110 protein-coding genes, 1 tRNA gene, 2 pseudogenes and 1 riboswitch (1 of these 114 only partly in view) are annotated in these 113,248 nt (G+C 72.8%); of the genes and pseudogenes, 80 read left to right on the top strand and 33 right to left on the bottom strand.

Annotation, left to right across the window (positions count from 1 at the left end; translation table 11 throughout):
* Nucleotides 1–42 precede the first annotated feature (42 nt).
* Together TBIS_RS04490 and TBIS_RS04495 are read left to right on the top strand one after the other, a co-directional pair.
* Entirely contained in the window at nt 43–444 is a 402-nt protein-coding gene (locus tag TBIS_RS04490) for a F0F1 ATP synthase subunit epsilon (protein WP_013131158.1), read from the top strand.
* A 23-nt stretch (nt 445–467) separates the two neighbouring features.
* Entirely contained in the window at nt 468–866 is a 399-nt protein-coding gene (locus TBIS_RS04495) for a DUF2550 domain-containing protein (RefSeq protein WP_013131159.1), read from the top strand.
* Between the two features lie 283 nt (nt 867–1,149).
* Here TBIS_RS04495 and TBIS_RS04500 read toward each other — a convergent pair whose 3' ends face one another.
* Nucleotides 1,150–1,740, bottom strand: coding sequence for a cob(I)yrinic acid a,c-diamide adenosyltransferase (locus tag TBIS_RS04500; RefSeq protein WP_013131160.1), 591 nt, complete (start codon nt 1,738–1,740; stop codon nt 1,150–1,152).
* Between the two features lie 91 nt (nt 1,741–1,831).
* Between TBIS_RS04500 and TBIS_RS04505 the strand changes: the two genes are divergently transcribed.
* From TBIS_RS04505 to TBIS_RS04520, 4 genes are all read left to right on the top strand, one after another.
* Entirely contained in the window at nt 1,832–2,713 is an 882-nt protein-coding gene (locus TBIS_RS04505; RefSeq protein WP_013131161.1) for an ABC transporter ATP-binding protein, read from the top strand.
* Nucleotides 2,710–3,810, top strand: a complete 1,101-nt coding sequence (locus TBIS_RS04510; RefSeq protein ID WP_013131162.1) for an ABC transporter permease — start codon at nt 2,710–2,712, stop codon at nt 3,808–3,810. Before TBIS_RS04505 ends, TBIS_RS04510 begins: the two co-directional genes overlap by 4 nt.
* 75 nt (nt 3,811–3,885) lie before the next feature.
* Complete coding sequence (locus TBIS_RS18050; protein ID WP_013131163.1) at nt 3,886–5,031, top strand: sensor histidine kinase; 1,146 nt, start codon at nt 3,886–3,888, stop codon at nt 5,029–5,031.
* Nucleotides 5,028–5,621 carry a response regulator transcription factor gene (locus tag TBIS_RS04520; RefSeq protein WP_013131164.1) on the top strand — a complete coding sequence of 198 codons (594 nt, stop codon included), beginning with the start codon at nt 5,028–5,030 and terminating at the stop codon, nt 5,619–5,621. The genes TBIS_RS18050 and TBIS_RS04520 overlap by 4 nt, the downstream gene beginning before the upstream one ends.
* 12 nt (nt 5,622–5,633) lie before the next feature.
* Here TBIS_RS04520 and TBIS_RS04525 read toward each other — a convergent pair whose 3' ends face one another.
* The 4 genes from TBIS_RS04525 to nucS all read right to left on the bottom strand — a co-directional run bounded on the left by TBIS_RS04525 (nt 5,634) and on the right by nucS (nt 9,570).
* A complete protein-coding gene (locus tag TBIS_RS04525) occupies nt 5,634–6,236 on the bottom strand; it encodes a TetR/AcrR family transcriptional regulator (protein ID WP_013131165.1) in 603 nt (200 codons plus the stop codon).
* Nucleotides 6,237–6,417: 181 nt separating this feature from the next.
* Entirely contained in the window at nt 6,418–7,248 is an 831-nt protein-coding gene (locus TBIS_RS04530) for an ABC transporter permease (RefSeq protein ID WP_013131166.1), read from the bottom strand.
* Entirely contained in the window at nt 7,245–8,099 is an 855-nt protein-coding gene (locus tag TBIS_RS04535; protein WP_013131167.1) for an ABC transporter ATP-binding protein, read from the bottom strand. Before TBIS_RS04535 ends, TBIS_RS04530 begins: the two co-directional genes overlap by 4 nt.
* Nucleotides 8,100–8,892: 793 nt before the next feature.
* Nucleotides 8,893–9,570, bottom strand: a complete 678-nt coding sequence (gene nucS / locus TBIS_RS04540; protein WP_013131168.1) for an endonuclease NucS — start codon at nt 9,568–9,570, stop codon at nt 8,893–8,895.
* A gap of 122 nt (nt 9,571–9,692) precedes the next feature.
* Here nucS and TBIS_RS04545 point away from each other — a divergent pair, with 122 nt between their 5' ends.
* The 3 genes from TBIS_RS04545 to TBIS_RS04555 all read left to right on the top strand — a co-directional run bounded on the left by TBIS_RS04545 (nt 9,693) and on the right by TBIS_RS04555 (nt 11,622).
* Nucleotides 9,693–10,007, top strand: a complete 315-nt coding sequence (locus TBIS_RS04545) for a hypothetical protein (protein WP_013131169.1) — start codon at nt 9,693–9,695, stop codon at nt 10,005–10,007.
* A 73-nt stretch (nt 10,008–10,080) separates the two neighbouring features.
* Nucleotides 10,081–10,785, top strand: coding sequence for an alpha/beta hydrolase (locus TBIS_RS04550; protein WP_013131170.1), 705 nt, complete (start codon nt 10,081–10,083; stop codon nt 10,783–10,785).
* 111 nt (nt 10,786–10,896) lie between these two features.
* Nucleotides 10,897–11,622: an alpha/beta fold hydrolase gene (locus tag TBIS_RS04555; RefSeq protein WP_242384309.1), complete on the top strand. Its 726-nt coding sequence runs from the start codon at nt 10,897–10,899 to the stop codon at nt 11,620–11,622.
* Nucleotides 11,623–11,975: 353 nt separating this feature from the next.
* Here the strand turns inward: TBIS_RS04555 and TBIS_RS04560 are convergent, their stop codons facing one another.
* Nucleotides 11,976–13,334 carry a DivIVA domain-containing protein gene (locus tag TBIS_RS04560; RefSeq protein ID WP_013131172.1) on the bottom strand — a complete coding sequence of 453 codons (1,359 nt, stop codon included), beginning with the start codon at nt 13,332–13,334 and terminating at the stop codon, nt 11,976–11,978.
* A 181-nt stretch (nt 13,335–13,515) separates the two neighbouring features.
* Nucleotides 13,516–13,938, bottom strand: a complete 423-nt coding sequence (gene mce, locus TBIS_RS04565; RefSeq protein ID WP_013131173.1) for a methylmalonyl-CoA epimerase — start codon at nt 13,936–13,938, stop codon at nt 13,516–13,518.
* 101 nt (nt 13,939–14,039) lie between these two features.
* On the opposite strand from mce, the gene TBIS_RS04570 reads away from it, so the two are divergent.
* Nucleotides 14,040–15,230, top strand: a complete 1,191-nt coding sequence (locus TBIS_RS04570; protein ID WP_013131174.1) for an acetyl-CoA C-acetyltransferase — start codon at nt 14,040–14,042, stop codon at nt 15,228–15,230.
* Between the two features lie 137 nt (nt 15,231–15,367).
* On the opposite strand, the gene TBIS_RS04575 is transcribed toward TBIS_RS04570, so the two are convergent.
* The gene (locus tag TBIS_RS04575) at nt 15,368–16,048 is read right to left on the bottom strand and encodes a DUF4230 domain-containing protein (RefSeq protein WP_148231453.1); all 681 of its coding nucleotides are present in this window, start codon (nt 16,046–16,048) and stop codon (nt 15,368–15,370) included.
* 90 nt (nt 16,049–16,138) lie between these two features.
* A complete protein-coding gene (locus TBIS_RS04580; RefSeq protein WP_013131176.1) occupies nt 16,139–17,602 on the bottom strand; it encodes a hypothetical protein in 1,464 nt (487 codons plus the stop codon).
* Nucleotides 17,603–17,944: 342 nt separating this feature from the next.
* Between TBIS_RS04580 and TBIS_RS04585 the strand changes: the two genes are divergently transcribed.
* The 5 genes from TBIS_RS04585 (at nt 17,945) to TBIS_RS04605 (ending at nt 22,471) form a co-directional block, all read left to right on the top strand.
* On the top strand, nt 17,945–18,490 hold the full coding sequence (locus TBIS_RS04585; RefSeq protein ID WP_013131177.1) for a MarR family winged helix-turn-helix transcriptional regulator: 546 nt from the start codon (nt 17,945–17,947) through the stop codon (nt 18,488–18,490).
* A 179-nt stretch (nt 18,491–18,669) separates the two neighbouring features.
* Entirely contained in the window at nt 18,670–19,575 is a 906-nt protein-coding gene (locus TBIS_RS04590) for a tetratricopeptide repeat protein (RefSeq protein WP_013131178.1), read from the top strand.
* A gap of 34 nt (nt 19,576–19,609) precedes the next feature.
* Entirely contained in the window at nt 19,610–20,239 is a 630-nt protein-coding gene (locus TBIS_RS04595; protein ID WP_013131179.1) for a cytidylate kinase-like family protein, read from the top strand.
* Between the two features lie 163 nt (nt 20,240–20,402).
* Nucleotides 20,403–21,836, top strand: a complete 1,434-nt coding sequence (locus TBIS_RS04600; protein ID WP_013131180.1) for an NAD-dependent malic enzyme — start codon at nt 20,403–20,405, stop codon at nt 21,834–21,836.
* A 62-nt stretch (nt 21,837–21,898) separates the two neighbouring features.
* Nucleotides 21,899–22,471, top strand: a complete 573-nt coding sequence (locus TBIS_RS04605) for a YqgE/AlgH family protein (protein ID WP_041431191.1) — start codon at nt 21,899–21,901, stop codon at nt 22,469–22,471.
* Nucleotides 22,472–22,841: 370 nt separating this feature from the next.
* On the opposite strand, the gene TBIS_RS04610 is transcribed toward TBIS_RS04605, so the two are convergent.
* Nucleotides 22,842–24,224: a cellulase family glycosylhydrolase gene (locus TBIS_RS04610; protein WP_013131182.1), complete on the bottom strand. Its 1,383-nt coding sequence runs from the start codon at nt 24,222–24,224 to the stop codon at nt 22,842–22,844.
* Nucleotides 24,225–24,721: 497 nt separating this feature from the next.
* Between TBIS_RS04610 and TBIS_RS04615 the strand changes: the two genes are divergently transcribed.
* The 5 genes from TBIS_RS04615 (at nt 24,722) to TBIS_RS04635 (ending at nt 29,362) form a co-directional block, all read left to right on the top strand.
* Nucleotides 24,722–26,290 (top strand): DHA2 family efflux MFS transporter permease subunit, encoded by a 1,569-nt coding sequence (locus TBIS_RS04615; protein WP_013131183.1) that lies wholly within the window; start codon nt 24,722–24,724, stop codon nt 26,288–26,290.
* Nucleotides 26,291–26,363: 73 nt separating this feature from the next.
* On the top strand, nt 26,364–26,615 hold the full coding sequence (locus TBIS_RS04620) for a DUF3039 domain-containing protein (RefSeq protein ID WP_086014795.1): 252 nt from the start codon (nt 26,364–26,366) through the stop codon (nt 26,613–26,615).
* A 73-nt stretch (nt 26,616–26,688) separates the two neighbouring features.
* On the top strand, nt 26,689–27,657 hold the full coding sequence (locus tag TBIS_RS04625; protein WP_013131185.1) for a zinc metalloprotease: 969 nt from the start codon (nt 26,689–26,691) through the stop codon (nt 27,655–27,657).
* 224 nt (nt 27,658–27,881) lie between these two features.
* The gene (locus TBIS_RS04630; RefSeq protein ID WP_148231454.1) at nt 27,882–28,577 is read left to right on the top strand and encodes a hypothetical protein; all 696 of its coding nucleotides are present in this window, start codon (nt 27,882–27,884) and stop codon (nt 28,575–28,577) included.
* 176 nt (nt 28,578–28,753) lie between these two features.
* Nucleotides 28,754–29,362, top strand: coding sequence for a hypothetical protein (locus TBIS_RS04635; protein ID WP_013131187.1), 609 nt, complete (start codon nt 28,754–28,756; stop codon nt 29,360–29,362).
* Between the two features lie 156 nt (nt 29,363–29,518).
* Here the strand turns inward: TBIS_RS04635 and TBIS_RS04640 are convergent, their stop codons facing one another.
* The 3 genes from TBIS_RS04640 to TBIS_RS04650 form a co-directional block, all read right to left on the bottom strand.
* Entirely contained in the window at nt 29,519–31,279 is a 1,761-nt protein-coding gene (locus tag TBIS_RS04640) for a DEAD/DEAH box helicase (protein WP_013131188.1), read from the bottom strand.
* 227 nt (nt 31,280–31,506) lie between these two features.
* Nucleotides 31,507–32,079 carry a nicotinamidase gene (locus TBIS_RS04645; RefSeq protein ID WP_013131189.1) on the bottom strand — a complete coding sequence of 191 codons (573 nt, stop codon included), beginning with the start codon at nt 32,077–32,079 and terminating at the stop codon, nt 31,507–31,509.
* Between the two features lie 67 nt (nt 32,080–32,146).
* Nucleotides 32,147–33,421 (bottom strand): nicotinate phosphoribosyltransferase, encoded by a 1,275-nt coding sequence (locus TBIS_RS04650; protein WP_013131190.1) that lies wholly within the window; start codon nt 33,419–33,421, stop codon nt 32,147–32,149.
* 48 nt (nt 33,422–33,469) lie between these two features.
* Here TBIS_RS04650 and clpS point away from each other — a divergent pair, with 48 nt between their 5' ends.
* The 11 genes from clpS (at nt 33,470) to TBIS_RS18055 (ending at nt 41,856) form a co-directional block, all read left to right on the top strand.
* Complete coding sequence (gene clpS / locus TBIS_RS04655) at nt 33,470–33,757, top strand: ATP-dependent Clp protease adapter ClpS (protein ID WP_013131191.1); 288 nt, start codon at nt 33,470–33,472, stop codon at nt 33,755–33,757.
* A 29-nt stretch (nt 33,758–33,786) separates the two neighbouring features.
* Nucleotides 33,787–34,311, top strand: a complete 525-nt coding sequence (locus TBIS_RS04660) for a DUF2017 domain-containing protein (protein ID WP_013131192.1) — start codon at nt 33,787–33,789, stop codon at nt 34,309–34,311.
* A gap of 10 nt (nt 34,312–34,321) precedes the next feature.
* A complete protein-coding gene (locus tag TBIS_RS04665; RefSeq protein WP_013131193.1) occupies nt 34,322–34,735 on the top strand; it encodes a M67 family metallopeptidase in 414 nt (137 codons plus the stop codon).
* Nucleotides 34,736–35,002: 267 nt separating this feature from the next.
* On the top strand, nt 35,003–35,281 hold the full coding sequence (locus tag TBIS_RS04670; protein WP_013131194.1) for a MoaD/ThiS family protein: 279 nt from the start codon (nt 35,003–35,005) through the stop codon (nt 35,279–35,281).
* Nucleotides 35,282–36,229, top strand: a complete 948-nt coding sequence (locus TBIS_RS04675; RefSeq protein ID WP_013131195.1) for a PLP-dependent cysteine synthase family protein — start codon at nt 35,282–35,284, stop codon at nt 36,227–36,229.
* A gap of 136 nt (nt 36,230–36,365) precedes the next feature.
* Nucleotides 36,366–37,160: a thioesterase family protein gene (locus TBIS_RS04680; protein ID WP_013131196.1), complete on the top strand. Its 795-nt coding sequence runs from the start codon at nt 36,366–36,368 to the stop codon at nt 37,158–37,160.
* A 221-nt stretch (nt 37,161–37,381) separates the two neighbouring features.
* Nucleotides 37,382–38,215, top strand: coding sequence for a glutamate racemase (murI, locus tag TBIS_RS04685; RefSeq protein WP_013131197.1), 834 nt, complete (start codon nt 37,382–37,384; stop codon nt 38,213–38,215).
* A 48-nt stretch (nt 38,216–38,263) separates the two neighbouring features.
* Nucleotides 38,264–39,019, top strand: a complete 756-nt coding sequence (locus TBIS_RS04690; RefSeq protein WP_013131198.1) for an MBL fold metallo-hydrolase — start codon at nt 38,264–38,266, stop codon at nt 39,017–39,019.
* A gap of 5 nt (nt 39,020–39,024) precedes the next feature.
* Nucleotides 39,025–39,768, top strand: a complete 744-nt coding sequence (gene rph, locus TBIS_RS04695) for a ribonuclease PH (RefSeq protein ID WP_013131199.1) — start codon at nt 39,025–39,027, stop codon at nt 39,766–39,768.
* Nucleotides 39,765–40,379 carry an RdgB/HAM1 family non-canonical purine NTP pyrophosphatase gene (gene rdgB / locus TBIS_RS04700; protein ID WP_013131200.1) on the top strand — a complete coding sequence of 205 codons (615 nt, stop codon included), beginning with the start codon at nt 39,765–39,767 and terminating at the stop codon, nt 40,377–40,379. The genes rph and rdgB overlap by 4 nt, the downstream gene beginning before the upstream one ends.
* Before the next feature lie 250 nt (nt 40,380–40,629).
* A complete protein-coding gene (locus tag TBIS_RS18055) occupies nt 40,630–41,856 on the top strand; it encodes a toxin glutamine deamidase domain-containing protein (RefSeq protein ID WP_050760436.1) in 1,227 nt (408 codons plus the stop codon).
* A gap of 80 nt (nt 41,857–41,936) precedes the next feature.
* On the opposite strand, the gene TBIS_RS04710 is transcribed toward TBIS_RS18055, so the two are convergent.
* Genes TBIS_RS04710 through TBIS_RS04720 form a run of 3 tightly spaced genes read right to left on the bottom strand, consistent with a single transcriptional unit; the run spans nt 41,937 to nt 44,810 of the window.
* Nucleotides 41,937–42,506: an NADPH-dependent FMN reductase gene (locus TBIS_RS04710; protein WP_013131202.1), complete on the bottom strand. Its 570-nt coding sequence runs from the start codon at nt 42,504–42,506 to the stop codon at nt 41,937–41,939.
* A 25-nt stretch (nt 42,507–42,531) separates the two neighbouring features.
* Nucleotides 42,532–43,203, bottom strand: a complete 672-nt coding sequence (locus TBIS_RS04715; protein WP_013131203.1) for a TetR/AcrR family transcriptional regulator — start codon at nt 43,201–43,203, stop codon at nt 42,532–42,534.
* A complete protein-coding gene (locus TBIS_RS04720) occupies nt 43,200–44,810 on the bottom strand; it encodes a DHA2 family efflux MFS transporter permease subunit (protein WP_013131204.1) in 1,611 nt (536 codons plus the stop codon). The genes TBIS_RS04715 and TBIS_RS04720 overlap by 4 nt, the downstream gene beginning before the upstream one ends.
* A 153-nt stretch (nt 44,811–44,963) precedes the next feature.
* On the opposite strand from TBIS_RS04720, the pseudogene TBIS_RS20150 reads away from it, so the two are divergent.
* Together TBIS_RS20150 and TBIS_RS20155 are read left to right on the top strand one after the other, a co-directional pair.
* Nucleotides 44,964–45,236 (top strand): annotated as a pseudogene (locus TBIS_RS20150) (alcohol dehydrogenase catalytic domain-containing protein); the annotation flags it as partial.
* 343 nt (nt 45,237–45,579) lie between these two features.
* On the top strand, nt 45,580–45,876 hold the full coding sequence (locus TBIS_RS20155; RefSeq protein ID WP_341849547.1) for a zinc-binding dehydrogenase: 297 nt from the start codon (nt 45,580–45,582) through the stop codon (nt 45,874–45,876).
* A gap of 341 nt (nt 45,877–46,217) precedes the next feature.
* Here TBIS_RS20155 and TBIS_RS04730 read toward each other — a convergent pair whose 3' ends face one another.
* The 4 genes from TBIS_RS04730 to TBIS_RS04745 all read right to left on the bottom strand — a co-directional run bounded on the left by TBIS_RS04730 (nt 46,218) and on the right by TBIS_RS04745 (nt 51,523).
* Nucleotides 46,218–48,695 carry an ABC transporter permease gene (locus TBIS_RS04730; protein ID WP_013131205.1) on the bottom strand — a complete coding sequence of 826 codons (2,478 nt, stop codon included), beginning with the start codon at nt 48,693–48,695 and terminating at the stop codon, nt 46,218–46,220.
* Between the two features lie 3 nt (nt 48,696–48,698).
* Nucleotides 48,699–49,442, bottom strand: coding sequence for an ABC transporter ATP-binding protein (locus tag TBIS_RS04735; RefSeq protein WP_013131206.1), 744 nt, complete (start codon nt 49,440–49,442; stop codon nt 48,699–48,701).
* A gap of 115 nt (nt 49,443–49,557) precedes the next feature.
* Entirely contained in the window at nt 49,558–50,223 is a 666-nt protein-coding gene (locus TBIS_RS04740; RefSeq protein WP_013131207.1) for a response regulator transcription factor, read from the bottom strand.
* Nucleotides 50,224–50,371: 148 nt separating this feature from the next.
* The gene (locus tag TBIS_RS04745; protein ID WP_041431198.1) at nt 50,372–51,523 is read right to left on the bottom strand and encodes a sensor histidine kinase; all 1,152 of its coding nucleotides are present in this window, start codon (nt 51,521–51,523) and stop codon (nt 50,372–50,374) included.
* A gap of 455 nt (nt 51,524–51,978) precedes the next feature.
* Here TBIS_RS04745 and TBIS_RS04750 point away from each other — a divergent pair, with 455 nt between their 5' ends.
* Nucleotides 51,979–52,251: a hypothetical protein gene (locus TBIS_RS04750; protein WP_148231456.1), complete on the top strand. Its 273-nt coding sequence runs from the start codon at nt 51,979–51,981 to the stop codon at nt 52,249–52,251.
* A gap of 85 nt (nt 52,252–52,336) precedes the next feature.
* Here the strand turns inward: TBIS_RS04750 and TBIS_RS04755 are convergent.
* Together TBIS_RS04755 and bcp are read right to left on the bottom strand one after the other, a co-directional pair.
* Nucleotides 52,337–52,410: transfer RNA gene (locus TBIS_RS04755), tRNA-Leu, on the bottom strand.
* 437 nt (nt 52,411–52,847) lie between these two features.
* Entirely contained in the window at nt 52,848–53,315 is a 468-nt protein-coding gene (bcp, locus tag TBIS_RS04760) for a thioredoxin-dependent thiol peroxidase (RefSeq protein WP_013131210.1), read from the bottom strand.
* A 130-nt stretch (nt 53,316–53,445) separates the two neighbouring features.
* Between bcp and TBIS_RS04765 the strand changes: the two genes are divergently transcribed.
* Nucleotides 53,446–53,778, top strand: coding sequence for a DUF3618 domain-containing protein (locus tag TBIS_RS04765; RefSeq protein WP_013131211.1), 333 nt, complete (start codon nt 53,446–53,448; stop codon nt 53,776–53,778).
* Between the two features lie 66 nt (nt 53,779–53,844).
* On the opposite strand, the gene TBIS_RS04770 is transcribed toward TBIS_RS04765, so the two are convergent.
* Nucleotides 53,845–55,020 (bottom strand): amino acid deaminase/aldolase, encoded by a 1,176-nt coding sequence (locus TBIS_RS04770; RefSeq protein ID WP_013131212.1) that lies wholly within the window; start codon nt 55,018–55,020, stop codon nt 53,845–53,847.
* 372 nt (nt 55,021–55,392) lie between these two features.
* On the opposite strand from TBIS_RS04770, the gene TBIS_RS18060 reads away from it, so the two are divergent.
* Both TBIS_RS18060 and TBIS_RS04780 read left to right on the top strand, forming a co-directional pair.
* A complete protein-coding gene (locus TBIS_RS18060; protein WP_013131213.1) occupies nt 55,393–56,070 on the top strand; it encodes a DUF6286 domain-containing protein in 678 nt (225 codons plus the stop codon).
* Nucleotides 56,052–56,552: a hypothetical protein gene (locus TBIS_RS04780; RefSeq protein ID WP_013131214.1), complete on the top strand. Its 501-nt coding sequence runs from the start codon at nt 56,052–56,054 to the stop codon at nt 56,550–56,552. Before TBIS_RS18060 ends, TBIS_RS04780 begins: the two co-directional genes overlap by 19 nt.
* Here the strand turns inward: TBIS_RS04780 and TBIS_RS04785 are convergent.
* The 3 genes from TBIS_RS04785 to gcvT form a co-directional block, all read right to left on the bottom strand.
* Complete coding sequence (locus tag TBIS_RS04785; RefSeq protein ID WP_013131215.1) at nt 56,478–57,893, bottom strand: hypothetical protein; 1,416 nt, start codon at nt 57,891–57,893, stop codon at nt 56,478–56,480. The two genes, TBIS_RS04780 and TBIS_RS04785, sit on opposite strands and share 75 nt — an antisense overlap.
* Before the next feature lie 162 nt (nt 57,894–58,055).
* Nucleotides 58,056–58,448 (bottom strand): glycine cleavage system protein GcvH, encoded by a 393-nt coding sequence (gene gcvH, locus TBIS_RS04790; protein ID WP_013131216.1) that lies wholly within the window; start codon nt 58,446–58,448, stop codon nt 58,056–58,058.
* Nucleotides 58,445–59,539, bottom strand: a complete 1,095-nt coding sequence (gene gcvT, locus TBIS_RS04795) for a glycine cleavage system aminomethyltransferase GcvT (protein WP_013131217.1) — start codon at nt 59,537–59,539, stop codon at nt 58,445–58,447. Before gcvT ends, gcvH begins: the two co-directional genes overlap by 4 nt.
* A gap of 204 nt (nt 59,540–59,743) precedes the next feature.
* Nucleotides 59,744–59,841, bottom strand: a riboswitch (glycine riboswitch).
* Between the two features lie 405 nt (nt 59,842–60,246).
* On the opposite strand from gcvT, the gene TBIS_RS18975 reads away from it, so the two are divergent.
* The 27 genes from TBIS_RS18975 (at nt 60,247) to TBIS_RS04935 (ending at nt 87,557) form a co-directional block, all read left to right on the top strand.
* On the top strand, nt 60,247–60,441 hold the full coding sequence (locus TBIS_RS18975) for a hypothetical protein (RefSeq protein WP_148231457.1): 195 nt from the start codon (nt 60,247–60,249) through the stop codon (nt 60,439–60,441).
* 63 nt (nt 60,442–60,504) lie between these two features.
* Nucleotides 60,505–61,194, top strand: coding sequence for a hypothetical protein (locus tag TBIS_RS04805; RefSeq protein ID WP_013131219.1), 690 nt, complete (start codon nt 60,505–60,507; stop codon nt 61,192–61,194).
* A gap of 539 nt (nt 61,195–61,733) precedes the next feature.
* Nucleotides 61,734–62,417, top strand: a complete 684-nt coding sequence (locus tag TBIS_RS04810; protein WP_013131220.1) for an SDR family oxidoreductase — start codon at nt 61,734–61,736, stop codon at nt 62,415–62,417.
* Between the two features lie 157 nt (nt 62,418–62,574).
* Nucleotides 62,575–63,915, top strand: coding sequence for a formimidoylglutamate deiminase (locus TBIS_RS04815; protein WP_013131221.1), 1,341 nt, complete (start codon nt 62,575–62,577; stop codon nt 63,913–63,915).
* Nucleotides 63,916–64,136: 221 nt separating this feature from the next.
* Complete coding sequence (gene hutI, locus TBIS_RS04820) at nt 64,137–65,285, top strand: imidazolonepropionase (RefSeq protein WP_013131222.1); 1,149 nt, start codon at nt 64,137–64,139, stop codon at nt 65,283–65,285.
* A gap of 231 nt (nt 65,286–65,516) precedes the next feature.
* Entirely contained in the window at nt 65,517–66,452 is a 936-nt protein-coding gene (locus TBIS_RS04825) for a sigma-70 family RNA polymerase sigma factor (protein WP_013131223.1), read from the top strand.
* Nucleotides 66,453–67,022: 570 nt separating this feature from the next.
* The gene (locus TBIS_RS04830) at nt 67,023–68,342 is read left to right on the top strand and encodes an ammonium transporter (RefSeq protein WP_013131224.1); all 1,320 of its coding nucleotides are present in this window, start codon (nt 67,023–67,025) and stop codon (nt 68,340–68,342) included.
* A complete protein-coding gene (locus TBIS_RS04835) occupies nt 68,339–68,677 on the top strand; it encodes a P-II family nitrogen regulator (RefSeq protein WP_013131225.1) in 339 nt (112 codons plus the stop codon). Before TBIS_RS04830 ends, TBIS_RS04835 begins: the two co-directional genes overlap by 4 nt.
* 1,248 nt (nt 68,678–69,925) lie before the next feature.
* Entirely contained in the window at nt 69,926–72,955 is a 3,030-nt protein-coding gene (locus TBIS_RS18065; protein WP_158306176.1) for a sensor histidine kinase, read from the top strand.
* Nucleotides 72,952–73,371, top strand: a complete 420-nt coding sequence (locus tag TBIS_RS04850) for a roadblock/LC7 domain-containing protein (RefSeq protein WP_013131227.1) — start codon at nt 72,952–72,954, stop codon at nt 73,369–73,371. Before TBIS_RS18065 ends, TBIS_RS04850 begins: the two co-directional genes overlap by 4 nt.
* 27 nt (nt 73,372–73,398) lie before the next feature.
* Nucleotides 73,399–73,755: a DUF742 domain-containing protein gene (locus TBIS_RS04855; protein ID WP_013131228.1), complete on the top strand. Its 357-nt coding sequence runs from the start codon at nt 73,399–73,401 to the stop codon at nt 73,753–73,755.
* A gap of 7 nt (nt 73,756–73,762) precedes the next feature.
* Nucleotides 73,763–74,320, top strand: coding sequence for a GTP-binding protein (locus TBIS_RS04860; RefSeq protein ID WP_041431966.1), 558 nt, complete (start codon nt 73,763–73,765; stop codon nt 74,318–74,320).
* Between the two features lie 491 nt (nt 74,321–74,811).
* Nucleotides 74,812–77,664 (top strand): sensor histidine kinase, encoded by a 2,853-nt coding sequence (locus TBIS_RS04865; RefSeq protein WP_013131230.1) that lies wholly within the window; start codon nt 74,812–74,814, stop codon nt 77,662–77,664.
* The gene (locus TBIS_RS04870; RefSeq protein ID WP_013131231.1) at nt 77,661–78,083 is read left to right on the top strand and encodes a roadblock/LC7 domain-containing protein; all 423 of its coding nucleotides are present in this window, start codon (nt 77,661–77,663) and stop codon (nt 78,081–78,083) included. Before TBIS_RS04865 ends, TBIS_RS04870 begins: the two co-directional genes overlap by 4 nt.
* Before the next feature lie 95 nt (nt 78,084–78,178).
* Nucleotides 78,179–78,634: a DUF742 domain-containing protein gene (locus tag TBIS_RS19715; protein WP_013131232.1), complete on the top strand. Its 456-nt coding sequence runs from the start codon at nt 78,179–78,181 to the stop codon at nt 78,632–78,634.
* A gap of 43 nt (nt 78,635–78,677) precedes the next feature.
* Nucleotides 78,678–79,241 (top strand): GTP-binding protein, encoded by a 564-nt coding sequence (locus TBIS_RS04880; RefSeq protein WP_083785318.1) that lies wholly within the window; start codon nt 78,678–78,680, stop codon nt 79,239–79,241.
* Between the two features lie 112 nt (nt 79,242–79,353).
* A complete protein-coding gene (gene ffh, locus TBIS_RS04885) occupies nt 79,354–80,880 on the top strand; it encodes a signal recognition particle protein (protein ID WP_013131234.1) in 1,527 nt (508 codons plus the stop codon).
* 458 nt (nt 80,881–81,338) lie between these two features.
* On the top strand, nt 81,339–81,803 hold the full coding sequence (gene rpsP, locus TBIS_RS04890; RefSeq protein WP_013131235.1) for a 30S ribosomal protein S16: 465 nt from the start codon (nt 81,339–81,341) through the stop codon (nt 81,801–81,803).
* 1 nt (nt 81,804) lies between these two features.
* Nucleotides 81,805–82,032 carry an RNA-binding protein gene (locus tag TBIS_RS04895; protein ID WP_013131236.1) on the top strand — a complete coding sequence of 76 codons (228 nt, stop codon included), beginning with the start codon at nt 81,805–81,807 and terminating at the stop codon, nt 82,030–82,032.
* A 133-nt stretch (nt 82,033–82,165) separates the two neighbouring features.
* Entirely contained in the window at nt 82,166–82,681 is a 516-nt protein-coding gene (gene rimM / locus TBIS_RS04900; RefSeq protein ID WP_013131237.1) for a ribosome maturation factor RimM, read from the top strand.
* An 8-nt stretch (nt 82,682–82,689) separates the two neighbouring features.
* Nucleotides 82,690–83,508, top strand: a complete 819-nt coding sequence (gene trmD / locus TBIS_RS04905; RefSeq protein WP_013131238.1) for a tRNA (guanosine(37)-N1)-methyltransferase TrmD — start codon at nt 82,690–82,692, stop codon at nt 83,506–83,508.
* 151 nt (nt 83,509–83,659) lie between these two features.
* On the top strand, nt 83,660–84,022 hold the full coding sequence (gene rplS / locus TBIS_RS04910) for a 50S ribosomal protein L19 (RefSeq protein ID WP_013131239.1): 363 nt from the start codon (nt 83,660–83,662) through the stop codon (nt 84,020–84,022).
* Nucleotides 84,023–84,131: 109 nt separating this feature from the next.
* Nucleotides 84,132–85,007: a signal peptidase I gene (gene lepB / locus TBIS_RS04915; RefSeq protein WP_013131240.1), complete on the top strand. Its 876-nt coding sequence runs from the start codon at nt 84,132–84,134 to the stop codon at nt 85,005–85,007.
* Nucleotides 85,008–85,011: 4 nt separating this feature from the next.
* The gene (gene lepB / locus TBIS_RS04920; protein ID WP_013131241.1) at nt 85,012–85,641 is read left to right on the top strand and encodes a signal peptidase I; all 630 of its coding nucleotides are present in this window, start codon (nt 85,012–85,014) and stop codon (nt 85,639–85,641) included.
* A gap of 125 nt (nt 85,642–85,766) precedes the next feature.
* On the top strand, nt 85,767–86,492 hold the full coding sequence (locus TBIS_RS04925; protein WP_013131242.1) for a ribonuclease HII: 726 nt from the start codon (nt 85,767–85,769) through the stop codon (nt 86,490–86,492).
* A 36-nt stretch (nt 86,493–86,528) separates the two neighbouring features.
* Nucleotides 86,529–86,852: a DUF2469 domain-containing protein gene (locus tag TBIS_RS04930; protein ID WP_013131243.1), complete on the top strand. Its 324-nt coding sequence runs from the start codon at nt 86,529–86,531 to the stop codon at nt 86,850–86,852.
* Nucleotides 86,853–86,927: 75 nt separating this feature from the next.
* A complete protein-coding gene (locus TBIS_RS04935) occupies nt 86,928–87,557 on the top strand; it encodes a murein hydrolase activator EnvC family protein (RefSeq protein ID WP_083785221.1) in 630 nt (209 codons plus the stop codon).
* 413 nt (nt 87,558–87,970) lie between these two features.
* Here the strand turns inward: TBIS_RS04935 and TBIS_RS19720 are convergent, their stop codons facing one another.
* From TBIS_RS19720 to TBIS_RS04960, 4 genes are all read right to left on the bottom strand, one after another.
* On the bottom strand, nt 87,971–88,849 hold the full coding sequence (locus tag TBIS_RS19720) for a tyrosine recombinase XerC (protein WP_013131245.1): 879 nt from the start codon (nt 88,847–88,849) through the stop codon (nt 87,971–87,973).
* 601 nt (nt 88,850–89,450) lie between these two features.
* Nucleotides 89,451–90,878 (bottom strand): DNA-processing protein DprA, encoded by a 1,428-nt coding sequence (gene dprA, locus TBIS_RS04950; RefSeq protein ID WP_013131246.1) that lies wholly within the window; start codon nt 90,876–90,878, stop codon nt 89,451–89,453.
* A gap of 11 nt (nt 90,879–90,889) precedes the next feature.
* Nucleotides 90,890–92,446, bottom strand: a complete 1,557-nt coding sequence (locus TBIS_RS04955; protein WP_013131247.1) for a YifB family Mg chelatase-like AAA ATPase — start codon at nt 92,444–92,446, stop codon at nt 90,890–90,892.
* Between the two features lies 1 nt (nt 92,447).
* Nucleotides 92,448–92,801: a YraN family protein gene (locus TBIS_RS04960; protein ID WP_013131248.1), complete on the bottom strand. Its 354-nt coding sequence runs from the start codon at nt 92,799–92,801 to the stop codon at nt 92,448–92,450.
* A gap of 199 nt (nt 92,802–93,000) precedes the next feature.
* Between TBIS_RS04960 and TBIS_RS04965 the strand changes: the two genes are divergently transcribed.
* The 6 genes from TBIS_RS04965 (at nt 93,001) to TBIS_RS04990 (ending at nt 99,148) form a co-directional block, all read left to right on the top strand.
* Nucleotides 93,001–94,377, top strand: coding sequence for a CoA transferase (locus TBIS_RS04965; protein ID WP_013131249.1), 1,377 nt, complete (start codon nt 93,001–93,003; stop codon nt 94,375–94,377).
* A 437-nt stretch (nt 94,378–94,814) separates the two neighbouring features.
* Nucleotides 94,815–95,726 (top strand): 30S ribosomal protein S2, encoded by a 912-nt coding sequence (gene rpsB / locus TBIS_RS04970; RefSeq protein WP_013131250.1) that lies wholly within the window; start codon nt 94,815–94,817, stop codon nt 95,724–95,726.
* Between the two features lie 195 nt (nt 95,727–95,921).
* A complete protein-coding gene (gene tsf, locus TBIS_RS04975) occupies nt 95,922–96,755 on the top strand; it encodes a translation elongation factor Ts (RefSeq protein WP_013131251.1) in 834 nt (277 codons plus the stop codon).
* A gap of 124 nt (nt 96,756–96,879) precedes the next feature.
* Nucleotides 96,880–97,578, top strand: a complete 699-nt coding sequence (gene pyrH / locus TBIS_RS04980; protein WP_050760630.1) for a UMP kinase — start codon at nt 96,880–96,882, stop codon at nt 97,576–97,578.
* A 9-nt stretch (nt 97,579–97,587) separates the two neighbouring features.
* The gene (frr, locus tag TBIS_RS04985) at nt 97,588–98,145 is read left to right on the top strand and encodes a ribosome recycling factor (RefSeq protein WP_013131253.1); all 558 of its coding nucleotides are present in this window, start codon (nt 97,588–97,590) and stop codon (nt 98,143–98,145) included.
* A 172-nt stretch (nt 98,146–98,317) separates the two neighbouring features.
* A complete protein-coding gene (locus TBIS_RS04990) occupies nt 98,318–99,148 on the top strand; it encodes a phosphatidate cytidylyltransferase (protein WP_013131254.1) in 831 nt (276 codons plus the stop codon).
* Between the two features lie 118 nt (nt 99,149–99,266).
* Here TBIS_RS04990 and TBIS_RS04995 read toward each other — a convergent pair whose 3' ends face one another.
* Nucleotides 99,267–100,292 (bottom strand): suppressor of fused domain protein, encoded by a 1,026-nt coding sequence (locus TBIS_RS04995; protein ID WP_013131255.1) that lies wholly within the window; start codon nt 100,290–100,292, stop codon nt 99,267–99,269.
* A 113-nt stretch (nt 100,293–100,405) separates the two neighbouring features.
* Between TBIS_RS04995 and rlmN the strand changes: the two genes are divergently transcribed.
* The 3 genes and pseudogenes from rlmN (at nt 100,406) to TBIS_RS19725 (ending at nt 103,435) form a co-directional block, all read left to right on the top strand.
* Complete coding sequence (rlmN, locus tag TBIS_RS05000; protein ID WP_013131256.1) at nt 100,406–101,572, top strand: dual-specificity RNA methyltransferase RlmN; 1,167 nt, start codon at nt 100,406–100,408, stop codon at nt 101,570–101,572.
* Nucleotides 101,573–101,710: 138 nt separating this feature from the next.
* Nucleotides 101,711–101,899, top strand: a pseudogene (locus TBIS_RS20210) (DivIVA domain-containing protein); the annotation flags it as partial.
* 1,278 nt (nt 101,900–103,177) lie between these two features.
* Nucleotides 103,178–103,435, top strand: coding sequence for a DivIVA domain-containing protein (locus tag TBIS_RS19725; RefSeq protein ID WP_013131258.1), 258 nt, complete (start codon nt 103,178–103,180; stop codon nt 103,433–103,435).
* A 20-nt stretch (nt 103,436–103,455) separates the two neighbouring features.
* Here the strand turns inward: TBIS_RS19725 and TBIS_RS05010 are convergent, their stop codons facing one another.
* Nucleotides 103,456–105,006 carry a PucR family transcriptional regulator gene (locus tag TBIS_RS05010; protein ID WP_013131259.1) on the bottom strand — a complete coding sequence of 517 codons (1,551 nt, stop codon included), beginning with the start codon at nt 105,004–105,006 and terminating at the stop codon, nt 103,456–103,458.
* Between the two features lie 98 nt (nt 105,007–105,104).
* Here TBIS_RS05010 and TBIS_RS05015 point away from each other — a divergent pair, with 98 nt between their 5' ends.
* From TBIS_RS05015 to speB, 3 genes are all read left to right on the top strand, one after another.
* Nucleotides 105,105–106,682 carry a purine-cytosine permease family protein gene (locus tag TBIS_RS05015; protein ID WP_420883177.1) on the top strand — a complete coding sequence of 526 codons (1,578 nt, stop codon included), beginning with the start codon at nt 105,105–105,107 and terminating at the stop codon, nt 106,680–106,682.
* A complete protein-coding gene (locus tag TBIS_RS05020; protein WP_013131261.1) occupies nt 106,679–107,323 on the top strand; it encodes a cyclase family protein in 645 nt (214 codons plus the stop codon). Before TBIS_RS05015 ends, TBIS_RS05020 begins: the two co-directional genes overlap by 4 nt.
* 108 nt (nt 107,324–107,431) lie before the next feature.
* Entirely contained in the window at nt 107,432–108,379 is a 948-nt protein-coding gene (speB, locus tag TBIS_RS05025; protein ID WP_013131262.1) for an agmatinase, read from the top strand.
* 117 nt (nt 108,380–108,496) lie between these two features.
* Here speB and TBIS_RS05030 read toward each other — a convergent pair whose 3' ends face one another.
* A complete protein-coding gene (locus TBIS_RS05030; protein WP_013131263.1) occupies nt 108,497–108,982 on the bottom strand; it encodes an Lrp/AsnC family transcriptional regulator in 486 nt (161 codons plus the stop codon).
* Nucleotides 108,983–109,203: 221 nt separating this feature from the next.
* Between TBIS_RS05030 and TBIS_RS05035 the strand changes: the two genes are divergently transcribed.
* The 4 genes in view from TBIS_RS05035 to TBIS_RS05050 are tightly spaced (at most 52 nt apart) and all read left to right on the top strand, a layout consistent with a single transcriptional unit that may run on beyond the window.
* Complete coding sequence (locus TBIS_RS05035; RefSeq protein WP_013131264.1) at nt 109,204–110,637, top strand: gamma-aminobutyraldehyde dehydrogenase; 1,434 nt, start codon at nt 109,204–109,206, stop codon at nt 110,635–110,637.
* Between the two features lie 52 nt (nt 110,638–110,689).
* Complete coding sequence (locus tag TBIS_RS05040) at nt 110,690–111,838, top strand: ABC transporter ATP-binding protein (RefSeq protein WP_013131265.1); 1,149 nt, start codon at nt 110,690–110,692, stop codon at nt 111,836–111,838.
* A gap of 34 nt (nt 111,839–111,872) precedes the next feature.
* Complete coding sequence (locus TBIS_RS05045) at nt 111,873–113,132, top strand: polyamine ABC transporter substrate-binding protein (RefSeq protein ID WP_013131266.1); 1,260 nt, start codon at nt 111,873–111,875, stop codon at nt 113,130–113,132.
* Nucleotides 113,129–113,248: the beginning of an ABC transporter permease gene (locus TBIS_RS05050; protein ID WP_013131267.1), read on the top strand. 750 nt of this gene lie beyond the right edge of the window; the window shows 120 of its 870 coding nt (coding positions 1–120); its start codon is at nt 113,129–113,131; the stop codon falls past the right edge of the window. Before TBIS_RS05045 ends, TBIS_RS05050 begins: the two co-directional genes overlap by 4 nt.

Here is a 113,248-nt window from a genome sequence, read left to right on the forward strand (position 1 = left end):
CGCGCCGGGCCGTACGGGTGTCTCCTCGAGGGGAGCAGAGAAGTGTCAAAGCTGCGGGTCGGTTTCGTATCGCCGGAGCGCGAGATCTGGACGGGCGAAGCCGACATGGTGATTGCCAAGACCGTGGACGGCGAGATCGGTATCATGCCGAAGCACGCCCCGGTCATCGGTGTCCTGGTCGACGGCGGAGTGGTCCGTATCAAGCGCAGCGGCGACGACGACATCGTGGCCGCGGTTCACGGCGGGTTCATCTCCGTCGCCGACGATGACGTGTCGATCCTCGCGGAGGCGGCCGAGCTCGGCACCGAGGTCGACGTGGAAGAGGCCCGGAGCGCGCTCCAGCGGGCCCTCGACTCGATCCAGGCCGATCAGGACGACAAGCAGGCCCGGATCGAGGCGCAGCGGGCGCGGGCCCGGCTCCGCGCCGCCGGCGAAGAGGTCTGACGTTCTGCGGAAGGAGGGCGGACATGACGGCGATCGAGGTTCTCGCCGGCCTTGCCGTCATGGCCGCGCTCCTGGTCATCCGCTACCTCGCCCTGGTACACGGCCGGGGCAACATCTTCTGCTGTGTACGCGACAGCAACGGGACCTGGCGGAGCGGAGTGGCCCGGTACGCCGGCGGTGAGCTCCACTGGATCCCGTTCCTCGGGCTGAGATTGAGGCCGCGCCACGCTATCGCCAGGCGCGGCCTCATCGTTTGCGGCCGGCGGCGGCTCAATGCCGGCGAGGGTCCCGAGGGCTTCTGGTCGATCGACTGCCACTCCGAGGGCCGCCGGGTCAGCCTCGCGATGAGCGAGGAGGCGCTGACCGGGTTCCTCGCCTGGCTCGAGGCGGCGCCGCCCAGCGCCCACCTCGACGCGGCGTGACCCGGCCCGGGTGAGCACCCGCCTGGACGGCGGCGTGCGCCGGCCCGCCCGCGCGCCCATCCCGGCACGGCCCGGCCGTGACGTGGTCCCGTGCCGACGTGGCGTGGGCCGGCTCGCGGGAACCCCCGTTTCGGTCGCGTGACCGGATTCGTGGGAAGCGCCCATCTCCGCGCGGCATGACCGGGAGCCGGAGAGGGCTCATGTCACGCGGCGTGGCCCTGGCCGTTCGAGCGCCCGGCGCGGCTCGGGCCGGCGTGCCACACCGGAGCGCCCGCCGCGCCGATCAGCGGTCTCCGCCGGGCCTCCAGAGGATCTCCTCGCCCGCCGACGCCACCCGGCAGAGGATGAACAGCAGGTCGGAGAGCCGGTTCAGGTACTTGGCCGTCAGCGGGTTCACGTCGTCATAGGCCTCGAGCGCCGCCCAGGCCGACCGCTCGGCCCGCCGTACCACGGTGCGCGCGAGGTGGAGGAACGCGGTGCCGGGCCTGCCCCCGGGCAGGATGAAGCTGCGCAGCGGCTTGAGCGAGGCGTTGAACCGGTCGCACTGCTCTTCCAGCCAGGTGATGTAGGGCTCGGTCACGCGCAGCGGAGGGAACTCGGGGTTCTCGGTGACCGGGGTGCACAGGTCCGCGCCGACGTCGAAGAGGTCGTTCTGCACCCGCTTGAGGACCGCGGCCACGTCCTCGCCGAGCTCTCCCGTGGCGAGCGCGACCCCGATCGCCGCGTTCGCCTCCTCGACGTCCGCGTACGCCACCAGCCGGGGATCGGTCTTCCTGGTGCGACTCCGGTCACCGAGGGCGGTCGTCCCGTCGTCCCCGGTGCGGGTGTAGATCCGGGACAGCACCACCGGATTGTCAGTGTCCCCTCGCGTCATGGTTGTCAGCGTATCGCGATGGCAAATGTCATCGGCGAGACCTGACATCGGCGTCTGGTGGTGATCAACAACAGACCCGATCATTTTTCACATGTTGGAAGTGAAGGACCTGCGCAAGAGCTTCGGCGCGGCGAAGCGGGCGCTCGACGGCGTGTCGTTCTCGGTACGGCCCGGCGAGATCTTCGGCTTCGTCGGGGCGAACGGCGCCGGCAAGACCACGACCATGCGGATCATCATGGGCGTGCTCGAGGCCGACGCCGGGGAGGTCACCTGGCAGGGGACCCCGATCGACTTCACCACCCGGCGGCGCTTCGGCTACATGCCGGAGGAGCGCGGCCTCTACCAGAAGATGCGGGTGGCCGAGCAGATCGAGTACTTCGGCCGGCTCCACGGGCTCTCCCCGAGCCAGGCCCGCAAGGCCGCGGCGGACCTGATCGAGCAGCTCGGGCTCACCGCGCGGGCCAACGACGCCGTGCAGACCCTCTCCCTGGGCAATCAGCAGCGGGTGCAGCTCGCCGTCGCCCTGGTGCACGACCCCGAGGTGCTCATCCTCGACGAGCCGTTCTCCGGGCTCGACCCGCTCGCCGTGGATACCCTCGCCGAGGTGCTGCGGGGGCGCGCCTTGGGCGGTGTCGCGGTCATCTTCTCCAGCCACCAGCTCGAGCTCGTGGAGCGGCTCTGCGACTCCGTCGGGATCATCGCTCGCGGGCGGATGGTCGCGACCGGCCCGGTCGACGAGCTGCGGGCCGCGGCCGGGCGGCGGCTGCGCGTCGTGGTGGCCGACGCCGGGCCGGACTGGGCGGACGGGCTGCCCGGGGAGCTCACCGTGGAGAACGGCCGGCAGGTGCTCACCACCACTACCAAGGAGGACGACCAGAAGATCCTCCGGGCCGCCATGGAGGCGGGGCAGGTCGAGTACTTCGGCTCCGAGTACCCCTCGCTGAGCGAGATCTTCCGGGAGGCGGTGGCATGAACGCGGTGATGCTGGTCGCCGGGCGCGAGATCCGGTCGCAGGTGCGGAGCAAGGGCTTCGTCATCGGCCTCCTCGTCACGGTGCTCGTGATGGTGGGGCTCACCTACGCGCCCAAGGTCTTCGGGGGCCCGGACTCCTACAAGATCGGGCTGGTCGCCTCCGAGCGGCTCCAGCTGCCCGGGGACGTCGAGGTCGAGTGGGTGGAGTACCCCGCCGAGGAGCCCGCGCGGCGGGCCGTGCTCGCCGGCGAGGTGGACGCGGTGCTGGTCGACGGAGCGCGGGTGCTCACCGAGAACCAGATCGACGACCGGCTCGCTCTGATGTTGCAGACCGCCCACCGCGAGGCCCAGATCGCCGCGGCCGGGGTGCGCATCACCCCGCTCGTCATGGAGGCGCTCAGCCCGGACGCCCGCTACGCGGACACTCGCGGCGACATCGCGTTCGTGCTGGTCCTCGTCCTGTTCATGCTGATCTTCGGCACGCCGATGATGGTCGCCATGGGCGTGGTCGAGGAGAAGAGCAGCAGGATCGTCGAGATCCTGTTCGCCGCGGTGCGGCCGTGGCAGCTCCTCGGCGGCAAGGTCGTCGGCCTGGGCGTGATCGGGTTGATCAACCTGGTCGTGATCGTCGGCGCCGGGCTCGCGGGCGCGACCGCCTCGGGCCTCGCGGTCGACTTCCCGCCGGGGATGGCCGGCATCGTGGCCGGGGTGGTCGGCTGGTTCGTGCTGGGCTACCTCTTCTTCGCCTTGTGCGCCGCGGCGCTCGGCGCGCTGGTCTCCCGGCAGGAGGAGGTCGGCAGTGTGATGACCCCGCTGACCACCGTGGTGTTCGCCGCCTACGCGGTGGCGTTCTACGCGATCTCGGAGCCGACCGGGACCGTCGCGAGGGTGGTCTCGTTCATCCCGCCCTTCTCCGCGATGGTGATGCCGGTCCGCACCGCCGCCGCCCCGACGCCCTTGTGGGAGGTGCTCGTGGCCGCCGCGCTGATGGTCGCCGCGCTGGTCGCCATGGTGGTCCTCGGCGGCAAGGTCTACGAGCGGGCCGTGCTCCGCACCGGGGCGCGGGTACGGCTTCGCGAGGTCCTCGGATCTCGATAGACTCGCGGCAGCGCGGGAAGATGGGCCGGAACGGTGTCTGACGGGCTGGAACGGGCGCGCCGGAGCGTTCAGCTGATGCTGAACGCGACCCTGGGCCTGGTCCTGTTCTACACCGCGCTGAACTCGGCCGCCCTGGTCGCGACGGGGACCATACGGTGGCATCGGACGCTCATCGCCGCCGCCGGGCTGCTCCTCTTCGGCCGGTACTACGTCCGGATGGTCCGTGACACCCTCGACCATCGCCGCCTGGAGTGCCGGGAGATCGTGGTGGCCGGGGTGCTGGCTCTGGCCACCATGATCGCGGGTGGTGGCGAAGGGGTGCTGTCGAGCTGGGGGTTCGTGCCGATCGCCTGGCTCTCGGTGGTCACGCTGGAGATGTCCAGGCGCGCGGTGGTGCTGCTCTCCCTCGGCACCGCCGCCGTGGTGGCCCCAACCGCCATCCTGCTCCTACGGTTCGATCCCAATCCGCCGGGCTCCGGCTCCGCCACCTCGCTCGAGGTGGTGATCGTCATCACGCTCTTCTACCTGCTCGTCTGCGCCCTGTTCCCGTGGTGCCATCGGCTGTTCCTGTGGATCTGGCGCCTCGCCGAGCAGGCGCACGCCGGCCGGGAGGCCCAGGCCCGGCTGGCGGTGGCGGAGGAGCGGCTGCGGCTGGCCCGCGACCTCCACGACCTGGTCGGCCACCGGCTCTCCGCCATCGCGGTCAAGAGCGAGCTCGCCGCCCGGATGAGCGAGGCCGACCCGGCCACCGCCCGGGAGGAGATGACGGCCGTCCAAGGGCTCGCCCGGACCGCGCTCCGTGAGCTCCGGGAGGCGGTGCGCGGCTACCGGAGGCTCGACTTCACCGCCGAGCTCGGCGCGGTGCGCGGGGTGCTGGAGGCCGCGGGCGTGGACTGCCGTCTCCACCTGCCGTACCGGGAGGTCCCGGAGGAGGTCGGGCGGGAGTTCGCCTGCGTGCTCCGCGAGGCGGTCACCAACGTGCTCAAGCACAGCTCCGCGACCCGGTGCGACATCACCGTACGGCTGACGCCGGAGGCGGCGGTGCTCGAGGTACGCAACGACGGGGTGCGGGCGCCGCAGGAGGAGGGCGTGGGCAACGGGCTCGCCGGGCTCGCCGAGCGCATGGCGGAGCTCGGCGGGTCGCTCATCGCGAAGCCCATGGGGTCGGGCGAGTTCCTCCTGCGGGCGACCGCGCCGCTGCGGGAGCGGGTGAGCGCATGATCCGGATCCTGCTCGCCGACGACGAGCACCTGGTGCGGGGCGCGATCGCGGCGCTCCTCGGGCTGGAGGGGGACCTCGAGGTCGTCGCGCAGGTGGGCCGCGGCGACGCGGTGGAGGAGGCCGTCCGGCGGCACGATCCGGACGTGATCGTGCTCGACGTGGAGATGCCGGGGATGGACGGGCTGACCGTCGCCGAGCGGCTGACCGGCCGGGCGATCCTCATCCTCACCAGCTTCGGGCGCCCCGGCTACCTGCGGCGCGCCCTGGCGGCCGGGGTCCGGGGGTTCATCCCGAAGGACGCGCCCGCCGAGCAGCTCGCCGAGGCGATCCGGAAGGTGCACGCGGGCGGCCGCTACCTCGACCCGGAGCTGGCCGCGCTGGCGATGACCGCGGGGGACTGCCCGCTGACCCAGCGGGAGCGCGACGCGCTCAAGCTGGCCGCAGAGGGCGCCACGGTGGCGGAGATCGCCGCCGCGATCCATCTCAGCGAGGGGACCGTGCGGAACTACCTTTCCAACGCGATCACCAAGCTCGGCGCCGGGAACCGGATCACCGCGATCCGGGTGGCCAGGGAGATGGGCTGGATCTGACCCGGGCCGGGGTCACGGCAGGAACGAGCCGCGGAACATCTGCACCGTGACGTCGATCAGCTTGTCCACCGGGGGCGCCGGATCGCTGACCACCCACTCGACGACCAGCTCGGTCATCGCCCCGCACAGGCCGAGCGCGAGGAGGTGCCGGTCGCTCGGCAGGGGGTGGGACAGGTCCGCCATCGCGCGCTCGATGACCTGGGTGAACGCCTGTACCGCCTCCCGCCGTACCTCGTAGAGGATGTCGGCGGCGCGGCGCGCCTCCAGGTGCATCAGCCTGGCCCGCCGCGCGTCCTCGGTCACGAAGCGCAGATAGCCTTCGATCGCCGCGACCAGCCGGTCCTGGAACGTGGGCGGAGCCTTGTCGATCGCCTGGTTGATGGCCTTCAGCGTGTCGTCGACACAGCGCCGGAACACCGCCCGCATGAGGTCGGCCCGGCTCGAGAAGGACTCATAGAAGGCCCGGTTGGAGATGTGGGCGGCCGCGCAGAGCTGTTCGATCGTGGTCGCGTGATAGCCGGCACCGGCGAAGAGGGTGTAGGCGGCCGTCAGCAGCCGCTCTCTCCGGTCGGCCTGCCGTTCCGCAGCCGACATGCCCCGGTACTCGCGTGCCACCAGTCGCCCACCTCATGCTGTCAGAAGCCACCAAAACATAACATTATGGCTTCAAGATCCTTTTTACGGAAGTTGCAGGAAATTTGGCCTCGTCTAGCCATACGGAGGCTGTCAGGTGACTTGACAGCACAGTCAAGCCGTCACTGTGTCATCCGTCGCGCCATGTCCGCCGCCGGGCGCGTCACCCCTCACCGCGCCGCTGCCAGCGGAACGTGGTGAGGCACAGGACGAGCCCGCCGATGATCCACGCCCCGAGGACCAGCGCCACGCGGTCCAGCTCGTACGTTCCGGCCGGCTCCAGGGCAGCCCCGGCGTCGCCGAGGAACACCCAGCGGAAGCCCTGGCACATCCACTTGAGCGGGAAGACCGCGGCGATGCCGGTCAGCCACTCGGGGAGCTGGCCGATCGGGATGAAGACCCCGGAGATGAACTGGAGCACGATGGAGGGCAGGGTGATCACGGCGGCGGCGCTCTGCGCCGACCGGGGAACGCTGCTCACCGCGATCCCGAGCAGGGTGGAGGCCGTCACGCCGAGCACGAAGATCCAGGCGAACGCCGCCCACCGCGCCGCCTCTCTGGGCGGCTCGATGCCGTACCAGGCCACGCCGATGGCGAGCAGGGCGGCGGTCTCGAGGATCGCGACGATGAGGACGTTGATGACCTTGCCGATGAAGTAGGCCGAGCGCGGCATGGGCGTGCCGGCGAGCCGCTTGAGGGTGCCCCGCTCGCGGTCGGCGGCGATGCCGATGCCGAGGTTCTGGAATCCGGCGGCCAGCACGCCGGCGCCGATGAAGCCGGCGACGTAGAGCTGGGTGATGGTGATCCCGCCGCCGATCTCGCCGGAGAAGATCGCGCCGAACAGGACGAGGAGGACGATCGGGAAGGCGAACGTGAAGACGACCGCGTCCTTCTCACGGAAGAAGAGCTTGGTCTCGAGCACGCCGCGGGCGAGACCGAGCCGGAGGGCGGAGGGCATCGCCGGGGCGGCGGCCGCGTTCCGGGTGCGGGTCATCGGACCTCACTCGGGCCGGTGGGGGAGGGGGACGGCGCGATGAGCCGGAGGTAGACCTCCTCGAGGGTGGGGCGGGTGACGGTGAGGCCGGGGACCTCCCCGCCGAACCGCTCGGCGAGCTCGCACACGGTCTTGGTGGGGGTATCGGTCTCCACCGATCCGCCGTCCCAGCTCACCCGGGCCTTCGCCGACGCCCGGCCGCCGAGCGTCGCCGGGTCGCCGAGGGCGGCGATCCGTCCGTGCGCGATGACCGCGACCCGGTCGGCGAGCGCCTCCGCCTCCTCCAGGTAGTGCGTGGTCAGCAGGATGGTGACGCCGTCGCGAGCGAGATCCCGGATCAGCTCCCAGAAGCGGCGCCGCGCCTCCGGGTCGAAGCCGGTGGTCGGCTCGTCGAGGAAGAGCACCTCGGGGGAGCCGATCACGCCGAGCGCCACGTCCACCCTTCTGCGCTGGCCGCCGGAGAGCGTGCGGATCCGCCGTCCCGCGCACTCGGAGAGCCCCACCCTCGCGATCACCTCGTCGGGGTCCCGCGCCCGGGGGTAGTAGCGGGCGAAGTGCCGTACCAGCTCGCGGACGGTCAGCTCGGCCGCGTCGGCGGAGTGCTGCGGCACGATCCCGATCCGGGACCGCCACTCCCTGGTGGGCCGGGCCGGGTCGACGCCGAGCACCCGCACCTCGCCCGCGTCCCGGGACCGGAAACCCTCGAGGATCTCGACGGTGGTCGACTTGCCGGCGCCATTCGGCCCGAGGAGCGCGAACACCTCACCGTGGGCGATGTCGAGGTCGATTCCATCGACCGCCCGGACGGATCCGTAGTGCTTTTCCAGGCCCCGCACGTGAATGGCCGCCATGGTTCGATGATGCATCCGGTACGGCTTTCGCGTGCCCTATCGGGAAATGCGGGTGAATAAGGCCGCTCAGCGTTGAAAACGGGAAATGGCCGGAAATCCGCGGGCGAGATCCCGGCACATCGCGAGAAGCGGACCGAAGCCGTGCGCACGCGCCCGGACCGGCTCCGAGGACGCGAGCGCGCCCGGCGTGCCCCCAGCGCACGCCGGCGTACGGGGCCGTGGTGCGGCGGACCGGCATCGGGGCGCACCGGCGCCCCGGCAGGCACGCGCCCGGACCCGCTCATGGAACGCGCCCGAAACCGCTCTTGACGCACTTCCCACCGGCGGGGTGTGGATTCGCGTCCGGCGGCGTGGACCGGCGGCTGGTACGTCGCGCGGCTCATTCCACGGTGGGGCGGGTGGTCCCCTCCGGCACAGGAATCCACGATGTTCTGACGCGCGGTCCCGGCTCGTCCCTCCACGGTGGGCCGGTGTTCCATCCGGTGGCCTGGTTTCCCGACGTTCCGTTGCGCGGTTTCCGGCTCGTCATGCCACGCTGGGGCGGTGGTCTCCCCGTCCGGCGCGGGAATCCACGATGATCCGTTGCGCGGCTCATCCCACGGTGGGGCGGAGGCGTCCGGCGGGTGGATCCCCCGGCTGTTCCGTCGCGCGTTCCCCGGCTCGTCGTTCCGCGGTGGGGCGGGCGGATTCCCATCCGGCGGCGCGGATTCCCGGCCGGCGCGCGGCAGTCATCGCGGGGCCGGCGGGATTCCCGCCGCGACATCGATGCGCCCGCCCGGGAGATCGCGGGTTCTCAGAAGAGCGTGGGATGCTCCGGCTCGATGCCGCGCAGCGCGTCGTAATCGAGGGTGACGCACTCGATGCCGCGGTCGGCGGCGAGCACCCGGGCCTGCGGCCGGAACTCCTGCGCGGCGAGCACCCCCTTCACCGGGGCCAGGAGCGGATCCCGGTTGAGCAGCTCCAGGTACCGGGTGAGCTGCTCCACGCCGTCGATGTCCGCACGCCGCTTGATCTCGACGGCCACGGTGCCGCCGAGGTGGTCGCGGCAGAGCAGGTCCACCGGCCCGATCGCGGTCATGTACTCCCGGCGGATCAGCGTCCAGCCTTCGCCGAGGGTGGTGATGTGCTCGGCGAGCAGCTCCTGCAGGTGCGCCTCGACGCCGTCCTTCCGCAGCCCGGGCTCGATCCCGAGCTCGTGGGTGGAGTCGTGCAGGATCTCCTCGATGGTGAGCACGAGCTTCTCACCGGTCTTCTCGTGGATCACCGACCAGGTGAGTTCTCCGTCGCCGGATCTCTCCTCCCGGATCTTGCACGGCGGGTTCATCCAGTTGAGGGGCTTGTAGGCGCGGTCGTCGGAGTGGATGCTGACGGAGCCGTCCGCCTTGAGCAGGATGAGCCGGGGCGCCATCGGGAGGTGGGCGGTCAACCTTCCGACGTAATCCACACTGCACCGAGCGATGACCAGCCGCATGGCCGCCAACCCTACCGGGATCGCGGCGGCCCGGGGGACGGACCGGGTCATGCGCGCGCGCTCCGCGCCCATGGAAAATGGAAGTGGTTCCCCATCCGCCTCGTCCCGAGAAGGATCCGACCGTGAGCCCTCGCCGCGTCCGACGCCTCGGCCCGTACGAGCGACCGGGCGGCCGCGGCTCGTCCCGGCCGATCGAGTGGGTGGCCGGGATCGACCGGAAAGAGCACGCGCCGGATGGGGAGTGGGTCGTGCGCCATGTGTCCGGGGCCACCGACCGGGTGTACCGGTGCCCCGGCTGCGAGCAGGAGATCCGGCCCGGCGTGCCGCACGTGGTGAGCTGGCCGAACTGGCCGGGCGGCGCCGAGGAGCGGCGGCACTGGCACACCGCCTGCTGGCGCAACCGGATCAACCGGGGCCCGCTGCGCCGGCGGTACTGACCGGCGGGCCGCATGCCCCGCCCGGGCGGGTGGCGTACCGAGACGGGTGAACAAGGCAAGGGGTTGCACAGGGATGGAGATCAGGGCGTCCACCGTTCTGCCTGCCCGGCGGACCGACATCGAGCTGCACACCGCCGACGGGCTGACGCTGGTCGGCGAGCTGGCCGTGCCGGAGAGCCGGCCACCGGTGGCGACGCTGATCTGCCTCCACCCGCTGCCCACCCACGGCGGCATGATGGACAGCCACGTGCTGCGGAAGGCGGCGAACCGGCTGCCCGCCCTCGCCGACCTGGCCGTGCTCCGGTTCAACACCCGGGGCACGAGCTCCGAGCGCGGCACCTCGGAGGGCACGTTCGGCGACGGCGTGGCCGAGCGCTGGGACGTCGCGGCGGCGCTGGAGTACGCCGAGTACCACGAGCTCCCGCGCCCGTGGCTGCTCGGCTGGTCGTTCGGCACCGAGCTCGCCCTGCGGTGGGGGCGCGACCCGGCCGTGGAGGGCGCGATCCTGCTCTCCCCGCCGCTGCACCGGGCGACCGACGAGGACCTCGACGCGTGGGCCGAGTTCGGCCGGCCGCTCATCGCGCTGGTGCCCGAGTTCGACGACTACCTGCGGCCGGACGAGGCGAAGAAGCGGTTCGCCCGGGTGCCGCAGGCCGAGGTGATCGGGGTGCCCGGCGCCAAGCACCTGTGGGTGGGCGAGCCGTACGTGCGGATCGTGCTGAACGAGATCGTCAAGCGGGTGAACCCGGCCGCCGCGCCGCTGCCGACCGAGGTGTGAGGCGCGGGCGGGGCCGCGAAACGGCGAGGGGGCTCGGCACGCGGCAGGGCACCGGGTTACGGTGATCTAGTGCGCCTGTACTGGAGATCTGCCGGAAGCGGCATACCCGTCGTGCTGCTGCACGCGTTTCCCTTTTCCTCGGCGATGTGGCTCTCCCAGCGGGAGGGCCTCGCGCCGGTGTGCCGGGTGATCACACCGGACCTCCGCGGGTTCGGCGGGACACCGCTCGGTGACGCCCGGCCGTCGATCGATGTGATGGCGGACGACGTCGCCCACCTGCTCGACCAGGAGGGCATCGACCGCGCGGTGGTCGGCGGCCTGTCGATGGGCGGCTACGTGACGATGGCCTTCTGCCGCCGCCACCCGGACCGGTTGCTCGGCGTGATCCTCGCCGACACCAAGGCCGGCGCCGACGACGAGCAGGCGAAGGCCAACCGGGAGCGGATCGCCCAGGCGGTGCTGGAGAAGGGCTCCGACGTGCTGCTCGACCAGCTCCCGTCGCTGGTCGGCGTCACCACCCAGCAGCGGCGGGGCATGGTCCTCGGTCGCGTGCGCGGGCTGATCAAGGTGGCGCCGCCGAAGGCGGTGGCCTGGGCCCAGCGGGCCATGGCGAACCGCCGGGACTCCTTCGACACGCTCCGCGGGCTGCGCGTGCCCGCCCTGGTCATCGTGGGGGATGAGGACCGGCTCTCCCCGCTCGCCGAGGCCGAGGCCATGGCCGAGGCGATCCCGGAGGCGAAGCTCGCCGTCATCGAGCAGGCGGGGCATCTGTCCGCGGTCGAGCGGCCGGAGGAGTTCAACCGGCTGGTCGCGGACTTCGTCCGTTCGCTCGGGTGAGCCATCGCCCGGGCCCGGGCGCAGGCCGTGACGGCCGGCCCGCGGCCCGGGCCGGCGGAGCCCGGCGTCGCGGCGAGATCGCCGGGCCCGCCTCGTCGGTGCACTACCCGATCCCTCGCGCGAGCGAGCCGCGGGGTTCTTCTCCTGAGCGAGCGCGGTCCCAAGTGAGCCGCGGGGTTCTTCTCGTAGGCGAGCCGCGGTCCTGAGCGAACCGCGGGGTCTTTCTCGCACGTGAGCCGCGGTCCTTCTCGCGAGCGAGCCGCCGGGTCCCATCGCGCAAGCGAAAGGGCCCGGGCGATGGACCGCCGGGCCCCTTCAGACAGCCGTCACCGAACGCGCCGGATGGGTCGGGCTCACTCCTGCCACCACTCCGAGTCGTCGTCGTCCTTGCCGCTCGAGGCGCTGGAGCCGGAGACGGAGGAAGACGACGAGGAGGAGCCGGAGTCGACCGACGAAGCCGACGACGAGGACACCGCGGGCTTCTGCTCAGTGCTCTCCGACGAGGTCGACGAGGACAGCGCCGGCTTGGGAGCGGCAGCGGTGACCGGGGCCGGCTCCGGGTCGAGACCCGGCAGCGAGGCGCCGCCGAGGAGCTGCCGGAGCTGAGCGAGGTGGCTGGTGATGCTGTCCCGCTGGCGGGTGAGCTCGTCCACCTGCCGCTGCATCGTGGTGCGGATCCGCTCGGCCTCGGCCTTGGCCTCGGCGACGATCGCCTCGGCGTGCGCCTTGGCCTCGGAGACGAGCTGGTCCGCGTTCTTGCGGGCGTTGGCGAGGAGCTGCTTGGCGTGGGCGTCCGCCTCGCGCCGGGTCTGCTCGGCCTGCTGGGTGGCCTTGAGGGCCCGCTGCTCGGCGGTGGCGGCCCGCTGCTCGGCCTCGGCCACCATCTTCTGGGTCTGGGCCTGGGCCGCGGCGTGGCGCTCGGCCTCGATGCGCTCGGCCTCCTCGCGGCGCTGGGCGAGCTGGATCTCGAACTCGGCCTCTTCCTGGGCCCGCTTGGCCTCGGACTCCTCGAGGATCCGCTGGGCCTGGGCGCGCATCTCGTCCGCCTGGCGCTTGGCCGTGGTGAGGATCTCGTCGCGCTCACGCTTGGTGTTGGCGCGCAGCTGAGCCACCTCGCGTTCGGTGGTGGTCCGCAGCTTCGCGATCTCCCGCTCGGCGGCCGCGCGCTTCTCGGCGACCTCGTGGTCGGCCTGGGCGCGGATCTTGGCCACCTCGCGCTCGGTGGTCGCGGTCAGCTCCTCCGCCTCCCTGCGGGCGGCCGAGCGGATCTCTTCGGCCTCGCGCTCGGCCGTGGTCCGCAGCTCCTCCGCCTCGCGCGCCGCCATGGCGCGCTTCTCCGCTGCCTCGTTCTCTGCGGCGGCGCGCAGGTCGGCAGCGTCGACCTTCGCAGCAGCCCGGATCTCGTTGGCTTCCGACCTCGCCGCCTGGACGAGCTCCGTCGCCTGCTCCTCGGCGAGGCGCAGCAGCTGCTCAATGCGGGCTCCGAGACCGGCGTAGGTCGGGCGCTCCTGCTCCCTCAGCTGGCGCTGCGTGTCCGCGAGCTCCCGCTGAAGTGCGGCGATCTGCTCCCGGGCCTGCCGCAGTTCGTTGTCCATCTGCTTGAGATAGTCGTGGACCTGGTGCCGGTCATAGCCCCGGAGCACCACGTCGAATTCCCGTGTAGGGGTGTCTTCAAAGAAATTGTTGAGCTGGGCGTCGATGTCGGACTGCATGAGGCTCGATCCTGTTGTCGAGACGGCTACAACGGCCGGACGGGGGGCGGACTTATCCGAGGCGGGAGGCCGTGGGCTTCCACGTCCGGTGGTACGCCAGCGTACTCCGGTAGTGCGGCGTTGGAAGCTCCGTCGGACTTTCTGCGCGAGTTGTTACTTGTGCGGGTTTCCTGCGTTTCGCTTAGCGACGGGGTGCCTCCACGAGCTCCGTCAGAACGCCGCCCACGTCCTTGGGGTGCAGAAACGCGATCGAGGCGCCCATGGATCCGTGCCGAGGCCGCTGGTCGATGAGGCGAACGCCTTTCGCGCCGATTTCCTCGAGTGCCTTGGCGATGTCCGCCACGCCGTACCCGATATGGTGCACGCCCTCGCCCCGCTTGGCGAGGAACCTGCCCACCGGGGTGTCGGGGTGGAGCGGTTCGAGAAGCTGCACGTAGGAGGCCCCGTGCGGTCCGTCGGTGACGTGGAGCATCGCCTCCCGGACCCCTTGCTCCTCGTTGATCTCGCGGCTCACGACCTTCAGCCCGAACACGGACTCATAGAACGCGATCTTCTCTTCGAGATTGTGGCAGGCGATGCCCACGTGGTCGATCCTGAGCAGCACGGCGCTCTCCTTTCCCCGCTGAGGGCCGGGCGACCGGCAGTGCCCGATATGCCCATGGGTATGGTGTCACGGTCGCCGCGTTGTACTCATGGAGGGCCGTCATGTCTGGTTCTGTGATTGTCGCCGGGGCCCGCACCCCCATCGGCCGGCTTCTCGGTTCGCTCGCCGACCTTTCCGCGGTTGAATTGGGAGGAATCGCCATAAAGGCGGCACTGGAGCGCGCGGGCGTCGCCCCTGAGCAGGTGCAGTACGTCATCATGGGGCAGGTGCTCCAGGCCGGCGCGGGCCAGATCCCGTCGCGGCAGGCGGCGGTGAAGGCCGGCATCCCGATGACCGTGCCGTCCCTCACGATCAACAAGGTCTGCCTCTCCGGCCTCGACGCGATCGCCCTCGCCGACCAGCTCATCCGGGCCGGCGAGTTCGACATCATCGTGGCCGGCGGCATGGAGTCCATGACCAACGCCCCGCACCTCCTCCCCGGCATGCGCAAGGGCGTCAAGTACGGCGCCGCCCAGGTGCTGGACGCGATGGCCTACGACGGGCTCACCGACGCATTCGACCACATCGCCATGGGGGAGGCGACCGACCGCCACAACGCGCGGTACGGCATCACCCGCGAGGAGCAGGACGCCTTCTCCGCCCGGTCCCACCGGCTCGCCGCCGAGGCGACCAAGAACGGGATCTTCGCCGAGGAGATCGTCCCGGTCACCATCCCGCAGCGCAAGGGCGACCCGATCGTGGTCGACACCGACGAGGGCATCCGCCCGGACACCACCGAGGAGAAGCTCGCCAAGCTGCCGCCCGCCTTCACCAAGGACGGCACCATCACGGCCGGCTCCGCCTCCCAGATCTCCGACGGCGCCTGCGCCGTGGTCGTGATGTCCAAGGCCAAGGCGGAGGAGCTGGGCCTGGAGTGGCTGGCCGAGATCGGCGCCCACGGCAACGTGGCCGGCCCGGACAACTCCCTCCAGTCCCAGCCGGCCAACGCGATCAAGCACGCCCTCGCCAAGGAGGGCCTCACCCCGGACGACCTCGACCTCGTCGAGATCAACGAGGCCTTCGCCCAGGTCGTGCTCGCCTCGGTCCGGGAGCTCGGCATCCCCCTCGAGAAGGTGAACGTCAACGGCGGCGGCATCGCGCTCGGCCACCCGATCGGCGCCTCGGGCGCCCGGATCGTGCTCACCCTCGCCCACGAGCTCAAGCGCCGCGGCGGCGGGGTGGGCGCCGCCGGCCTCTGCGGCGGCGGCGGTCAGGGCGACGCCCTCATCATCCGCGTGCCGCGCAAGGGCTGACCGTACGGCACCGCCCGCCCGGGCGGGACGGGCCCCGGGGTGTTCCCGGCGCGCCCGGGCCGGGCGGGACGCCTTTTGCGCCACGGGCGGCCCTCCGGTTCACGGGCCGCGGCACCGTCCGGCCCGCTCCCGCACGGCTACGCCGGGTCCTCGAAGACGATCTCGATCCTGGTGAAGCCGAGGGTGCGCAGCACGCCCTCGAGCATGGTCTTGGCGTTCTGCTCGGCCCGGCCGCGCAGGCCGGCCGACTCCGCGGCCTCCGCGATCTTCCGCTCCGCGAGCAGGTAGACCTCCCGCCGGTCGTTGGGGGAGGAGGAGAGCAGGTCGCCGATCCGGTCGAGGAGGCCGCGCTCCTCGGCGAAGACGTACGACCGCTCGTTGTCGAGGTTGGGCTTCTCCAGCCGGGCGCGCGGCAGCCGTACGGTCACGGCGGAGCGGTCCCGGGAGACGGTGATCGCGCCGTCCGGGAGGGCGGAGAAGTCGACGTAGGCGTCCACGCTCCCCACGCCGACGAAGAGCGTCCGCCGGCCCTTGATCGAGTCGGGCAGGAACGGCGCGTCCTTCTCGAGATCCACCACCACCTGGAACTCGCCGGTCGCCGCCTCGAACCGGCCCAGGTCCCGCACGGACTGCAGCACCACCGGCTGGGCGCGCTCGCTGGTCCGCTCGCCGAAGGGGTTCAGCCACCGCCAGGCGAGCCACGCGCCGCCGGCGAGGAGGACGGCGACGGCGAGCAGCACGGCCAGCACGCGTGCGGCGCGGCCCCGGCGCGGGGTGGCGGGGGCCGGCGCCGCCGGGGCAGAGGTCTGATGATCCACGGCGAACAATCTTCCCGATCATCGCCGGATCTCACCTTGGGGACATCTCACCTCGGGGAACTCGGGGACGTCTCATCATGGGGAGCAGGCTCACCTCGGGGTGACCGCGCGGGGCTCGCTCCCCGCGGCGGGGCCGGTGGCCCCGGGAGCGCCGGGGCCACCGGGGTGGACGAGCAGGTGACGGGAGACCGTCGGGTAGACCCCCGGGTACCCCGAGCCGAGGCGGCTCGGCGGATACCCCGGGGCCGGATCCACCGGGTAGGCGGGCGTGTGCGGCGGGCTCGGGTGCGCCGGGTGGTCCGCCAGGTAGGGGTCGGCGGACCGGGCCCCGCCGCCGAAGTGCCTCGCCTGCAGGGTGCAGGCGACGAAGTCGGAGTAGTACATGCCGAGCCAGGTGCGCCGCTGCGCCTCGGTGAGCTGGGAGAACCACACCGCCGCGTACCGGTGCTCGGGCAGCGGGCCGGCGGGCAGCGGCCGGTCGCGCAGCCAGGCGACCACGATGTTCCGGTAGCCCGCGGCGGCCCGCCCACGGCACGGCCGGATGAGCCGGTTGAGGAACTCGTCCGCGGTCCGCTCGGCGTATCCCGGGCCGAGCTCGTCGGCGTGGATCACCACCACGCCCGGAGGGGTGTCCCCGCGCTCGCTCACCGGGCGCTGCTCGACCCGGCGGAACGCGGCCGGGGTGTCGGCCAGCCGGGCGGCGAGCGTGGTGAACACGCTGGCCAGCTCGGCGAGCCTGCCGCGCATCGCCGGGTGCACGCACACGGTGATCGGCCACTCCTGGCAGGTGTGGGCCATGCGCTCGCTCGCGGTGATCGTCCGGGGTTCGGCGACCAGCCGCGCCGCCCCGGCCCCCGCGGCGAGCACCGCGACCCCCGCGGCGGCGACCGCGAGCACCTTCCGGGTGACGAGGGCCACCCAGCCCAGCAGCAGCGCCGCGCTCAGGCCGAGCAGCCACAGCGTCTGGTCGGCGAGCGCCGCCTCGTCGATCCCCTTGAAGAGGTCGTACGGCTCGCGCGCGGTCGGGGTGAGCCGGTCGGACCAGGTCCAGCCGGTGGCGAGCCAGCTGAACAGCGCGAAGGTGCCGGCGCCGGCGATCGCGGGCGCGATCACCAGCGGCACCAGCCAGCCGACCGTCCAGCCGACGACCACGTACAGGGCGAGCCCTGCGACGCACATCGTCAGCCCGCCGGGCAGCAGGCGGCCGGTGGTGCCGTCCATCACCCGCAGGCCGAGCACGAGCACGGCACCGCCGAACGCGCCGATGACGATCGCCAGGATCGCCAGCGGCGCCTTGACCGCCCGCCATGGGGTCGGGGTCTGACCGCGCCAGGCGGCGCGTCTGCCCACCGCGACCCATGCGGCGAAGGCGGCCGCCACGGGGCCGGTCAGCCGGAGCGACCCGATGACGGCCAGGACGATGTCGTCCCAGTTGACGAAACCGGGAATGAGGACGCTCCACGCGGCAACGAGCCCAAGGGCGAGCAGCACGGTCAGCGCGACGACCGCGCCGTGCTTGAGCTCCTCGCGTGAAACGCCCCTGTGGTCACCCACAGTAGGGCGCGGCCCCCGGCCACGCCGATGTCGACATCCGGCGCACAGGCACCGGGACAGGCATGCCGCCCATCAACAATCCCCCCGTGTCTGCTGTGAGCGGCGGCCGCGCCGAAATCCCCCGGGCGCCGATCCGCGGCCGGCTCTTCCCGCGCCCTGGGCGCATGCCCTACCAAGCGCGGGTCCCCCTGCAGCCGCGGGTTTGCCGCCGCCTCACCTTTCGACGTGGCAACCATAACGGAGCGTGACCCTGGCGGAAGGAGTTCTGGGGACAAGGAATGAATCCGGTTACGTTGCGTGCGCCGGCCGATGGCGCACGGGCGGCGCGCTAGCGTATGCGCTATGCCCGTTCCGCCCAGCTCCGGTTCCCTGCCCGCCGGCATCTCGAAGCCGCTCGACCTGCCGTTCGACCCGATCGAGCGCGCCGCCGAGACGTGGCGAGCGAGGTTCGGCCCCTCTTCCGCCATGGCCGCGGTTACGTCGATCATGAGAGCTCATCAGATTCTGCTGGCGCAACTGGACACGCTGCTCAAGCCGTACGATTTGACCTTCGCCCGTTACGAGGCGCTCGTGCTGCTCACGTTCAGCAGGACCGGTGCGCTCCCTCTGTCGAAGATCGGCGAGCGGCTCATGGTGCACCCGACGAGCGTGACCAACACCGTCGACCGCCTGGAGCGGGCCGGTCTCGTGCGCCGCATGCGCAACCCGCGCGACGGGCGGGGCGTGCTCGCCGAGATCACCCCGGCGGGCCGTGAGGTGGTCCAGCGGGCCACCGCCGACCTGATGGCGGCGAAGTTCGGTATGGGGATGTACCAGGAGGGTGAGCTGGAGCAGATCTTCGACCTGCTGCGGACCATCCGCATCGCCGCCGGCGACTTTCGGCCGTGACCGGCCGGGCCCGGCCCGCGTGCCGCGCGGCCGTACCGCCGGGGTGAGGCGGCCGCCCGCGCGACCGGGGACCGCCCGGCGCGGACCGCCACCGCCCCGGGCGGCCGGGGCGCGGCCGGCCGGAGGCGGGATGGCCGGATGACGCGAACGAATCCGAGGACTACGGCAGGATTGGGGATATGGCAGCGGAGTTCACTCGACCTGCATCGCTGTACGGCGCGGTGGACCTCGGCGCGCGCAAGCAGGCCCTGGAGGCCCAGGCGCGGCGCGAGGCCGAGGAGAAGAGCGGAAGGGTGCCGACCGTCGTCGAGGTCACGGCGGCCACCTTCAGCGTCGACGTGGTGGAGCGCTCGATGGGCACCCCCGTCGTGATCGAGGCCACGGTGAGCCGCGCCGAGCAGGTCAAGCAGTTCAGCGCGACCCTGGAGAAGCTCGCCGGCGAGGCGGGCGGGGGGTGGGTCCTCGCCCGGGTCGATGTCGAGCGCGATCCCCAGCTCGCCCAGGCCCTGCGGATGCGGATCGTCCCCACCGTCTTCCTGGCGTTCCAAGGTCAGATCATGCCGCTGTTCGAAGGGCCGATGCCGGAGGCCCAGGTCCGCCAGGCGCTGCAGCAGGTGTTCCAGCAGCTCGGCGTCGAGGTCGGCCGTGGGGCCGCGCCCGCGCAGCCGCCGGTCGACCCCGACCTGGCGGAGGCCGAGGCCGCGCTGGCCAAGGGCGACCTCGACACCGCCGAGGCCGCGTTCACGCGGCTGAAGGAGCGGGAGCCCGGGAACGAGGACGCCAAGACCGGGCTGGCCCGGGTCGCCCTGATGCGCCGGGTGCGCGGGCTCGACACGGCCGACGTGCTCCGGCGCGCCGCCGCGGACGAGGCCGATGTGGCGCTCCAGTGCCAGGCGGCCGACGTGGAGATGCTGAACGGCCAGGCGGAGCAGGCCTTCGACCGGCTCGTGGGGGTCGTCCGCCGGACCAAGGGGGAGGAGCGGGACAAGGCCCGGGTGCACCTGCTCGGCCTGTTCGAGATGTTCCCCGTCTCCGACCCGCTGGTGCTCAAGGCCCGGCGCGCGCTGGCGAGCGCGCTCTTCTAGCCTCGCGCCGCGTTGCACGGGCATATAGCCCGGCGTGCGGGTCGTGACGATTTCCGCGACGTTCGGCACCGGCGGCAGCGTCATCGGCCCGGCGGTGGCCGAGCGCCTCGGCGTGCCGTTCGTGGACCGCGCCATCCCGTCCGCGGTCGCCGAGGAGCTGGGGGTGAGCCTGGAGGAGGCCCTCGCCTACGACGACCGGGGTGAGAGCGGGCTCGGCAGGCTCCTCGTCGGCATGCTGCGGCTGCCGAACGCGGCGTTCGGCGCCGCGGAGCTCGGCATGTTATCGGGCGTCCCGCTGTCGCCGGAAGAGTTCACCATGCGCACCGAGCGCATGATGCGGGAGACCGCGCGCCGGAGCGGCGGGGTGTTCCTCGGCCGGGCCGGCGCGGTGGTGCTCGCCGACCACCCCGGTGCGCTCCACGTCCGCCTCGACGGACCGCTGCGCCGCCGGGTGCTGCAGACGGCCGCGTTCTCCGGCATCCCGGAGCGCGAGGCACGGCGGATCGTCGTGGCGAACGACCGGGCCCGCGCCGCGTACGTGCGGCAGTTCTACCGGGTGAACCCTGCCGACCCGCAGCTTTACCACATGATCCTGGACAGCACCGTGATCCCGGTGCCGATCTGCGTCGAGCTGATCCTGACCGCGGCGAACGCTCTTGGTTGAGCCGAATCGCGATTTTCGGTCCGAACTTCCGCGTGGAAGATGGCACCATGGAAGTGCCCCCACGGAAGCGTTGAGCCGGGTGCGAAGCAGGACCGCTGCGTGAGGTTCTGAGCAGTCTGTGAACAGGACGGCCGGGGGACGCACCCCAAAGGAGCGGATGAACGTGGCCACCGTGCCCAGCGTTTCGTACTCCATCACCATCCGTCTCGAGGTGCCCGCGGGAGGTAAGGCGGTCAGCCAGCTCACCCACGCGGTAGAGCACGCGGGTGGCGTGGTGACCGCCCTCGACGTGTCGAACGCTGGACACGAGAAGCTCCGCATCGACGTCACCTGCGCGGCCCGGGACGCCGACCACGTCCAGGAGATCGTGGACGGCCTGAGCCGCGTCGAGGGCGTGACCATCCACAAGGTCTCCGACCGGACGTTCCTCATGCACCTCGGCGGCAAGATCGAGATGAACTCGAAGGTGCCGCTGCGGAACCGGGACGAGCTCTCCATGGCGTACACGCCGGGCGTGGCGCGGGTCTCCATGGCGATCGCCCGGAACCCGGAGGACGCGCGGCGCCTCACCATCAAGCGGAACTCGGTCGCCGTGGTCACGGACGGCTCCGCGGTCCTGGGCCTGGGGAACATCGGCCCGGCGGCGGCCCTCCCGGTGATGGAGGGGAAGGCCGCGCTGTTCAAACGGTTCGCCGGGATCGACGCCTGGCCGATCTGCCTCGACACCCAGGACGTCGACGAGATCGTGCGGGCGGTGCAGCTCATCTCGCCGGGCTTCGGCGGCATCAACCTGGAGGACATCTCGGCGCCGCGGTGCTTCGAGGTGGAGCGCCGGCTGCGGGAGCTGCTCGACATCCCGGTCTTCCACGACGACCAGCACGGCACGGCGATCTGCGTGCTCGCCGCCCTCACCAACGCGCTGAAGGTGGTCGGCAAGGAGCTGCCGCACGTCCGGATCGCCATGGCCGGGGCGGGCGCGGCCGGCTCGGCGGTGCTGCGGCTGCTGCTCGCGGCCGGGGCCAAGGACGTGATCGTGTGCGACTACCGCGGCGCCATCCACGAGGGGCGTGACGACCTCGACGACTCGCTGCGGTGGATCGCCGAGAACACCAACTCCGGGAACTACACCGGCGACCTGCGGGGCGCGCTCGAGGGCGCCGACGTGTTCATCGGGGTGTCTGCGCCGGGGATCCTCACCGGCGAGGACATCGCCCGGATGGCCGACGACGCGATCGTGTTCGCCCTCGCCAACCCCGAGCCGGAGGTCTCCCCGGACGAGGCGCGGGAGTACGCGGCCGTGGTGGCGACCGGCCGCTCGGACTACCCGAACCAGATCAACAACGTGCTCGCCTTCCCGGGCGTGTTCCGCGGGCTGCTCGACGCGCAGGCGAAGGAGGTGACCGAGGAGATGCTGCTCGCGGCCGCGCGGGCGCTCGCCTCGGTGGTCACCGACGACGAGCTGGGCCCCAACTACATCATCCCGAGCGTCTTCCACCCGGACGTGGCCCACGTGGTCGCCACCGCGGTCCGGGAGACGGCGCGGGGCGGGCTGCCCGCCACCGACCTCGCCGAGTACCGCACGGGTGATAGAGAGTAATATGGCCCGCCAAATAGTGGAGGACGTGCGCGATCGGGCATTCCTACCCCATCATGGGAGGTATGGCGGAAGCGATCTACGTCGGCCGGTTGCTGGTGGCGACGCCACTGCTCGAGGACCCCAACTTCCGGCGTAGTGTCGTGCTGATCCTGGAGCACGATGAGGATGGCGGCACCCTGGGCGTGATTCTCAACCGGCCCAGCGAGATCGCGGTGCACCAGGTCCTGCCGTCGTGGGACGCGCTGGTGACCGGCCCGTCGGTCCTCTTCCAGGGCGGTCCGGTGCAGACGGACAGCGCCCTCGCCCTCGCCGCCGTGATGAGCGGCGACGAGCCGCTGGGCTGGCGGAGGCTGCAGGGCAAGACGTCGACCCGTCTCGGCACGGTGGATCTCGACGCGCCCCCCGAGATCCTCGCCGGCGAGATCACCCAGATGCGGATCTTCGCCGGGTATGCGGGGTGGGCCGCCGGTCAGCTCGAGAGCGAGATCCGGGAAGGCGCCTGGTACGTCGTGGACTCCGAGCCCGGGGACACGTTCAACTCCGACCCGGAGAACCTGTGGCGGGCGGTGCTGCGCCGGCAGCGCAACGAGCTCGCGTTCGTCTCGACGTTCCCCGACGACCCGACGCTGAATTAGGCGGCCGGCGCCGAGTGCACCGGGCGCGGGACCGGGCGGCCCGCGCCGTGGGCCGGGCCCGGCTCGGGTATGCCCGCCGCCGCGTGGGCGCGGGGCCGGCCGCCGCTGTGGTACGGCCACGCTCCTTCGCGCTCCCTGTCTCTGCATGATCGGCGGTGTGGTGCTCGGCCGGCGGGCGATCGCGCACCGGCCCGGAAACCTCGACCGCGAGGGCGGGTACGGCCACGCTCCTTCGCGCTCCCTGCCTCTGCATGATCGGCGGTGCGGTGCTCGGCCGGCGGATGATCGCGCAGCGGCCGGTGGATCACCACCGTGAGAGCGCGGTACGGCCGGGCGCGCCGCGCGCCACCCGGCCGTACCGGGGATCAGGTCAGCTCGCCGTGCAGATCACCTCCGGCGGCACGCGGTTCTGGCCCTGCCACGACCCGAGGAACCCGAAGGTCGTGCCGGCCCCCGGGCCGAGATCGCCGTTGTAGCTCATGTTCTTCGCGGTCACCGACGGGCCGTTCGAGGTGATCGTGGCGTTCCACGCCTGGGTCACGGCCTGGCCGTCGGGGAAGGTCCACGACACCGTCCAGCCCGAGATCGCGGAGTCGCCCGCGGTGACCGTCACCTCGCCCTGGAAGCCGCCGTTCCACTCGTTCACGATCCGGTAGCTCGCGGTGCACCCCTTCGACCCGCTCGGGCTCGGGCTGGGGCTCACCGGAGGCGAGACCGGGGGAGAGACCGGGGGAGAGGCCGGCGGGGAGCTCGGCGGCGGGCTGGCCGTGCCGCCGTAGACGGTCGCCTCCTTCGCGGTGGCCTTGATGCCGTTGGGGCCGTTGAAGAGCCGCTGCCCCCACGGGGTGAGCCGGGCCGGGTCGAAGTTCTCCACCTGGTCGAGGTACTCGACGCCGCCGCCGTTGCCGCTCCACGACCAGCCGATGTAGCCGATGCCGCGGGCCTCCGCCTCGGCCATGATCGTGTCCTCGTCCGGGTCGCCGTCGGAGTGCAGGTGCCCGAACTCACCGATGACGAGCGGCAGGCGGGCGGACTGGAACGCCTGCAGGTAGCTCGTGATCTCGTTCGCGGTGTCGAACACGCCGTACATGTGGATCGAGAAGACCGTGTTCTTCAGCGGGTCGCTGTCGAACACGGTGGCGGCGTTGTCCCGCATGACGAACGCCCAGTCCTGCCCCCAGTTCGGCGCGTCGACCATGAGCAGGTGCTGGAAGCCGGCGTCGCGCATCCGCTGGATCGCGTTGATCGTCGCGGCGGTCCAGGCCGACGGGTTGTTGTTCCCGTACGGCTCGTTGCCGATGTTGATGACGATGTAGTTCTCCTCGCCGGTGAGCACGCTCTTCAGGCTGATCCAGTAGTCGACCGCCTGGTCGAGGGGGTAGGCGCCGCTCTGCTCGCCGTACCCCGTGGTGTCGTGGTTCTCCAGCACGCAGATCAGCCGGTTCTCCTTGCAGAGCCGGATGACGTTGGCCACGTCGCTCGGGGAGTTCGGCGTCCAGCGGCCGCCGCTCAGCACCACCCGGACCGTGTTGGCGCCGAGCGATTTGATGTCCGCGAACGAGCCGGTCTGGTTCGGGTACCAGGCGTGCGGGTGGCTCGTGCCCCGCATGATGAACTCCGCGCCGTTGGCCTCGTAGATCTTGCCGTCGCCGACCCGGAGGCCCACTGCGGCCTGGGCGGGCGGCGACCAGACGATCAATGACCACGCGAGCGCGAACAGCGCCGCGACGGCGACGCCGAGCCGTGTTCTCATCGACCACCTCACCGGGGAATGGGCCGACCGGAGGAGCGCTCGCGCATCACCCTAGGAGCGGCTGATCATCTGGGACAGGCGCGGGCGAGGGGAGAGGGGCCACCGCCGGTCCGCCGGCCCCGGCGACGTGCGAAGGTACGGCCCGGCCCGGGGTGATCCCGGATGAAACGTTCAAGGATCCTCGAATACTCGCCGGTAGGAGGCCGCCCGGCCGAGAGACGATGGGGTTGCGGTTCCGGGCCGGCACCGATGATCGCGAAGGTCCGTGCTCGGTGATCGGGCAGGGCGCGCGCCGTTGCTCATGCCGGCCCGCGGCGGCGCGACTCCTGTGCGCCGTGTGAATTCTGATCCTTATTTTACCACTTGATCATATTTCTTAATGCCGGATCGGCCATTGGCGAAGGGGTCACGAATTCCCGAATTAACGAGTTGCTACAAGCCGGGCGAATGCCATAAGTTGCCCCGGTTGATTCTGTGCTATAAGGGGGGATCTTTTCGTGACCCAACCGGCTCTGGCCGGCACCGAGGCGCCCGCGCAAGGCGTCCGGGGCAACCACCCGGGGCTCACGCTCCTCGCCGTCGGCCTCGGCGCGATCATGGTCATGCTCGACGGGACCGTGGTCGCGATCGCCAACCCGGTCATCGGCGCCGAGCTCCACGCCACCCTGTCCGACCTGCAGTGGATCACCAGTGGCTACCTGCTCGCGCTCGCGGTGTTCCTCATCACCGCCGGCAAGCTCGGCGACCTGTTCGGCCACAAGCGGATGTTCCTCATCGGCGTCGCCGGGTTCACGCTCGCCTCGCTGGCGATCGGGCTCAGCTCGTCGATCGGGCCGCTGATCGCGTTCCGCGTCCTGCAGGGCCTGTCCGGCGCGCTGCTCCAGCCCGCCGGGCTCGCGCTGCTCCGCGCGGCCTTCCCCGGGGAGCGGCTGAACAAGGCCCTCGGGGCCTGGGGCGCCATCCTCGGCCTGTCCAGCGCGGCCGGGCCCATCGTCGGCGGGCTGCTCGTGGAGAACGTGAGCTGGCAGTCGGTCTTCTTCATCAACGTCCCGGTCGGCGCGATCACCATGATCTTCGGGTTCCTGGCGCTGCGGGAGAGCCGCGCGGAGCTGCTCTCCCGGGTGGACTGGCCCGGGGTCGGCCTGCTGTCGATCACGATGTCCGCGCTGCTCTGGGCGATCATCAACGCGCCGGAGTGGGGCTGGGGGGACGCGCGGACGCTCGGCTTCCTCGCCGGGGCAGTGGTGTTCGGCGCCGCCTTCCTGTTCTGGCAGGGGCGGGCGCGTGAGCCGCTGGTCCCGCTCGGCCTCTTCCGGAACGCATCCCTGTCCATCGGCACCGTGCTCATGATCCTGGTGTCGTTCTCGATGGTGGGGGCGATGTTCTTCCTCACCTTCTACTTCCAGGGGGTGCACGGCCTGTCGCCGATGGAGGCCGGGCTGCGCATGCTGCCGATGAGCGCCGGGATGATGGTCGCCTCGCCCGTGGCCGGCATGGCCATCGGCAGGTTCGGCCCCAGGCTCACCATCGTGGGCGGGATGCTGATCACCGCGGTGGCGATGTTCCTGCTCTCCCGGCTCGGCCTCGAGGCCGGCTTCCTCGACAGCGCGATCCCGTTCGTCCTCCTCGCATTCGGCCTCTCCCCGGTCTTCGTCGGCGCGACCGAGATCATCGTCGGCAACGCTCCGCTCGAGCTCACCGGGGTGGCCGGCGGGCTCCAGAACTCGGCCATGCAGGTCGGCGGGGCCCTCGGCACGGCCGTCCTGGGCGCCGCGGTCTCCGCGAAGGTGGCGAGCGCGCTGCCCGGGCACCTCGGACCGGCCGCGTCCGCCATCCCGCCCGCGCAGCTCGATGCCCTCAAGGAGCTGGCCGCGGTCGGCATGGCGCCCCCCGGCCTCTCCGGCCCGGGCGCGGAGCTCATCGCCCAGGCCGCCCACCGCTCCTTCATGGACGGGCTCCACTTCGGGTTCACCATGAGCATGGGCCTCGCCCTGGTGTCCGCGTTCCTCGCCCTGTTCGTGAAGGCGGGCCGCAAGCCGGAGGGCACCCCCGCCGCGATCGGCTGACCCGGTCGCTCGCCGCGCCGTGCGGAAGCCGTACGGGCCGGTCCTTCGATGCCGCTGGATAGACTCGTTATCCGTGAGCGGCACGAAGATTCTTCCCGAGAGCGAAGTACGGCCCAGGCTCTCGCACGGCGACGGCGACCACGAGCGGTTCGCGCACTACGCCGACAAGAACAAGATCACCCAGAGCTATGTGACCGGCACGCCGGTCCGCGCGCTCTGCGGCAAGGTGTGGGTGCCGAGCCGGGACCCGAAGAAGTACCCGATCTGCCCGGAGTGCAAGGAGATCTACGACGGGCTCCCCAAGGGCGAGCCGTCCGGCGAGTGAGTGTCGCTGCGTGATCTTCACCCCTCGGAACGGCTAACGTCAGGCTTCTGACCAGCCGTTTCGGGGGGACACGATGCGCCGGCGCGCCTCCGCCGTCTTCCTTGCCTGCCTCTTCCTCACCTGTATCTGCACGTTCAGCGGGACGCCGACGGCCGCCCGCGGCACCCGCCCGACGGGCGATCACGCGGCCGCGAGCGGTGACCCCGGCCGGCCCCGCACCGGCGGCGTCCCGTGCGGCGCCGACCCGCGCGCCCGCGCGTACCGGCTCGCGCTCCGGCCGCACACCCCGTGGGGGCTCCTCCGCGTCCCGGCCCGCCCGGACGGCCATGCGCGCGCCGGGCACCGCCCGGCCGGCGCGCCGGAGCGGCGCGGGGTGATCCGGGTGCCGCTCTGGGTGCACGTCATCAAGGACGGCGCGCTCGGCGCCCCCGACAGCGCGGTCAAGCGGCAGGTCCGCACGCTCAACGCCGCCTACGGCGGCAAGTTCGGCGGGGTGGACACGGGCGTCCGGTTCGAGCTGAAGGGCATCACCCACACGGCCAACCGCGCGTGGTTCCGCGACCCCTTCGGCCACGAGCGGGAGATGAAACGGAAGCTCCGGGTGGGCGGCCCGGAGACGCTCAACCTCTACATCGTGCAGATGGAGCGGCTCATCCTCGGCTACGGCACCTACCCGCAGTGGTACGCGGGCGCGCCCGAGCTCGACGGGGTGATGATCGACTGGCGCAGCCTGCCGGGCGGCCCGCTCCGCAACTTCCGCCGCGGCTTCACCGCGGTCCACGAGATCGGCCACTGGATGGGCCTGCTCCACACCTTCGAGAACGGGTGCGACCCGCCCGGCGACGAGGTCGACGACACCCCCGCCGAGGCGTACCCGACCAAGGGCTGCCCGGCCCGGAAGGACACCTGCCCGGGGCCGGGGAGCGACCCGATCCACAACTTCATGGACTACTCCAAGGACACCTGCATGCGCGAGTTCACCCGCGGCCAGGCCGAGCGCATGGCCCGGATGTGGCAGGAGTACCGCGCCATCGCACCCTGATCCCGCCCCGGAGGCGCGCCCTCTGGCCGATGGGGAGCACCCCGGCCGTGACTTCCCGGTCCGCCGTTGACGCCGGGGCCCGGGTGTGAGTAACTCCTCACCAGCGTTCGCGCACCGGGACACGGCATTGTGCGGTGCCGCCGTCGCCCGGGTGACGCACGCCCGGTCCTTCGCACGCCGGTTCGCCGCCACGCGCGCCCGGCAGGGATGCTCCCGGAGGTGACGTGCAGGATCAGTGGATGCGCCGGGTGTGGCCGCCGGAGGGGGAGGAGGCGCGCCCCGCGCAGCAGCCGTCCACGGTGGCCACGCGGCCCGCGAGGAAGCCGTCCGCTCCGGCCGGTCGGCGCGGCACATCGTCCTCGCCTCCCCGCGGCAGGCCGAGCTGGCTGGTGCGCATCCTCGTCGCCGCGCTCGCCGTGTCCGCCTCATCCGCGGTGATCACCGGCCTGGTGATCGCCGCCCTCGGCCGGCCCGAGCCGCCGCCGCAGGACACGGTCACCGATTGGTTCGCCGGGGTGAGCTACCCGCTGCCGCCCGGGTGGCGGGCCGGGGTGGCGGCGCCCGTGGCCGGCTTCACCTCGGTGGCCGGCCGGGACGGGAGCGTGCTGGTGATGGCCCGGCCGGCCGGGCGGGCCGACCCGGCCCAGCTCCGGCCGGCGCTGCTCGACCTGTGCGACGTCTACGCCCGGCTGCTCGTCCTCGGCGATGACCTCGAGGTGGTGGACGACCGGCCGGTCACGATCGGCGGGATGCCCGGGCACACCCGTGCGCTCCGGGCCGGCGGGGGAGAGCCCGCGTTCATGCGGGTGACCCTGTTCACCCGCCCGGACGGCCGGAGCGTGGTCCTGCTCGGCGTCGCCCAGCCCGACGACCCGCGCTCGCGGGCGGAGATCGAGGCCGCGACGTACGGAGCCCACTGAGCGAGGCCGCGACGCACGGCGCCCGCCGAGGACGCAGGGAGCCCGCTGAGCCGGACGGCCCGCAGGGCGATGAGATCGGAAACCGCGGGTCGGATGGTGTTCAAGAACGGCCCGTGACGAGGTGTGGTTGCGGTATCACGGAGAGCGACGACGCCACGTGATACTGGGGACCTCGGATGCTCGTTCTGCTGCTGGCGCTCGGCTGGCTCGTGCTCACCCCGATCTGCGTCTGGCTGATCTTCGGCCGGGGCGCGTCCGGCCCGCGGCGCGCCATGGGGGCGCTCACCCTCACCGCGCTGCAGGCGGGAACGCTGGTCATCGGCTTCCACTCCCGCACGCCGCCGGAGCCGCCCGCGCCCGTCGTGGCCGGCCGTACCGGCGCCCCCGGCCCCGCCACGGCGGCGCCGACCGGCACCGGCGCGCCACCGGAGTGCACCCCCCGCACGCCCACGCCCGAGATGGTGCGGATGAACCGCCGCGGCGGCTCGCTGAACCTCTTCGTCTTCTGGCGCGCCGCCGAGCGGCAGTGCCCCACGGCCACCGTCGCCCTCAAGGGCACCGGGCGGGTGCTCCGGGTCTGGCTGCGGGAGAGCGCGCCCGGCGAGCGGGAGGCCGCGCCACCGGTGCGAGGGGCGGAGGTCCGGTCCGTTCCCGTCCGCCTGGTGGACGGGCTCGCCTCGCTGAACCTGCGGATCACCCCCGAGCTGCGCCGCAAGTCCGTGCGCGTCACGGTGAACGGCGGCCCCGGTTACCGGATGCCCCGCCCGGCCGGACGCCGCGGCTGAGGAACCGCCCCGATGCTCCGGCCCCGCGGCCGTCCCACGGCCGGGCGCCATGGGTTAGAGGGGCCGCCCAGGGGCGTCCCCGGCCCTCGGCCGATCCGGGCGCGGACGGCCCTTCCGGCCGCGTGACGGCGGCTCCGGCCGATGCGGCCGCCGTCGTCACCGGCGCTGGGTGGCCCACCTCCGGATCAGCTCGATCCGCTTGCGGAGCTGCTCGGCGGTCGCCTGGGCGACCGGCGGCCCGCCGCAGGCCCGGCGGAGCTCCGCGTGGATCACGCCGTGCGGCACGCCGGTCCGGTGGTTCCACGCGCCGACCAGGCTGTTGAGCTCCCGGCGCAGCTCCCGCAGCTCCTCGTGCGGGGGCAGCGCCGGCTTCGCCTCGGCCTGCTCCGCCTGCGCCTTCCGCTTCGCGGCCAGCTGCTCGGCCTGGCGCTTGCGGAGCAGCGTCGCCACCTGGTGCGGTTCGAGCAGCCCGGGGAGGCCGAGGAACTCCTCCTCCTCGGGGGAGCCCGGCGCGGCGGCGGTGCCGAACTCGCCGCCGTCGAAGAGCACCCGGTCGAACGTGGCGGAGGTCTCGAGCGTCTGCGGGGGGAGCTCCTCGCCGACGGCCTCGGGCGTCCGCCGCTCCTGCCGGGCCAGGTCCAGCAGGTGGTCGTCGAGCCCGCCCTCGTCGCCCCGCCTCCGGCCGAGCACGTGGTCGCGCTCGGCCTCCAGCTCGGCGGCGAGGCCGAGCAGGACCGGGACCGAGGGCAGGAAGATCGACGCGATCTCGCCGCGCCGCCGGGCCCGGACGAAGCGCCCGACCGCCTGGGCGAAGAACAGCGGGGTCGAGGTGCTCGTGGCGTACACCCCCACGATGAGCCGGGGGATGTCCACGCCCTCGGAGACCATGCGCACCGCGACCAGCCACCGGCGGGTCGACGCGGCGAACTCCTTGATCTTCTTGGACGCGCCGGGGTCGTCGGAGAGCACGACCTCGGCGCTCTCGCCGGTGATGGCCCGGATGTGGCGGGCGTAGGCGCGGGCCGTCGCCTGATCCGAGGCGATCACCAGGCCGCCCGCGTCGGGAATGCTCCGCCGCACCTCGGTCAGCCGCCGGTCGGCCGCGTGGATCACCTGGCGGATCCAGTCGCCCTTCGGGTCGAGGGCGGCCCGCCACGCCTGGGCGAGCTGGTCCTTGGTGAGCGGGGTGCCGAGCATGGCGCTCACCTCGTCGCCGGCCCGGGTCCGCCACTTCATCTCCCCGGCGTACGCGAGGAAGATGACGGGCCGGACCACGCCGTCGGCGAGGGCCGCGCCGTACCCGTAGGTGTAGTCGGCGACGCTCCGCAGCGCCCCGTCGCCGTCCTCGACGTAGGTGACGAACGGGATCGGGTTGTCGTCGGAGCGGAACGGGGTGCCGGTGAGCGCGAGCCGCCGGGCCGCGGGGTCGAACGCCTCCCGCACGGCGTCCCCCCACGACTTGCTGTCGCCCGCGTGGTGGATCTCATCGAAGATCACCAGGGTCTTGCGCGCCACGGTGCGGGCGCGGTGGAGCGCCGGGTGCATGGCCACCTGGGCGTAGGTGACCGCGGCCCCGGTGTAGTCGCGCGAGATGGTGCCCTGGCTGTTCTTGAAGTCGGGGTCGATCCGGATGCCGACCTTCGCCGCGGCGTCGGCCCACTGCCGTTTGAGGTGCTCGGTCGGCGTGACGATCGTCACCGCCTGGACCGCCCGCCGGTGCAGCAGCTCGGTGGCGATCCGCAGCGCGAAGGTGGTCTTCCCCGCGCCGGGCGTCGCCACGGCCAGGAAGTCCCTGGGGTCCCGCCGGAAGTAGAGGTCGAAGGCCTCCTGCTGCCAGGCGCGGAGCTTGGGTGCGGTGCCCCAGGCGGCGCGGTTCGGGTAGGCGGGGGAGAGGTTGGAGGCGGCCGAAACGCTCAACGGCGCCTCACCCCGCTCGCCGCCACCACACGGTCTCTACCGGTTCGCTGCCTCACAGTGACCTCAGCGTAACGCCGGCGGCCGACAGGACACGCCGGGCACGCTGATCTCACCGGGCCGATCCGCCCCGGCGCCACCGTCGGCCGCCGGGCCGCGGCGGCCGTCCGGGGCCCGCCCGGGCGCGGCTCGCCGGACCGGGCCGTGGGAAGGTCCGCGCGCGGGGCGGCTCAGCTCCGGACGATCGGGGTCCCGACGAGCTCGACGCCCGCCTCCTTGAGCTCGGCGAGGGCGCGGTCGGTGGTCTCCCGGGCGACGCCGGCGGTGAGGCCGAGGAGGACCCGCACGCTGAAGCCGGACCGGGCGCCGTCCAGGGCGGTGGCGCGCACGCAGTGGTCGGTGGCGATGCCGACCACGTCGATCGCGTCCACCCCGCGCGCCCGCAGCCACTCGGCCAGGCCGGTGCCGTCCGGGGCCGCCCCCTCGAACCCGCTGTACGCGGCCGAGTGGGCGCCCTTGCTGAACACCTCCTCGACCGCCGAGGTGTCCAGGGCGGGGTGGAAGGCGGCGCCCGGGGTGTCCGCCACGCAGTGCGCCGGCCAGCTCGTCACGTAGTCGGGCTCGTCGGAGAAGTGGGAGCCCGGGTCGATGTGGTAGTCCCGGGTGGCGACCACGTGGTCGTATCGGTTGTCCCGGAGGTGACGGGTGATCGCGGCGGCGACCTCGGCGCCTCCGGCGACGGCGAGGCTGCCACCCTCGCAGAAGTCGTTCTGCACGTCGACGATGACGAGCGCGGTCGTCACGCCCCTCACCTCCTCGGCCGCCGGTCGGCGAGCGCCCCACTTCTAGAAAAATCCTGACAAAAGGTGATCAGTAGAAAATTGTAGGGATCGCCGGATCGCCGGGCGAGAGGCTGTGCGCGACCAGCGGGAGCTCGGCCATGGCCGCGCGGTGCCGCTCCCGGGCCGCCGCCAAGGGCTCCCTGCCGATGACCTCGCCCCGCTCGATCAGCTTGGCGAGGAGCGGGCGTCCCTCGTCCTCCATGGGCCGGTTGGCGACGATCTCGGCGGTCGCGGTCCCGCCGCTGATCCGCCGGTACGCCCACTTGCGCCCGCCGCGGCTCGGCTTGCCCACCGACCGCTTCGCCACCGGGATGAGCTCTCCCCGGGGGTCCTCCCGGGCCACCAGCTTGTAGACGAGGTGGGCGGTCGGGTGCCCCGACCCGGTGACCAGCGAGGTGCCGACGCCGTACCCGTCGACCGGGGCGGCGGCGAGCGCGGCGATCGAGAACTCGTCCAGGTCGCCGGTCACGATGATCTTGGTCTTGGTGGCCCCGAGCTCGTCGAGCTGGCGCCGCACCTCCTGGGCGACCACGGCGAGGTCGCCGGAGTCGATCCGCACCGCCCCGAGCCGCGGGCCGGCGAGCTCGACCGCCGTCCGCACCGCGTTGGCCACGTCGTAGGTGTCGACCAGGAGGGTGGTGCCGTAGCCGAGCGACTCGAGCTGGCCGCGGAACGCCTCCTTCTCCGAGTCGTGGACCAGGGTGAACGCGTGGGCGGCGGTGCCCGCGGAGGGGATGCCGTACCGGCGCTCGGCCATGAGGTTGGAGGTCGAGGCGAAGCCGCACAGGTAGGCCGCCCGGGCCGCCGCCACGGCCGCGTGCTCGTGGGTCCGGCGCGACCCCATCTCGATCAGCGGGCGCCCGCCGGCCGCGTGGACCATGCGCGACGCCGCGGCGGCGACCGCGCAGTCGTGGTTGAGGATCGACAGGACGACGGTCTCCAGCAGCACCGCCTCGGCGAAGGTGCCCTCCACCACGAGGATCGGCGACCCGGGGAAGAACACCTCCCCCTCGCGGTAGCCGTACACGTCGCCGGAGAACCGGTAGGAGGCGAGGTACTCCAGGGTCCGCTCGTCCACCACCCGGGCCGAGCGGAGGAACTCGAGGGTGTCCTCGTCGAACCGGAAGTCCTCGATCGCGTCGAGCACCCGGTCCACCCCCGCCACCACGCCGTACCGGCGCCCCTGCGGGAGCGAGCGGGCGAAGACCTCGAAGACGGTGCGCCGGTGCGCGGCTCCGCTGGCGAGCGCCGCCTGGAGCATCGTGAGTTCGTAGCGGTCGGTCAGTAGGGCTGTCCCCGTCATGGCTCGCACGAGTCGAAGACTACGGTCACCCTGGTGCAGGATGGAGATGTGGGTGGCACAGCTCCTGCAGAGTTGATCCGGGAGTCGTCGGACGTCCGGTCCGACCGGCCGTGGCTCACGATCGTCTGGAACGACCCGGTCAACCTCATGTCGTACGTGACCTACGTGTTCCAGAAGGTGTTCGGCTACCCACGGCCGAAGGCCGAGAAGCTGATGATGGACGTCCACTGCAATGGCAAGGCGGTGGTCGCCAGCGGCACCCGGGAGGAGATGGAGCGGAATGTCCAGATCCTCCACTCCTATGGCCTGTGGGCCACGGTCCAGCAGGATGTCTGAGCGGCCGGCGAGCGGCCGGGGGAAGGGCGATGGGCACGGGCTTCCAGGCGTCCGGTGACAAGATCACCGCGCACTTCGACCCGGCCGAGGCGGCGGTCCTGCGGTCGGTCGTGTCGCAGATCCTCGAGCTGATCGAGCCGGGGACGACCGGGGACGACCCGTTGGAGCGCGCGCTCGGCATCGGTTCGCCCACGCCGCCGACCGACCCGGTGCTCGCCCGGCTGTTCCCGTCGGCGTACCCGGAGGACGAGAAGGCGGCGGAGGAGTTCCGCCGGTACACCGAGGCGACGCTGCGGGACGGCAAGCGGGCCGACGCGGCCACGGTGCTCGAGACCTTGGCGCCCGGCCGGGTGACGCTCACCCCGGAGCAGGCCCACGCCTGGCTCCGCGCGCTCAACGACGTACGGCTCGCGCTCGGGGTGCGGCTCGACGTGACCGAGGAGGTCCACGAGGAGATCGCGCGGATGCCCGAGGACGACCCCCGGTACCCGGCCTTCATCACCTACGACTGGCTGACCTACCTGCAGGACACCCTGGTACGCGCGCTTTGGTAGCGTTCCGAGCATGTTGACGATCAAACGCGAGCTGGTGGAGAAGATCATCGCGCACGCTCGCGCCGACCACCCGGACGAGGCGTGCGGCGTCATCGCGGGCCCTGCCGGTTCGGACCGTCCCGAGCGGTTCATCCCGATGCAGAACGCGGAGCGCTCCCCGACCTTCTACCGGTTCGACTCCATGGAGCAGTTCCGCGTCTGGCGGGAGATGGACGAGCGAGACGAGGTCCCGGTGGTGATCTATCACTCGCACACCGCGACCGAGGCGTACCCGTCGCGGACCGACATCGAGCTCGCGTCCGAGCCGGACGCGCACTACGTGCTCGTCTCCACCGCCACGGAGGAGGGCGAGTTCCGGTCGTTCCGCATCGTGGACGGAGTCGTCACGGAAGAGGAAGTGAAGATCGTAGAATCCTACGACTAAACTCTCTTTCATGGCCTACGATGACGCTTCTCGTGTGTCGTCACCGGCTGTCCCTTGCCGCCGGGCGTTCCCGGTGTGCCCTGTGCAGAGCTTCTTCTTCGCGCACACACCCTTCGTCGTCTACGACTGTCGCTGAGCGCGCAGGTTTTCTCCGCTAGAGCCTTCCGGAATTTCCTGCCGAGCTTTCGCGCTCATCTGTAACGCGTTCACCTCGGGTGAGCGTTCATCCCGCACGACGACCTGACTGATCAAGGAGATCAAGCCGCGATGGCGATCGAGGTCCGCATCCCGACCATCCTGCGCAGCTACACGGGTGGCGCCAAGGCGGTCACGGCCGAGGGTTCGACGCTGAAGGAAGTGATCGGTGACCTGGACGCCCGCCACCCGGGGCTGAAGGACCGCCTGGTCGACGAGTCCGGCCTGCGGCGCTTCGTCAACGTCTACCTCAACGACGAGGACGTGCGCTTCCTCGGCGGGCTCGACACCCCGGTCTCCGACGGCGACACCGTCACCGTCCTTCCCGCCGTCGCCGGTGGTGCGCGTTAAATGCGTTTCGACTCACTGATCGATTCGGTCGGCAACACCCCGCTGGTCGGCCTGCCGCACCTGTCCCCGTCCCCGGAGGTGCGGCTGTGGGCGAAGCTGGAGGACCGGAACCCGACCGGATCGGTCAAGGACCGGCCCGCGCTCTGGATGATCCAGCAGGCCGAGAAGGACGGGCTGCTCCATCCGGGGTGCACCATCCTCGAGCCGACCTCGGGCAACACCGGGATCTCGCTCGCCATGGCCGCCCGGCTCAAGGGCTACCGGCTGGTGTGCGTGATGCCGGAGAACACCTCCGAGGAGCGCCGCCAGCTCCTCCGCATGTGGGGCGCGGAGATCATCTCGTCTCCGGCGGCCGGCGGCTCCAACGAGGCGGTCCGGGTGGCGAAGGCCCTGGCCGAGGAGCACCGTGACTGGGTGATGCTCTACCAGTACGGCAACCCGGCCAACTGGCGCGCCCACTACGAGACCACGGGGCCCGAGATCCTCCGGGACCTGCCGTCCGTCACCCACTTCGTCGCCGGCCTCGGCACGTCGGGGACGCTCATGGGCGTCGGCCGCTACCTGCGCGAGCACGTGCCCGGCGTGAAGATCGTGGCAGCCGAGCCGCGCTACGGCGAGCTGGTGTACGGCCTGCGCAACGTGGACGAGGGGTTCATCCCCGAGCTCTACGACGAGTCGGTGCTCACCACGCGCTACTCGGTCTCCTCGGCCGACGCGCTGCGCCGGACCCGCGAGCTGCTGGAGAAGGAGGGCATCTTCGCCGGCATCTCGACCGGGTGCGCGCTCCACGCCGCGCTCGCCATGGCCCGCAAGGCAGTGGCCGCGGGCGAGCGGGCCGACATCGTCTTCATCGTGGCCGACGGTGGCTGGAAGTACCTGTCCACCGGCGCCTACGAGGGCACGCTCGAGGAGGCGGAGCGCCGCCTCGAGGGCCAGCTCTGGGCCTGAAGCCCCGGCAAAGGGCGTCCGGCTCTCGCCGTCCTCGCAGGGGACGCCGAGGGCCGGGCGTCCTTTCCGTTCACCCAGGCCTTACAGTAAATGCCAGAACAAGGTTCGAGAATGTTGTTCTGGGCAGGTGGGCAGGGTGACGAAGTTCGACGAGGCCACGCGCGCGATCCGGGTCGACGATCAGACGTACGACGTCTGCCTCGACAACGGGTTCTCGATCGGCGGCCCGCTGAACGGCGGCTACCTCATGGCGGCCATGCTCCGCGCGGTGGTCGACGAGTCGCCGCACGAGCACCCGGTCTCCACGAGCGCGCAGTTCCTCCGCGTCGCCCGGCCCGGCGCCGCCCGGGTGCGCGTCGAGCGGATCAAGACGGGCAGGACCGCGGCCGTCTCCCGGGCCACCCTGATCCAGGAGGGGCAGGCGGTGGTCGAGGCGCTGGTCACCACGGCGACGCTCGACCCGGACGCGGTGCCGGTCTGGTCGGACGGGCCCTCCGCGCGCATGCCCGAACCGGATGAGTGCGTGCGGCTGCCCGACCCCAAACCCGAGAGCGGCCTCACCCTCAACCACCAGATCGAGCTGCGGTTCGACCCGCCGACCGTGGGGTGGCTCAAGGGCGAGCCCACCGGCCGCCCCGAGATGCGGGCGTACTTCCGGCTCGCCGAGCCGCAGGACCCCGACCCGTACGTGCTCGCCCTCGCCGTGGACGCCATGCCGCCCGTCGTCTTCTCCGCGGGCATGCGCGGCTGGGCGCCCACGGTGGAGCTCACCTGGCACCTGCGCGCGCTCCCCGCGCCGGGCTGGCTCACCGTGATCGGGAGCGGGCGCCTGATCAGCGACGGCTGGTTCGACGAGGAGGTCGAGGTGTGGGACTCGGCCGGCCGGCTCGTCGCCCAGTCCCGCCAGCTCGCCCGCCTCGGCCGCGGGTGAGACACGCCGCGGGGCGGGTGAGCCCCACGGCCCACCCGGAAGGCGTGAGCCCACCGCCCACCCGGAAGCCCGGGTGAGCGCACGGCGTGCCCGGAAGGCCGGGTGAGATCACGCCCAAGGGGTCGGCGGGGAAGTATCCCTATGCGCTCCAGAGACCACAAGTGTGAGCTTTCTTACCCTGATCAGCGGTGCATGCTCCCCTACGCTTGGAAGGCGTGCCGGTGAACAGCGGGGCTATCGGAATCTTCGACAGCGGCGTCGGCGGCCTCACCGTCGCCCGCGCGATCATCGACCAGCTCCCCAACGAGTCGATCTTCTACGTGGCGGACACCGCGCGACAGCCGTACGGGCCGAAGCCGATCGCGAAGGTCCGCGAGTACGCGCTGGAGGTGATGGACCACCTCGTCGAGCACGAGGTGAAGATGCTGGTCATCGCCTGCAACAGCGCGAGCGCGGCGGTGCTCCGGGACGCGCGGGAGCGGTACTCCGTGCCGGTCGTCGAGGTCATCCAGCCGGCGGTGCGCCGGGCCGTACGGGTGACGAAGAACCGCAAGGTCGGGGTGATCGGGACCCGGGCCACGATCGAGTCGATGGCCTACCACGACGCCTTCGCCGCCGCCCCCGACATCGAGCTGGTCGCGGTGGCCGCGCCGCTGCTGGTGGAGTTCGTCGAGCGCGGGGAGACGATGAGCAAGGAGCTCATCGAGGTGATCCGCGGGTACCTCAAGCCCATCCTCGACGCCGGGTGCGACACGCTGATCCTCGGGTGCACCCACTACCCGCTGCTCACCGGGGCCATCTCCTATGTGGCGGGCGACGGGGTCACGCTCGTGTCGAGCGCGGAGGAGACCGCCAAGGACGTCTACCGGATCCTGCACGACCGCGGGATGTTCAACGCGGAGGCCGAGCCCTTCCACCGGTTCCGCGCGACCGGTGACACCGCCCTCTTCGCCCGCCTCGGCCGGCGGTTCCTCGGGCCGGAGCTCCGGTACGTCGAGGTCGCGACGCTGGGGCTGAGGAGCGGCCGGCAACCATCCGGCGCCGGGAGCTCGTGATGCGCGCTGGGAGCTCGGGATGAGATCGACGGGCGGTGGGAGCTGGGGATGAAGGTCACGATCGTCGGGTGCTCGGGAAGCTTCCCCGGACCGGACAGCCCTTCCTCCGGGTACCTCGTGGAGGCGGAGGGCTTCCGGTTGATGATGGACTTCGGCAACGGGGCGCTCGGGGCGCTCCAGCGGTTCCTCGGCCTGTACGACCTGGACGCGGTCCTCCTCACCCATCTGCACGCCGATCACTGCCTCGACCTGTGCGCCTACCACGTGGTGCGCACGTACACCCCGGACGGCCCGCTGCCCGGCAAGGTGCCGGTCTACGGGCCGCGGGACACCGCCCAGCGCCTCAACGCGGCGTACGGCATGCCGCACGAGCCGGTCTTGGAGAACTCGTTCGAGTTCATCCCGGTCACCACGGGGGTGCGGCGGATCGGGCCGTTCGAGGTGACCGCCGCCCCGATGAACCACCCCGTCGAGACGTACGGCTACCGCATCACCTACGGCGGCCGGTCCGTGGTCTACTCGGGGGACACCGGCGAGTCGGCCGAGCTGGTCGAGCTGGCGCGCGACGCCGACCTGCTGCTCTGCGAGGCGTCGTTCCTCGACGCGCCGGGGCAGCCGCCCGGCCTGCACCTCAACGGCCGCCAGGCCGCCGAGCACGCCGCCCGCGCCGGGGTGGGCACGCTCGTCCTCACCCACCTCGTCCCCTGGTACGACCCCGCCCGGATCCTGGAGGACGCCTCCCGCGGCGGTTTCGACGGGCGGATGGAACTGGCGCGGAGCGGCGCCGTCTATGACCTAGGGTGACCTGTATGACACGTTCAGACGGTCGGCGACCCGACCAGCTCCGCCCGGTGACGATCACCCGTAACTGGCTCGCCCACGCCGAAGGCTCCGTCCTGGTGGAGTTCGGCGCGACCAAGGTGCTGTGCGCCGCGACCGTGGAGGCGGGCAACGTCCCCCGCTGGCGCAAGGGCAGCGGCCTGGGCTGGGTGACGGCCGAGTACGCCATGCTGCCCCGCGCCACCGGCACGCGCAGCGAGCGCGAGTCGGTGAAGGGGAAGATCGGCGGCCGCACCCATGAGATCTCCCGGCTGATCGGCCGGGCCCTGCGGGCCTGCGTGGACTTCAAGGTGATGGGGGAGAACTCGATCATCATCGACTGCGACGTCCTGCAGGCCGACGGCGGCACCCGGACCGCCGCGATCACCGGGGCGTTCGTCGCCCTCGCCGACGCCGTGGCGTGGATGCGGGCGAACGAGGTCTGCCTCGGTGACCCCCTGGTGAACTCGGTCTCCGCGGTCTCGGTCGGGATCGTCGGCTCCGAACCCCTGCTCGATCTCTGCTATGAGGAGGACGTCGTCGCCGAGACCGACATGAACGTGGTGATGACCGGAGCCGGGGCGTTCGTCGAGGTGCAGGGCACCGCCGAGGGCGCGCCGTTCGGCCGGGACCAGCTCAACGCGCTGCTCGACCTCGCCACGGCCGGCTGCGCCGAGCTCGCCCGCATCCAGGCCGAGGCGCTCGGCCGGGACCTCCCGGGGAGCGGCGCATGAGCGCGCGCGTGGTGCTCGCCACCCGGAACGCCGGGAAGATCGCCGAGCTGCGCCGGATCCTCGCCGAGGCGCGGCTGCCGGTCGAGCTCGTCGGCCTGGAGGAGTTCCCCGGCGTCGGCGAGATCGCCGAGACCGGCGGCTCGTTCGCGGAGAACGCGCTGATCAAGGCGCGCGCCGTGGCGAGGGAGACCGGACTGCCCGCGATCGCCGACGACTCCGGGCTCTGCGTGGAGATCATGAACGGCATGCCGGGGATCTTCTCCGCCCGGTGGGCGGGACGGCACGGCGATGACAAGGCCAACCTCGACCTGCTGCTCGCCCAGCTCGGCGACGTGCCGGACGAGCGGCGCAAGGCCCACTTCGCCTGCGCCGCGGCGCTCGCGCTGCCGTCGGGCGAGGAGCACGTCGTCGAGGGCGCGCTCTACGGCGTGGTGATCCGCGAGCCGCGCGGCACGAACGGCTTCGGCTACGACCCGATCTTCGTGCCGGAGGGCGAGACCCGGACCACCGCGGAGATGTCCCCCGAGGAGAAGGACGCGATCAGCCACCGCGGCCGGGCGTTCCGCGCGCTCGTCCCGGTCATCGCCCGCGCTCTGGGCCTGACCGCGTAGCCGGCCGGCGGCTCCGGCGCGCCGGCCCGCCGCCGCGCCCGCCCGGGCCCGCGCCCGGGGTCCCGGAGATCCCATTCGGCCACGCCGCGCCGCCGCGCCGGCCCGGGCCGGCGAGGTTTGAAGTTGGGAAAAACGACCGTGCCGGCGGCCGTCCCCCTCTAGCATCGGCGGCTGATGCGCGAGAGGGGGGCCGTAGCACGTGAACCGAGAAAGGGCCAAGCGCCACTCCAGATGGCGACTGCCGAGCGGCGTGTACAACCCGATCGTCAGCCCGGACGGGCGCCGCTGGCGTGACTACGAGCGGGCGGCTGAGACCGCGCCGCCGTTCCCCGCCCGCGGCGACGGCCGCCCCGCCATGGCGAACGGCGTCACGGGCGGCGTGCTGGGCCGGCTCGTGAACGGGACCGGCCCCGGCCACGGCGGCTCGCCCAACGGCGCGGTCGGCGGGCTCGCCAATGGCCTCATGAACGGGACCGCCGGCCATCTCGCGATGGACCTGCTCGGCGGGGCGGACCGGGCGCCTGCCGAGCACCACCGGCCCGGCCCCGCCGTACCGGATCGCCCGGAGGCCGGAGGCGGGGAGGCCACCGGTGACGCGCGGGAGCCCGCGCCGGCCGACCGCCCGATACCCGAGGTGCCCGAGCCCAGGACGGCGGCCGACGACGCGGACCCGTCGCCGGCCGTGGAGCTCCCGGCGCCGGCCCGGATCGGCGACGACGCCGGCGTCCCGGCGGAGGACGACCGCGCGCCCGAGCCGGAGGGGACCGGCGAGACCGCGGAGGAGACCCGGGACACCGAGCCGGTGGAGACCGTGGCGCGCGGTGACGCGGAGCGGATCGTGACCGCCGAGGAGGAGGCCGAGCTCGACTGGCTCGACCGCCCGAACCGGCCGCCCCGGCTCGAGGAGACCCGGCCGTACGGCAGACCGGGCGGGCTCGCCGAGCCGACCCCGGAGAGCCAGGCGAACCTGGAGCAGGCGGTGAACGGCCGGTTCCCGGACCCGCGGGGCACCTGGATCCGGTTGATCAACGCCGAGGGCCCGACCGAGGACCCGTTCCGGTCCACGAACGCCGTGGACTGCGCGCTCGCGGTGATCTCGACCTGGCACGGCGAGCCGGTGGTGGCGGCGCGGCGGCTGCCGGAGTACGACCCGTCGGGCCGTCCCCTGCTCACGGGGGAGACCGGGGGAGTGGCCCGGGCCGAGGCGTGGCTGGGGCATCGGTTCGAGTACGTGGGCCACGGCTGCCGCGCCTACACCGCGATCGCGGAGCGGCTGCGGGCCGCGGGGCACGGCGGGTCCGCGGTGCTGATCACCCGCTGGCCGGGCGGTGGCAGCCACGCGTGGAACGCGGTGAACTGCCGCGGCGAGGTGCTGTGGATCGACGCCCAGCGGGGCCACATGGCGGTGGAGCCGCCGTACGAGGACGTCACCGCCGTGTTCGCGGTGATCATGGACCGGCACGGCCGGCGGATGTGACGGGCGCCCGGCCCGGCGCGCCGGGAACGGTGCGCGGCCGGCTCCGCCGGCGGGGAGCGTGGCGGGGCGGGCCGTGATCGCTAGGCCGCCGGCGGGAGGGTCTTCCTGGCGTCGCGCAGCACGCCCGCCCACCACAGCAGCCGGTCGAGCATGATCGCCGCGGCGCGGCCGGCCTGCTCCGGGTGCCGCGGCCGGCCGGCGTCGTCGAACCGCTCGTGGGCCATGTGGAAGCTCACCGAGTCACGGACGAGCACGGCCTCGAGCTCGGCGAAGACCTGTTTGAGCTGCTCCACCGCGCGCAACCCGCCGCCCAGCCCGCCGTAGGAGACGAAGGCCACCGGCTTGGCCCGCCACTCGTCCCGCACCGAGTCGATGGCGAGCTTGAGGGACGCCGGATATCCGTGGTTGTACTCGCAAGTGATCACCACGAACGCGTCCGCGGCGCCGATGCGGGCGGCGAAGGCGCGCACCTCGGGACCGGGCGCGGCGCGCATCACGGCCGGCAACGGGGTGTACTTCAGGTCGATGACGTCGAGGTCGACGTCGTACCGCGTCACCTGGTCGATGAACCAGTTCGCCACGGTGTCGGCGAACCGTCCCTCGCGGGTGCTCGCGACGATCGCCGCGAGCCGGATCGGGGGGCCGGCCATGCCGCTGACTCCTCACCTCATGTCGTCATGTCCCCGGTGGCGGCGGATCCCCGTCCCCGGCCCGCGCGGACACGGCCTGCCAGGCGCGCACCACGTCGTCCCAGCCCGCCGGCGGGGCGGGCAGCGGCCGTGCCGCGGCGGGCCGCAGCCCGTCGAGCACGATCGCGGTGAACCGCCGCCGCAGCGCGGGGTCGCGGTCGCGGTGCGCCACGCGCAGCTCGCGCAGCACGCCGAGCACGAGGGCGATGTCGTGCGCGTTGACGTCGGCGCGCAGCACGCCCGCGGCCTGGGCGCGGTCGACGAGCCGCTGCACCGCCTCACGGGCCCGCCGGCTCGCCTGGAGGATCTCCTCGGTCACCGTGAAGGAGCCGGTCACCCGGGGCGATCCGTCCACGCCCGCCTCGACGCAGGCCTCGAGGAACCCGGTGAAGCCCGCCCACGGGTCGGGGTGGGCGCACGCCTCCTCTGCGGCCCGGCGGGTGTCCTCCATGGTCGCCATGGTGAGCGCCCGCATGAGGTCTTCCTTGCTCGGATACCGCCGGTAGAGGGTGCCCATCCCGACGCCGGCCCGTTCGGCGATCACGGAGACCGGCGCGTCCGGGCCGTACTCGATGAACACCTCGCGGGCCGCGGCCAGGATGCGCGCGTCGTTGCGCGCGGCGTCGGCGCGGCGATGCACGGCCTTCTCGGGGGTCATGCCGCCCATGCTACTGAACAGAACGCTCCGCTCACCTTCCCGGCGCTCCGGGCCACCCGGCCGGCCACCGGACCGGACCCGGCCCGGGCGAGGCAGCGGAGCCGCCTCCGCGGGCGGCGCGGCGCGCCCGGGCCCCGCCGGCCGCCCCGGCAGCGCCAGGGCGGGCAGCAGCGCGACCACGCTGAGCGCCACCGTCCACCAGAACGCGTGGCTGAAGGCGGCGGCCTGCTCCGCCGCCGGCGCGCCGTCGTCCCGCCCGAGCCCGCGCTGCAGCACCACGGCGAGCAGCGGGTCCCGGACGAGGCGCCCAGCCGCTGCAGGATGACCAGCGCGCCGGCGGCCTGGGGCACCTCCTCCTTCGGCAGCTCCCGGTACGCGGCGGCGGTGAGCGGCATGGCCGCGGCCCCCAGCCCCAGCCCGCGCAGGACCAGCGCCGCGGCCGACCACGGCCGGTCGTCGGCGATGCCCGCCTGGGTGAACGGCAGCGTGCCGGCGATGGTGATCGCGATGCCGGCGAGCACGATCGCGCGGGGCCCGAACCGGTCGACCAGCACGCCCACGATCGCCAGCGCCGCGACCATGCCGGCTCCCTGCGGGGCGAGCATCAGCCCGGCCTGCAGCGGGTCGAGCCCGCGGGCCTGCTGGTAGTAGGCCGGGAGCAGGAACATCAGCCCGAACAGCGACGCGCCGGAGAGGAAGATCAGCACGCTCGCCACGGTGAACGGCCGGTGCCGGAAGAGGCGGAGGTCGACCGCGGGAGCCCGCCCCGGCCGGCGGGCGTGGAGCACGAACCCGGCCACCAGCGCCACCCCCACCGCGGTGAACGCCCACACCGGCGTTCCGGCGGGCCGGCCGCCGGTCCCGCCCGACAGCGACAGGCCGTACAGCAGGGCGGCGGCCCCGGGGGAGAGGAGCAGGATCCCGGCGAGGTCCAGCCGTGGCGCCGGGCCCCGCGGATCGCGCGGCAGGCCGCGCCAGGCGAGGAGGAGCGCCACGGCGCCGAGCGGGACATAGGCGGCGAAGGCCGCGCGCCAGCCGAGGCCCTCGACGAGCAGGCCGCCCAGGGTGGGGCCGGCGATCGGGGCGAGCTGGGTGGGGACGCTCACCATGCTCATGACCCGGCCGATCCGGCGCGGGCCGGCCGCCCGGACCAGGATCACCTGCGCGAGCGGCGGGATCATCCCCGCACCGAGGCCCTGCAGCACGCGGAAGACGATGAGGCTCTCCAGCGACCAGGCGAGGCCGCACAGCGCCGCGCCGCCGATGAAGAGGGACAGCGAGGCGAGCCACATCGCCCGCGCGCCGAACCGCGCCACCGACCACCCGGTCAGCGGCACCACCGTGGCGAGGGCGAGCAGGTGGCCGGTGGCCGCCCACGGCAGCGCGGCCGGCGGTCCGGCCAGGTCGCGGCCGATGCTGCCGAGCGCGACGAAGACCACGGTCGCGTCCAGCGCCGACGTGAACGCCCCCGCCACGATCACGACGCCGAGCCGTACCAGCGCGCCGTCGATCCGCTCGCCCGGCCGGTCCGCCGGTCCGCCGGCCGTACCGGAACGGAGGCCCGGGTGCGGCCGGGCGCCGCGCCCGGTGGGGTGGTGACCGCCCACGATCCGCCTTCCTTCCGCCCGCGCGCCTCGACCTGGAACGGAGCGGAGCGCTCCGCTACGATTGACTCTACGGCCGCTTGGGCGCCGAATCAAGAGCGGAGCGCTCCGTTCTGATCTGTGGGATCGGATCGGACAAGACGGGAGGTGGACGGCATGGGGCGGCGGGTCGTGTTCTTCGCGTACGGCGGTCCGGAGGTGCTGCGCCTCATCGAGGAGGAGCCGCCCGAGCCCGGGGTGGGCGAGATCCGGGTACGGGTCCGCGCCGCGGGCGTCAACCCCGTGGACTGCAAGATCCGCAGCGGCGCCTTCGCGGCTCCCGGCGACACCTTCCCCCAGTCCCTGGGCAACGAGTTCGCCGGCGTCGTCGACGCGGTGGGACCGGGGGTGGCGAGCCCGTCGGTGGGCGACGAGGTGCTGGGCTTCACCGTCGCCGCGGCCTACGCCGACCACGTGGTCGTCCCGGCCGGCCACGTCACCGCCAAGCCCGCCGGGCTGCCGTGGGAGGTCGCCGGGGCCCTCTCCGCCGTGGGCCAGACCGCCCACCACGCGGTACGGGAGCTCGGGGTCGCCCCCGGAGAGACACTGCTGGTCCACGCCGCGGCGGGCGGGGTGGGGACCGTGGCGGTGCAGCTCGCCCGCGACCTCGGCGCCCGGGTGATCGGCACCGCCCGCCCGCGCAACCACGGCTACCTGCGCGAGCTCGGGGCGATCCCCGGTCGCGTACGGCCCCGGGCTGGCCGAGCGCGTCCGGGCCATCGCCCCGGAGGGCGTGGACGCCGCGCTCGACGCCGTCGGCGGGGAGGCGATCACCGTCTCCCTCGCCCTGGTGCGCGACCGGCGGCGGATCGGGACCCTGGTGGACGACGAGGCCGCCGCGGTCCACGGCATCCGCCGGCTGCGCGGCGCCCGCTCCGCCGGGACCCTGGCCGAGCTGGCCGCGCGGTGCGCCTCGGGCGCGCTCCGGCTGCCCGTGACCCGGCGCTATCCCCTCGCCGCGGCGGCGGACGCGCACCGCGAGATGGAGACCGGCCACGTGCGCGGCAAGATCGTCCTCACCATGGAGTGACCGCGGCACCGCCCGGGCTCCGGGCGGCCGGCGCGGCACGCCGCCGGGCGGGGCGGAGCGGAGCGTGCCGCCGGGACGGCCCGCGGTCGTGACCGGGCATCGCCTCCGGCGCGATGGCCCGGACGGCCGGGCCCATGGCGGATCATGGCGGACCCTCGGGCGGGGCCTCACCCGGACCGGAAAAGCGGACACGGCCGCGCCCGCATGGCGGCGGCCGTGTCCTCCGATGCCGCAGATCACTATTGGGATGTCCACCGGCGCGTCCGGCGGCCGGGATGGCGGTCGGACGCTCACCGGGTGACCGGTGCCCCGATCACCGTGACGGGCCGCGATCGGCCGGTTCAGGCGGCGCTCAGCGCGCCCGCGATCGAGACCCGGGCGGCCCGGCGGGCGGGGAGCAGCGCGGCGAGCACCGCGGCCAGCCCGGAGAGGGCGAGGAACAGCAGGATCCGCCCGACGGGGAGCTGGAGCGAGACGTCGTTGAACGCCGACGCGGCGGCCAGCCAGCCGTAGACGGTGCCGAGCGCGATGCCGATGATGGCGCCGACGAGCCCGAGCACCAGCGCCTCGATCGAGATCATGCCGCGGAGCTGCCCGCCGGTCAGCCCGAGGGCGCGGAGCACCGCCGACTCGCGGATCCGCTCGTGCACCGAGAGCGTCAGCGTGTTGGCGATGCCGAGCAGCGAGATGATGATCGCCAGGCCGAGCAGGGCGACGACGATGTTCATCAGGATCGCGAACTGCTCCTCGAACTGGGCCCGGATCTTCGCCGCGCTGCTGACCTTGACCGCGGGGTAGGCGTGGGTGGCGGCGTTCACCACCCGGTCGGCCGTCTCGAAGGGCACGCCGCGGGCCCCGGAGGCGAGGACCATGGCGTCGTCCACCGTGCCGAAGTACCGCTCGAAGCTCTGCTCGGGGAGCAGCACCGGGGGCACCAGGTTGAGGGAGCCGTCCACGATCGCGGCCACGCGCAGCCGGGCGGTCCGCCGCTCCGCGGACAGGGTGACGACGTCCCCGACCTTGATGCCGTTCCGGGTGGCGATGTGATCGGCGATCGCCACCGTGCCGGGACCGAACCCGTCGAGGGAGCCGGAGGTGACCTCGAGATGGACCGAGTCCCCGAGCGCGGCCTGGGTGAGGGTGCCGAAGTCGACGTGCCGGCCGTTGAGCTTGCCCTCCTTCTCCCGGATCTCGACCACGGAGCCGATCTCCGGGCGGGTGCGCAGGTCATCTGCGATGGCGCGCGGCACCGTCCCGGTCTGGGCGTAGACCACGAACTGCGCGGGGAACTGCTTGTCCAGCTTCCTCATGATCGTTTCCTGCAGCGTCGCGGTCAGCACCGACATGAACGTGATCAGCGTGACCCCGACGGTGAGCGCGATGGTGGTGGTCGCCGACCGCTTGGGGTTGCGCTGCGCGTTGCCGACCGCGAGCCGCCCCGGCACGCCGAAGAGCCAGGCGGGCACCCGGCCCGCGATCCGGCTCAGCGGCCGCACGATCACCGGGCCGATGATCAGCACGGCGAAGAAGACCAGGATGCCGCCCGCGGTGACGATGACCAGCGCGTTCTCGCCCGGCTCCCCGGCCACGCCGTACGCGGTGACGGCCCCGCCGGCGAGCGCGAGCAGGAGGGAGGCCACCACGCGGAGCACCCCGGCCCGGAAGGACTGCTCCTCCACCTGGGTGCGCAGGGCCGCCACCGGCGCGACCTTGGTGGCCTGGCGGGCGGGCAGCAGGGCCGCGCCCACGGTCACCGCCAGCCCGGTCACGAGCCCGCTCACCGCGGCCGCGGTGGACAGCCGCACGGTCCCGCCGGGCAGGTCGGAGCCCGTCGCCTCGAGCAGGGCGATCGCCCCCGCGCCGAGCCCCAGCCCGGCGAACAGGCCGAGGATCGACGAGATCAGGCCGACGATCGCCGACTCCAGCACGACCGCGCCGAAGACCTGGCGCCGGGTCGCGCCGATGCAGCGGAGCAGCGCCATCTCCCGGGTCCGCTGGGCCACCAGGATGCTGAACGTGTTGTAGATGACCAGCCCGGCGACGAGCAGCGCGACCGCGGCGAACAGCAGCAGCCCGATCCGCATCACGCCGAGGCTGGCGCCGTTCGCCTCGGCGAGCACCTCGGCGTGCTCCTCACCGGTCCGCACCTCGGCCGCGGAGCCCAGGGCGGAGGCGACGGCGTCGCGGAGGCTCTCCGGGGATGTGCCGGCGCCGATGACGTCGATCTCGGTGAACCTCTTCACCCCGGTGATCCGCAGCGCGTCGTCCACGGTGAAGACCACCGCCCCGCCGTAGGCGAGCCGCTGGTCGACCCCGACGTCGAAGATCCCGGCGAGCCGGAACTCGTGCCGGGCGCCCTTGTGGTCCAGCACGGCGATGGTGTCGCCCACCGAGAAGCCCTGCTCCTCGGCGGTGGCCTCGTCGAGCACGGCCTCACCGGCCGCGGTGGGGGCCTCCCCGGCGGTCACGTTGAGGCGGATCACCGGCATCGCCACGCCCCGCGGCGGGATCTCGCCGACGACCTTGCCGTCCCGGCCGATCAGCGGGGCCTCCCCGATGAGCACCGGGTGGGCCTCCGCCACCCCCGGGACGGCCCGGATCTTGCCGAGGGTCTCGCTGGTCAGCTCCTCCTTGCCCGGGATCACGACGACGTCCAGCTTGCCGGCGTCGGCGGTGAACCCCTGGCGGTAGCCGGCCTGGAGGGTGTCGGTGAGCACCTGGGTGCCGGAGACGAAGCCGACGCCCAGCACGATCGCGAGAGAGGTGAGCACCAGGCGCAGCTTCCGCGCCCGGAGCCCGGCGAGGATCACCCTGAGCATCGGTCAGGCCTCCAGCGCCATCAGGGTGTCGAGCACGCTCTGCGGCGTCGGATTCGCCAGCTCGCTCACGAGCAGGCCGTCCCGGAGGAAGACCACCCGGTCGGCGTAGGCGGCGGCGACCGGGTCGTGGGTCACCATCACGATCGTCTGCCCGAGCTCCTTGACGGACCGCCGCAGGAACGACAGCACCTCGGCACCGGTGCGGGAGTCGAGGTTGCCGGTCGGCTCGTCCGCGAAGATCACCTGCGGCTTGCAGACCAGCGCGCGGGCCACGGCGACCCGCTGCTGCTGGCCGCCGGAGAGCTCGCTCGGCCTGTGCGTCAGCCGGTCGCGCAGGCCGAGGATGTCGATCACATGGTCGAAGAGCGCCTCGTCGGCCCGCCGCCCGGCGATCTCCAGCGGCAGCCGGATGTTCTGCTCGGCGGTGAGCGTCGGCAGCAGGTTGAACGCCTGGAAGATGAAGCCCACCCGCTCGCGCCGCAGCCGGGTGAGCTGCCGGTCGTTCAAGCCCGTGATCTCGACGTCGCCGATGCGCACCGTGCCGCTGGTCACGGTGTCCAGGCCGGCGAGGCAGTGCATCAGCGTCGACTTGCCCGATCCCGACGGGCCCATGATGGCGGTGAAGGCTCCGGCCGCGAAGGCGACGTCGATGCCCCGCAGGGCGTGCACGGCGGTCTCGCCCTGCCCGTACACCTTGGTCAGCCCGCTCGCGGCCACGGCGATCCGGACATCGGTCATCGTGGTCATGTCGATCACCGTATGGGCGGGTTTCCGCCGTTCTCTCGGCCTCGCGAACGGACTTGACCTGCGATCCACGGCTGCCCCGCGCGGCCGCGGATGCGACCGAGCGGGGAGCGGCGGATCATACTCGCGTATGACCGGGGGAGACCAGACCCGTCTCGTACGCGTAGACGATGGCCTGAGCGCGGTCGCGCAGCCGGAGCTTGGCGAGGACCCGGCCGAGGTGGGTCTTCACCGTGGCCTCGGCGAGGTGGAGCCGCTCGGCGATCTCCTGGTTCGACAGCCCCTTGGCGACCAGGATGAGCACCTCCCGTTCCCGGGCGGTGAGCGCGTCCAGCTCCGGCCGCCCCGCCTGCCCATCGGGCAGGTGGGCGGCGAAGCGGTCGAGCAGCCGGCGGGTGGTGCTGGGCGCGACCACCGCGTCACCGGAGTGCACGACGCGGATCCCGTTGACCAGCTCGTTCGGCGGGACGTCCTTGAGCAGGAAACCGCTGGCGCCCGCCTTGATCGCGGCGAACGCGTACTCGTCCAGGTCGAACGTGGTGAGGATGAGCACCCTGGGCGCGCCGGGCGTCGCGCAGATCCGCCGGGTCGCCTCGACCCCGTCCATCCTGGGCATGCGCACGTCCATGAGGACCACGTCGGCCTCGACCTCGCCGAGCGCGTCGATGGCCGCCTGGCCGTCCCCCGCCTCGCCGACGACCTCGATGTCCGGCTGCGCGTTCAGGACCATCCGGAAGCCCGTCCGCACCAATTCCTGATCGTCGACGAGAAACACCCGGATCACCGCTGTCGCACTCCCCTTCCGCTGGTCATCGATCCGCGTTCCTCCCCTTCCGTGGCCGGCCCGGCGCCGGGCGCCGGCGCGGGAGGGATCCGCGCCGGGCGGGCCGCGTGACCGGGTCCGGTCACGGGCGCCGTGGCCACCGCGCCGCTCACTCCTGGCCCCCGACCGGGAACCGGGCGACCACCTGGAACCCGCCGCCCGGGCGCGGCCCGGCCGTCACGGTCCCGCCGTACATCGCCGCACGCTCCCGCATGCCGATCAACCCGTGCCCGCCCTCGGCCTGCGGCGCCGCCGCGCCGCGCCCGTCGTCGGTGATCCGCAGCACGATCTCGTCGGCGCCGTACGTCACCTCCACCGTGGCACGGGCGCCCGGCCCTCCGTGCTTGAGGGTGTTGGTGAGCGCCTCCTGGATGATGCGGTAGATGGCGAGCTGCTTGCCCTCGGGGAGGTCCTGCGGCGTCCCGTTGACCGTGAACTCCACCGGCAGCCCGGAGTCGTTGACCTGCTTGATCAGGTCGGTGAGCTGGTCGATGCCCGGCTGCGGGGCGTACTCCTCGGCCGGGTTGCCGGCGTCCTGCCGCAGCACCCCGACCAGCCGCCGCATCTCCGCGAGCGCCTGCCGGCCGGTCCGGGCCACGGCCTGCATGGCGAGGCGGGCCTGCTCCGGGTCGGTGTCGATGGCGTAGGCCGCCCCATCGGCCTGGACGATCATCACGCTGACGTTGTGCGCGACCACGTCGTGCAGCTCCCGGGCGATCCGCGCCCGCTCGGCGGCCGCCGCGATCCGCGCCTGCTGGTCCCGCTCCCGCTCGGCCCGCTCCGCCCGCTCCACCAGGCTCTCCACGTACCGCCGGCGGGTGTTGGCGTAGAGGCCGGCGAGCCAGATCGAGCTGACGAAGACCGACGAGGTGATGAACGCGGACCACGGCGAGGGCCGAGCGGAGTAGATGACGAGCACCAGGCCGAACTCGCAGATGAGCCAGGCCGCCACCGACCAGAGGCCGGCGCACTGCGCGGCCACGCTGTACAGGGCGATGAGGATGGCGAAGTTCCCCGGGAAGGCCATGACGCCGGCCAGCCATTGGACGAAGCAGGCCAGGGCGATGATGGCGAAGACCTCACGCGGGTGGCTCCGCCGCCACAGCAGCGGGAGGAACATCGCCGCGGTGAGCACGATCGCCGCGGGCCAGGGCGTCAGCCGATCGGCCGTGGCGAGGGAGAGCAGCGCGAGCGGCGCGAGGGTCAGGACGTCCAGGAGCCGCTGATGCCGCTGCCGCCACGCGCGTAGCCTGCCGAACACGTCCTCACTGTACGTACGGCGCCGCGGTGCGCCGTCGCCCCTGGGGCGGACGCCGGGGTGCGACTCAGGTCGCATGCGGCTACCGCGGTCCGCTTACACGGTTCTTACGCCCGCCCGCGCATGATTGCCGATCGGGTGCGCTTCATCGAAGCGGGGCAAAGGGGATCTGAATGTCAGATCGCGACGCTGGGCCGCACGGCAGTGGCGAGGCGCGCGGCCCGCGGCCGGAAGGCGATGATGCGCCGCTTCCCCCGGGGGAGGCGGCGGGCGCGGTGACCGGGCAGGGCACCGGAGCGGCACCGGGGCCCATGGGAGCGCCCGGGGCGTTCGCGCCGCCTCCCCCGCCTCCTCCTCCCGGACAGGCCTGGACCGCGGCGCACGCCATGCCGCCCGGGCCCGGCACGGCCGGCGCCTGGGGCGCGGGCCACGGCGGCCCGGCTCCGGGGCAGGGGGACGTGCGCTACGCCTACGGCCCCGGTGGCCCGGGGTGGACCGCCCCGGGGTGGGGTCCGCCGCCGAACCCGCCCAGGGGCGACCGGAGGCGGCTCATCGCCGTGGGCGTGGGCGGGCTGATCGTGGGGATGCTGCTCGGCGGCGGGGCGGTCGCGATCGCGGATGAGGTCTGGGATCGGGCCGAACGCGACCGGATCGGCTGGGTGCGCGGTCCGGGCGACGGGCCGCGCTGGGGCGGCCCGGGTGGCCGCTGGATGCTCGATGGGATCCGGTGATGCCGTACGGCGGGCCCGGAGCGGCTCGCGGCACCGGATGACGCCCGGCAGGTGACCGGCCGCCGGCCCTGCCAGGACGGCCGAGTGGGGTCGGCGAGATTCGAACTCGCGCTGTACGGTACCTAAAACCGTCGCCTCTGCCGGTTGGGCTACGACCCCTTTTCCCGTTAATCGCCTTAACCGAATCGGCCGTCGCGAGAACGACGGCCCGGCGGCGATAGGGAGACGTTTTCCCAGGTCGGCTGGGATCGAAATGACGCCCAGCCGATCACCTGGTCCATATTACAACCGCCCATGGGGAGGGCTTCCGGCCACTCCGGTCCTATTTCCGGGAGCGCGCGGAAAAGCGCCCGGCACCGCTGCGGGCGCCAGGGGCCCGGGGCCGGGGCGCACCCGGTCCGGCGCGGCCTCGGCCGCCCACGCGGCGTCCTCGAAGGCTGCGCGAGGCCCCGGCGACCGCAAGGCGGTCCTCCGGGGCGGGGACGGCGGTGCGGCGTCCGATGGCGGGCGGTGCCGGACGCGGGCGCGGCCGCCCGGCGCCGGAGCCGGCCCGGGCGAGGCCCGGCTCGCCCGCTCGGCCCAGCCCGGCCCTCCCCTCAGGCGAGGCCGAGCTCCTTCATCAGCCGGGCGACGTGGCCGGTGGCCTTCACGTTGTAGAGCGCCCGCTCCACCCGTCCGTCCCCGTCGATCACGAACGTGGAGCGGATCACGCCCTGCACGGTCCTGCCGTAGTTCTGCTTCTCGCCGTACGCCCCGTAGGCCTTGTGCACCACGAGGTCCGGGTCCGACAGCAGCGGGAAGGTGAGCCCGTCCCGTTCCCGGAACCGGCGCAGCCGCTCCGGCGTGTCCTTGGAGATCCCGAGCACCGCGTACCCCTTCTCGGTGAACACGCCGAGGTTGTCGCGGAAGTCGCACGCCTGCTTGGTGCACCCCGGGGTCATCGCGGCCGGGTAGAAATAGAGGATCACCCGCTTGCCGCGGAATGCGGCGAGCGAGACCTCCTCGCCGTCCGCGTCGGGCAGCGTGAAATCCGGCGCCGGATCGCCGGGCTGGAGCCTGCTCATCACGTCCTCCCATGTGGGGCCCGCGTCGGCGCGGGCACGCGTGAACAAACCTACCCGGCGCGCCCGCGGTGCGGGCCGTACCGGCGACCTGGCAGACTGATCACATTCGTCGACCACGGAGGGGGAGCGCATGGCGGAGGGCACCGACCCCGAGGAGCTGGAGCGGAGGATCGAGCGCACCCGGGAGGAGCTCGCCCGGACCATCGACGAGATCGTGGACCGGGTGAGCCCGAAGCGGGTGGCGCGGCGCAGCGTGGCCAAGGCCCGGGCCAACGCGGAGCGGATCATCGGCTCGGTCGGGGACTACCTGGGCACCGTCGTCGCCCCTCCCGCCGCGGGGGAGGCCGAGGGGGAGGCGGAGCCCTACCCGGCGCCGCGGGTGGCCCCCGTGCTCATCGGCGTCGGCGCGGTCATCGTCATCGGCGCCGCGATCGTGCTGCTGCGCCGGCGTCGGCGCCGCTGATCCGGCGCGGCCGGGGCCCGGAGGCCGGGCCGCCCGGGTGCCCGGCGCGGCCGGCCCCGCATCCGATCACAGGAACGTCTTGCCCTCGCCCCGGTAGGTGGGCACCTCGTCGACGATCCGGCCGCCCTCGATGAGGTAGAGGGTGGCGAAGCGCTCGCACAGCTCGCCGGCCTTGGCGTGCCGGAACCAGACGCGATCGCCGAGGCGCAGCCCGTCCGCGGCGGTCCCGATCAGCGGTGTCTGCACCTCGCCGGCGCCCTCGTTCTTGTCGTACCGCAGCCCGGCCGGGAGGTACGGCTGGGGCAGCCGGTCGGGGCCGGGCACCCCGGAGGCGAGGTAGCCGCCGCCGAGCACGGTCACCACCCCGGGGCCGGGCCGGCGGACCACCGGCAGCGCGAACAGGGCGGCCGGGCGGCCGGTGAAGCCGCGGTAGAAGTCGAACAGGCGGGGGTGGTAGAGCCCGGACCCCGCCCCGATCTCGGTGATCACCCGCTCGCGCGCCGTCTTCTCGATGCTCCCGGTGCCGCCGCCGTTGACGAACTCAAGGTCGGCGATGCGCCGTACCGCCTCGACGATCCGGCCGCGGCGCACGGTCAGCTCGCGCTGCGAGCGCGCCTGCATCCAGCGCACCGCCAGGCCGTACCAGCCGGGGACCTTGTCGCCCACCCCGGCGATCTGCGCCTCGTACGCCATCAGCCCCACGAGCCGGAGGTCTGGGCGCTTGACGATCTCGGCGGCGAGCGCGGCCGCCTCGGCGGGCTCGCGGACGGGCGACCGGAGGGCGCCGGCGCGGAACCGGCCGCCGCCCAGCTCGAAGCCGGCGTCGATGTCGAGGCAGACCCGGATCGGGTTCGGGAGCCGGAGGCCCTCGATCAGGTCGAGGTGCTCCCGGGAGTCGACCATCACGGTGATCTCCCGGGCGGCGTGCTCGTCGGAGCCCAGGGCCCGCAGCGCGGCCCGGTCCGCGGTGGGGTAGGCGACCAGCACGTCGCGGAACCCGGTGGACACCAGCCACAGCGCCTCGGGGAGGGTGAACGCCATGATCCCGGAGAAGCCGTCCATGGCGAGCACCCGTTCCAGCACGGCCCGGCAGCGGATCGACTTGCTCGCCACCCGGATCGGCTTGCCGCGCGCCCGCCGTACCATGCCGGCGGCGTTGGCCCGCAGCGCGTCCAGGTCGATCACGGCGAAGGGCGGTTCCAGATCGGCCGTCGCCCGGTCGAGGCGCTCTCGGACGTCCATGCCCGAAGCCTACTGCCGGCGGCCCGGAAAATCATGAGGGTCGTTCATCTCTGGCCCATCACCCCGGGTGGGCTCGCGGCAAGCCATCCGTCACCGCGATGCATTCGGCGAGGACCTGCACGGTCCGCTCATCACCCCTGGAGGGATCCCCGCCCAGCGAGCGCGCGGACGCCGGCGATCGGCCGTGCCTGAGCCGGCTCGACCACGGCCGGAGCGTCGAGCGGGCCGCGGCCGCTCCGGGTGCCCCGCCGCGCCGCGGGGCAAAATCTTGGGTTCGATCCGCCCATGATCGCGCAAGCGGGCGGCCGATCCGCCCATGGCGCGCGCCGGCCGTGTACGGATGGTTCCTGATCGCATGGAGGAGCCTGAGCGGTGCGAGGTGAACGGCTGGTGAGCATGGTCCAGGACATCTTCGGCGGGGTGCGCGCCGGGGAGGGTCTCGGACGCGGGAAGCCCGCGGCGAGCGGCACCGCGGTGGAGCGGCCGGCGGAGCCGCGCCCGGACGACCGGGCGGGCAGGCGCGCCGCGGCCGCACTCCGGCCGGTCCGGAGGCTCGCCGCCACCGCGGTGGCGGCGGCGCTCGCGGTCACCGGCTCGGCCCTCACCTTCGAGATCGCCGGGCTGCTCGCCGGATCGCCGGTCGCGGACTGGGGGCTCCACCGGGCCGCGGGGGCCGCGTTCGGGGACTCCGCGGTCGCCTGCGCCGCGATCTTCATGATCCTCGCGGGGATGGGGCTGCTCGCCCTCGCGCTGCTCCCGGGGCGGCCCCGCCTGGTGCCGCTCGCGCGGGGGGACGAGCGGACCGTCATCGGCCTCACCCGGGCCGGGCTGCGCCGCACGCTCGCCGCGGCGGCCGGGTCGGTCGACGGGGTACGGCGGGCCCGGGTGCGCATCCTCGCCCGGCGCATCGAGGTCGGCGTCGTCGTCGGCGACCGGCCGATCGGCCCGGTGCTGCACGAGGTGGGCGCCGCCGTCGGCGGCCTGCTCTCCGCGCTGCGCGTCTCCTTCACGCGAGAGGTGGTGGTCCGGCTGTGCCGGCGGAACGGCTGACCCTGCACCAGCGGCTCGGCCACCGGGCCGGCATCGCCGCGGTCGGCCTGGGCCTGGCCGCCCTCGGCGGTTACCTGCTCGCGGCCGGGCGGGAGCGGCCCGGCGATCGGGTCGTCGACCCCGCCGCCCTGGTCGAGGCGCCGCTCGTGGGCGCGGTCGCCGCGGTCATGGCCGCCCTGCTCACCGTGCTCGCCATCCGGTGGCTGGTGAGCGCGCTCGCCGACGCCCGGCTCGGGGCGCGCAGCCCGGTGGGGATCGCGATGCTGGGCGTCGCGCTGAAGGGGATCGAGGGCATCGCGCGCCTCCACGTCAGGATGGTGCCGAACCGCCGGATCCGGATCTCGGTGTCGCTGCGGCCGGGCGCCGACGTGGCCGCGGTGGTGTCCCGGCTGGAGGAGTCCGCGGTCTCACGCACGCGCAGCGCGGTTGGCGCCCCGCCGGACCTGCCGGCCTTGGTCCGCGTGCACGTCCGCCGCCGCTGACCGGGCTCCCACGGCGAGCCCGGCGGCGAGACAGGCGAGCGGCACCACGGGCACCACGTACCGGTGGTCGAAGGCGGCGATCAGCGGCGGGAGGAAGAGCAGCACCACCGCGGCCGCCCAGGGCAGCAGCACGCTCCACCGCCGCGCCACCACGCCGCCGAGCCCGATCAGCAGGATCACCGCGAGGATCGGGCCGCGCACGAAACCGTGCTCCTGGTAGGCACGCAGCCAGCCCGCGTACGGCTCGACCACCCGGGTCGCCCCGCTCGACCCCTGGTAGGCGGTGGTGAGCTCGGTGGCGGTACGGCCGGCCGAGGCGACCTTGTCGCTGAACGGCTTGACCGAGCGGGGGAAGACGTACGCGCTCTGCCACCCGCGCGAGGGGTAGACCCGGCGCTCCCACTCGAACGCCCAGAGGGCGTCGTGCAGGCCGGTGCGCAGGAAGTCGAGGGGCTGGCTGAGGATCGCGAGCCGGGCGAACTCCCCGGTGAGCCGCTCCCGGTCCTCGCCCTTGACCCGCTGGAGCGGGGAGCGGGAGTCCCAGATGTAGGCGGGGGCGGCGAGCCGCGGCTCGGACGGGCAGAGCACGGCGAGCTCGCGCGGAGGCCTCATCACCGAGCAGTCCGCGAACGTCATGGTCCGCGACCACAGCCAGACGTTGCTGCCGCCCAGCCCGAACGACCCGTGGGCGCTGCGGTACCAGACCGCGTAGCCGCCGAGCACCACGGCGGCCGCGGCCGCCCCGGCGAGCACCGGCCGCCAGCCCGCCCGGGCGATGAGCACCAGGGCGACCACGATCAGCGGCAGCCCGACCGTGCGGGTGATCGACGCGAGCCCGAGCAGGAACAGCGCCGCGCCGGCGAGCCACGCGGACGGCACCGGCCGCCAGACCAGCAGGGCGACCGCGGCGACGACCAGGGCCGAGAACAGCAGGTCGGCCATGATCAGGTGCTCGAGCTGCACCTGGTGCGCGTCGAGCAGCACCGGCGCCGCGGCGAGCGCGGCCGCCCACCCGGGCAGCCGGGTCCGGCGGCGCAGCACGGCGTAGATGCCGCAGGCGATGGCCAGGCCGAGCAGATGCTGGACCACGGTCACCACGGCCACGTCGCGCGCCGGGCTCAGCAGCCATAAGAACAGCGAGTAACCGGACGGCCGTGACGGGAGCGGGCGCAGGTCGAGCGCGGAGCTGAGGTAGGCGAACGAGTCCGCCCAGAACCACAGCGCCGGGCGGTAGCCGAGGACCGCCAGGCCGCGCAGCGTGACGCCGAGCGCCAGCACGACCAGGAAGGCCCGGTGCTCCCGGAGCACCCGCGCCGCATCGATGCGGAGTCCCCTGCTCACCGGGCATCACCTCGCCGGGCGCGCCGATGGCCACCGCCCGCGCCTCGCCCGCGGTGCCGCGCGGCGGAACGGCGGGGGAGGCTCCCGCCGTCCCCTGCCGAGGCGGTCATGGGCCCGGCGCCCGCGGTCTTCTCCCTCGCCATACCGGGGCGCCGAGGCCGGTCAGGACTGCCCGGAGATGTGCGCCTGGTACTCCTCGGCGGAGAGCAGGTCGTCCGGCATCTCCTCGACCCGGACCTTGAAGAGCCAGCCCTCGCCGTACGGGTCGGAGTTGAGCAGGGAGGGGTCGTCGAGCACCGCGGTGTTGATCTCCACCACCTCGCCGGTCACCGGCGAGAAGATGTCGTTGACCGACTTGGTGGACTCGACCTCGCCGACCGCGTCACCGGCCGTGACCGTGGAGCCGACCTCGGGCACCTGGACGTACACCACGTCGCCGAGCTGCTCGGTGGCGTACGCCGTGATGCCGACGGTCACGGTGACGCCGTCCTCCTGCTCAGCCACCCACTCGTGCTCTTTGGTGTAGCTCAGGTCCTCGGGAATGATGCTGCTCACTTGCTCCTCCTGTAGAAAGGCAGCTCAACGACATCGACCGGTTCCTGGCGGCCGCGGATGTCCACGGCGAGCTCTCCGCCTTCTTCCACGGCATCGGCGGACACGTAGGCCATCGCGATCGGCTTGCCGAGCCAGGGGGAGGGAGCGCCGCTCGTCACCTCTCCCACGACCCTTCCATCGCGGAGCACCGGGTAGCCGCTGCGGGGCACCCGGCGGCCGCGGGCCACCAGCCCGACGAGCCGGCGGGTCGGGCCGGTGTCGGCGGCGCGGGCGAGGGCGGCCCGGCCCACGAAGTCGCCGGGCTTGTCGAGCCGCACCACCCGGCCGAGGCCGGCGTCGTACGGCGTCAGCTCCGTGCTCAGCTCGTTGCCGTACAGCGGCATGCCCGCCTCCAACCGCAGCGTGTCCCGGGCGGCCAGGCCCACGGGCACCAGGCCGAGCTCGGTACCGGCCTCGGTGAGGGCCTGCCACGTCGCCACCGCGTCCTCGGCGCGGACGAACAGCTCGAAACCATCTTCCCCCGTGTACCCGGTCCGGGCGATCAGCGCGGGCGTCCCGGCGACCGTGCCGGAGCGGACGCCGTAGTAGGGGATCGGGGCCACGTCCGTGTCGGCGAGCTTCTGCAGGATCGCCACGCTGTTCGGCCCCTGGAGGGCGATGAGCGCGTACTCGGCGGATCGGTCCGTGACCTGGGCGTCGAAGGACCCGGCCCGTGCGGTCAGCTCCGCGGCGACCGTGGCGGTGTTCGCCGCGTTGGCGACGACGAGGTACTCGTCCCCGGCGAGCCGGTAGACGATCAGGTCGTCGATGATCCCGCCGTGCTCGTTGACGATCATCGTGTACCGGGCCCGGCCCTCGGCGAGGGCGCTCAGATGGCCGACGAGAGCGTAATCGAGCGCCTCGCCCGCCTGGGGCCCGGTCACGAAGATCTCTCCCATGTGGGAGAGATCGAACAGCCCGGCGGCCGTGCGCACCGCCCGGTGCTCCGCGGACTCGCTCCCGTAGCGGAGCGGCATCAGCCAGCCGGCGAAGTCGGTCAAAGTCGCGCCCAAGCGCTCATGCACCTCGCGCAAAGGGGTGGGTCGGGACATGGTCGCACCTCGGAAAGGACGGACGAAAGCATCCTCCCCCTCTGTCATCGGCGCCTGAGAGCTTCGCCCGTGTTTTAACGGACTTTCACCTTCGGCGGGACCCTGGGCGATCCCACCGGATCCGCTCCTGTTCGCGGTCGAGCGCCGACCACGCCAGGCCGGTCCCGCGGGACGCCGCCGCACGGCCCACTTTCCAGAGGACACCTAGCCCGCGCGGTCCTTTGCCTTGCGAGGTTCGCGGGGAGGGCTTGCTCCTTCAGGGGTCCTGACCGGCTGCCAGGACGCTCTCCCGCGCGGGGTCATCGGTGCGCTGCCAGCCTAGTGGACCGCATCCCGGCCTGTGATGTCCCCTGCCCATACCGTGGCCGGCCGGGCCGGGAGCGGGCCGGGCGCCGGGGATGCGGCCGGTGCGGGGGAATCGGCCGGGGCGCCGGGGTCCGTGGCCGGGCCCGCCCCGCCGGCCGGGGCGAGGTCCGGGCGGTCCGGTCCCGGCGTACGGCCGAGCATGGAGCACTCCGGTGCCCGGCGGTACGGCCGAGGGCCCGGCGGTCCCGTGCCCGCCGTACGGCCCGGTGGCCGCCCAGCGGTACGGCCCGGCGGCCCGGGCCTCCGCGACGCTCCGGGCGGCCAGGGGGTTCGGGTATCTCCGCGGCGGCATGTGGGTATTCGTCCCCCGGGACGATCATTCGGAAGGTTGGGTGGCCGCGGTGGAGACACGGGAGCATTTCGCGTTCCAGGAGGCCGCCGCCCGGGTGAAACGGGAGGCGGCGTGCCTCACCGGCGACCGGGTGCTCGCCGCCGAGGCGCGAACCGAGCGGGCCGAGGCCGAGCTCTGCCTCACGTGGCACGCCATCATCGAGACCGTGCGGCTGCTGCGCTTGCGTTACGGTGTGCGTGGCTAGCCGGCCGGGCACGCGGCCGGCGGAGCCTCCCCGGTCCGGCCCGTCAGATGAGGACCCCCAGCCGTGAGACCCTCCGCCGTCCATCTGCGGATCATCGAGGACACCGGCCGGGTGCGCGAGCGGTACGGCCTGCTGCTCGCCGGCGGGTACGCGCTGCAGGCCCACGGCTGCGCGGACCGGCGGGCCGACGACCTGTGCCTCGTGACCGCGCACCGGGCGCCGATCACCGAGCCCGCCGCGGCCATGGCCGCCGCCCTCCGGGAGCGGGGCCTTTCCGCCGAGCCCGAGGCCGGCGGCCCCCGGATGGCCCGGGTGCTCGTCACCGACGAGATCGCCGGGTGGTCGTGCGCGGTCGAGCTGTCCCGGGAGGACCTGCGGGACGCCCCGCTGGACGCCGGGGTCTGCCTGGTCGTGGGCCTGGACGACGCGGTGGGCCTCGCGGTGCGCGCCCTGCACGACCGTGGCCTGCCCCGGGACTTCATCGACGTGGCCGCGGCCGGTGACCGGTACGGCTTCCGCGACCTGGAGCGGCTCGGCGCGCGGCACGCGGACGAGTGGCGCACGGAGGAGCTGGTCCAGCGGCTGGAGACCGTCGATCAGCTCGCCGACGAGGCGTTCACCCGGTACGGCGTGGACGAGGAGCGGATCACCGCGATCCGGCGGTTCGCCTACGCCTGGGTGGAGGAGATCAAGCTGCGCCGGGTCGAGGACGGCGACATCGAGTTCGGCATGGACGTGCCCGAGGTGGACTGACCGGGGCCCGGCTTCGCCTGGCCGCGCCGCCGGCACGGCGACCGGCAGCGCCGCACGATCGCTCCCGCGACGGCCTCATCCGGCCGGGCCCGGGCGTCCCGGCGTCATCGCGTGGCTCTAGGGGTCATCGCGTCCGCCCGGCCGCGGTCGCGGGGCCGGAAGGAGTCAGCCCAGGCCGGCCCGGTGGCGGGAGCCGCCCGCCTGGCCGAGGCCGGGGCACCCGGTGACGGCGCACCGAGTGCCCCGCCTTCGGCCCGCGGTTTCCCGGGCATGGCCGCACGCGCGCTCGGTCCGCGGTGTGAAGGAGAGGTTACGCACCCGGAGCTTTCCCGGTTTCCGGTCGGGACAGCGGTCGGGCGCGGCAAAGGCTGAGTCCGGCTTCGCCAGGTGCCCGCGCGGCCGGGCGAGCACCGGACGCCGGCGCCCGCCGCTGGCGAGGCCGTCCGCCCTGGTGAGTGGCCGTGGTGAGGCCGTTCGCCGCGGTGACCCGGGCCGGGGCGCGCCGTCCGTCACGCCCGGCACGCCCCTAAGCTGGGATCATGCGGCCCACGGCTCTGATCACCGGCGCCTCCCGCGGGGTGGGGGAGGCGATCGCCCGCGCGCTCGCGCCCGGCCACGACCTCATCCTCGGCGGGCGGGACCGCGCCCGGCTGGAGCGGCTCTGCGGCGAGCTGGGCGCGCGCCCCTGGCCGGTCGAGCTCACCGCCGTCACCGAGGCGGACGTCGCCGGGATCGACCGGCTCGACGTGCTCGTGCACAGCGCGGGGATCGCGCGGCTCGGCCAGGTGGCCGACCTCCCGGCCGAGGCGTGGCGGGAGACGTTCGAGCTCAACGTGATCGCCGTGGCCGAGCTCACCCGCCTGCTGCTCCCGGCGCTCCGGGCGGCCGGAGGCCACGTGGTGCTGATCAACTCGGGCTCCGGGCAGCGCGCCGGCGCCGGCTGGGGGTGCTACGCGGCGAGCAAGTTCGCGCTGCGCGCCTTCGCCGACGCGCTCCGGCTGGAGGAGCAGCCGCACGGCGTGCGGGTCACCACGATCTACCCGGGCCGCATCGACACCGACATGCAGCGCGCGGTGCGCGCGCACGAGGGCGGGCCGTACGAGCCGGACAAGTACCTCAGCCCCGAGTCGGTGGCGCGGGCGGTGCTCGCCGCCCTCGAGGCGCCGCCGGACGCCCACATCACCGAGATCACCATCCGCCCGGCCGGCGGCCGGCTCAACTGATCACGCCGCCCGGCCCGGCGAGAGCCCCGATCGCGCCCGCCGGATCGCCCGCGCGGCGCCCGGCCCGCCCCGCGGCGCGCGGCCGGGCGCGAGGCCGATCCCCGGGCGCCGGAATCCCCGGGCCGTGCGTGGGGAGGATCCTCCTGGAGGAGGATCCGTGCACACGACCTACTGGTGTGAGATGGCGTGGCTCCCGGCCGGTGAGGTCGCGGAGAGCGTCGTCATCGAGGTCGAGGGCCGGCGGATCACGGACGTGCGGCCCGGCGCGCCCGCCCCTCCGGAGGCGGTGCGGCTGGCCGGGCTCACCCTCCCCGGGTTCGCCGACTGCCACTCGCACGTGTTCCAGCGGGCCCTGCGCGGGCGGACCCAGAACGAGCGGGGCGGGTTCTGGGGCTGGCGCGAGCGCATGTACCACCTCGCGGCCGCGCTCGACCCGGACACCCTCCCCGCCCTCGCCACCGCGGCCTTCGCCGAGATGGCGCTCGCCGGGATCACCTGCGTGGGGGAGTTCCACTACCTCCACCACGGGCCGGGCGGCGTGCCGTACGCGGACCCGAACGAGATGGGCCACGCGGTGATCCGCGCGGCGAAGGAGGCCGGGCTGCGGATCACCCTGCTCGACACCTGCTACCTCACCGGGGGAGTGGGCGCCCCGCTCACCGGCACCCAGGTCAGGTTCAGCGACCGCACCGTGGACCGCTGGGCGGCGCGGGCCGAGGACCTGGCCGCCCGCTACGCCGGGGACGAAGAGGTGGAGATCGGCGCCGCCATCCACTCCGTGCGCGCGGTCCCGCCCGAGCAGATGCCGGTCGTCGTCGAGTTCGCGCACCGGAACCACGCCCCGCTGCACATGCACGTCTCCGAGCAACGGGCGGAGAACGAGGCGTGCGTGGACGCCTACTCCGCCACGCCGGTCCAGGTGCTCCACGAGCACGGCGCGCTGGGGCCGCGGTCCACCGCGGTCCACGCCATCCACGTCTCCGACGTGGACATCGCCCTCCTCGGCGGCTCGTCCACGCACGTGTGCGCCTGCCGTACCACCGAGCGGGACCTCGCCGACGGGGTCGGCCCGCTGCGCGAGCTCTTCCTCGCCGGGTCGCCGCTCACGCTGGGCACGGACAGCAACGCGGTGGTCGACATGTTCGAGGAGGCCCGGGCGGTCGAGCTCGACGAGCGGCTGACCACCGGGGAGCGGGCGCGCTGGACCGCCGCGGAGCTGCTCACCGCGGCCACGGCCGCGGGCCACGCCTCGCTCGGGTTCCCCGACGCGGGGTGCCTCACCCCGGGGGCGTGGGCCGACCTCGTCGCGATCCGCCTCGACTCGGCCCGTACGGCCGGCGCGGCCGGGCCCTGGGCGGCGGAGACCGCGGTGTTCGCCGCGACCGCGGCCGACGTGCACACCGTGATCTCCGGCGGCCGCCGGATCGTCGAGGACGGCCGCCACGTGCTCGGCGACGTGGGCCGGCTCCTGCGGGAGGCGCTCGCCCGCCTCGGCTAGCCGTTCCCCGCGTCCCCCGGCGAAGTCCCGCGCATCCCCGTGTGCTTCGGCGGCGTCGCGCGGGAGCCGTTCCCCGCGCGCGGGCCGAGGCCGGCCGCGGTGACCCTTCCGTCGCGCTGCCCGGCCGCCCCACCCTTCCCGCGTACACCGCGAAGCTCCGCTTAACGGGACGTTTGCCGCGCATCCGCCGTGGCGAACATCGAAGGCGTGGGGCTAGCGGCATGACGGCGACGGTGTTCGACCACATCGGGCTGCTGTTCACGGCGGACCCGGAGCGTGAGGAGATCGAGAACGCGGCCCTGGTCGCCGAGGACGGCGTGGTCCGCTGGATCGGGCCGTCGTCCCGGGCGCCGGCCGCGGACGAGCGCGTCGACGCCGAGGGGCGCGCGGTCATCCCCGGCTTCGTCGACAGCCACACCCACCTCGTGTTCGCCGGCGACCGGACCGGCGAGTTCGTCGCCCGGATGGCGGGCGAGCCGTACACCGGGGGCGGGATCCACGACACCGTGGCCGCGACCCGGAAGGCCACCATCCCCGAGCTGGTCACGAACACGGCCTTCCTGGTCGCCGAGATGGCCGAGCAGGGCACCACCACCGTCGAGATCAAGAGCGGGTACGGGCTCACCGTCGAGGACGAGCGCCGCTGCCTGGAGATCGCCCGGCAGTTCACCGAGGAGACGACCTTCCTCGGAGCCCACGTGGTGCCGCGGGGGATGAGCGCGGACGAGTACGTCCGCCTGGTGGCCGGCCCCATGCTCGAGGCCTGCCTGCCGTTCGCCAAGTGGGTGGACGTGTTCTGCGAGCGCGGCGCGTTCGACGAGGACCAGGCGAGGCAGGTGCTCGCCGCCGGGATCAAGGCCGGCCTGCAGGCGCGGGTGCACGCCAACCAGCTCGGGGAGGGCCCCGGGGTGCGGCTCGCCTGCGAGATGGGCGCGGCCTCGGCCGACCACTGCACCTATCTCACCGACGCCGACATCGCCGCGCTCGCCGACAGCGGGGTGGTCGCCACCCTGCTGCCCGGCGCCGAGTTCGCCACCCGCTCGCCGTACCCGGACGCGCGGCGGCTGATCGACGCCGGGGTGACCGTGGCCATCGCCACCGACTGCAACCCGGGCTCGTCGTTCACCACCTCGATGCCGTTCTGCGTGGCGCTCGCGGTCCGGTACATGGGGATGACCCCCGCGGAGGCGGTGCGCGCGGCCACGCTCGGCGGCGCCAAGGCGCTGCGCCGGACCGACGTGGGCATGCTCCGCGTGGGAACCCGCGCCGACCTGGTGATCCTCGACGCGCCGTCCTACGTCCACCTCGCCTACCGGCCGGGGGTTCCGCTCATCGCACAGGTATGGCGGGGCGGCCGGCGGATCGTGTGAGGAAGATCTCTGCGATCTCCACCGCGCGAGATCACACCGAACGCGGATTTTCCGCAGATCGCATCCTCCTTGGGGAGGAAGAAAGAACCATTCCGCGGTCGTATCGATTTCTGGAATCTTTACCCGGTGCCCGACCGTTGTCGGATCAGAACCGAGAAGTCGGGGGAGCCCGCGCCGAGCGTCGTGGTTCCCGGATCGGCTTCACCGACGGCGTGGCGGAAGAGGAGCCAAATGGCGACGGGGAATCTGACGCAGGACCAGGCCACCTCCGAGCGGGACCTTTTGGGGACCTACCTGGCCGAGATCGGGCGGGTTCCCTTGCTGACCGCCGAGGAGGAGGTGGAACTGGCCAAGCGCATCGAGGCCGGTCTCTTCGCGGAGTACCTGCTCGACAGCGCGTTGACCGAGCCGAGGATCGGGGACGCGACCGACGAGGAGCTGGAGCGGATCGCCATCTCAGGGCGGCGGGCCAAGGACGAGTTCATCAAGGCCAACCTCCGGCTGGTGGTCGCCGTGGCGCGGAAGTACGCGGGCCGGGGCATGCCCCTGATCGACCTCGTCCAAGAGGGCAACGTCGGCCTGGTGCGGGCGGTGGAGAAGTTCGACTACCGGCGGGGGTACAAGTTCTCCACCTACGCGACCTGGTGGATCCGGCAGGCCGTGGGGCGCTCGATCCACGAGCAGGGACGGCCGGTCCGGCTCCCCACCCACGCCGGTGAGCAGATGACCAGGCTGATGCGGGTCCGCCGGGACATCCTCGCCGAGCAGGAGATGGAGCCGTCCGACGAGGAGCTCGCCGACGTCCTCGACATGCCGATCGAACGGGTGCGGGAGCTGCGGCGCTGGGCGTCCGACCCGGTCTCCCTCCAGCTCGGCGTCGGTGAGGAGGACGAGACCGAGCTGGGCGACATGATCGCGGACGACGCGTGGGCCGACCCCGAGCAGCAGGCCATCGACACGCTGGACAAGGAGCGGCTGGAACGGTGGCTCACCGACCTGGACGGCCGGCTCAGCGAGATGCTCCGCTGGCGCTACGGCCTGGTCGACGGCAAGGAGCACACCCTCACCGAGGTGGGGGAGCGGTACGGCATCGGCCGGGACCGGGCCCGGCGGATGGAGCGCGACGCCCTCCGGCACCTGCGCAAGATGGCCACGGCGGCCGCGTGAGCCGTACCACCGCCCGCGCGCGACCTCGTGCGCGCCGTGCCGCCGGGCCCGCCCGGCCACGCGGGTGAGCCCGCACCGGCGTCCGGGCGGCCTCCCGCGTGAGCCGTACCGCGCCGGGCGGCCCGCCGGGGACCGGTCGCCGCGCGGCCGGTGCCGCTGAGCCGGACCGCGTGCCGCTGAGCCGGACCGCGTGCCGCTGAGCCGGACCTCGCGCCGCCGCGCCGGGCCGTCCCCGCTGTCGCGCCGGACCATCCCCCGCCCGGCCGTCCGGCGGCTTCTCGCCGACCGCCGGCCGGCCGATTTTTCGATAACCGGGCATTCCATTACGCGCACCCCGGCCCCGGGCGTGCGCGTTTCCATATCACCGTGAATTCCGGCGTGCAGGCTGTGAAACACGACCGAAAAGATCGGCCTGCGGATTTTACCGGTGCGAAACGCCGTGATCCGCGCGCTGAAACTCCTGGCGATCAAGCTTTCGCAATGACTGCGCCAGCCGGCCGATTGTCTCCGGGGCGACGCCGCTCGCGGGAGAGAACGGCCATAGCCATCGCCTAGGAGGGGTCGCATCGGATGAAGATCGATAGCGGCACTACAGCCTGGATGATCACAGCGACGGCACTCGTGCTGCTCATGACGCCCGGGCTCGCCTTCTTCTACGGGGGCATGACGAGGGCGAAGAGCGTCCTCAACATGATGATGATGTCGTTCGTAAGCATCATCACCGTGAGCATCATCTGGATGCTCTACGGATACTCCCTCGCCTTCACCAGCAACAGCAACGAAGCCCTCGACAGCTTCATCGGCGGGTTCGGCGCGCTGGGGCTGCAGAGCGTCGTCGACACGGCCACGGCGGACGACGGCACCGGGATGCCGACGCTCGTCTTCTCGGCGTTCCAGCTCACCTTCGCGATCATCACGGTGGCCCTGATCAGCGGCTCCATCGCCGACCGGGCCAAGTTCGGCGCGTGGGTGGTCTTCACGATCGCCTGGGCGACCCTGGTCTACTTCCCGGTGGCCCACTGGGTGTGGGGCGGCGGCTGGCTCGGCGATCTCGGCATCGAGGACTTCGCCGGCGGCACCGTGGTCCACGTGAACGCCGGTGCGGCCGGTCTCGCCCTCGCGCTCGTGCTCGGCAAGCGGACCGGCTGGCCGAGGGAGCCGATGCGCCCGCACAACCTCCCCCTCGTGCTGCTCGGTGCGACCCTGCTGTGGTTCGGCTGGTTCGGGTTCAACGCGGGTTCTGAGCTCGCCGTCGACGGCATCACCGGGCTGGCCTTCATGAACACGCAGGTCGCCACCGCCGCGGCGGCCGGCTCCTGGATCCTCGTCGAGAAGCTGCGCGACGGCCACTCGACCACGCTCGGCCTCGCCTCCGGCGCGGTCTCCGGCCTCGTCGCCATCACCCCCGCGTGCGGTTTCATCGACCCGTGGGCCTCGCTCGTGCTCGGCGCCATCGCCGGTGCGGCCAGCGCCTACGCGGTCCGGCTCAAGTACCGGTTCGGCTACGACGACTCGCTCGACGTCGTCGGCGTCCACCTGGTGGCCGGTGCGATCGGCGCCGTGGCGCTCGGCTTCTTCGCCGCCTACCCGGCCGTGGATCCGCAGGGCACCGGCCTGTTCTACGGCGGCGGGTTCGCCCAGCTCGGCAAGCAGGCGCTCGGACCGGTCGTGGTCGGGCTCTACTCCTTCGTCCTCGCCTGGGTGATCGGGAAGATCATCGACAAGACGATGGGCTTCCGGGTCTCCGTCGAGGCCGAGACCACCGGCGTCGACGTCACCACCCACGCCGAGACCGGTTACGACCTGGGGACCATCCCCACCTCCTCCACCACCCCGGCGGCATCGGCTGACGGCCGGGCGGCCGCCACGGCCGAAAGGGTCAGCGCATGAAACTCGTCACCGCGATCATCAAGCCGAGCAAGCTGGACGACGTGAAGGCCGCCTTAGGGCAGTTCGGAGTCAAGGGCCTGACGGTCTCCGAGGCGAAGGGGTACGGCAGACAGCGTGGCCAGACGGAGGTCTACCGCGGTGCGGAGTACCCGGTGCACCTCGTTCCGAAGGTCCGGGTGGAGGTGCTGACGGCCGACGAGGACGCCGGGGACGTCATCGAGGTGATCGCCAAGGCGGCCCAGACCGGGCAGATCGGTGATGGCAAGGTGTGGTCCGTCCCGGTGGACACGGTCGTCCGCGTCCGTACGGGTGAGCGTGGAGTGGACGCTCTCTAGCCCGTACCCGGCCCGTGGGGGTGCGGCCCACTCGGGCCGCACCCCCACCCACTTCATCGCCCGAGGTCACCGGAGGGCGGCGCCGGTCCGGCGCCGCCCTTCTGCTGTGCGGATGGCGGGATGGGCGGTCCTCCCGGAGCAGCGGACCAAGCCGAGCGCCTTCTCCCGCGCGGGGAGCGGGATGGGCGCCCGTACGAGCGCGTGCACGGGTGGGAAGCGGCGCCGCGCTTTCCGGATCCGGGCGCCCGGGCGCGCCTGCGCGGTTCCCCGGGTGGCGCCCCGGCGTGGATCGTCCGCCGTCCTCCCGTACGGCCGCCGCGGTGGCGAGGGGCGCGGCCACCTGAAGCCGGTCCGGGCCGGCCGCAGACGCCGGCCACGGCACGCCGTCGCCGGGCGATCCGGCGGACCATGATCGCCCCGGCCGGCGCGGAGATCGGGCGGCGGCGGGCCCGCGCGGCGACCTGAGACGCGGGTGAGCGCCCGCCCGCGGTGCGCCCGCAGGGCCGCGGTGCCGTACACCCGGGGCGCGCTGCCCCGGCAGTCGGGGCATTCCGGCGGTGCGGGCGTCAGGCCTTCCCGAGGACTGCGGCGGGTGCTGCGGCGAATGCGGCCGCCAGGGCCCGTGGTGCGGGATGCGGTGGGCGTCAGGCCTGCTGAGGCGTGCGGTGGCCGCCCCTGGCTTCCGAAGCGGCGCGGGCCCGCCGCGGCCGGCGGCCCGGCGGGAATCCCGGAGGCGGTCGTGATCTCGAATGTCATTCGGATTAAGGCCGGGATGAAACTTTCACCGCCGTGGGCGTCGCACCTAACGGCCGGGCCTGCCCGGAGCGAGCCGCTCGGGCCCGGATCACCTGCGCGCGGCCGCCGCCGGCTCCGCCGTACCCGGCGGCGCCTCCGCGGAAAGCGACACCCGCCGGAGCGGGCGATGGTGGCAGGTGGTAAGGGAGTGAGTGCGGGCCGTTGCAACAGATGACACTACTTGACTATTTCGTAACGATTGTGTGCCGACGCAGAGATAGCACCACCTGCACCGTATGACCTTGTGGTCAAATTCCCCTACTTGTAGGGACGTATGTCAATGGCGGTCGAGTGCAATGACGGGCCGATGATGCGAGGCCGGTGAGCATGAAACGCGTGACTATCGGTTGGCAACGAATAGGGCAGCGGCTGAACCCGCGGAATTGGCGGGTGCCCACAAGGCTTACCGCATTGATCATCGCGCCGACCTTCGTTGCCGTCCTCCTCGCGGGCATGCGCATCGTCGGTTCGATCGACAACCTCGACGGCTACCGGCGGGCGAGCGTGGCCGCGGAGTACTCCGTCCACCTCCGGGATCTCGCCGAGCAGCTCGCCCTCGAGCGCGACCTGCTGGTCTGGGGCGGCGGCACCCGGCGGAAGTTCAACGTGGACGGCGCCACCGAGCTCACCCTCGCCCAGCAGCAGGCGGTGGTCGACCCGCTCGCCACCCAGGTGCTCGCCAACCTCCGCGAGCTCGACGACGGCTTCGGCGAGCGGACCGAGCAGCAGGCGCAGCAGGTCGTCACCCAGCTCGAGAACCTCGCCGCCATCCGGAAGGCCGGATCGTCCGACGGCTACACCGCGCTGATCGCCAGGATCCTCCGGCTGCACGACGAGTTCGCCGGGGTCAGCGACGACGCTCAGATCGTCGGCCGGTCCCGCGCGCTGGCCGCCCTCGCCCACGTCAAGGAGGAGGTGGCGCTGCAGCGCGCGATGCTCACCAAGGAGCTGCTCGAGCGGTACCAGTCCTTCACCCCCGCCGAGCTGGAGGACTTCCTCGCCGCCGAGTCGCGCGAGCAGGGCTACCTCAGCACCTTCTACGCCGAGGCGCCCACGCCCACCGCGGGCCGCCTGGTGACCCTGCTCAACGACAACGACGTCGTCAGCACGGAGCTGACCAAGTCCTGGGCGGTCACCCTCGGCCTGCAGCACGTCTCCCTCAGCCGGTACCAGGCCCGGGACAAGACCGCGCTGCGCTGGTTCCAGAACAGCACCAAGAAGATCCAGCAGATCGACGTCGTGCAGCGCGAGCTCGCCGGCGCGGTGCTCGACCGGGCCCGGCAGCTCCAGTCGACCGAGCAGCGCAACGCGCTGGTCGCGGGTGGGCTGATCTTCACGCTCCTCCTGCTGGTCCTCGCCCACACCGCGCTCATCGCGCGATCGATGGTCATCCCGCTGCGCCGGCTGCGGGCCGAGGCGCTCGACGTCGCCGGCACCCGCCTACCCGAGGCCGTGCAGCGGATCCGGGAGTCGGACCAGGTGTCGGCCGAACCGGAGATCACCCCGATCGCGGTGGGCAGCGGCGACGAGATCGATGAGGTCGCCCAGGCCTTCGACGAGGTCCACCGCCAGGCCGTACGGCTCGCGGCCGAAGAGGCGCGGCTCCGGGCGAACGTCAACGCGATGTTCGTCAACCTGTCCCGCCGCACCCAGACGCTCGTGGAGCGCCAGATCGCGCTGATCGACAAGCTGGAGCGCGGCGAGGAGGACGGGCGGCGCCTCGCCGACCTGTTCAAGCTCGACCACCTCGCCACCCGCATGCGGCGCAACAGTGAGAACCTGCTGGTTCTCGCCGGCCACGAGCCGCCGCGCAAGCGGACCAAGCCGGCCCGGCTCGTCGACGTGATCCGCGCCTCGCTCTCCGAGGTCGAGGACTACGAGCGCGTCGAGCTCAAGGTGCACCGCAGCATCGCGATCTCCGGCCACGCGGTCAACGACGTGATCCACCTCGTGGCCGAGCTGATCGAGAACGCGCTCTCCTTCTCGCCGCGCGACACCAAGGTCATCGTCTCGAGCGTCTTCGTCGACGGCGGCGCCGTCATGCTCGGCGTGAGCGACTCCGGCATCGGCATGTCCCACGAGGAGCTGGCCGAGGTCAACCGCAAGCTCGCCGACCCGCCGACCGTGGACGCCTCGGTCGCCAAGCGGATGGGCCTGTTCGTGGTCGGGCGGCTCGCGATGCGGCACGGGATCCGGGTCCAGCTCCGCGCCAACAGCGACGGCACCGGCGTGGTCGCCATGGTGCTCTTCCCGCCGGAGCTCGTCCACAACGCCGACCAGCCCGCGGGCCAGCCCGGGCAGCCGATGGCGCGGACGAGCGTCGGCCTCCCGATCCGCCAGCCGTTCGCCGGCCCGTCCCCGAGCAGGCCGGGGCCGTTCGGGGCGGACCCCGCCGGCGCGGGGAGCCGGGACGAGGCGAACGGCCTGGTGGGCGCGGGCACGGGGCCCCAGCCCTGGCCCACGCCGAACGGAGGCTCCCTGGGGAGCTACCCGCCCATCACCCAGCCGTTCGCGGCTCCGGTCACCGGCTCGGCGCCGCCCGCGGAGCAGGCGGCGACGGCGGGCTCCGGCGCCGATCGGTTCGCGACGGGTCCCCTCGACCGGTTCGGGACCGGCCCGTTCGATCCGTCCGCGGCGGGCTCCTTCGACCCGTCGCCGTCGGGCCCGTTCGGCCGGTCCGTGACGGGCGCTCTCGGCCGGTCCGGGACCGGTGCGTTCGACCCGTCGTCGACCGGCCCCCTCGGCCGGCCGGGGTCCGGTGCGTTCGACCCGTCGCCGTCGGGCCCGCTCGGCCGGTCCACGACCGGGCCCATCGACCGTTCGGAGCTCTTCCCGGGGGGCACCGGGCCGTTCCCGTCGGCTTCCTCGGGCACCGGGCCGCTGCCGTCGTTCTCGTCCGACACGGGGCCGCTGTCATCGTCCTCGTCGGGCACCGGGCCGCTGTCGCCGCCCACCTCGGGTACGGGCCCGCTGCCGCCGGTGTCCTCGGGCACGGGGCCGCTCCCGTCGGTGAGCGACCCGACGCTGCAGCATGGCGACGAGTACCTGTCGATCTACGCGGAGGTGGAGTCCGCGTGGTTCCGGCGCCCCGAGCGGAGAAGCGGCTCCGCGGCGAAGCCGGGCGAGTCCGGCGCCGCGGCGACCGCCAGCGGCGACGCTCCCGGCTCGGCGGGCGGCGAGACCGGGGAGCGCGACATCTGGCGGTCCCGCGCGGACAGCGGCTTCCGCGCGGCCGCGAACGTGGTGGACCCCCGGCTCGGGGGGGTCACGGCCGCCGGGTTGCCGAAACGCACGCCCAAGGCCAACCTTGTCCCCGGATCGGTCGCCGCTGAGACCGGGCCTGCGAGCCCTCGTCCCCCGGTCTCCGCGGAGGCCGTGCGCAGCCGGCTCTCGAGCTTCCAGCAGGGCATCCGGCGCGGCCGGGCAGAGGTGGCCAAGGGCTCTGCCGAAGGGTCGGGTAAGGAGGAGGAGAAGGGTTCGTGACTGAGCTGAGCGCGGAAGCGCGCAGGTTCGACTGGCTGATCACCGAGTTCGTCACCAACACCCCGGGTGTCGCACACGCGGTCGTGGTGTCGTCGGACGGCCTGCGGCTGGCCCAGTCGGAGGGCTTTCCGCCCGACCGTGCCGATCAGCTCGCCGCCGTCGCCGCCGGCCTGCTCAGCCTCACCGTGGGTGCCTCCCGGGTGTTCGAGGGCGGCCCGGTCACCCAGACGATCGTCGAGATGCAGCGGGGTCTCCTGCTCGTCATGGCGATCAGCGATGGTTCGTGTCTCGCCGTCCTCGCGGCCCCGGACTGTGACCTGGGCCTGGTGGCGTACCAGATGACGCTGCTCGTCGAGCGGGCGGGCCAGGTGCTCACGCCCGCACTCCGTGCCGAGCTGCAAATGGCCCGGCGCTAGCCGGCTGATCGGGATCGGGTGGGGAGCATGCGCGAGAGCGATGGGACAGAGGACGAGCCTCTGTTCCGTCCTTACACCGTCACCGGTGGGCGTACCGAACCGCGCTACCACCTGCCGATGGAGACCCTGGTCTCGTCGGCGGGCTCGCATCACGACCCCTCCATGCTCGACCCCGAGCGGGAGGCGGTCATGATGCTGTGTCGTTCCGTACGATCGGTCGCGGAGATCTCGGCACTGCTCCGGGTCCCGCTCGGCGTAGCCCGCGTGCTCATCGCCGACATGGCCGATGAGGGTCTGGTCCGCCTGCACATGCCGCAGCTCGAACGGGGACAGCCAGACCTCAACCTGCTCGAAAGGGTGCTAAGTGGACTACGCAGGCTCTAGCCGCAGGCTGACCTCCACGAAGATCGTCGTTGCGGGTGGGTTCGGCGTGGGGAAGACGACCTTCGTCGGGGCCGTCTCCGAGATCGTCCCCTTGACGACCGAGGCCGTGATGACGGATGCCAGCGCCGGCATCGATGATCTTCGTCACACGCCGAACAAGACGACCACGACGGTCGCGATGGACTTCGGGCGGCTCTCCCTCGCCGACGACCTGATCCTCTATCTGTTCGGCACCCCCGGTCAGCACCGTTTCTGGTTCATGTGGGACGACCTGGTCCGCGGCGCGATCGGGGCGGTCGTGCTGGTGGACACCCGGCGGCTCGCCGATTGCTTCCCCGCCATCGACTACTTCGAGGAGACGCAGCTGCCGTTCATCGTGGCGATGAACGGATGGGACGGCAGGTTCCCCCACACCGAGGAGGAGGTGCGCGAGGCCCTCGCGCTCCCGGAGCACGTGCCCATCGTGCGCACGGACGCGCGGTCCAGGGAGGCGGTCAAGAGCACGCTGATCAGCCTGGTCGAGTACGTGCTGAGCCTCCGGACCGCGTACGGCCGGGCCCACTAGCGGGGAAGGATCCGGGCCGGTCGCGCGGGGTCCGGGCCGAGCGCGCGCAGGGGACCGGGGAGGGTCGTGGGGCCGGGGACCGCGCCACCCCGGCGGCGCGGGGAGCGGGCCGCGGAGCGGTGTGCCGTTAGGGCGGGACATAATACTTGCGTCAACCCGCCACCTGACCGGCGGGAGATATTCCGGTATTCGAGACGACCGGAAATATCAACAATTAATACTGCCCGCATGCCCTCCGCGGTTATCCGTACACGGGTGTTCGGTTGGCCTCCCTGGTGTCGGTGTGCTGCAATTACCCTCGCCTGCAGGACGTCTCCACGGTCTGACGGCCACACCCGTGACGAGCCGTACTCCCCTGCGCGCGACGATGGCGAGAGGTTGCGAAACCCGTGAGTACCCAAGACTCCCGGACGGATGAGGACCTAAAGACCCCGGATCCGGCCCCGCAAGAGCCAGACAGGGGAAACCGGTTCCTTTTGCGGAACTGGCGCGTGCGCACCCGGTTGGTGGCGTTAATCCTCGTCCCCACCGTGGCCGCGCTGCTCCTCGGCGGCCTGCGCGTCTTCACCTCGCTCACCACCGCCTCCGAATACCAGCGGGTGAACGATCTGGCCCGGCTCGTGCAGAGCGTGGCCGTGCTCACCCACGAACTGCAGACCGAGCGGGACCGGGCGGCGTGGAACGCCGCCCTCGGCCGTCCCGAGAAGGCCACCGCCGCGGTGGTGACCCAGACCACCGCCGTGAACAAGGCCGCCGCCGAGGTCAGGAAGATCGCCGCGAGCGTGCGGGCCGACGCCGAGCCCCGTGCCGCCGACCGCATCGACCACGTCATCAGCCGGCTCGACACCCTCGAATCGTTGCGCAAGCAGGCGGTGAGCGGCTCGCTGCTGCCGGGCGCCGTCATGACGCAGTACACCCTCATCCTCGACGAGCTGCTCGAGCTCCACGACGAGCTCTCGGTCATCGCCGGGGACGAGCGGCTCGCCGCGATGTCGACCTCGCTCGGCGCGCTCGCCACGGCCAAGGAGGCCATGTCCGTGCAGCGCGGCCTGCTCACCACGGTCCTCCCGGCGGGCCGGTTCGATCAGGAGCAGTACCGGCAGTTCCTCGGCGCCCTCGCCATCGAGGAGCGCGCGCTCAGCACCTTCCGCAAGCACGCGTCGCGGGAGGAACGCGCCGAGTACGACCGCACGGTCTCCGGCGCGGGCGTGGAGGACGCGGCGTTCCTCCGCGCGCTCGTCCTCGACCGGGTCGCCGCGGGGTTCTCCCTCCACCAGCTCGACCGCACGGCCCGGGACGACGCGCGCCGGTGGTTCGACGCGATGACGCAGCCGATCAACAGCATCCGGACCGTGGAGGGCAAGCTCGCCGCGTCGATCGTGGACCGCAGCGCGGCGCTCCAGGCCGACGAGGAGCGGCGCGCGATGATCGCCTCGGCGGCCATCGCCCTCCTGCTGATCGCGGTGCTGTTCTTCACCACCGGGGTGATCCAGTCGCTGGTGCGGCCGCTCCGCCGGCTCCGGAGCGAGGCCCTGGAGATCGCCGGCCACCGGCTGCCCGAGACCGTCCAGCGGCTCCGGGAGGCCGGTGACGCCGCGGAGATCCCGGAGATCCAGCCGATCGGCATCGGCACCCGGGACGAGATCGGCGAGGTGGCCCGGGCGTTCGACGAGGTCCACCGCGAGGCCGTACGGCTCGCCGGCGACGAGGCCCGGCTGCGCAGCAACGTCAACGCGATGTTCGTGAACCTCTCGCGCCGCACCCAGACGCTGGTGGAGCGGCAGCTCTCCCTGATCGAGAACCTCGAGCAGGGCGAGCAGGACGAGGACCGGCTCAAGGACCTGTTCAAGCTCGACCACCTCGCCACCCGCATGCGGCGCAACAGTGAGAACCTCCTGGTCCTCGCGGGCCAGGAGCCCGCGCGCCGCTGGGGCCGGCCGGTGCCGATCGTCGACGTGGTCCGCGCCTCGCTCTCCGAGGTCGAGGGGTACGAGCGGGTCGACTTCAAGGTGCAGCCCGGGGTCGCCCTCGTCGGCCAGGCCGTCAACGACGTCGTCCACCTCCTCGCCGAGCTGATCGAGAACGCGCTCTCCTTCTCGCCGCGGGACTCCAAGGTCACCGTGTCGAGCAGCCGCATCGACGGCGGCGGCCTGCTCATCTCGGTCTCCGACACGGGGATCGGCATGACCCCCGAGGAGATCGAGCAGGCGAACCACCGGCTCGCCAACCCGCCGGTCGTGGACGTGTCCATCTCGCGGCGGATGGGGCTGTTCGTGGTCGGCCGGCTCGCGCTGCGGCACGGCATCCGGGTCCAGCTGCGCCGGCAGGACTCCGGGGGGCTCACCGCCATGGTGCTCCTCCCGGAGGCCCTGCTGGTCCGTTCGGAGCCGGCCTTCGCGCACCTGCCCGGCCTGTCGCAGACCGGCGCCACCGGGCCGATGCCCGTCGGCGCCGACGCCCCGGGCTCGGGTCCCACGTCCCTCTTCGAGCCGCCGCAGCGCACCCCGGTCCTCGGCGCCGCCGTCCCGGAGACCGGGGCCGCGGACACCGGCCGCTTCGAGCGCGGCACGTTCGAGCCCTTCCAGCCGAGCGACGCCGTGGCTGCCGACCCGTTCGCCCGCGATCTGTTCGGGTCTCCGCCGGCCGCATCGGACCGTTCCTTCGACACCGAGACCAGGCCCTTCGAGACGGCCTCCTTCGCCCGCGGCCAGTTCGGTGAGCCGCCCATCGACACGCCCTGGCCGGGGCATGTCCCCCCGCCGGGGAGCACGTCCTGGCCCGAGCCCATCGGGCCGGAGACCGGCGGGTGGCCGGGCGACCCGCGGGCGGGTTCGTTCGGCGAGGACGACACCGGGCGGCTGCCCACGGTCCGCACCTCCCCGCTGGAGGCGGACGAGGAGGAGTACCTGCCGATCTTCGCGGCGGTGGAGTCGGACTGGTTCAAGAAGGCCGACCCGTCCGCCGGCAAGGACTCCGAGGGCGAGTCCGGCGACACGAAGGGGTGGTCCTCCCCGGCCGACGCCGGCTGGGAGGCCGCCAAGGCCGCCAGCGAGCCGACGCTGGGCGGCACGACCGCCGCGGGGCTGCCGAAGCGGGTGCCGAAGGCGAACCTCGTGCCGGGGTCCGCCGCGACCTCCACCCCGGCGGAGCCCGCCGCGTCCGCCGCCCCGTCGCCCATGCTCTCGCCCGAGCGCGTGCGCAGCAGGCTCTCCAGCTTCCAGCAGGGCGTCCGGCAGGGACGCGCGGTCGCCCGGGGAGAGGCCTCCGGGGAGGAGCAGGGGAGCGCCTGGACGGCGGCCCTGGGCGACACCCGCGCCCAGGACGGTGACAAGGAGGACTCATGACGGAGCTCAGCCAGGCCGCGCGCGACGTCAACTGGCTGGTCAGCGATTTCGTGAACAACGTTCCGGGCGTGGCGCACGCGGTCGTGGTGTCGTCCGACGGCCTCCCGCTCGCGTACTCGGAGGGATTCCCCAAGGACCGGGCGGATCAGCTCGCGGCGGTCGCCGCCGGGCTGATCAGCCTGACCCAGGGGGCGTCCCGGGTGTTCGAGGGCGGCCCGGTGACGCAGACCGTGGTGGAGATGCAGCGCGGGCTGCTGCTGATCATGTCGATCAGCGACGGCTCCTGCCTGGCGGTGCTCGCGGCCGCCGACGCCGACCTGGGGCTGGTGGCGTACCAGATGACCCTGTTGGTGGAACGCGCCGGCCAGGTGCTCACCCCGGCCGTGCGGGCCGAGCTCCAGGCGTCCCATCCTAGGTAGAGGGCGATTCGGAGTCGCTGAGCCGATGCCGAGATGGCGGGCGGAGCATGCGGATCGCCGGTTCCGGAGGAGCACGAGCAGGTCAGGAGGACGTGGTGGCAGGCGGTGGATGGACGAACGAGCCATATCCGCCGGTGGACGGCGCTCACCGGTACTACGGCGGCACGAACCCGGGCCCGTCCACGGGGCCGCAGGCCGATCCGTCCGCCGAGCAGCCTTCCTCGCTGGTGCGTCCGTACGCGGTGACGGGCGGGCGCACCGCCCCGCGGCTCCAGCTCGCGATGGAGGCGCTCGTGTCATCGGCCACCTCCACGCACACGGACCTCTCCACGCTCACCCCCGAGCGTCAGGCGATCTGCACGTTGTGCCGTCAGGTGCGATCGGTGGCGGAGATCTCGGCGTTGCTGCGGATCCCGCTGGGCGTGGTACGAGTAGTGATCGCGGACATGGCGGCGGAGGGTTTGGTGCATGTGCACCAGCCGCAGTTGGATGCGGGCAAGCCGGATCTGAACTTGCTGGAAAGGGTGCTCAGTGGACTTCGCAGGCTCTAGCCGCGGGCTGGCGTCGGCGGACTACGCAGGTCCCAGCCGCGGGCTGACGTCGACCAAGATTGTCGTCGCTGGTGGCTTCGGTGTGGGGAAGACCACGTTCGTCGGAGCCGTATCGGAGATCGTCCCGTTGACGACCGAGGCGGTGATGACCGACGCGTCCGCGGGCATCGACGACACACGGCTCACCCCGAACAAGACCACCACCACGGTGGCGATGGACTTCGGCCGGGTGTCGCTCGACCGTGATCTGATCCTGTACTTATTCGGTACGCCCGGGCAGCACCGGTTCTGGTTCATGTGGGACGACCTGGTGCGCGGGGCGATCGGCGCGGTGGTGCTCGTGGACACCCGCCGCCTCGCCGACAGCTTCCCCGCCGTGGACTACTTCGAGGAGGCCCAGCTCCCGTTCATCATCGGGATCAACGGCTTCGACGGGCAGTTCCCGCACAGCGAGGAGGAGGTCCGCGAGGCGCTCACCCTCCCGCCGCACATCCCGATCGTCCGCACCGACGCGCGGAACCGGGAGGCGGTGAAGAACACGCTGATCACGCTCGTCGAGCACGCGCTCACCATGCGGATCGCCGCCTCCAACCGGGGCAGGGTCTGAGCGGCTCCGGGCAGGGGCCCGGGAGCGGCGCGGACCCGCCCCGCCGGGCCGTGACCGCCCCGATCACCTCGACCCCGGCGCGCCGCCATCCGCGACCGGTAGGCTTGGAACCGTGTTCGAGACGCTTTCCGACCGGCTGACTTCGGTCTTCTCCTCTCTCAGGTCCAGGGGCAGGCTTTCCGAAGCCGACATCGACGCGACCTGCCGCGAGATCCGCATCGCGCTGCTCGAGGCGGACGTCGCGCTGCCGGTGGTGAAGGCCTTCATCGCCCGGGTCAAGGAGCGGGCGCGCGGGGCCGAGGTCTCCCAGGCGCTCAATCCCGCCCAGCAGGTCGTCAAGATCGTCCACGATGAGCTCATCGAGGTCCTGGGCGGGGAGACGCGGAGGATCCGCTTCGCGAAGACGCCACCGACCGTGATCATGCTCGCCGGCCTCCAGGGGGCCGGTAAGACCACGCTCGCCGGCAAGCTGGCCAAGTGGCTGCGCGACCAAGGGCACGCCCCGCTCCTCGTCGCCTGCGACCTGCAGCGTCCGAACGCGGTCCAGCAGCTCACCGTGCTCGCCGAACGCGCCGGGGTGGCGATCTTCGCCCCCGAACCGGGCAACGGCGTCGGCGACCCGGTCGCGGTGGCCCGTCAGTCGATCGACCACGCCAAGCGCAAGCAGTACGACGTGGTCATCGTCGACACCGCCGGCCGCCTCGGCATCGACGAGGAGATGATGCGGCAGGCGGCGGACATCCGCGACGCGATCAACCCGGACGAGGTGCTGTTCGTCCTCGACGCGATGATCGGCCAGGACGCCGTGAACACGGCCCGGGCCTTCATGGAGGGGGTCGGCTTCGACGGCGTCGTGCTGACCAAGCTCGACGGTGACGCGCGGGGCGGCGCCGCCCTGTCGGTCCGGCAGATCACCGGCCGGCCGATCATGTTCGCGTCGACCGGTGAGAAGCTCGAGGACTTCGACGTCTTCCATCCGGACCGGATGGCGAGCCGGATCCTCGACATGGGTGACATCCTCACCCTGATCGAGCAGGCTCAGCGGACGTTCGACGAGCGCGAGGCCGCCAAGATGGCGGACAAGCTCGCCTCCGGCGAGAGCTTCACGCTCGACGACTTCCTCGAGCAGATGATGATGGTCCGCCGGCTGGGGCCGATCAAGAACCTGCTCGCCATGATGCCCGGCATCGGGCAGTTCCGGGACCAGCTCAACCAGATCGACGACCGGGACCTCGACCGGATCGCCGCGATCATCCGTTCGATGACCCCGGAGGAGCGCCGGGATCCGCGGATCATCAACGGCTCGCGGCGGGCCCGGATCGCCCGCGGTTCCGGGGTGAGCGTCTCCGCGGTCAACAACCTGGTCGTCCGCTTCCTGGAGTGGCAGAAGATGATGAAGCGGATGACCCAGGGGATGGGCTTCCCCGGGATGCCGGGCGGCCGCAAGAGCCAGAAACAGAAGGCGAAGAAGGGGCGCCGGGTCAGCGGCGACCCCCGCAAGGCCGCGCTCGGCAAGGCCGCCCCGCCGAAGCGGCAGGGCGCGCTCGGCAACCTCGGCGTCCTCGGCCAGCTTCCCTCCGGCCTGGACCTCCCGCCCGGTTTCGACCCGTCCAAGCTGAAGCTGCCCGGGCAGAACTGAGCCCCGGTCTCGCGCGCGCCGGCGGCGTCCGCCGTACCCGGTCCCGGCCCGGTTCCGCGCGGCCGGGCGCTCGAGCGGCGGGCGCCGGAGCACCGCGGCGGCCCGTGATCGCCGAGGCCGGCGGCAGGCGGGCATGGGGCGGGCAAGGGCGCTACAGTGGAGGCCATTGTGGGGTGCACGCCGTCGCCATCGGCCGTGCCGGCCCCTGGGCCTCCCACGATGGGCCTGGCCGAGACGGCGGCGTTCGGCGGGAATATGCCGGAACTTCGCCGGTTCCCGGTATGGGCTTGGCCGAGCACAGGCAATCATCTGGCAGAATGTCACCTTGGAACATCGTGACTACGCGGGTGCCCTCTTCCCCGCCGGTCGCGCCTGTCCCTCGGGCGAGCTTCCATCGCGCCCCACTCGATGAGACAGCCGCCCCTATCCCACGCTCTGACGCAGGAGAGACCACACCCGTGGCAGTCAAGATCAAGCTCAAGCGGCTCGGGATGATCCGCAACCCGCAGTACCGAATCGTCGTCGCCGACGCCCGGACCAAGCGTGACGGCCGGGCGATCGAGGAGATCGGGCTGTACCACCCCAAGGAGAACCCCTCGCGCATCGAGGTGAACTCCGAGCGGGTGCAGTACTGGCTCAGCGTCGGCGCCCAGCCGACCGAGCCGGTGCTCAAGATCCTCAAGCTGACCGGCGACTGGCAGAAGTTCAAGGGTGAGCCGGCTCCCCCGCCGCTGAAGGTCGCCGAGCCGAAGCCCGACCGCCACGCCCTGTACGAGGCGGCGGCGAGGGAGGCGCTGACCGGGGACCCGGGTACCGAGGCGACCACGCCGAAGAAGAGCAAGAAGTCAGCGAAGACCGAGGAGCCCGCCGCGGCCGCCGCCGAGGAGAAGGCGGAGGAGAAGAAGCAGGAAGGCGAGGCCTGAGGTGCTCGAGGAGGCCCTCGAGCACCTGGTCAAGGGCATCGTCGAGCATCCCGGCGACGTCCGCGTCCGGTCGCGGCGTGCCAGGTTCGGGCGTGTCCTCGAGGTCCGGGTGCACCCCGACGACCTCGGCAAGGTCATCGGCCGCGGGGGCCGTACGGCCAAGGCGTTGCGCACGGTGATCAACGCGCTGTCGAACGGGAGACCCGTGCGGATCGACTTGGTCGACTGAGACGAGATCAGCTGACGAGCATCTCATGGCCGGGGGACCCCATTCGGGTCCCCCGGCTCGGTTTACGGCGGACCGGGCGCGCGGCCGGGAACACCCCGGCGCCGCGCCCGCAGGGAGAAGAGGAAGGCGTCACGTGCAGCTGGTCGTGGGGAGGATCGGCCGTCCGCACGGCGTGCGGGGCGAGGTCACCGTGGAGGTGCGCACCGACGAGCCCGAGGCGCGCTTCGCCCCAGGCTCGGTTCTCGCCACCGATCCGGCCGACGCCGGCCCGCTCACCGTGGAGCGGGCCCGCTGGCACCGGGGCATCCTCCTGGTCGCCTTCGCCGGCGTGCCGGACCGGAACGCCGCCGAGCGGCTGCGCGGGACCCTGCTCGTCATCGACTCGGCCGACATCCCGCCCTCCGGCGACCCCGACGAGTTCCACGACCACGAGCTCCTCGGCCTCGCCGTGGTCACCACCGACGGGCAGCGGGTCGGCGAGGTGGCCGACGTCCTCCACCACGGCCAGGACCTGCTCGTGGTGCGGCGGCCGTCCGGGGAGGAGGTCTACGTGCCGTTCGTGAAGGCCATCGTCCCGGAGGTCGACCCGGGCGCGGGCCGGCTCGTCATCGATCCGCCGCCGGGTCTGCTCGAGCTGAACGCCGGGTGAGGGGCCGGATGCGGATCGACATCATCTCGATATTCCCGGAGTACTTCACCCCGCTGGAGGTGTCGCTTGTCGGCAAGGCCAGGGAGCGGGGCATCCTCGACATCCGCCTCCACCAGCTCCGGGACTGGACGCACGACGTGCACAAGACCGTCGACGACACCCCGTACGGCGGCGGGCCGGGCATGGTGATGAAGCCCGAGGTCTGGGGTGAGGCGATCGACGCGGTGATCGCCCAGGGCGGGCCCGAGGGGGCCGGGCTCCCGCGTATGATCGTGCCCACCCCGAGCGGCCGGCCGTTCACGCAGCGGGTGGCGCTCGAGTACGCCCGGGAGCCGTGGCTGCTGTTCACCCCGGCCCGGTACGAGGGCATCGACGCGCGCGTGGTGGACGAGTACCGGTCGCGGCTCCGCGTCGACGAGGTGAGCATCGGCGACTACGTGCTCGCCGGGGGAGAGGCGGCCGTCCTCGTCATCGTGGAGACCGTGGCCCGGCTGCTCCCGGGCGTGATCGGCAACGCGCAGTCGGTCGCCGACGACTCCTTCGCCCCCGGCCCGATGGAGAACCTGCTCGAGGGCCCGGTGTACACCAAGCCGCCGGTGTGGCGCGGCCACCCGGTCCCGGAGATCCTGCTCTCCGGGCACCACGCCAGGATCGCGCGCTGGCGGCGCGACCAGGCGCTCCGCCGTACCTTCGAGATGCGGCCGGACCTGATCGCGCGGCTCGACCCGGAGAGCCTCGACGAGCGCGACCGGGAGGTCCTGGCGGAGTGCCGGGAGCGGCACGAGGCCGCGGCGTTTCGCGCCGGCCCGCAGAGTATGGCAAACTGAACTGCTGCTGCCGTTTTCGGCCCGGCCGGGCGGAGCCCGGCCCGGATGAAGCGTCAGACGTACCAAGCCGCGCGCGTGTCCTCTGCGTCGCCGAGCCGGGCCTTGGCCGGGCGGACCTCCGCGCGCCCGTGTCGATTGAGGAACCGTTGCCATGCACAGGCTGATCCACGAGGTTGAGAAGGCGTACCTCCGCAAGGACATCCCGGACTTCCGCCCGGGTGACACGGTGGAGGTCCACGTACGCGTCGTCGAGGGCAACCGGTCCCGTATCCAGGTCTTCAAGGGCTTCGTGCTGCGCCGCCAGGGCGGGGGCCTGCGGGAGACGTTCACCGTGCGCAAGATCAGCTACGGCGTCGGCGTCGAGCGCACCTTCCCGGTCCACAGCCCCGTGATCGAGAAGATCAACGTCGTCACCCGCGGTGACGTCCGCAGGGCGAAGCTGTACTACATGCGCGAGCTTCGGGGCAAGGCGGCCCGCATCCGCGAGAAGCGCGAGGCTGTCGCCGCCCAGTGAGGCTTTACGTTCGTGGCCTGCGTCGTAAGACGCGGGCCACGTTTCTTTTGCCGGGGATGCCCGCGTCCGAGCCCCGCACGATCAGGGACATCATTTAGGCTCAGCACCGATGACTAGCAATGGGCAGGGGGCCGGCGGCCGCCGCCCCGGCGACGACGGGGTGGACGTGATCGGGGAAGGCGTCCAGGAGCAGGCGGCGCGCGAGGAGCAGCAGGAGCAGGGGCGGAAGAAGCGGAAGAAGGAACCCTCCTTCTGGCGTGAGCTGCCCATCCTCATCGTGATCGCTCTCGCGCTCGCCCTGCTGATCAAGACCTTCGTGGTGCAGGCGTTCTACATCCCATCCGAGTCGATGGAGAACACCCTGCTCACGAACGATCGCGTCCTCGTGAACAAGCTCGTTTACCATGTGCGCGACATCGAGCGCGGCGACATCGTGGTCTTCTCCGGGGTCGACTCGTGGGACCCCGAGGTCGAGGTCGACGAGCCGGCGAACCCGGTCGCGCGGGCCATCCGCTGGATCGGGATCACGTTCGGCCTGATCCCCGGGGAGAAGGACTACATCAAGCGCGTCATCGGCATCCCCGGTGACCGGGTCAAGTGCTGCGACGCCAAGGGCCGGATCACGGTGAACGGCGTGCCGCTCGACGAGGAGGAGTACCTCTACCCGGGCGATGAGCCGTCGAAGCAGGAGTTCGAGATCACGGTGCCGCCTGGCCGGCTGTGGGTGATGGGCGACCACCGGTCGGTCTCCATGGACTCCCGGCTCCACCAGGGCGACCCGGGCGGGGGAACGATTCCGATCGACAAGGTGATCGGCCGGGCGTTCGTCATCATCTGGCCGCTGGACCGGGTGCGGGTCCTGCCGATCCCGGAGACCTTCACGCGGCCGGCGCTCCAGGCGGCGGCCGGGGCCGCACCGATGCTGCTCGGTGTCGCCGCCGCCGTCCCGCTCGCCGTACTGCGCCGCCGGATGACGAGGCGGTAGGCCAATGGCGAACACGGAGAAGAAGAACAAGAAGCTCGACAAGCGGGGCGAGGCGGCGGGGCCCAAGAAGGGCTCGGGGTTCCGCGACACCGTGCTGTTCGCGGGCATCGGGCTCGTGATCGCCATCCTCATCCACACGTTCGTCCTGCAGTCGTTCTACATCCCGTCGGAGTCGATGCAGAACACGCTGCAGGTGAACGACCGGGTGATCGTGAACAAGCTCGCCTACCGGTTCGGCCCGGTGCAGCGCGGCGACATCGTGGTCTTCAAGGGCTGGGACGGCGAGGACACGATCAAACGCGTGATCGCCGTCGGCGGCGACCGGGTCAAGTGCTGCGACGCCAAGGGCCGGATCACGATCAACGGCGAGCCGCTCGACGAGACCGAGTACCTGTACCCGGGGGACGACCCGTCCCAGCGGCGGTTCGACGTGAAGGTGCCGGCGGGCCGCCTCTGGCTGATGGGGGACCACCGGAGCAACTCGCTCGACTCCCGGTCGCACATGGAGCGGGACGATCGGTACCTGGGCACGGTCTCCGAGGAGGACGTCATCGGCCGGGCGTTCGTCCGCTACTGGCCGCCCTCCCGGGTGTCCCTGCTGTCGCGGCCTGACGCGTTCTCGGCCATCCGCTGAGCCGGCCGCCGGCGGTGGGCGGCCCCGCCGGGCCCGAGCGGCCTCAGCCGGGCATGGGCGAGCCCGCCGGGTGTGGGCGGGCCCGTCCCCGACCGGTGGTGAGGGGGCGTAGTCTGCGTTCTGTCATGAGAACTGCCTTTCGCCCGCGGCCCGGCGTGCTGCGGCGGGACGCCGGCCTCTACGGCTACGAGCGGGCGCTGGCCCGGAAGGGGTTCGCCCCGGTGGCCGGGGTGGACGAGGCCGGGCGGGGCGCGTGCGCCGGTCCCCTGGTCGTGGCCTCGGTGATCCTGGGCCGGAGGATCGCCGGGCTGGCCGACTCCAAGCTGCTCGGCGAGCCCGTACGCGAGCGCCTCCACGACCGGGTGGTCGCCGCGGCGCAGGCGGTCAGTGTGGTGGTGATCCCACCCGGCGAGATCGACGAGCACGGGCTCCACAAGTGCAACGTCGCCGGGGTGCGCCGCGCGGTGGCCGGGCTCGGCCTCGAACCCGGCTACATCCTCGTCGACGGCTTCCCCGTGCCGGGCCTTCCGGCGCCGTCCCTCGCCATGTGGAAGGGCGACCGGGTCGCGGCCTGCGTGGCCGCGGCATCGATCGTGGCGAAGGTCACCCGGGATCGGCTCATGCGCCGGCTGCACGAGCGCTATCCCGAGTACGGATTCGACACGAACAAGGGCTATGTCACGGCTGCGCATCGCCGTGCCTTGGCCCGTTATGGACCGTGCCCGGAGCATCGGTTCTCGTTCGTGACGGTGGCGAGGGTCACTCATGGGGCACGGAATCAGGGTCCGTGTCCGTGGACCGGGCAGGATGAGGACATGCACGAGAATGAGGTCGGGGCCGGTGCCGTCTAGAGCGATCTCGACGGGGAGCGGAAGAGGAGGACCGGGATGAGCGCGGAAGATCTCGAAAAATACGAAACCGAGATGGAGCTGCAGCTCTACCGGGAGTACCGCGACGTAGTCGGCCTGTTCACCTACGTCGTCGAGACCGAGCGGCGGTTCTATCTGACCAACTCCGTCGAGCTCGACGTCCGCACGGCCGAGAACGGCGACGTCTACTTCGACGTGCGGATGCAGGACGCCTGGGTCTGGGACATGTACCGCCCCGCCAGGTTCGTCAAGACCGTCCGGGTGGTCACCTTCAAGGACGTCAACATCGAGGAACTCGCCAAGCCCGAGCTCGAGATGCCGAAGGAGGGCTTCTCCGGCTGAGCTCGCCGGATCCGGTCATGCACAGAACGGTGCTCGGCCGCCTCCGCGCTGGCGGCCTCGGGCACGATTCCGCGCATGCGCTCCGCAGCCCTCACGCTCGCCCTCGCGCTGGTGTGCCCGGCCGCGGCTGGAGCGGTTCCGGCCGCCGGCCATCCCACTGCTCCTGAGCCGCGGTCGCCGGTGTCCGGTGCGTCCCCGTGGGGCCCGGGCTCGCCCGCGGCCGATCCCGGTCCGGGCGCGGACGCGGTGCGGGGCACGGCGCCCGCCCCGGACTGGCGGTGGCCGCTGGCCGGCCACCCGAACGTGATCAGGCGATTCGACCCACCGGCACGGCCCTGGCTCAGCGGGCACCGCGGCGTCGACCTCGCCGCGCGGGCGGGGCAGGAGGTCCGCGCCGCAGGGGCGGGCCTGGTGCTGATCGCGGACCGGGTGGTCGACCGGGGCGTGGTCTCGATCCGGCACCGTGACGGGCTGCGCACCACCTATCTGCCGGTCCGGCCGTTGGTACGGCAGGGCCAGCGCGTCGCGGCCGGCCAGGTGATCGGGGTGATCGAGGCAGCCGGTGGCTGGGCCGGGCATTGTCCGGAGGTCTGCCTGCATTGGGGGCTCATTCACCGGGACCGGTACCTCGACCCGCTCCTCCTGCTGGGGATGGGGCAGGTCCGCCTGCTGCCGAACCGGCCGACCCGGGGACCGGGGCACTGACGTCTGGGCCAGGTCAGTAGGGCAGCGATAAGGGAGCGATAGCGATATGTGCGGTGCCGGCTTTGCCGCCGGGCTGGCCGACCCCGGGAGCCGGGGAGCTGACGCCTGTGGCCGGGTCGGCAGGGGAGTGGTAGGCACGCGGTGCCGGTTCTGCCGGACCGGCTGACACGGGGGACGGGGAGCTGACGCCTGCGGCCAGGTGGGCAGGGGACAGGTGGGCCGGGGAGCGGTATGCACGCGGTGCCGGCTGATGCGACAGCCGGCCTCTGCGGCCGGCGGACGGAACGCTCGGGGGCCTCGGGCTGTGCGGGGATGACTCGAGCTGCGGAAATGATCTGGGCTCTCTGCCCAGGGTTCGGTCCGAGCAGAGCCAGATCCGAGCAGAGCCAGAGGAGTGTGATGTGGGCTCCGGTTCACGCCCGCGGGTGGGCTTGGCGGTAGGCGGCGCGCAGCCGCTCGATGGACACGTGCGTGTAGAGCTGCGTGGTCGCCAGGGAGGCGTGGCCGAGGATCTCCTGGACGCTCCGCAGGTCGGCGCCGCCTTCGAGCAGGTGGGTCGCCATCGTGTGCCGGATGCCGTGCGGCCCCATGCCGGGTGCTCCCGGCACGCCGGCCAGCCGGGCGTGGACCACGCGCCGCACCGTCCCGGGGTCGATGCGGCCGCCCCGGACGCCGAGGAAGAGCGCGGGCGGTGTCCCGTCCCTGACCCACTGCGGCCTGCCGCGCACGCACCAGGCGTCGAGCGCGCGGGCCGCGGGCTGCCCGAACGGCACGGTGCGCTCTTTCCGGCCCTTGCCCATCACCCGGATGGTGTTCCGCTCCCGGTCGACGTCGCCGAGGTCCAGGGCGCACAGCTCGCTGACCCGGATGCCCGTGGCGTAGAGCAGCTCCATGATCGCGTGATCGCGGAGCTCCTTCGGGTCACCGGAGACCGGCGGGCTCAGCGCGGCCTGTGCCTGCTCCTGGGTGAGCACGGCCGGGAGGCGGCGCTCCGCTTTGGTCGTGCCGAGCAGCGGCCCCGGGTCATGGGCCAGCCAGCCGCGCCGGTGGCAGAAGGCGGTGAAGGTCCGGGCGCACGCGATGCGCCGCGCCAAGGTCGTGCGGGACAGCCCGGCGCGGTGCTGCTCACCGAGCCAGGCGCGGAGGTCCGTGATGTCGAGCTCCGCGATGCGCTCACGCCCGGTGGCCCGCAGATGGGCGAACAGCGACGCGACGTCCCCGAGGTAGGCCCGGACGGTGTGGGGCGACAGGTCGCGCTCCAGGCGCAGGTACCGCTCGAATGCGGCCAGCACCGCGTCGAGATCGGGCGCGCCGAGATCGGGCGGGTGCGCACCCGGCGCGTCACGTCCCGGCGGCGGAGGATCCGATCCGGCCGCGGGACCGTGGCCCGCACCGCCGCTCGGATCGTGGGCGGCACCCCGTGATCCCGCCCGGGCGGCTTCCCTCGCTGGGGTGGCATGCCGTGACTCCGCTCGTGCGGCATCCGATGACCCCGATCGTGTGGTGAGCCGCGAGTCCGGTCGTGCGGCGTCCGGTGACCGCGCTGGGGCGGCATCCCCTGTTCGGGTGGCGTCCGATGACCCCGCCGGGGCGGCAGCCCGTGCTCCTGATCGTGCTGCATGCCGTGACTCCGCTCGGGCGGCGTCCTGGGAGCCGGTTCCGGCGGTGTCCGGGGACCCTGCCCGAGCGGCATCCTGGGAGCGCGCCCGGGCGGCATCCTGGGAGTGCGCCCGGCCGGCGTTCCGGGAGCCCGCCCGGGCATCGGCCGCGGGGACGTTGCCGTCCATGCTGGGCATGCTAGCCGTCGCCCTGCCCCGGCCCCGGCGCATTCCGGCATGCCGTCACCGCGCCCCGGTGACTCCTCCGTCACCGGGCCCCGCTGACCGGCCCTCATCACCCAGGTGACCGAGGGGCATCGCGGCCCGGTGGTCGGTCTCCGGCGGCCGGGCCGTCTCCATGGCCGGGCGACCGCTCGCCATCCCGCCGCAGGCGCCATCCCTTCGCGCACCGTTCGATGAATCCGGCGACCGCGAGCCGGCCCAGGGCGGCGAGGGCGGTGGGGAGGTCAACGCCCGCGGCGACCGCGATGGCGGCCGGTCCCATGCCGCCCCGGGCCGGGACCGCCTCGAGCACCCGCCGCGTCTCGTCGTCCAGCAGGTCGCGCGGCAGCACCGGCCCGCGCGGCTCGGGCGCGAGGTCGGCGCCGATCGAGCCGACCAGCTCGACGATCTCGCGCGCCGAGGTGACGCAGACGGCCTTCCCCTGCCGGATGAGCAGGTGACAGCCCATGGACACCTCACTGGTGATGGGCCCGGGGACGGCCATGAGGTGCCGGTTGAGCTCGAGCGCGTGCCCGGCGGTGTTGAGCGCCCCGCTCCGCGCCGCCGCCTGCACGACCACCGTGCCGCGCGACAGCGCGGCGATCACCCGGTTGCGCACCAGGAACCGGAGCCTGGTGGGGTGGGCCCCGGGCGGCCACTCGCTCACCACGACGCCCTGAGAGCGCACCGCGCGGAACAGATCCTCGTGCGCGCTCGGGTAGCACACGTCCGTGCCGCAGGCGAGGACGACCACGGTGGGCGCTCCCGCGGCGAGCGCACCGCGGTGGGCGGCCCCGTCGATCCCGTAGGCGCCGCCGCTCACCACCGACCAGCCCAGGCTCCCCAGGTCGGCGGCGAGCTCCGCCGCGGTCTGCGTGCCGTACGGCGTGGCGGCCCGGGCGCCCACGATCGACACCGAGCGCAGGCAGGTCAGGCGCAGGTCGGCCGTCCCCTCCACCCAGAGCCCGAGCGGGCGGGAGTCCCCGAGATCGTCGAGCTGTGTCGGCCACTCCGGGTCGCCCGGGATGACCAGCCGCGTGCCCCGCTCCGCCGCCCGGGCGAGGTCGGCAGCGGGATCCGGCTTCAGCGCGGCGTACCGGGCCGCCCACGCGGCGGCGAGCCGGTCGAGGTCGGCCGGGCGCCCGGGAGCGGCCACCTCCCGCTCCCGCCGCACGAAGTCCCCGTCGAGCCGGCCGCGGCTGGCCTGCTCGAGCGCGCCCCGCGGGCCGCTGTGGGCGATCAGCCGCCCCATGACCGGGTCGCCGGCGTCGGCGAGCCGCATCAGCGCCACCCGCGCCAGGCGGTCCTCCTCGGGCACCGTGCCGTCCGGACGATCGGCCGGGCCGCCCGGCGGACCGGCGGGGCCGTCCGGACGGGCGTCTGGGCCGTCGGGCCGGGCATCGGTGGCGTCCGGCGGGGCATCGGGGCCGTCCAGCCGACCGGCAGGGCGGCACCGCGGACCGGGGTCGGCGGGGGAGCGCGGCCGCTCGGCAGAGCCCATCGGCGCCCCCTTCACTCCGCCCCCAGCCACATGGCCAGCGCCGCCGACGTCTCCGGCTCGCCCGGGCGGTCCTTTCCCGCGAGGTCCGCGAGCGTCCACGCCACCCGGAGGATCCGGTCGACGCCGCGCGGGCTGAGGGTGCCGAGCTCCAGCCCGCGGCGGATCGGGGCGAGCGCGTCCTCCGGCAGGCGGAACTCCCGGTGGAGCGCGGCGGAGGAGACCTCGGCGTTGCACCGCCACGGGGTGCCGGCGAGCCGTCTCGCCGCCCGCTCCCGGGCGGCCAGGACCCGCTCGGCCACGACCGCGCTCGGTTCGGCGCGGTGCCGGTCGGCCAGCAGCTCCGCCCGGGTGGCCCGGTTGATCACGACCTTCACGTCGACCCGGTCGAGCAGCGGGCCGGAGAGCCGGGCGAGGTACCGGCGGCGAGCGACCGGCGTGCACCGGCACGCGGCCCCCTGAGCGCCCGCCTGCCCGCACGGGCACGGGTTGGCGGCGAGGACGAGCGTGAACCGGGCGGGGAACGTAACCGTCCCGGTGGCGCGCGCGATGGTGACCGTGCCGGACTCGAGCGGCTGGCGCAGCGAGTCGAGCACGGTGGCGGAGAACTCAGGCGCCTCGTCGAGGAAGAGCACGCCCCGGTGCGCCAGGGAGACCGCCCCGGGCCGGACCGCCCCGCCGCTGCCACCGCCCACCACCGCGGCGACGGTCGCGCTGTGGTGGGGAGCCATGAACGGCGGCCGGGTCAGCAGCGGGCGCCCGGGCGGCAACGTCCCGGCCACCGAGTGGATCGCGGAGACCTCCAGCGCCTGATCGGGGTCGAGCGGCGGGAGCAGGGTGGGGAGGCGCTCGGCGAGCATGGTCTTCCCGGTGCCCGGCGGCCCGAGCAGCCACAGGTTGTGCCCGCCGGCCGCGCACACCTCCAGCGCCTTCCGGGCCACGGGCTGGCCGATCACATCGCGCAGGTCCGGCTCGTGCCCGCCGGGCATCGCCCGCGGATCGGCCGCGGCCGGGGCGGATCCGGGGACGTCCACCGGGGCCGGTGGCGGGTGCGGGGCGCCGGAGTGGAGCCAGGCGACGAGCTCACCGAGGCTCGTGGCCGGCACCACCGTCAACCCCGGGACCAAGGCGGCCTCCGCGGCGTTCGGCGCGGGCACCACGACCGTGCCGGCCCCCGCCTCGGCGGCGGCGAGGGCGGCCGGCAGCACGCCCCGCACCGGGCGCACCCTGCCGTCGAGGCCGAGCTCACCCAGGAACACGGGGCCGGCGATCCGGTGCGCCGGCACGGCGCCGGCCGCGCCGAGCACGGACATCGCGATGGCGAGATCGAAGATCGACCCCCGCTTCGGCAGGCTCGCCGGGAAGAGGCTGACCGTCACCCGGGCGTCCGGCCAGGCCAGCCGGCTGTTGATCAGCGCCGAGCGGACCCGGTCCCGCGCCTCGCTGATCGCGGTGTCGAGCAGGCCGATCAGGTGCGTGCCGGCGATCCCCGGGCCGACGTCGGCCTCGACCTCCACCATGTGGCCGGTGACGCCGACCAGCGCCACGCATCGCGTCCGCGCCACCGCCATCTCAGCACACCCCCCGCTCGTGGCGGATCGCGAAGTCCCCGGCGAACCGCTCCAGGGCGACCACGTCGATCCGGACCGCGTCGAAGCGCTCGCCCTGCGCGGCGAGCCAGCGCGCGGCGAGCATCCGCAGGCGCCGGAGCTTGGCCGGGGTCACCGCCTCGAACGCCGTGCCGTGGCTGCGGCCTGACCGGGTCTTCACCTCGACGACGACGAGCGTGCTCCCGTCCTGGGCGAGGATGTCGATCTCGCCCTCCCGGCAGCGCCAGTTCCGGGCGAGGATCCGCATGCCCTCCGCCCGGAGGTACTCCTCGGCGACCCGCTCGCCGTCCCTGCCCAGCCGATCCTTCGCGGCCATCGGACCACCTCCGGTTCCGAACGGTCGCCGATCGGGGCGGGCCCCCGAGTGGCCGAATGTCGTTCTGTGGACAACCTGTCCGAGCCCGGGGCGGTGGACGAGCGGCTGAGCCTGGGCCGGTGGACAACCTGCTGACCCTGGGGCGGCGCTCGGCCGCGGAGGCCGCCCGGATACGGTCGGTCCGGATGAGGAGGCGATCATGATCGAGGCGCTGATCGAGGAGCTGGGCGAGGCCGCCGGGATCGACCTGCCGCCGGTGCGGGTGACCGGCGGCGAGCCCGCGCTGCCCTCGGTCTTCCCGATCGGCACGGCCGCCGCCGCGTGCGTCGGCGCGCTCACCGGAGCCGTGGCCCGGTACGCGCGGCGCGGGCCCGGCCGGTCGGGGCGGGACCCCGAGGTCCTCGTCGATGTCCGGCATGCGGCGGAGGCCTTCCGCAGCGAGCGGCATTTCCGGGTCGACGGCCGGCCGATCGACCTGTGGGCGCCGCTGTCGGGCGACTACCGCACCCGGGACGGCTGGGTCCGGCTGCACTGCAACTTCGCGCACCACCGGGACGCGGCGCTCCGGGCGCTGAGCCTGCCCGCCGGGGCGGACGCGGAGGACGTCGGCCGGGCGTGCGCGAGCCGTACCGCGATCGAGATCGAGGAGGCGGTGATCCGCGAGGGCGGGTGCGCGGCCGCGATGCGGACCCGGGCCGAGTGGCTGGCGCACCCTCAGTCGCGCGCGGTGGCCGGGCTGCCCCTGGTCGGCCTCGCCCGGCTGCCGGGACCATCCGGTCCTCACGAGCGGGAGGCGAGCGGAGCCCCGGACCGGCCGCTGCGCGGCGTCCGGGTGCTCGATCTGAGCCGGGTGATCGCGGGCCCGGTCGCCGCCCGCACGCTCGCCGCGCACGGCGCCGAGGTGCTGCGGGTCGGCGCGGCGCACCTGCCCGAGGTGCCGGGGCTCGTCGTGGAGACCGCGTTCGGCAAGCGGTCGTGCCACATCGACCTGCGCCGGGAGCCCGAGACGCTGCGGGAGCTGGTACGGCGGGCCGACGTCGTCATCCAGGCCTACCGGCCGGGCGCGCTGCGCGCCAGGGGCTTCGGCCCCGAGGACCTCGCCCGGCTGCGGCCGGGCATCGTCTGCGTGGACATCTCCGCGTACGGCTCCCGCGGCCCGTGGGCCGGCCGGCGGGGGTTCGACAGCCTGGTCCAGATGGCGTGCGGGATCGCCCATGAGAACGGTGACGGCACCCGCCCGGCCCCGCTCCCGGCCCAGGCGCTCGACCACGGCACCGGCTGGCTGGCCGCGTTCGGCGCGGTCGCCGGCCTGCTGCGCCGCGGCGCGGAGGGCGGCTCCTGGCACGTCGAGGTCTCCCTGGCCCGGACCGCCAAGTGGCTCGACGACCTCGGCCGGGTGGACGGCGGCCATGTCCCGCCCCCGGCCGACGACCTGCTGGCGACGATGGACAGCCCGTTCGGCACGCTCACCTATGTGCGGCCACCGGGCCTGATCGACGGAGCGGAGCCGTACTGGGCCGCTCCGCCGCCCCGGCCGGGCGAGCATCCTCCGGCGTGGCCGGCCGGCGCGGAATGACGGGTGGCGGGCGCGATCCACTGGCGGGGAACCGCCCCGCGGCGCGCCGTACCGCGGGGACCGCGCCCGGACCGCGCACCCGTGCCCGCGGTACGGTGCGCGGCCGCGGGATCCGCGGGGACGCGCCCGACCGGGAACCCTCCGACCGGGAATCCGACAGACCGTGGCGGACCGGGCATGTGCCCAGCCGGCGGGCCGACCGGCGGCGCGCCGGGACGCCATGGCACGATCAGGTCGATTCGTCCTCCGCGATGGCCGGGACCGGTAGACTGTTCGCGGCCCGCTGCCGTGGGCCAATTCGCACGCCCACCCGTGGGATCGCGCCTCGGTCCGGACAGGCTCCGGCGGAAGCGGTCCCGGGCGTCAGGACGCGGGTGAGGGGAGCCCGCGTGACCAACCGAGGGAGTGCCTGCGGGCACATAGCTGGAAGGACCATCATGGCGCCTGTCGTCACCATGCGGCAGCTGCTCGAGAGCGGCGTCCACTTCGGCCACCAGACCCGTCGGTGGAACCCGAAGATGAAGCGCTTCATCTTCACGGAGCGCAACGGGATCTACATCATCGACCTGCAGAAGTCCCTTTCCTACATCGACCGTGCGTACGAGTTCGTCAAGGAGACCGTCGCGCACGGCGGGACCATCCTCTTCATCGGGACGAAGAAGCAGGCGCAGGAGGCCATCGCCGAGCAGGCGTCGCGGGTCGGCATGCCGTACGTGAACCAGCGGTGGCTGGGCGGCATGCTCACCAACTTCTCGACCGTGCACAAGCGGCTCCAGCGGCTCAAGGAGCTCGAGGAGATGGACTTCGACAACGTGGCGGGGTCCGGGCTCACCAAGAAGGAGCTCCTCATGCGCCGCCGCGAGAAGGAGAAGCTGGAGCGCACCCTGGGCGGTATCCGCGACATGACCCGCGTGCCGAGCGCGGTCTGGGTCGTGGACACCAAGAAGGAGCAGATCGCGGTCAACGAGGCGCGGAAGCTCGGCATCCCGGTCGTCGCCATCCTCGACACCAACTGCGACCCCGACGAGGTCGACTACCCGATCCCCGGCAACGACGACGCGATCCGCTCCGTCAGCCTGCTCACCCGGGTGATCGCCGACGCGGTGGCGGACGGCCTGATGAGCCGGGCGGGCGGCGCCCGCGGTGACGACAAGCCCTCCGGCGTCGCGGCCGGTGAGCCGCTGGCCGAGTGGGAGCGCGAGCTGCTCGAGGGCGGCTCCGGCGCGGGTACCGAGACCGCCGCGGCGGCGACCGGCGGGGAGGCTCCCGCCGCCACCGGTGAGGCCGCCGCTCCGGCCGGTGAGCAGCCCGCTGAGGCGCCCGCCGCCGAGCAGGGCGACAAGGCCTGAGACCGCCGCGGATCCCCGGCGCGCCGTGCGGGCCGTACGGCACGGCCCCGGTGACGGGGGATCCAGGAGCATGAGCGGGACCCGGCGCCGGTACGCTCGGCCGTACCGGCGCAGGTCCCACCGCGGGCGTTCCGGCTCCGGGGCGCACCGTCCGCATAGACGAAACGCATCGCGTTCCCGAAGGGGATCAGAGATATGGCTTCCGTGAGCATGGCCGACGTGAAGCGGCTTCGCGAGCTGACCGCCGCCGGCATGATGGACTGCAAGAAGGCCCTCGAGGAGGCCGGGGGCGACTTCGACAAGGCCATCGAGCTGCTGCGCCTGAAGGGCGCCAAGGACGTCGGTAAGCGCGAGGCCCGCACCGCCTCAAACGGGCTGATCGCGGTCGAGCACGTGGGCGACTCGCTCGCCGCCCTGCTCGAGCTCAACTGTGAGACCGACTTCGTCGCCAAGAACGAGCGGTTCCAGGCGCTCGCCCGGGACATCGTCAAGCACATCGCGGCCACCAAGCCAGCCGACGTGCCCACCCTGCTCGAGTCCCAGATCGACGGCAAGACCGTCAAGGAGCGGCTGGACGAGACCAACGCCGCGCTCGGCGAGAAGATCGAGATCCGCCGGTTCACGCTGCTGGAGGGCGGGTACATCACCTCCTACCTGCACAAGACCGACCCGCAGCTCCCGCCGGCCATCGGCGTGCTGGTCCAGCTCGACAAGCCGAACGCCGAGGTCGCCAAGGACATCGCCCAGCACACCGCCGCCATGGCGCCCAAGTACCTCAGCCCGGACACCGTGCCCGCCGAGGTCGTCCAGAAGGAGCGCGAGCTCTACGAGAGGATGACCCGCGAGGAGGGCAAGCCCGAGGCCGCGATCCCGAAGATCGTCGAGGGCCGGCTGAACGCCTGGTACAAGGACTTCACCCTGCTGGAGCAGGCGTTCGTCAAGGACAACAAGAAGACGATCCGCCAGGTCGCGGAGGAGGCCGGGGTCAAGGTCCTGTCCTTCACCCGGTACAAGGTCGGCCAGGCGTGATCCCGTAGTCAGGAGCCGTTCGACCGTAGACGTGACGAAGGAGGCCGCCGCCGTGCAGGAAGAGACCAGACCCGCCACGTCGGCGGCTTCGCCGCGCCACGGGCGGCTGCGCTGGAAGCGGGTCATGCTCAAGCTGTCGGGCGAGGCGTTCGCCGGGGGTGAGAAGCTCGGCATCGACCCGCTCGTCGTCGCCCACCTCGCCGACTCGATCGCCGAGGCCGTCCGCGAGGGCGTGCAGGTGGCCGTGGTGGTCGGCGGCGGCAACATGTTCCGCGGCGCAGCCCTGTCCGAGCGGGGCATGGACCGGGCCCGGGCCGACTACATGGGCATGCTCGGCACGGTGATCAACTGCCTCGCCCTGCAGGACTTCCTCGAGAAGCGCGGCATCGACACGAGGGTGCAGACGGCCATCACCATGCAGCAGGTGGCCGAGCCGTTCCTGCCGCGGCGGGCCATCCGCCACCTGGAGAAGGGACGCGTGGTCATCTTCGGCGCCGGCCTCGGTTCCCCGTTCTTCTCCACCGACACGTGCGCGGCCCAGCGCGCCCTGGAGATCGGAGCCGAGGCCCTGCTGAAGGGCACGCAGGTGGACGGTGTCTATGACTCGGACCCGCGGCAGAATCCCGATGCGGTCAAGTTCGATCGGCTCGAGTACGGTGAGGTACTGAAGCGCGGTCTCCGGGTCATGGACGCGACCGCCATCAGTCTGTGCATGGACAACGGGCTGCCCATCGTGGTCTTCGACCTGATGGGCGAGGGTAACATCCTTCGGGCGGTCCGTGGTGAAAAGATCGGCACGCTGGTGAGTCCGGCTGGAAGATAGGGAGCCGCAGTGATCGACGAAACCCTCCTCGAGGCTGAGGAGAAGATGGACAAGGCGGTGTCGGTCGCGAAGGAGGACTTCGCGACGATCCGCGCCGGCCGTATCACCCCCGCGATCTTCAACAAGATCAACGTGGATTACTACGGATCACCGACCCCGCTCCAGCAGCTCGCGTCGTTCCATGTGCCCGAGGCACGCCTGGTGATCATTCAGCCGTTCGACAAGAGCGCGCTGAACGCGATCGAGAAGGCCATCCGGGACAGTGACCTCGGGGTGAACCCGAGCAACGACGGCAACGTGATCCGCGTCGTCTTCCCCGAGCTCTCCGAGGAGCGCCGCAAGGAGTACATCAAGATGGCGCGGAACAAGGCGGAGAGCGCCCGGGTCTCCGTGCGGAACATCCGGCGGCACGCCAAGGAGGCCCTCGACAAGCTGGTCAAGGAGGGCCAGGTCGGGGAGGACGAGGTGCACCGTGCGGTGAAGGAGCTCGACGACCTCACCCACAAGCACGTCGCCAAGATCGACGACATGCTCAAGCACAAGGAAGCCGAGCTGCTCGAGGTCTGATCGGGCGCTCCGGCCGCCGCATGACCCGCCGATGATCCTTGTGCCCACCGCGTTCCCGCGGCGCCGGCACAAGGATCACGTGTATGGGAAGTAGGACGTTGTGGAAGGAACGGCTACCGCCAGCGGGCGGGACCCTGAAGGACCGCGGGGGGTCCAGCCCGGAGCCGGACCGGTGACCGGGGGAACGGGCCGCACCGGGCGCAACCTCCCCGCGGCCGTCGCGGTCGGCGTCGCGCTGGGCGCCGTGGTCCTCGCCTTTCTCTACGTCGTCAAGGCCGCCTTCCTCATCGTCGTGCTGGGCTTCGCCGGCCTGGGCATTCACGAGCTGGCGCGGGCCGTCGCCGCCAGGGACATCCGTGTTCCCGAGGTCCCGCTGCTCGCCGGCATGACGGTGATGGTCGCCGGGGCCTACTGGGGCGGTCCCGTCTTCCTGCTCGGCGCGTTCGCGGTCACCGTGATGGTGCTGCTCGCCTGGCGGATGTTCCAGGGGGCGGAGGGGTACTTACGGGACGCCACCGCCACGGTGTTCATCGCGGTCTACCCCGCGCTGCTCGCCGGGTTCGCCCCCCTGCTGCTCCGGCCGGAGGACGGCGCGCACCGGATCGTCATCTTCGTCGCCGTCACGATCTGCAGCGACATCGGAGGGTACTTCGCGGGGATCTTCTTCGGCAAGCACCGCATGTCGCCGGTGATCAGCCCGAAGAAGACCTGGGAGGGCTTCGCCGGCTCGGTGATCGCCTGCGTGGTGTGCGGGGCCCTGCTCGTCCGGTTCCTCCTCGACGGTGCCTGGTGGCAGGGGGCGCTCGTCGGGGCGGTCGCCGTCGTCTGCGCCACGCTCGGCGACCTCATCGAATCGATCATCAAGCGCGATCTCGGCATCAAGGACATGGGCGCGCTGCTGCCCGGCCACGGCGGCATCATGGACCGCGCCGACTCCCTGCTCTTCACGCTCGTCCCGCTCTGGCTCCTGCTCACCGTGCTCGTGCCGCCGGCGACCGCCTGAGCCCCGGCCCGGTACGGGCGGCCCTTGCCGGCCTCGTCCGGTACGGCCGGCCCCCGCCGGCCCGCGTCCGATATGGCGCGGCACCGGCCGTTCCCGGCCGGGTACGGCCTGGCGCCGGCTAGGCGCGGCCGGGTACGGCGAGCCGGTCGGCGAGCGCCCCCGCCCCGCGGACCACGGCCACGTCGAGCTCGGCCTCGGTGAGCGGGAGCAGCCACAGCCACAGCACCGGGTCGCCGCAGACGGTGAGCCCCGACAGGTCCGGGGCGCCCGGCGGGTCGGCGAGCATGACCACCCCGCGGTGCCCGCCGCCGAGCGGGAACCGGCGGTGCCCGTCCGGCCAGCGGGCGGTGTGCCCGGGGCCCAGCCACGTCACCGACTGCCAGGGGTACCGCCCGAGCCAGGCGAGGAGCCAGCGCGCCGCGCGCGCGTCCTCCGTGGTGGCCACGGCGAGCTCCACCCGGCAGGCCGCGCCGTACAGCTCGGCGGCCGGCATGCGCTGGAAGCACATCCCCACCGTGGAGAGCACGGTGAAGCCCCGGCCGGGGATCGGGGGCCGCTCGGAGACGCCGATCACCGGGAGCCCGCCGCCGACCTCCCAGTAGCGCCCCTGCGGCCCGGCCCGCCGGTCGAGATGGCCGAGCACGGCCAGCCGTTCGGACACCCACCCCGTGTCCTGCCGCTCCCAGTGGGCGCGGGCCCGCGCGAGCCGGGCCGACAGCTCCCCGAGCGCCTCGTCGAGCGGGCAGGCGACCGGTGAGTCGCCGACCGCGTCCCGCGCGTACCCGGGGATGCCGTGCCGTACGTCGGCCCAGCCCGGGATCACCGCGAGCAGCTCGCCGTCCTGGTAGACGGCCACGCCGTCGCCCTCCTCGAACCAGAGCACGGAGAGCGCCGCCGGATCGAGCGGCGGGGTGCCGTCCGGGTGCCTGGTGTTCGCCCGCGGCATCACGGGCGGCAGGCCAGCGTCGATGCGGGCCCGGTCGAGCTCCTCCGGGGCGGGGCCATGGTTGGCGAGCCAGACGGCCGCGCGGATGGTCCCTTCCGCGTCCCGCAGGTACGCTACGGACGAGGTCCGATCCGTCTCGATCGTCAGGGTGCGGCTTCCATAAGGGTTGGGGCTGGAGAGCACGACACTGGTGCCCACACCTCACCTCCGGCTCCTGGCCTTGCCCCGTCAAGCAGAATGTAGAGTCCGCCTCCGGCACGGTGAAGACCATGTCGCCGAGCCCTCGTCCCCGGGAGATCGGAAGGGTATCCGTGAGCGAGCACCCCGACAGCGGCCTGCCCGGCAACCGGCCGCCGGCACCCGTGCGGCTGACCTTGACCGCGCCCCGCCGCGCCAAGCCGCCCCGCCACCTCGCCGACCTCACCATGGCCGAACGCCGGGATGCGGTGGCCGAACTGGGGGAGAGGCCGTTCCGCGCCGACCAGCTCTCCCGGCACTACTTCGGCAGGCTCACCGCCTCGCCCGAGCAGATGACCGATCTGCCCGGCGGGAGCCGCGACCGGCTGGTGAGCGCCCTGCTGCCGCCGCTGCTCACCCCGGTCCGGGAGCTCGCCTGTGACGGCGGCACCACGCGGAAGACCCTCTGGCGGCTGTTCGACGGCGCGCTCGTCGAGTCCGTGCTGATGCGCTACCCCGACCGCACCACCATCTGCGTCTCCTCGCAGGCGGGGTGCGGCATGAACTGCCCGTTCTGCGCCACCGGCCAGGCCGGGCTGACCCGGAACCTCTCCACGGCCGAGATCGTCGAGCAGGTCGTCGCCGGGGCCCGGTCGCTCGCCAAGGGCGAGGTGCCGGGCGGGCCGGGCCGGATCAGCAACGTGGTCTTCATGGGCATGGGCGAGCCCATGGCGAACTACAAGGCCGTGGTGGCCGCGATCCGCCGGCTCACCTCCCCGGTCCCCGAAGGGCTCGGCATCTCGGCCCGCGGCATCACGGTCTCCACCGTCGGTCTCGTTCCCGCCATCGAACGGCTGGCCCAGGAGGGCCTCCCCGTGACGCTCGCCGTCTCGCTCCACGCGCCCGACGACGAGCTGCGGGACACCCTCGTGCCGATCAACACCCGGTGGAAGGTGGCCGAGGTGCTCGACGCGGCCTGGAACTACGCGGCCGTCACCAAGCGGCGGGTGTCCATCGAGTACGCCCTGATCAGGGACATCAACGACCAGGAGTGGCGCGCGGACCTGCTCGGCCGGCTGCTCCAGGGCAGGCTCGCGCACGTCAACCTGATCCCGCTCAACCCCACCCCGGGCTCCCCGTGGACGGCCTCGCGGCCGCGGGACGAGCGGGCGTTCGTCCGCCGCCTGGAGTCGTACGGCATCCCCGTCACGGTACGGGACACCCGGGGCCGGGAGATCGACGGCGCCTGCGGCCAGCTCGCGGCGCGGGACCGGGAGGACCGGAAGGCCGGGGCCCGCTGAGGGTGCGGAGGGCCGGGCCGGAGCCGGTGAGATCGGGGCCGGCGCCGGGCGGGCCGGCCGCCTCTCTCGCGGACTCGCCAGCGCCGTGCCGTACCGGGACAATGTACGGGCTGGGACCAGACGGCCGAGGGGGAGTGCATGCATCGCTTTCCGCGCGTCCTGCCGGTACGGCTCGGTTATGACCCTGAGCAGGTCGACGCACTGATCCGCCGAATCGAGCAGACACTCGGCCCAGGACCGATCGACGGTCCCCCGGTCACCCCCGACGAGATCCGGAACGCCAAGTTCGACGTCAAGCTCGGCGGATACCACGAGCTCGCGGTGGACTCCGCGCTCGACGCGTTCATCGTCGCCCTCGAGGCCCGCGCCACCGCGGCGCAGCGGGCCGAGGCCGCCCCGCCGGCCGGTTCCGGATCCGCCGCCGCGCCCCCGGGCCCGGAACCGGAGCCGGGGCCCGCGCCGCACCCGCACGGCCGTGGGCCCGGTGAGCCCGCTGGCCCGGCCCCCGAACCGGTGCCCGCGCCGCACCCGCGCGAGCGCGCGCCCGGCGGTGCGCCCGCGGAGGATTCCCAGCAGGGTCCGGCGCCTGCGGCAGGTACTTTCGCACCCGCGGATCGGCGGCCCGGTTTCGCGCCCGAACCGCCGGGCGGGGCGCCCGGTTCCGCGCCGGTGCGTCCGCATGGGGGTTCGGCGTCCCGTCCGGTGGCCGCCGCGGCGGGCCCGGCGCCCGCGCCGCCGCCTCGCGCGTCCGCTCCCGCTCCGCCCTCCCACACGCCCGCTCCGGCTGAGGCCGGACCCGCGGTCCCCGCTCCACCGGAGAAGGCGCCCGCCGCTCCATCGGGGCCGGCGCCCGCCGCGCCGCCCACGGGATCGGCGCAGGCGCCCGGCGCGCCCGCCCAGCGGCCGGCGGGCGAAGCGGATTCGCCGTCCGATCCGGCGGCCACGGCCCCGACCGTGCCCGTGCCGTACCCGCATGAGCGCGCGCCCGGCGGTGCGCCCGCGGAGGATGCCCGTCCCGGCCCGGTTCCCGCGGCGGGCCCCGTCGCCCCGTCCGTGGATCGGCGGCCCGGATCCGCGCCCGAACCGCCGGGCGGGGCGTCCGGTTCCGCGCCGGTGCGTCCGCATGGGGGTTCGGCGTCCCGTCCGGTGGCCGCCGCGGCGGGCCCGGCGTCCGCGCCGTCGCCGGCTCGCGCCGCCACGTCCGTTCCCGCTCCGCCCGTTCGGACGCCCGCCCCGCCCGCCGAGGAACCCGCGGGTGACCCCGCCGGAGACCGGCCCGGCCCCGCGCCCGATCGGGCGGCCGACGCGGCTCGCGCGCCGGGTTCGGCACCGGAACCGGCCGCTTCCCGGCCGGAGGACGCCGCGAAACCGGATCCGGCCGCCGCTGAGCGGGCCGTACCGCGGAGCGGGAAGGGAGCGGGAAGCGCCGAGCCGGACGCCGGACGGCGGCGGCGCGACCCCGGCGCCTCTCCGGCGGAGCGTCCCGGCGAGCCCGGCGGGCGTTCCGAGGAGCCCGGTTCCGGGCGCTCCGGGGAGTGTTCCGGCGCGGGGGCCCCGGGCACACCGGAGTGGTGGGAGGCCCAGGCGGCCCGGGTGGAGCGCGCCGTGTTCCGCCCGGCCCGGTTCGGCATGGGCTACCACGAGGACGAGGTCGACGCGTTCCTCGACCGGGTGGTCGCCACCCTGCGCGGGACCGCCGAGCACCCGCTCACCGCGCAGGACGTGCGGGACGCGATGTTCACCACGGTGGTGCTCCGCACGGGGTACGCGATCGACGAGGTGGACGCGCTCCTCGCGGAGATCGCCGGCCTGCTCGAGCGGCACGGGACCCCGCCGTGCCGCCAGGCGGTGAAGCGCGCCTGAGCGCCGCGGCGCCCCGCGGCTCAGCCGGGGCGCCGGTCCCGCCGGGCGTGTTCCTCTCCCGGCGCGGGCCCGCCGGAGGCCACGCCGAGCTGCTCGGCGGCCCGGATGGCGAGCCACACCTCGGCGAAGTCGGCGGTGGTGGTGAGGTCGCGGCCGGTGAGCGCGCCGAAGCGGCGCAGCCGGTAGGCGAGCGTGTTCGCGTGGATGTGGAGCGCCTTCGCCGCGTCCTCCAGGCGGCGGTCGCGCTCCATCCAGGTGCGGACCGAGACGAGGAGCTGCGAACCGTGCTCCGCGTCGTACCGGAGCACGTCGCCGAGCACGTGCTCGACCAGGTCGGAGAGGACGTTCACGTCGTCGGGCAGCCACCGGCCCATGGGGTCCTCCCCGTAGGCCACCAACGGCTGCCCGGACTCGGCCGCCCGGGAGGCGGCCCAGAGCGCCTCGCGCCGGGCGATCCGGAGGGGGTCCCCTTGGGCCAGCGGCCGGCTCACCCCGGCCGCGATGCCGGGGATGTCGCGCAGCCGCGCCGCCTCGTACACCGGCAGCCGCTCCGCGCCGCCGGGGCCGGCAACGAGGTGGGGGGCGAGCACGAAGAGGGTCTCGTGGTGGCGGAGCATCAGGTGCGGGAACTCGTCGAGCGCCTGGACCACGGCCTCCTCGGGCGCCCGCCGCACCGCGATCAGCACCACGTCCGCGCCGGGCGGCAGGCCCATCCGGGCGAGCCGCCGGCGGGCGGCGGCCGGATCGAGCACGTCCTGCAGCAGCTCGGCCAGGGTCTCGGCGCCCTGCCGGCGTAGGGTCTCCCGTTCGCTGCGCACCATCGCCACCTGGAGGGCGGCGACGGTCGCGATGTGCTGGACGACGGCGAGCCCGGCGGGCCGCGCGCCCTCGCGCTCGAGGGCGACGAGGAACCCGGCCGGGCCGTCCGGGGCGGGCACGGGCAGGACGAAGCCGCCGGGGATGGTGGGCGCGGTGTCGGCCGAGGTGGGCAGGGGGACCGTGGGCGGCGGCACGGGCACCCCGGGCAGCAGCGGGCGCCCCTGCGGGGTGCTCAGGTAGACGTCGTACCCGGAGAGCCGCTCCAGCCGCCGGAAGAGCCCGGCCGGGTCGAGCCCTTCGGAGGCGATCCAGCGGAGCGCGCCGAACACCTGGAGCTGGGCGCCGAGCCGCTGCCGCTGGTCCTCCTGGACCGCGGCCGCGACCTCCTGGGCGATGGCGATGAAGGGGACGGCGAGCGGCACCTCGAGCACCGGGAAGCCGCGCTCCTCGGCGGCCGCGAAGAAGGCGGGGGAGAGCGGGGGCACGTGGAGGCCGGCGCTGAGGGCGAGCGCCGCGACCCCGGCGTCGTCGAGCCGCTCGAGGTAGGCGCGCTGCGCGTCCGGGTCGCGGGGCACGCCGATCCCGGTGGTCATGATGATCTCCGCGCCGAGCAGCCACGGTGTCGGGTCCTCGAGCTCGCTGACGTGCGCCCAGGAGACGGACCGGTCGAGTCCGCGGTGCCCGGCGAGCACGCGGAGCTGGAGGGCCGGGGCCCGGATCAGGTGCTCCACGGTCAGTGTGCTGTCACCCACGGTTCACCTTCGGGGTGTTGTCGTTGGCCACAACTCTGCGACATTTCTTCGTTCCTGTACCAATTGTCGTATTTCTGGGGCCTGGCGGAGACTTGCCCATCGACACCCCGTACACCGTCTCCCCGTGGAAGAAGATCGTGGCTGGTTCGCAACGGATAACCGAGATCGAGACGTACGGGGTCGAACGGATCCCCGACGCCGACCGCACGGCGCGCCCGTTCGACCTGTTCCGGCTCGCCTTCGGCGGCGCCAACACCTTCGCGACCTGCGTGCTCGGCGCCTTCCCCATCCTCTTCGGCCTCTCGTTCTGGCAGGGCGTCGCCGCCACCCTGCTCGGCCTCGTCGCCGGCGCCCTCCTGCTCGCGCCCATGGCGCTGTTCGGCCCGGCCAACGGCACCAACAACGCCGTCTCGTCCTCCGCGCACTTCGGCGTGCACGGCCGGATCGTCGGGTCCTTCCTCTCCCTGCTCACCGCGATCACCTTCTTCTCCATCTCGGTGTGGTCCTCGGGTGACGCGCTGGTGGGCGGGGCGGCCAAGTTCATCGACCTGCCGGAGAACGAGCCGGTCTACGGGGTCGCCTACGCGATCTTCGCCGTGCTCGTGCTCATCGTGTGCGTGTACGGCTTCCGCTTCATGCTCTTCGTCAACAAGATCGCGGTGGTCGCGGCGTCGCTCCTCTTCGTGCTGGGCGCGATCGCGTTCGCCGGGGACTTCGACCCGTCCTACCCCGGGACCTTCGCCTCCACCTCGGACCCGCTGTTCTGGCCCTCGTTCATCGGGGCCGCGCTGATCGTGCTGTCGAACCCGGTGTCGTTCGGCGCGTTCCTCGGCGACTGGGCCCGCTACATCCCGGCGAGCACCCCGCGGTGGCGGGTGATGGCCGCGGCGTTCTTCAGCCAGATCGCCACCATCCTCCCCTTCTTCTTCGGCCTCGCCACCGCGTCGATCATCGCGACCAAGGCGGCGCCGTACCTCGACCCGGAGGCCCCCAACTACGTCGGCGGGCTGCTGGCGATCGCGCCGTCCTGGTACTTCTTCCCGGTCTGCCTGATCGCCCTGATCGGCGGCATGTCCACCGGCACCACCGCGCTCTACGGCACCGGGCTCGACTTCTCCAGCGTCTTCCCGCGGTTCAGCCGGGTGCAGGCGACCCTGTTCATCGGCACGCTGTCGATCGTCTTCATCTTCGTCGGCCGGTTCGCCGCCAACCTGACCACGAGCATCTCCACGTTCGCCACGCTGATCATCACCTGCACCGCGCCGTGGATGGTGATCATGATGATCGGCTACGTCACCCGGCGCGGCTGGTACGACCCCGAGGCGCTGCAGGTGTTCAACCGGCGGCAGCGCGGCGGGCGCTACTGGTTCACCCACGGCTGGAACTGGCGGAGCATGTCGGCCTGGATCGTCTCCGCGGTGATCGCGCTCCTCTTCACCAACATCCCCGGCCAGTTCGTCGGGCCGTTCGGCGAGCTCGCCGGCGGGGTCGACATCTCGCTCCCGCTCGCCCTCGTCCTCCCCGCCGCGCTGTACCTCGCGCTGCTCCTGATCTTCCCGGAGCCGCGCGCCGCGTACGGCCCGGCCGGCCCGCGCCTGGTCCGCGCGGTGGAGACCTCGGTCCCGCCTATCGTTGATCGGGACAGGGTCCTCGCCGAGGCGCAGGGAGTCAGGTGATCATCGACCTTTCGGTGCGGATCGGCACGGGGATGCCCGTCTACCCCGGCGATCCCGAGGTGCGGCTGGAGCCGGCGCTCACCGTCGCCCGCGACGGCGTGAACGTCCTCGCCCTCCACCTCGGGTCGCAGTCGGGGACGCACGTGGACGCGCCGTACCACATCGACGACGCGCTGCCCACGCTCGAGGAGCTGCCCCTGGAGCGGTTCGCCGGCCCGGCGGCCGTCGCGGACGTGCGCGGCCTGCCGCCCCGCGCGCCGATCCCACCGGAGGCGCTCGCCCCGTGGATCGTGCCCGGGCGGATCCTGCTGATCGCCACGGGCTGGGACGCCCACTGGGGGCGTCCGGAGTACGAGGCGCACCCGTGGCTCACCGCCGAGGCCGCCGAGCTCATCGCCGAGTCGGGGGTCCCCACGGTGGGCGTGGACGCGCTCAGCGTGGACCCCACCCCGCCCGATGAGCTGCGCGCCCACCGCGCGCTCTGCGGGGCGCACGTGGTGATCGCGGAGAACCTGCGGAACCTGGACCGCCTCCTCGACGCCCAGGCGGCCGGGCACGAGATCGAGGTCTTCCTGCTGCCGCTGCACCTGGGCGCCGCCGACGGTGCCCCCGTGCGCGCCGTCGCCCGGGTGCCGGGCTGATCCGGCGCCCGCGCCGGCGGTGCCGTACCACCGACCGGCTCAAGATCCGGAGAACGACCCCGCGCCCCGGCGAGGGGCGCGCGGAGGGAAACGGAAGGAAGTGCGAGCATGACCGAGCCCCGAGGCCCTGTCGACGCCTCTCGCGTCCCGCGGTTCGCCGGGCCGGCGACCTTCGCCCGGCTGCCCCGCCTCGACGAGGTGAGCCGCGCGGACGTGGCCGTGGTCGGGATCCCGTTCGACAGCGGCGTGTCCTACCGGCCGGGTGCGCGGTTCGGCCCGGCGGCCGTGCGCGAGGCGAGCCGGCTGCTGCGGCCGTACCACCCGGGACTCGACGTGTCGCCGTTCGCCCGCCTGCAGGTGGCCGACGCCGGGGACATCGCGTGCAACCCGTTCGACATCAAGGAGGCGATCGCGACCATCGAGGCGGCCGCGCAGGACCTGTCCGCGCCGGGGACCCGGCTGGTCACGATCGGCGGCGACCACACGATCGCGCTGCCCCTGCTGCGGGTCGTCCACCGCCTCCACGGCCCGGTGGCGCTGCTGCACTTCGACGCCCACCTCGACACCTGGGACACCTACTTCGGCGCGGAGTACACCCACGGCACCCCGTTCCGCCGGGCGATCGAGGAGGGCCTGCTCGACACCGAGGCGATCAGCCACGTCGGCACCCGCGGCCCGCTCTACGGCAAGCAGGACCTCGACGACGACGCGCGCATGGGGTTCGGCATCGTGACGAGCGCCGACGTCATGCGCCGCGGGCCGGACGAGGTGGCCGCGATGCTCCGGGAGCGGATCGGCGACCGGCCGCTGTACATCTCCATCGACATCGACGTGCTCGACCCGGCGCACGCGCCGGGCACCGGGACCCCGGAGGCCGGCGGGCTCACCAGCAGGGAGCTGCTGGAGATCCTGCGCGGGCTGGCCGGGTGCAACCTGGTGGGCGCCGACGTGGTCGAGGTCGCGCCCGCCTACGACCACGCGGAGATCACCTCGATCGCGGCCTCGCACGTCGCCTACGACCTGATCAGCCTGCTCGCGCTGAAGGAGAAGCCATAGCGGAGCGCTCGCGGCCGGCACGGGCCGGGGCGGCCGCCGTCCGGGCCCGTGCCGGGGCGGTGCGGACTCCCGCCCGTGCCGGCCCGGCCGCCCTCGTCCCGCCCGGGCCGGCCGTGCTCAGTGCGTGCCCCAGGAGTACGTCTGTTTGAACAGCTTGAGGTAGACGAACGTCTCCGTGGCACGGACGGTCGGGATCGCGCGGATCTTGCCGAGGATCTCCAGCAGATGGTCGTCGCTCTCGCAGACCACTTCGGTGATGACGTCGAACGAGCCGGCCGTGAGCACCACGTAGTCGATCTCCTCGATGCCCGCCAGCTCCTCGGCGACCGCCTCCACGTCGCCTTCGCACTTGATGCCGATCATCGCCTGGCGGGGGAAGCCCAGCGTCAGCGGGTCGGTGACCGCGACGATCTGCATGACGCCGAGCTCGAGCAGCCGCTGCACCCGCTGGCGCACCGCGGCCTCGGAGAGGCCCACGGCCTTGCCGATGGCCGAGTACGGCTTCCGCCCGTCCTTCTGCAGCTGCTCGATGATCCGCTTGGAGATGTCGTCCAGCGGCACCGGCCCGCCTCTGCTCGATCGGGCCTTCGCGGGGGTCGTCATCCTCGGGGGGTGTCCTCTCTGGGGCGTACTGGGTTGGGAGCTTATAGGGCTGGATTGTGGCGGGCGCGTTACGTCAGTGGTTTGACATAGTGTCAGCCCGGCTGAGCTTGTCAAGCGATTTCGTAGCAATTTGGTATCTTGGCCACGAATTCCCTTGTCTTGGGCGGTTTCTTCTGTCAGAGTCGCGACATCTCCAGCTCCACCTCAACAGGAGGTCTACGGTGACCACCCGTCTCCAGAACTTCATCAATGGGAAGTTCGTCGATGCCGCGAGCGGGCGATTCTCCGACGTGATCGACCCTACGACAGGTGAGGTGTACGCGCAGGCGCCGGTATCCGGTAAGGAGGACGTCGACGCAGCATACGCCGCCGCAGCTGCGGCGTTCGAGACGTGGGGGCAGACGACGCCGGCGGAGCGGTCCGCCCTGCTGCTGAAGATCGCCGATGCGATCGAGGAGCACGCGGACGAGCTCAACGAGGCGGAGTGCCGGAACACCGGCAAGCCTCGCGCCCGGATGGCCGAGGACGAGACCCCGGTCGCCGCCGACCACTTCCGGTTCTTCGCCGGGGCCTGCCGGACGCTGGAGGGTCCGACCGCCAACGAGTTCCTCGCCGACCACACCTCGGTGATCCGGCACGAGCCGATCGGGGTCGTCGGCCAGGTCACCCCGTGGAACTACCCGCTGATGATGGCGGTATGGAAGATCGCCCCCGCCATCGCGGCCGGCAACACCCTGGTGCTCAAGCCCTCGGACACCACCCCGGTCTCCACGCTCAAGCTCGCCGAGATCATCGGTGAGATCCTCCCGCCCGGCGTGGTCAACGTGGTCACCGGCGACCGGGACACCGGGGCGCTCGTGGTGAGCCACCCGACGCCGCGCATGGTCGCGATCACCGGCTCGGTCGGCGCCGGCATGTCCGTCGCCCGGGCCGCGGCCGACGACCTCAAGCGGGTCCACCTGGAGCTGGGCGGCAAGGCCCCGGTCGTGGTCTTCGAGGACGTCAAGGACATCAAGGCCGCCGCTCAGTCGATCGCCGAGGCCGGCCTCTACAACGCCGGCCAGGACTGCACGGCCGCCTGCCGCATCCTCGTCCAGGAGAGCATCCACGACGAGTTCGCCGAGGCCCTCACCGAGGCCGCCGCGAACACCAAGTTCGGCGGCCTGGACGTCGAGGACGCCTACTTCGGCCCGCTGAACAACGCCAACCAGCTCGCCCGGGTCCAGGGCTTCTTCGAGCGCATGCCCGACCACGCGAAGATCCTCACCGGCGGTCACCGGGTCGGCGACCGCGGCTACTTCTTCGCCCCGACCGTGGTCGACGGCCTCCGCCAGGAGGACGAGATGGTCCAGGTGGAGATCTTCGGCCCGGTCATGACCATCCAGACCTTCACCGACGAGGCCGACGCGCTCGCCAAGGCGAACGGGGTGAAGTACGGCCTGGCCGCCTCGGTGTGGACCACCGACCACGGCCGCGCGATGCGGATGTCGAAGCGGCTCGACTTCGGCGTGGTCTGGGTGAACACCCACATCCCGTTCGTCTCGGAGATGCCCCACGGCGGGTTCAAGCACTCGGGGTACGGCAAGGACCTCTCGGTGTTTGGTTTGCACGACTACACCCGCGTGAAGCACGTTATGCACTACATCGGGGAGTAGTTTTCGCGGCGCGAGCCGTCCGATCTTTTAGATGAAGAGGGATAAGCCTGGAATGACAGAGATCCAGGCGGGCGCGGGGGCGGCCGTGGCGGCCGCCCCCCGGTCACAGGACGTGCCCGCCATCGAGCTGGAGAACGTCGTCAAGGAGTACGTCTCCCACGGCGAGGTCGTACGGGCGGTCAAAGGGGTGAGCCTCGCCATCGCGGAAGGCGAGTTCTTCTCCCTGCTCGGCCCGTCGGGGTGCGGCAAGACCACCACCATGCGGATGATCGCCGGGTTCGAGGAGCCCACCTCCGGGGTGGTCCGGCTGCACGGGGCGGACGTCACGAACGTCCCGCCCAACAAGCGCGACGTCAACATGGTCTTCCAGTCCTACGCGCTCTTCCCGCACATGACCGTGTGGGAAAATGTCGCCTTCGGGCTGAAGCGCAAGAAGGTCCCCGCTGACGAGATCAAGCGCCGGGTCGGTGAGATGCTGGAGATCGTCCACCTCCAGGGACGGGAGCGGCGCCGTCCCCAGGAGCTCTCGGGCGGTCAGCAGCAGCGGGTCGCGCTCGCCCGGGCGCTGGTGAACCGGCCGCGGGCGCTCCTCCTCGACGAGCCGCTGGGCGCGCTCGACCTCAAGCTCCGGCAGCACATGCAGATCGAGCTCAAGCGCATCCAGCGGGAGGTGGGCATCACCTTCGTCTACGTCACCCATGACCAGAGCGAGGCGCTCACCATGAGCGACCGCATCGCGGTCATGCGGGAGGGAGTGGTCGAGCAGCTCGCCGATCCCCGGGAGATCTACGAGCGGCCGGCCAACGAGTTCGTCGCCGGGTTCATCGGGACCTCGAACGTGCTCAAGGGTACGATCCAGCAGGTCACCGGTGGCACGGCGGTGCTCGCGCTCAGCCCCGTCGACCGGATCCTCGTCCCGGTCGACGGCACCGCCTCCGCGGGTGACGCCATCACCATGACGGTCCGCCCCGAGAAGATCATGATCTCCACGGAGCAGCCCGAGGGCGATCTCAGCGTCGTCCGGGGCACGGTGTCCGAGGTGGTCTACCTCGGCACCTACAACAGCTACACCGTGGCGCTCGCCGACGGCGCCGAGGTCACCGTCTTCCAGCAGAACGCCCACGACAGCAGCGTCACCGCGGAGCGCGGCGACACCGTCTGGCTCTCCTGGCAGCCCAGGCACTCCTACGTCCTGAGGTAACCCGAACCCACCCCCTCCGGAGCTCGAACCCCCCATGAACAAGGACTTCGTCAACGACCCAGCGTTCCTCCGCGGCATGACCACCCGCCGGATCGGCCGCCGGGACGCGTTCCGGCTGGCCGGGCTCTCCGCCGCCGGCCTCGCCCTCGCCGCCTGTGGCGTGCAGGGCAAGGGCTCGCCGCGGCCGACCACCTCCGCGCAGGTCCAGTCGGAGGTGGAGAAGTACTGGTCGGGCAAGGTCAAGAACGGCCACGTCAACTTCGCGAACTGGCCGCTCTACATGGACCCCAAGCGGCCCGAGCTGAAGAAGTTCACCGAGCGGACCGGCATCACGGTGACCTACAAGGAGGTCATCCAGGACAACCCGAGCTGGTTCGCCAAGATCCAGCCGCTGCTCGCCGCCGGGCAGTCGATCGACTACGACCTGATGGTCGTCACCAACGGGGTCCACTTCACCCAGCTCGTGCGGCTCGGCTACCTGGTCCCGCTCGACCACTCCAAGCTCCCGAACTTCGCGGCGAACGCGGCGGAGCGGTACAAGAACGAGTCCTTCGACCCGGGGAACGTCTACAGCATCCCGTGGGCGTCCGGCATGACCGGCATCGCCTACAACCCGAAGTACGTCGACACCCCGCCGACGAAGATCGCCGACCTGTGGAACCCCAAGTACAAGGGGAAGGTCGGCATGATGGCCGACGCCCAGGAGATCGCCAACTTCGGCCTGCTGCTGCTCGGCATCAAGCCCGAGACGTCGACCCCGGACGACTGGGAGAAGGCGGCGGAGAAGCTCCGGGAGCAGCGGGACTCCGGCATCGTCCGGAAGTACTACGACCAGTCGTACATCGACCCGCTCGCCAAGGGCGACATCTGGCTCACCATGGCGTGGTCGGGCGACGTCTTCCAGAAGAACATCTCCGACGGCACGGACCTGCGGTTCGTCATCCCCGAGGAGGGGGCGACGATCTGGACCGACAACATGGTGATCCCGAAGACCGCGGAGAACCCGGTCGACGCCATCATGTTGATGGACTTCTTCTACGAGGTGGAGATCGCGGCCAGCCTCGCGGAGTACATCAACTACGTCACCCCGGTGCCCGCCGCCCAGGAGGTCGTCCGGAAGCACGCCGCCGAGGCGACCGGTGAGGACAAGCGGCTCCTCGAGCAGCTGGCCGAGAGCCCGCTGGTGTTCCCGTCCGAGGAGGACTACGCGAAGCTGCACGACTACCGCAACTTCACCAGCACCGAGGAGCAGCAGAAGTTCGAGCACATCTTCCAGGCGATCACCACATCATGAGAGGGAGAAGACTCCGGGCGGCGCTGACGCCGTACGCGCTGGTCTTCCCGGGCGCGCTCTGGCTGGCGATCTTCTTCGTGATCCCGACCGTGGTCATGTTGTCCCTCTCGCTGCAG

This window comes from Thermobispora bispora DSM 43833 (genome assembly GCF_000092645.1).
In the GTDB taxonomy this organism is placed as follows: Bacteria; Actinomycetota; Actinomycetes; order Streptosporangiales; family Streptosporangiaceae; genus Thermobispora; species Thermobispora bispora.

Excerpts from the sequence above, each read along its gene's own strand:
- TBIS_RS04495 (WP_013131159.1), top strand. The coding sequence starts at position 468 with ATGACGGCGATCGAGGTTCTCGCCGGCCTTGCCGTCATGGCCGCGCTC.
- TBIS_RS04500 (WP_013131160.1), bottom strand. The coding sequence starts at position 1,740 with ATGACGCGAGGGGACACTGACAATCCGGTGGTGCTGTCCCGGATCTAC.
- TBIS_RS04505 (WP_013131161.1), top strand. The coding sequence starts at position 1,832 with ATGTTGGAAGTGAAGGACCTGCGCAAGAGCTTCGGCGCGGCGAAGCGG.
- TBIS_RS04510 (WP_013131162.1), top strand. The coding sequence starts at position 2,710 with ATGAACGCGGTGATGCTGGTCGCCGGGCGCGAGATCCGGTCGCAGGTG.
- TBIS_RS18050 (WP_013131163.1), top strand. The coding sequence starts at position 3,886 with ATGCTGAACGCGACCCTGGGCCTGGTCCTGTTCTACACCGCGCTGAAC.
- TBIS_RS04520 (WP_013131164.1), top strand. The coding sequence starts at position 5,028 with ATGATCCGGATCCTGCTCGCCGACGACGAGCACCTGGTGCGGGGCGCG.
- TBIS_RS04530 (WP_013131166.1), bottom strand. The coding sequence starts at position 7,248 with ATGACCCGCACCCGGAACGCGGCCGCCGCCCCGGCGATGCCCTCCGCC.
- TBIS_RS04535 (WP_013131167.1), bottom strand. The coding sequence starts at position 8,099 with ATGGCGGCCATTCACGTGCGGGGCCTGGAAAAGCACTACGGATCCGTC.
- nucS (WP_013131168.1), bottom strand. The coding sequence starts at position 9,570 with ATGCGGCTGGTCATCGCTCGGTGCAGTGTGGATTACGTCGGAAGGTTG.
- TBIS_RS04550 (WP_013131170.1), top strand. The coding sequence starts at position 10,081 with ATGGAGATCAGGGCGTCCACCGTTCTGCCTGCCCGGCGGACCGACATC.
- TBIS_RS04560 (WP_013131172.1), bottom strand. The coding sequence starts at position 13,334 with ATGCAGTCCGACATCGACGCCCAGCTCAACAATTTCTTTGAAGACACC.
- TBIS_RS04570 (WP_013131174.1), top strand. The coding sequence starts at position 14,040 with ATGTCTGGTTCTGTGATTGTCGCCGGGGCCCGCACCCCCATCGGCCGG.
- TBIS_RS04585 (WP_013131177.1), top strand. The coding sequence starts at position 17,945 with ATGCCCGTTCCGCCCAGCTCCGGTTCCCTGCCCGCCGGCATCTCGAAG.
- TBIS_RS04590 (WP_013131178.1), top strand. The coding sequence starts at position 18,670 with ATGGCAGCGGAGTTCACTCGACCTGCATCGCTGTACGGCGCGGTGGAC.
- TBIS_RS04605 (WP_041431191.1), top strand. The coding sequence starts at position 21,899 with ATGGCGGAAGCGATCTACGTCGGCCGGTTGCTGGTGGCGACGCCACTG.
- TBIS_RS04610 (WP_013131182.1), bottom strand. The coding sequence starts at position 24,224 with ATGAGAACACGGCTCGGCGTCGCCGTCGCGGCGCTGTTCGCGCTCGCG.
- TBIS_RS04625 (WP_013131185.1), top strand. The coding sequence starts at position 26,689 with ATGCGCCGGCGCGCCTCCGCCGTCTTCCTTGCCTGCCTCTTCCTCACC.
- TBIS_RS04635 (WP_013131187.1), top strand. The coding sequence starts at position 28,754 with ATGCTCGTTCTGCTGCTGGCGCTCGGCTGGCTCGTGCTCACCCCGATC.
- TBIS_RS04650 (WP_013131190.1), bottom strand. The coding sequence starts at position 33,421 with ATGACGGGGACAGCCCTACTGACCGACCGCTACGAACTCACGATGCTC.
- TBIS_RS04660 (WP_013131192.1), top strand. The coding sequence starts at position 33,787 with ATGGGCACGGGCTTCCAGGCGTCCGGTGACAAGATCACCGCGCACTTC.
- TBIS_RS04665 (WP_013131193.1), top strand. The coding sequence starts at position 34,322 with ATGTTGACGATCAAACGCGAGCTGGTGGAGAAGATCATCGCGCACGCT.
- TBIS_RS04670 (WP_013131194.1), top strand. The coding sequence starts at position 35,003 with ATGGCGATCGAGGTCCGCATCCCGACCATCCTGCGCAGCTACACGGGT.
- TBIS_RS04675 (WP_013131195.1), top strand. The coding sequence starts at position 35,282 with ATGCGTTTCGACTCACTGATCGATTCGGTCGGCAACACCCCGCTGGTC.
- TBIS_RS04690 (WP_013131198.1), top strand. The coding sequence starts at position 38,264 with ATGAAGGTCACGATCGTCGGGTGCTCGGGAAGCTTCCCCGGACCGGAC.
- rph (WP_013131199.1), top strand. The coding sequence starts at position 39,025 with ATGACACGTTCAGACGGTCGGCGACCCGACCAGCTCCGCCCGGTGACG.
- rdgB (WP_013131200.1), top strand. The coding sequence starts at position 39,765 with ATGAGCGCGCGCGTGGTGCTCGCCACCCGGAACGCCGGGAAGATCGCC.
- TBIS_RS04710 (WP_013131202.1), bottom strand. The coding sequence starts at position 42,506 with ATGGCCGGCCCCCCGATCCGGCTCGCGGCGATCGTCGCGAGCACCCGC.
- TBIS_RS04715 (WP_013131203.1), bottom strand. The coding sequence starts at position 43,203 with ATGACCCCCGAGAAGGCCGTGCATCGCCGCGCCGACGCCGCGCGCAAC.
- TBIS_RS04730 (WP_013131205.1), bottom strand. The coding sequence starts at position 48,695 with ATGCTCAGGGTGATCCTCGCCGGGCTCCGGGCGCGGAAGCTGCGCCTG.
- TBIS_RS04735 (WP_013131206.1), bottom strand. The coding sequence starts at position 49,442 with ATGACCACGATGACCGATGTCCGGATCGCCGTGGCCGCGAGCGGGCTG.
- bcp (WP_013131210.1), bottom strand. The coding sequence starts at position 53,315 with ATGAGCAGGCTCCAGCCCGGCGATCCGGCGCCGGATTTCACGCTGCCC.
- TBIS_RS04765 (WP_013131211.1), top strand. The coding sequence starts at position 53,446 with ATGGCGGAGGGCACCGACCCCGAGGAGCTGGAGCGGAGGATCGAGCGC.
- TBIS_RS04770 (WP_013131212.1), bottom strand. The coding sequence starts at position 55,020 with ATGGACGTCCGAGAGCGCCTCGACCGGGCGACGGCCGATCTGGAACCG.
- gcvT (WP_013131217.1), bottom strand. The coding sequence starts at position 59,539 with ATGTCCCGACCCACCCCTTTGCGCGAGGTGCATGAGCGCTTGGGCGCG.
- TBIS_RS04810 (WP_013131220.1), top strand. The coding sequence starts at position 61,734 with ATGCGGCCCACGGCTCTGATCACCGGCGCCTCCCGCGGGGTGGGGGAG.
- hutI (WP_013131222.1), top strand. The coding sequence starts at position 64,137 with ATGACGGCGACGGTGTTCGACCACATCGGGCTGCTGTTCACGGCGGAC.
- TBIS_RS04825 (WP_013131223.1), top strand. The coding sequence starts at position 65,517 with ATGGCGACGGGGAATCTGACGCAGGACCAGGCCACCTCCGAGCGGGAC.
- TBIS_RS04830 (WP_013131224.1), top strand. The coding sequence starts at position 67,023 with ATGAAGATCGATAGCGGCACTACAGCCTGGATGATCACAGCGACGGCA.
- TBIS_RS04835 (WP_013131225.1), top strand. The coding sequence starts at position 68,339 with ATGAAACTCGTCACCGCGATCATCAAGCCGAGCAAGCTGGACGACGTG.
- TBIS_RS18065 (WP_158306176.1), top strand. The coding sequence starts at position 69,926 with ATGCGCATCGTCGGTTCGATCGACAACCTCGACGGCTACCGGCGGGCG.
- TBIS_RS04855 (WP_013131228.1), top strand. The coding sequence starts at position 73,399 with ATGCGCGAGAGCGATGGGACAGAGGACGAGCCTCTGTTCCGTCCTTAC.
- TBIS_RS04870 (WP_013131231.1), top strand. The coding sequence starts at position 77,661 with ATGACGGAGCTCAGCCAGGCCGCGCGCGACGTCAACTGGCTGGTCAGC.
- trmD (WP_013131238.1), top strand. The coding sequence starts at position 82,690 with ATGCGGATCGACATCATCTCGATATTCCCGGAGTACTTCACCCCGCTG.
- rplS (WP_013131239.1), top strand. The coding sequence starts at position 83,660 with ATGCACAGGCTGATCCACGAGGTTGAGAAGGCGTACCTCCGCAAGGAC.
- lepB (WP_013131240.1), top strand. The coding sequence starts at position 84,132 with ATGACTAGCAATGGGCAGGGGGCCGGCGGCCGCCGCCCCGGCGACGAC.
- lepB (WP_013131241.1), top strand. The coding sequence starts at position 85,012 with ATGGCGAACACGGAGAAGAAGAACAAGAAGCTCGACAAGCGGGGCGAG.
- TBIS_RS04925 (WP_013131242.1), top strand. The coding sequence starts at position 85,767 with ATGAGAACTGCCTTTCGCCCGCGGCCCGGCGTGCTGCGGCGGGACGCC.
- TBIS_RS04930 (WP_013131243.1), top strand. The coding sequence starts at position 86,529 with ATGAGCGCGGAAGATCTCGAAAAATACGAAACCGAGATGGAGCTGCAG.
- TBIS_RS04935 (WP_083785221.1), top strand. The coding sequence starts at position 86,928 with ATGCGCTCCGCAGCCCTCACGCTCGCCCTCGCGCTGGTGTGCCCGGCC.
- dprA (WP_013131246.1), bottom strand. The coding sequence starts at position 90,878 with ATGGGCTCTGCCGAGCGGCCGCGCTCCCCCGCCGACCCCGGTCCGCGG.
- TBIS_RS04955 (WP_013131247.1), bottom strand. The coding sequence starts at position 92,446 with ATGGCGGTGGCGCGGACGCGATGCGTGGCGCTGGTCGGCGTCACCGGC.
- TBIS_RS04960 (WP_013131248.1), bottom strand. The coding sequence starts at position 92,801 with ATGGCCGCGAAGGATCGGCTGGGCAGGGACGGCGAGCGGGTCGCCGAG.
- TBIS_RS04965 (WP_013131249.1), top strand. The coding sequence starts at position 93,001 with ATGATCGAGGCGCTGATCGAGGAGCTGGGCGAGGCCGCCGGGATCGAC.
- rpsB (WP_013131250.1), top strand. The coding sequence starts at position 94,815 with ATGGCGCCTGTCGTCACCATGCGGCAGCTGCTCGAGAGCGGCGTCCAC.
- tsf (WP_013131251.1), top strand. The coding sequence starts at position 95,922 with ATGGCTTCCGTGAGCATGGCCGACGTGAAGCGGCTTCGCGAGCTGACC.
- pyrH (WP_050760630.1), top strand. The coding sequence starts at position 96,880 with ATGCTCAAGCTGTCGGGCGAGGCGTTCGCCGGGGGTGAGAAGCTCGGC.
- speB (WP_013131262.1), top strand. The coding sequence starts at position 107,432 with ATGACCGAGCCCCGAGGCCCTGTCGACGCCTCTCGCGTCCCGCGGTTC.
- TBIS_RS05030 (WP_013131263.1), bottom strand. The coding sequence starts at position 108,982 with ATGACGACCCCCGCGAAGGCCCGATCGAGCAGAGGCGGGCCGGTGCCG.
- TBIS_RS05040 (WP_013131265.1), top strand. The coding sequence starts at position 110,690 with ATGACAGAGATCCAGGCGGGCGCGGGGGCGGCCGTGGCGGCCGCCCCC.
- TBIS_RS05045 (WP_013131266.1), top strand. The coding sequence starts at position 111,873 with ATGAACAAGGACTTCGTCAACGACCCAGCGTTCCTCCGCGGCATGACC.